The following is a 110,514-nucleotide window of genomic DNA, read 5'->3' on the forward strand; positions in this document are numbered from 1 at the left end:
GTGCTCGGTCACGTAGTCGCGGTACTCCTGCTTGACGGGCACCCGGCGGTCCAGGTCGACGCCCTTGGTGTCGAGCACCACGGAGGCGGTCATGATCTTCGCCGTACTCGCCATGGGCCGTGCGGTGTTCGCAGACCTGCCGTAGAGCGTGGTGCCGTCCGTCTCGTCCACCAGCGTCGCACCCTTGGCGGAGATCGCGGGCGCGGGGGCCTTGCTCGTCGCGGCGTGGGCGACCAGTGGGGACAGCGAGAGGAGCACACCGCAGGTGGCGGCGGCGACCGTTCGCTCGGTCAGGATCCTGACGGTCAAGGAGAAACACTCCGTATCTGCGTCGCTCGGTGGGTGATTCGGTGGGTGATACTGCCCGATACACGAAACACCATGTGTGCGCGTCAGGCCCGGAGCGGCTCACGCGAGCGCGCCGGTCTGCCGCAGCAGCGTCATCGCGTCGGCGACGGCCCAGTGTTCCGCCATCTGCCCGTCCCGGTACCTGACCAGGTCCATGACCCGGAACTCGACACGGTGGCCCGACGCGGGCACGCCGAACCACGGCCCGGTGTGGCGGCCGCCGAACACCTTGTGGGTGGCCACGAGATCCCCGTCCCCGACGCAGTGCAGCACGCCCACGGTGAGGTCGGAGAAGGCCGCGTGCAGGGCGGACATGGTCGCCCGTACCCCTTCGCGGTCACTCGCCTGCCCCGGCTCCGCCGTGTGGTTGCGGTAGCCGGCGTGGACGAGCGTGTCGATCAGCTCGAACCGTCCTCCCTGCTGGACCTGTTCGACGAAGAACCGCATACGGTCCACATTGCGTGCCCACTGATGCGTGTCTGTCTGATGCGTGTCTGTCATGACACCACTCCAGCAGCGGCCCGCCCGCTTCACCAAGACCGATCCGGTCCCCCGCCCATACCCTGGAGGTATGGAATCGCGAGAGCTGGCGTACTTCGTCGCGGTCGCCGAGGAACGCAGCTTCAGCCGGGCCGCCACCCGGCTCGGCATCGCCCAGCCCCCGCTGTCCCGCGCGGTCCAGCGTCTTGAGCGCCGGCTCGGTGTCCGGCTGCTCGACCGCACCGGCCGCCAGGTCTCGCCCACCCGTGCGGGCCGGGTGCTGTTCGACGAGGGCCGCAGGGCGCTCGCCGCACTCGCCACGGCCGAACGTCTGGCCCGGCGCGCCGGGCAGGCGCCGCCGCCGCTGACGGTGGTGACGAAGCCGGGCGGCGACGCGGGCCTCCTCACGTCCGTGCTCGCCCGGTACGCGGCGCTGCCGGAGGCGGTCGACGTCGACGTGCTGATCTGCTCCATCGGCGAGGAGATGGCCCTGCTGCGCGACGGAACCGCGGACGTCGCGCTGGTGCGCACGCCGCAGGACGACCTGTCGGGACTTGACACCGAGGAACTGCTCACCGAGCGCGAACTGGTCGTGGTGGACCGCACCCACCGGCTGGCCGGGCGCGCGTCGGTGAGCGCCGCCGACCTCGCCGGTGAGACGTTTCCGCGCTGGACCGCGGACGCACCCGGCAGCGGACCGGTCATCAGGGACACCGGGCAGGTGGCCGAGCTGATCGCCCTCGGCCGGATGATCGCCGTCCTGCCCGAGTCGGTGGCCCGGCGCCTCGGGCACGGCCTCGTCACCATCCCCGTCGACGACCGCCGCACGACGCTGCTGGCCGCCTGGCCCGCGGAGCGCCGCGACCGCGCACTCGCCGCGTTCATCCGCACCGCGGCCGTGACCGCGGCCGAGATGGCGACGGGGACCGGCGGTGGCACGGCCGGCGGGACCGCCACCGCGAGCCCGGACGCCGGCCCCGCGGCCTGACGGGAGCCGCGCCGCCGCGCAAGCGGAACGCGCACGCCTCTGGACTCCCTGTGAGGCACACCCGTAACCTGCTCGGCAGTCCGCCGAATTGAAACGTTCTAACTCAGCCAACTCGGCCCACAGGGAGCATGATGGATCGCGCCTCAGCACAGGGACCGCGCCGCCGCACCGTCGTCGCGGCCGCCATGACGTCCGCCCTGGTCAGCACCGTCGGCCTCGGCGCCGTGCCGGCCTTCGCCGCCCCGCGCCCCGAGCGGAGACCCGGCGCGGCCAAGGCACCGTCCGGGCGTTGGGATCGGTTCAATCTCTCGCCCCGCGGCCGGACCGTGCGGCCCGTGGCCACCCACCCCCGGGCCGGGCACGGCCCCGGTCAAGACGTCACCCACGCCGTGCTCAACGGCCAAGGAGCCTCCGTCACCTTCGACTTCGGCCAGGAGACCGGAGGCTTCGTCACCCTGCGGTTCTCGTCCGCCACCGACGCGGGGCAGATCGTCGGCCTCACCTACTCCGAGCTGTCCACCTACGTGAGCGCCACGTCCAGCGACGGCTCCAACGGCGGCTCGAACACCGAACCGCCCGTCCAGTACGCCGTCACCCCCGGCGGCGCGGTCTCCACCCGCCGCGACACACCCGTCGCCGGGACGAGCGGCGCGGCCGCCGCCGACCCCGCGTCCCAGCTGCGCGGCGGATTCCGCTACCTCACCGTCACCAACCAGACCGCCGGCACCGTACGCCTCACCGACGTGTCCGTGACCGTCACCTTCGCACCGAACGCCGCCGACCTGCGCGCGTACCCCAACTACTTCCACTGCGACGACGACCTGCTCAACCGGGTCTGGTACGCGGGCGCCTACACCGTCCAGACCAACATCATCGCCCGCGACCAGGGGCGCGTGTGGGGGCCGCCCGACATCGGCTGGGACAACAGCGCGCTCGTCGGCGAGAGCGGCGACACCGTCCTGGTCGACGGCGCGAAGCGCGACCGTACGGTGTGGCCGGGCGACCTCGGGATCTCGGTGCTCACCGACTACGTGTCACTCGGCGACCTCGAAACCGTGCGGGGCAGCCTGGAGACGCTCTACCACCACCAGGACCCGGCGACCGGCGCCCTGCCCTACGCCGGGCCCGCCGTCGACTTCATCGGCAACTCCGACGCGTACCACCTGTGGACGCTCATCGGCACGGCCGCGTACGTGCAGCTGTCAGGCGACACGGCCTGGGCGCGCTCCGTGTATCCCGCCTACCGCAAGGCCCTCGCCTTCTCCCTCGCCAAGCTGGACGCGGACGGGCTGCTCGACGTGACCGCAGCGGCCGACTGGGCACGCACCGACGCCGACGGCAAGAACCTCGAAGCCAACGCCATCATGTACCGCGCGCTGACCACCGCCGCGGGACTCGCCCGCACGCTGCGCGACACCGCGTCGGCCACGGACTGGGCGCACCGCGCGGCCATCCTCAAGTCGGCGGTGGAATCCGGCGGTTACTGGGACGCGTCGGCCGGCCTGTACCGCGACAAGCCCACAGGGCCCGGCGCGTCGCTCCACCCGCAGGACGGCAACTCGCTCGCGCTGTGGTTCGGGCTCGTCGACTCCGCCGATCGCGCCGCCACCGTCAGCGCGGCGCTCGCCGCGCGCTGGACGCCCGTCGGAGCGCTGTCGCCCGAGAAGTCCGCGGCCTCGGTGCACCCGTTCCCCGGCTCCATGGAAGTGCACGCCCACTTCGCCGCCGGGCGCGACGCGACCGCGCTCGACCTGATACGCCGCGAGTGGGGCTACATGCTCGACGCGGAGCAGGGCACCGCGTCCACGTTCTGGGAGGGCTACCGCACCGACGGCACGTCCGACTACGGCGGCTCCTACATGAGCGCGGCGCACGGCTGGTCCACGGGCCCGACCTCGGCGCTCACGTACCGGCTGCTGGGCATCGCGCCCGCCGACGACGGCGGCCCAGGACACACCGTCGTGCCGCAACCGGGCGGACAGCGGTACGCGGAAGGCCGGTTGACGACGGCGGACGGTGTGATCGCCGCGTCCTGGCAGCGCGGCCACGACGGCGCCTTCGACCTCACGGTCAGCGCGCCGCACGGCGCCGTCACCGAGGCCGGCGTGCCGGTGGGCGACGGCAGGGGTCAGGTCGTACGGCTGGACGGCAGGACCGTCTGGGACGGCACGACCGGCGCCACGCGCGCCCCGCGCTCCGACCAGCCGCACCACGCCCGTCACGCCGACGGCTACGTGTACGTGACCGGCCTGCCGGGCGGCAGCCACCGCATCACCGTACGCAGGGACAGGGACAGGGACAGGGACAGGGGCCGGGACCGGGGCCGCGCCGGGGAGAGGGGCTGACCATGACCTTCACGCACGCCTCCCCGGCCGCCACCCGTCTCCGCCGCGCCTGCCTCGCCGCCGTCGCCTCCGGTGCCGCCCTGTTCGCGCTGCTGCCGGCCGCCGGGCCCGCGGCCGCCGCGCCGCACCCGGTGCGCGGCCCCTGGTCCGACGCGAACTACACACCGCACCAGGGCGATTGGCGGCCGTACGTCCTCGCGCCGCACGGCCACACCGTCGCACCGCGGCGCGTCCTGTCCACCGACCCGCGCGGCGGCTCCATCTCGGGCGATCCACGCGCGTTGCTCGGCCAGGGGCACGGCACCGTCCGGCTCACGAGCACCGGCGACCGCACCACATCGCCGCTGGTCACCCTGGACTTCGGCAAGGAGGTCGGCGGCCGGATCAGCATCCGGGTGGCGGGCGCGTCGGCGACCCCGCCCAAGCTGCACGTGTGCTTCAGCGAGTCCCGCCAGTACGCGGCGACCACACCCACCGCCAACAGCGGCGAGGCCGCGTACGCACCGGGCTGCGACACCGCGAACATCTGGAACGGCTACCCGGGACAGCCGTACACCTACGACTCCGACAGCCACACCCTGACGTTCGACCCGTCGCACCTGCCGACCACCGTCACCGACCAGCAGATCAGGGGCGGCTTCCGGTACGCGACGCTGTTCCTCGACGGCCCCGGACGGCTCGACCTCGGCGCCGCGTCCCTGAAGTTCGACGCCGCGCCGAAGCAGCGGGACCCGGCCGCGTACAAGGGCTGGTTCCTCTCCAGTGACAACGAGCTCAACAAGATCTGGTACGCGGGCGCCTACACCGTCCAGATGGACACGTGGATGCCCGACACGGCCAAGAGCTGGCCGTACACGCCTGGCGAGCCCGACCACGCCGATGCGGTGATCCCCGGCGCCGACCCGGGCAAGGAGGTCATCCTCGACGGCGCGAAGCGCGACCGTGTGGTGTGGCAGGGCGACCTCGCCGTGCAGGCCCCCGTCACGTACCTCACCACCGATGACACCGACGCCGTCGACAACTCCCTGTCGTCGCTGGCCGGTCAGCAGCTCGCGGACGGATTCGTCCCGGCGGAGAGCCTCGTCGGGCAGCACAACGAGGACGAGATCCGCACCTACGGCGAGTACGTGACCTGGTTCGTGCAGAACCACTACGACCACTGGCTCTACACCGGCGACTCGGCGTACCTGAAGAAGTGGTGGCCGGCCCTGACCCGTGCCACGGCCTGGCTCGAGTCGGTCAGGCAGCAGGACCCCGGCGGCCTCATCGCGTTCGGCGACGCCGGATCGTGCGGCCACTACGGGTACAGCGACTGCGGCCACGAGACGTACGTCAACGCGCTGTACGTCCGCAACCTGCGCGACATGGCACGACTCGCCACCGCGCAGGGCGGCAAGGCGGCCTCCGGCACCTACGCCAAGCGCGCGGACGTTGTCGCGGCGGCGATCAACTCCCAGCTGTGGGACGCCTCCACGGGCGCGTACCGGCTCTCCCGGGAGACCCAGGACGCCTACCCGCAGGACGCCAACGCGACCGCCGTCCTGACCGGCATCGCGAACGCGGACCAGGCCGCGCGCGCCATGGACTACCTGCACCGCACCAGCTGGGGCACGTACGGCGCGCTCACCGTCGCGCCCTCCACACCGAACGCGTCGATCAAGCCGTTCTACGAGCCGCTGCCCAGCGGCTTCGAGGCGAGCGCGCGGCTGTCGCTCGCCGACCCGAGCGGCACGCAGCAGGCGCTCGGGCTCGACCTGATCCGCACGTTCTGGGGCCACCAGCTGGCCGGCGACCCGGGCTCCACGTTCTGGGAGAAGGCCGACACGGCGGGGAACCCGGGCATCCAGCAGTTCACCAGCCTCGCGCACGGCTGGGCGTCGGGGCCCACCGTCTCCCTGACCTCGCAGGTGCTCGGCGTCACACCGACCGGGCCCGGGTACGCGTCGTACGACATCGTGCCGGTGGACGGCGGCCTGCACTGGGCGCAGGGCGCGGTCCCGACGCCGCACGGCACGATCACCGCGTCCTGGCGCCGCACCACGCACGGCTTCACGCTCACCACGCACGCACCGCGCGGCACGAGCGGGCGGCTCGCGGTGCCGACGGGCGGCAAGCACGTACAGGTCACGCTCGACGGCCGCACGGTGTGGAACGGCACGCGGGCGGTCGGCCACGCGCACGCGACGAGCGACGGCGCGCACGTGTACGTGGACGGGGTCCCGGCTGGGCACCACACGCTGACGGCGCACTGACCGGGCACGGCGCACTGCCCCTGGACGGCGCGTGGGCCCCCTCCCGAACCCGGGAAGGGGCCCACGCGCCGTTGCCGTCGCTCCTCAACGCCGGGTCGTGAACGTGTGCGTGCCCGCGCCGAGTCCGGTGACCGTCACGTACGCGCCGTCGCCGCTGACGCCCTTCGCCCGCGCGCGGCGCCCGTCCCACACGACCGTCCGGCCGCCCGCTCGCACCCGCGTCCCGGCGCCGTCGACCGGCACCGCCACCGAACCGCGTGTGCCGTGCGGCGCGTGCACGGTCAGGGTGAGCCCGCCGCCGTCCTCGCGTTCCCAGCGGACGGTGAGCGGCCCGTGCGGCGTGGGCAGTCGGCCCTCGGCCCAATCGAGCGAGGCCGCCGGATACGGGCGCACGGCCCACTCGGCGAAGCCCGGCGCGGTGGGGCGGGCGCCGAGCAACTGGTTGGTGAGCGCGGGCAGTACGCCCGTGGACCAGCCGTGCGCGCAGCTCGTGTAAGCGTCCTCGTACAGGGAGCCGCCAGGACCTGTGCCCTCCCAGTGTGTGATGCCGGGGTCGTGCGACGCCATCCAGCCGTAGGTGCGGCGGATCTGGTCGATCGCGGAGTCCGCGCGGCCGGTCTCGAAGCGCGCGACCAGCTCGGGGTACGACGTGAAGGCGTAGACGCGCTGGGACGCGCCGCCGAACAGGGTGTCGTTGTCCATGAACGCGTTGCCGTAGCGGGTTTTCGTCGTGGCGTCGAGGTGGTCGAGCGCCGAGCCCGCGCGGTCGGCGTCCGCGACGCCCGCCGTGATGGCGATGGAGTTGCCGTCCTGCGCGTGGCGTACGGCGCCCGTCGAGGAGTCCAGGTAGGCGCCGGCGGACTCGTCCCAGAGGTGGGCGTTGACAGCCTTGGCGACCACCTCGGCGCGGGCGCGCCAGCGGGCGGCGTCGGAGGCATGGCCGAGGAAGCCGGCGAGGGACGCCGCGTCCTTGAGTGCCTGGACGTAGTTGGCGTTGTAGTACGTGACGCGCCCGGTGCGGCCGAGGAACGCGTAATCGCCGTACCCGCCCGTTCCGTTGAGCCCCTTGCTCAGCAGGCCCGCCGGGTCCGTGACGCTCGGGTACCAGGTGTCGAGCACCTTGAGCAGCTGCGGGTAGTAGCGGGTCGCGTAGGCGCGGTCGCCGGTGTACAGCACGTAGTCCCAGCTGCACGTCACCCACCAGAGCGGATAGTCGAACAGCGGCAGTGTGTAGTTGTTGATGGAGGCGGGCGGTATCCAGCCGTCGGCGCGCTGGTGGTCGGCGAGGTCCGCGAGGACGTTGCGCGCGGCCTCGGCGGCGTCGGGGTGGGTGAGGTAGAGCGTGCGTGCGGACACCGCGAGGTCCCCGACGTACGGGTCTCGGTCGCGCTTCGCGCCGTCGTGCAGCACGAGCTTGCCGTCGAGCGTCGGCGAGTAGGCGTTCCTGGGGTCGACGTCGTCGCGCCTGAAGTGGTCGGTGACCAACTCGTTGGTGTAGGCGGCCGCGTACCAGTAGCGGTTGAGCTCGTCGTCCGATGACAGGAACCAGCCGCCGTAGCTCTCGGGCGTCCCCACGTACGCGGTGAAGTCCAGCGACACCGAGTCGACGGCGACCGTGCCCCAGGGCTGCGCCGCGGGCGCGTCGGAGGCGAGCGCGTCGAGGGTGAGGCGCAGGTAGCGGAAGCCGTGCAGGCCGTCCGCGTACACCTTGTCGGGGGCCGAGGGGTCGTCGCCCGCCTGGTGGCCGCGGTGGTCGTCGCGCCACTCGGCACCGTTCGCGGGGACGGCGAACTGGTCGGTGCCGTGGCCCGGATCGCCTGCCTGGTCGCCGCGGGTGAAGTCGGAGCGTGTGGTGAGGAACTTCGTCGACTCGGAGAACGCCAGCCGCACGCCGGGGTTGTTGCCGGACGCGTAGGCGAACCGCACGCGCGGGTAGCCGACGACGACCTTGCCGAAGTCCACGGTGACACCGGGGGGCTCGGCCACCGGCACGACGTCGGGCCACACCTCGTTGACGCGCGTGAACTCGCCCTGCGGGGTTGCCTGGTCGGCCGTCACGGTGATCCGGACGGCGGTGGTGGTGACCGTCGCGGTGAAGGGCACGGGCCGCTGCACGGCGGTGTTTCCGGTGACGGTGGCGGCGGACTGCCAGGCGGCGCCGTCCCAGGTGTCGACGGTGAACGCGGTGGGCACGCCGTCGGCGTTGGACAGCACGGTGATGCCGGGCAGGGTGTCCGGGGCGGGGAGCGTGATGGTCAGGGTGTCCGGATAGGCGCCCTGGGTGTCGTCGTTCCAGAACGTGTCGGGGTCGCCGTCGATCGCGTTCTTCGCGTCGTACGTACGGGGGTTGCCGTCGTCGCCGCCGTTGGGCGCGTGCGCGGAGGACGCCTCGGCGGTCGTGCCGTCGGGCCAGGCGGGCGGGGCGGTGGGCCGGGGTCTGGTGAGGACGGCCGGCTTGCCGCCGGGTTTCAGCAGGGCGTCGGCGTCGCGCACGTCGCCGGTGGTGGAGTCCGGCAGGATGCGGGTGGGTGCCACGGTGCGCGAGGACGGCCCCTGGACGTAGCGGTGCCAGGCTCCCGTGCCCTGCCCGGGGCGCGGCGGCCTGCCCGGGTGCCCGGGACGGGCGGCGAAGGCGGTGCCGGAGAGCGGGCCGAGCGCGACCGCGCCCGCGGCGGCGCCCGCCGCACCGGCCGCCAGCACCGCACGGCGGGCGGGTCCTGATGGTGCGGGCGTGTCGTCGTCGTGCTGCCTTGAGGTCATGTTCCGCTGCCTCTCACACGATTATTGAAACGTTTCAAGCATTGAGATCAAGGGCGACGGTATACCGGAGGCCGGAACCTGTACAGGGCCCCGGCAGCCGCGCGCCACCGCCGCCCCGCGCAACGGCCCGCCCCGCACGCCCCCTTGACGTGTCCGCGCCGTGGCGCTCCCCTGGGGATGGCCGCGCCCCAGCCGGGTGCGCGGCTTCCCCCCACCTGAACGGCCGCGCGCCGTGCGGCCGGAGAGGACAGCCGTGCACCTCACCCGCGTACGGTCCGCGGTCACCCGCGGCAGACGTCTCACGCTCCTCGCGGCCCTGTGCCTGCCCCTGTCGCTACTCGCCGTGCCGCGCACCGCGTCCGCCGCCACAGGCGGCGGCGCGGCGGCAGGCACGGCTCCGGCGGCCGCCCGGCACGCCGCTGCCGCCGCATCGATCTGCGACATCTACTGCGACACCAGGGACCCGGCGGACGCCAGTGGTCCGCGCGACGCCGCGACCGCGACGGTGCACGGGCGCACGATCAAGCTGGTGCTCTCCGACAACGATGTCATGGGCTTCGCGACCATCGGCGGCGGCGGACAGGGCGACGAGGTCTGGCTGGACCGCTCCTTCGACGGCGGCAGGTCCTGGGCCTCGGGCAGCAAGCTCGGCGACACCTTCACCCCGGCCGGCTCCCAGGGCTGGCGGACCCTGATGTACAACGTCGACGACTGGGCGAACGCGGGCGTCGGCGCCCTGCGCGCCTGCGGCAAGGCGGGTGACCAGCCCGAGATCGCCTGCACGCAGTGGGCCAGGGTGAACCGCAACGCGTGGTCACGCTCCACCGCCGCCGCCACCGCGCTGATGATGCTCTACGACAACAAGACCGGCCTGTTCGAGTCGAACGGCTGGTGGACCGGGGCCAACGCGCTCACCGCCGTCATCGACAACGCGCGCATCAGCGGCATGGGCAGCTACGAGTACGCCATCTCGAAGACGTACGACCTCAACAAGAACGCCCAGGGCGGCAACTTCACCAACAACTTCCTCGACGACACGGGTTGGTGGGGCATGGCCTGGGTCGACGCGTACGACCTCACCCACGACTCCCGCTACCTCGACACGGCACGCGCCGACGCCGATCACATGAACGCCTACTGGGAGACCGGCACGTGCGGCGGCGGCGTGTGGTGGAGCTCCGACAGCGACAAGCGCTACAAGAACGCCATCACCAACGAGCTCTACCTCGAACTCAACGCGGCCCTGCACAACCGCATCGCCGGAGACACCACCTACCTCGGCCGGGCACGCGCCGAGTGGTCCTGGTTCCAGGGCAGCGGAATGATCAACGGCGACCACCTCGTCAACGACGGCCTGAACAGCTCGACCTGCGCCCCCACCGGCTCCACGTACACCTACAACCAGGGCGTGGTGCTGGGCGGCCTGAGCGAGCTGTACCGCGCGACCGGCGACAGCGCCCTGCTCGACACGGCGAAGACGCTCGCCAACGCCTCGACCACGTCCGGCGCGCTCAACCCCGGCGGTGTCCTCAGCGACATCGGCGAGGCGGGCAGCTGCTCCTCGGACGGTGCGAGCTTCAAGGGCCCGTACGTGCGGGGCCTGGCGGCGCTCGACAGCGCGCTTTCCGGCCACCCGTACAGCGCCTACCTGGACCGCCAGGCGAACGCGGCCTACGCGAACGATCGCGACCTGCTCGACCAGTACGGCCCGCACTGGAACGGCCCGTTCTCGCTCCCCACCCCGGGCCACGGCTGCCAGCAGTCGGCGCTCTCCGCCCTCAACGCGGCCGAGCAGAACTGAGCTGCTGCCGTCCTGTCCGGCGCCCGGGGCGATAGGAGCGATCGGAGCGATCCGGGCAGTCGCCCCGGTGCGCGTACAGCACCACCTGCGCTCCCTTCACGCGTATGCGGTCGCACCGCACGAAGTGGCGCCGCAGCACCTCCCGTTTGACGACCTCCGCCGCGGTGGTGTCCAGCGGCTGGCCCTGCGGGTCGGTGAGCGCGACGATCCTGCGGGCCCCGAGCACCCGCTCGCGCACCACGGGCGCCGGCTCCTCCTCGCCCTCGAGCGTGTGCGACCTGACGGCGTCGCGCCGCAGCGCGAGGTCGTGAAGGCCCAGGTAGGGGCCTGGGTAGGACATCCGCCACTCGCGCCGCCTCGACGGCATGAACAGTACGTCGCCGGCTCCGGGCGCGAGCCGCCGCACGGCGAGCGACACGGCGGTCACGTCGTCCTTGCGGCTGTCCGGCGTCCGCATCTCCAGCGACACCGGGACGAGCGCGAGGACGGCGAGCACGACACCGCACCACGCACCGCGCCTGCGCCAGGCCCGCCCGCGGGCGTGCGCGAACAGCGCGTCGAGCGCACGTCCCATCAGCAGCCCGAGGCCCAGATACGAGTAGAGGACGTAGCGGTCCAGATACATGGGCTTGTAGGCGCCGGCCGCAAGCAGCAGCGCCGTCGGCACGACCAGCAGCGGCAGCCCGAGGCGTGCGGCCGTCACGGGCCCGGCGCCCCACGGCGCCCCGGCCCGGCGGCCGGCAGGACCGGGAACCCACGCGCAGGCCGCGCCGAGCGCCACGACAGCCGCGATCTCCAGGCACTGCACGAGCCCCGGCCCGCCCAGCCACGCGACCTGCGCCGACTGCCCGGTGCTGAACACGGCGAGCGGGGCCACCGAGAGCGCCGCTCCCACCGCCGCGACGGCCCACCCGACGCGCGCCGCACGCCCCACCCCGCTCACCAGGACGGTGACGCCGTGCGCGGCGAGCGCCAGTACCGCGAACTCGTGCAGCCAGCCCGCCGCCGCGATCGCCGCCCCGTACCCGGCCCACAGCCGCCACCCGCCCCCGTCGCCGAGCGCTCGCACGAACAGGTACGTGGCCAGCGCCACCAGCGCGCACACCAGCGCGTAGGAACGGCCCTCCTGCGCGTACATCTGCACCAGCGGCACCAGCGCGAACGTCACCCCGCTCCACAGCCCGGCCCGCCGGCCGGCGAGGCGCCGCCCCGTCAGCGCCACCAGCGCGGCGGCCGCGGCGGTCGCCACGACCGACGGGAGCCTCAGCGTGAGCAGCCCGTCGTCCCACACGGCGAACAGCCCGTGCATCAGCAGGTAGTACACGCCGTGCACGGCGTCCACATGCCGCACCAGCTGCCCGATCTGGCCCACACCGCGGTGCGCGACCTGGTACGTGACCGACTCGTCGCGCCACATCGAGTCCTGCCGCCGCAGCCCCCACAGGCCGAGCCCGAGGGCGAGCACCGCGGGCACGAGCGCCGTCCCCCAGGCCCCCGTCCACCATGCCCCCGCGCGCGGCGCACCGGCCCGCCGCGCGGCCGCGCCCGACGCTTTTGCCCGCGGCGCCGGCCGGCTGCCCGCCGCGGGGAGCGTGCCGTCACTCACGTTGGTGGTCCAGGTACCGCAGGACCGCGAGTACCCGGCGGTGGCCGGGCTCCGACGCGGGCAGACCGAGTTTGGTGAAGATGTTCGCGATGTGCTTCTCCACGGCGCGCTCCGACACCGTGAACGTCCCCGCGATCGACATGTTGGACCGTCCTTCCGCCATCAGTCCCAGCACCTCGCGCTCCCGGGGAGTGAGTGCGTCCAGCTCCGACCTCCTTCGGCTCGCGCCGAACAGCTGCGCCACCACCTCCGCGTCCAGGGCCGTTCCCCCGGCCGCGACGCGCTCCAGCGCGCCCACGAACTCCCCGATGTCCACCACCCGTTCCTTCAGCAGGTAGCCCACCCCTGCCCCGCCGTCCCCGATGAGCTGGGCCGCGTACCTCGTCTCCACGTACTGCGAGAAGATCAGCACCCCCGTGCGCGGCGCCGTCCTGCGGATCTCCACGGCCGCCCGCAGACCCTCGTCGGTCCCCGTGGGCGGCAGCCGGATGTCCACCACCGCGGCGTCCGGCCGGTGTTCGGACACGGCGGCGAGCAGAGCCGCCGCGTCCCCCACGGCGGCGACCACCTCCACCCCGCGCATCCCCAGCAGTTGTGCCAGCCCGTCCCGAAGGATCGCGGAATCCTCCGCGATCACGACCCGCAGAGCCCCAGCAGCCATACCGACCAGCCTTCCCCTGTTCTCACCGGTAAGGGAGCAGGACGCTGACCACCGTAGGCCCACCGGCAGGGCTGTTGCAGACCAGCGATCCGTCGACCGTGCGGACACGGGCCAGCAGTCCCGAGAGCCCGCTCCCTCCGCCGGCCCGGGCACCGCCCCGGCCATCGTCCCGCACGGTGAGGAGCAGCATGCCCGCGGCCCCGCGCACCGTGATTCCCGCCGCTGACGCGCCGCTGTGCTTGACCGCGTTGGCGAGGAGTTCGGCGGCGCAGAAGTAGGCGATCGACTCGATGGCAGGCGTGGGCCGGCCCTCCATCCCCCCTTCCACGGTGACGGGTAGCCCGCAGTCCGCGGCGAGCGTGGCGAGCGCGGTTTCAAGACCCTGGTCGAGCACCGGCGGGTGGATGCCCTTGACCAGGTGGCGCAGATCGGCGACCGCCTGCACCGCGCTTCCCTGCGCCGTCTCCACCGCGCCCAGCACCTGCTCACGGTCCGCGCCGCCCAGCACGAGCTCTCTGATCACCGTCAGGTGCATGCCCAGCCCGACCAGCCTCGCCTGCGTGCCGTCGTGGAGATCCCGCTCGATCTTGCGCAACGTCGCCGCGGCGTCGTCCACGGCCAGCGCACGCGTCTCCTCCAGGGTGCGGATGCGGAGGTCCGCACGGTCGGGACCGAGCAGCGCCGCCAGCAGCAGCCGGTGCGGAACCAGCGCGTTCGCCACCAGCCACCGCGCCCCGAACAGCAGCAGCACGCCCACCGCGACAGGCACCAGCACCAGCGGCCAGTCGTCGAAGACCACACCGCCCACGATCAGCGCCGCGTGCCGCACCGCGCCGTCGGGCCGCCGGACGGTGAAGTTGTCCCACTGGCGCACCAGAGGCAGGAACGCGAGTAGCACTCCGTATACGTACCCGACGGTCACCGCCACCGGTGGCAGGACGGCCGTCACCGGGGCGAGTACCGCGCACCCCACGGCCCGCCAGCCCGCACGGCCGCTCAGCACAGCCCGCCGCCAGCCGAAGACACCGCCGCCGCCTCCGTCACCGTTCGTCCCCCGCCGGCGCGCGGCAAGGTCGATCCGCACCCCCAGCAGGCGTGCCGTAAGGGCCCGCTGGAGATCGCCGAACGCCAGCCCGGCACGCACCCCGCCGGCCACCACCCACAGGCCCATCGCCGTCCACGACAGCACCCCGCCGATCAGCAGGAGCGCCAGCACGACGAAGGCCCAGACGACGGCCAGCGGGAGGGCGACAACCGCGTAGAGCGCGGCCGCCGCCTCCGCGAGCAGTCGGCGTCTCACCTGCATGGAGGCCACCCTAGGCGGACCCGGGGACCGGTCACAGCTGATGGATGACGGGCACGGAGAGCGCCGCGCACGCCGCGCACACCCCCAGCGCCAGGGCCACCGCCCGGCCTCGCGTCAGACCGCCGGACGCGGGAGCGCCGCCGGAGGCGGGGTCACTCAGGAACGCGCGTATGAGGGCCGCCTGCAAAGCGTTGAACCCGCGCATCACCCACGGCGTGAGGAAGAGGAACGTCAGCCCGCCTCCCACGGCGTGGACGGCCCAGGCACCGGCGAGAGAGGGGCCGCCCCACGCATGAGCGAGGCTTTCGGCCGTCGTGTCCGAGCGCAGTGGGTAGCCGAGGTTGATGAGGACTATCGTCCAGAAATAGCCGCACACGGCTATGGCCGCCAGGTTGACCGGAGTACTCAGCACCGCGTGCACGAACGCGAGCGCCGTACGCGCGCGGCCCTGGACCGGGGCCGGCGTCTCGTCCCCGAGCAGCGAGCGCGCGAGCCCGCGCTGGACGCGCCCGGCCGGCCCTCCGACCAGCGCTATGAGCACGCAGAGCAGCCCCACCGGCAGGGCGAGCACGATATACGCGAGCCGACGCCAGGTCATGGCGCGGAACGGCTCCCTCAGGACGCGGACGACGATCCGCTTCCAGTCGAACGAACGGGTGGCCACAGCAGGATGAGCGATGGTGTCCATGGCTCAAGGCTCCCGGCCGCACGCCGTTCGCTCGATCGTGCCAGCACGGATCTTGGGGGTTCGGTTCACCCCACCCCACCCGGCATCCGTTGACGCCCACGGTTCATGTGCCTAACCTACGTCTACATACATAAATGGCGCTTACCATAAATGACACTGACGTAGAGAGATGAGCTGCCCGCCATGACGCACCCCGCGCAGTCCGCGCAGCCCGGCCTCACCATCACCGACGTGCGCCTCACGCCCGTCCTCGTGGCGGACCCGCCCCTGCTCAACACCCAGGGCGTGCACCAGCCCTACACCCCGCGCCTGATCATCGAGGTCGTCACCGAGGGCGGGGCCACAGGCCTCGGCGAGACGTACGGCGACAGCAAGTATCTCGCGCTCGCCGAGCCCCTGGCGCGGCGCCTCGTCGGCCGCCAGGTGTACGACCTGAACGCCGTCATGTCCCTCGCGGACGCCGTCGCCGTGAACCCCGGCGACGCCGGGGCGGCCGGCGCCCTCGACGTCGGCGGCCTGCGCGGCGTGCAGACCGCCGACAAGCTCCGCCTCTCCGTCGCCTCCGGCTTCGAGGTCGCCTGCCTCGACGCCCTCGGTCACGCACTCGGTCTGCCCGTGCACGCCCTGCTCGGCGGCAAACTGCGCGACTCCGTCGAATACAGCGCCTACCTCTTCTACAAGTACGGCGCGCACCCCGAGGGCGTCCCCGCGCAGCCGGACGACTGGGGCCCGGCGCTCGACCCGGAGGGCGTCGTGCGCCAGGCCCGCATGTTCTCCGAGCGGTACGGCTTCTCGTCCTTCAAGCTCAAGGGCGGCGTGTTCCCGCCCGACGAGGAGATCGCGGCCGTCCGCGCACTGGCCGCGGCGTTCCCCGGGCAGCCGCTGCGCCTCGATCCCAACGGCGCGTGGTCGGTGGAGACTTCCGTACGCGTCGCGGAGGAACTCGGCGACGTCCTCGAGTACCTGGAGGACCCGTCGCTCGGCACACCCGCCATGGCGGAGGTCGCCGCGCGCACCGGCATCCCGCTCGCCACCAACATGTGCGTGACGACGTTCGGCGAGATCGCCCCCGCGTTCACCAGCGGCGCGGTACAGGTCGTGCTCTCCGACCACCACTACTGGGGCGGGCTGCGCAACACCCAGAAGCTCGCCTCGGTGTGCGAGACGTTCGGCGTGGGCGTATCGATGCACTCCAACACGCACCTCGGCATCAGCCTCGCCGCCATGTCGCACGTCGCGGCCACCGTCCCCAACCTCCACCACGCGTGCGACTCGCACTACCCGTGGCAGTCGGAGGACGTGCTGACGGAGCGCATCACGTTCACGGACGGCCGCGTCACTGTCGGCGACGCGCCGGGCCTCGGCGTCGAGTTGGACCGCGACCGGCTCGCCGCGCTGCACCGCCGCTGGCTCGACGACGACGGCCGGATGCGCGACCGCGACGACGCGGCCGCGATGCGCGTCACCGACCCGGACTGGACGACCCCGTCCATCCCGCGCTGGTAGCCGGGGGCAGCGCCCCCGGCCCCGCCCCGCGCACACGCGAAGAGCCGGCCGGACCACGCGAGAGGAGTGTCCGGCCGGCTCTTCGACGGCTACGAACTACTCAGCGATCGCGCCGAGTCGTCCGCTCAGGCGTTGCTGCCGCTCTTGCGGCGGCGCGTGAAGACGACGGCACCGGCACCGATGACGACGAGCGCGGCACCGGCCGCGATGAACGTCGTCGTCTGCGAGCTGTTGCTACCGGTCTCCGCGAGGGTCGGCGTGGACGACACCGGCTGGGCGACCGGCGTACCGGACGGCGCGGCCGTGGCGCCGACGGCCGGCGCGCTGCTGCTCGGCGAGGTGGAAGGCGTGCCCGTGGAGGCGGACGTGGACGGGCTCGGCGAGGTGGTGTCCGACGGGCCGGTCGAGGGCGACGAGGTGTCCGACGGGCCGGTCGACGGGGACGAGGTGTCCGACGGGCCGGTCGACGGCGTGCCCGACGGCGGGGGCGTGTCGCCGCCGCCGCCGTTGTGGTCGCAGTCGGGCTTGTACTGGCCGTTCCAGTGGGCGATCAGGTCCGTCGGCGTGGCGGAGTCGGGGTAGTGCGGCAGCTTGCCGCTCTTGCCGTCGTAGACCGTGTTGTTGCCGTACAGGTCGATCTGCCCGAAGCAGGCCGAGTCCTTGAGGCCGTTGACCGTGAGCGTGGCCTTCGGGTTCTTGCTCGACAGGGTGGCCTGGTCGACGCCCAGGAACACCTGCGTCCCCGAGTGTGCCCAGTCCGGGCCGTCGGTCTGGTAGGCGGCGAGCGAGATCGGGTACGCGCAGCCCTTCGTCACGTTGCCGTCGAGCTTGACGACGATGCTCTTCGGCGCGTTGCCGATCGTGTCGCCCCTGGTCCAGTGCTGCCCGCCGTCCGTGGAGTACTTCAGCTGCACGGCGCTGCAGTGGCCGCCGCCACCCTTGTGACCGTGGCCGCCATGGTCGTGGCCGTGGGCCGAGGCCGTGCCCACACCGGCGAGGCTCAGCGCGGCCGCCATGGAGCCCACACCGGCAACACCTATAAGACGTCTGGCAATTGAACGCTGCACTTCGGTACTCCTGAATACGTGGCGAAGACCGTTCCGAGCAGTGCTCACGTGCCGAGCACGCCGACGCCTCGGGCGCCTTGACGCGCGCGCCCGTGTCGACGAGAAATCGCCTCCGCCGAGGTAGTTGGGTGGCCGTGCCCTGAGGGCCGGGGGTCACGAGTATGCCGCAACGGGGTCTGCGTTACACAAGTGGTCCGCGAAAAATACACCGTGACACGTCGTCGAAGCTCTAAGTCGACCCAACACAACACTGCGAGTGTGGTCATAAGCGGCATACGAGGCATGGTGCTTGCCCGACGGACCCGCACACCAACACAACCGGAAGGTCACACTCCCAGCACGGCGGCCGTGGCCGTCACAGGTTGACGTACCACCAGGTATGTTGGCGCCACGACCAGCCAGGGGACTCACGCCATGAACAGCACGACGCCGCCGTTTCCCGCCCGGATCGACCTCTCGGGCGAGGGCCTCGTCCTGCGCGACTGGACCGAGACGGACCTGCCGGCGATGCCCGGGCTGTTCGACCATCCCGACATCGCGTACTGGACGCCGATGGCCTCCCCCTTCGACGCGGCGGCCGCACGCGCGAGGCTTGACCGCGACCGGCGGCTGCGGTCCGAGGGCACGGCGATACTCCTCGCCATCACCGTCGACGGCAGGACGCCGCTCGGCGAGGTGATGCTGAGGCGCGCCCCCGAGGGCACGGAGCTCGGTTACGCGATCGGCCCCGCGCACCGGGGCAAGGGGCTGGCCGCCCGGGCCGTGCGCGTGATGGCCGCGTATGCCTTCGAGCAGCTCGGTGTGGACCAGGTGATCCTCGAGCTGGAGCCCGAGAACGCCGCCAGCGTCGCCGTGGCCACCAGGACGGGCTTCGCCCCGCTCGACGTGGAGCTCATCCGCGGCGTGGAGAAGGGCCGCCCCTACGCGCTGCAGACGTGGGGCCTGAACCGGCCCTGAACCGGCCCTGAGGCGGTCCGCCGCCGGCCCCGACCCGTCAGCCCGCGGCGTCGTGCGCCGGCCTCGCGGCGCCACCGCGGTGGCGCCGGTAGTGGCGCGCGACGCGCGCCCGGTTCCCGCACGCCTTCGTGCACCACTCCCTGCGAGGGTGGTCCTTCACGAAGTAGCGGTCACAGCCGGGCGCCAGGCACGTACGCAACTGCCGGCGGTCCGGGCCCGCGAACAGCTCGGCCGCCTGCCGGGCGAGCGAGGAGAGGACGTAGTCGCACGCGCCCGAGCCGGTGCCGACGGTCGCCGTCGGCTCGCCGCCGTCGGGCCAGTCGAGCTCCGGCCAGATGCGGGCCCTGCCGCTGAGCCGGTTCACCGTGTCGAGCGCCTCGCGGCGTGACGGGACCCGTGCCACCGCGAACTGCGGCGGCGCGTCCGTGACCTCCGCTGCGAGCGCCCGCAGCGCGTCGCGCAGCGCCCGCAGCCTGCGCGCGTCCTGCTCGTCCAGCGCCGCGGCCGCGCCGCCTCCCCCCGCATCCCGCGCGCCCCGAGCCTCCCCCGGGCCCCTGCCCGTCGTGGCGGGCAGCCGGGGGCCGATCGCGTCGACCCATCGGGCGGCCGAGTCGACGTCCCCGACCAGGTCGAACGTGTCATGGCCGCGCTCGTCGACGTGAATCGTGTTCATCAGCTCGACCGGGAGCGGCTCTCCCAGCAGTGCCACACGTACGTCCACCTCACCGTCGTCCATGCCGCCAAGCATACCGAAGAACTAATGCTTCCCGCACATCCTGAACATTTGACGACTCGCTGAGGGCATGGCACAGTTCTAATTGTTCACGGCGCTTATAAGCATTAGTCAGCATGGCGCCGACCACGAGAGAGGCCACCGACATGTCACGACTCCCGCAGATCGACCCCGAGAACGCCACCGGCAAGGCGGCCGTGCAGCTCGCGGAGACGCAGAAGGCGCTGGGCAGCGTCCCGAACCTGATGAAGGTGCTGGTGAACAGCCCGGCGGCCGTGAAGGGCTACCTCGCGATGAACGGCGCGCTGGCCGCCGGTGTGCTGCCTTTCCCGGTCAGGGAGCGCATCTCGATCCTGACGGCCGAGCTCAACGGCTGCACCTACTGCCTGTCGGCCCACACCTTCAGCGGTGGCAAGTTCGCCAAGCTCAGCGACTCGGAGCTGGCGGCGGCCCGCGAGGCCAAGTCGCAGGACGCCCACATCGAGGCGATCCTCACGCTGACGCGCCGCGTCATCGAGGGCCGCGGGCAGGGCGGCGCGCAGGCGATCGCGGACGCCAGGGCCGCCGGTGTGACGGACGAGGAGATCGCCGAGGTGGTCGCCAACGTCGCGGCGAACATCCTGACCAACTACTTCAACGAACTGGTCGACACGGACGTCGACTTCCCCCGGGTCGCGCCGCACGCCCACTGACCGCACGCCCACTGACCGCGCACCCACCGACCGCACGCCCTCAGCGCCCGGGTGCCCCGCTCGACGGCGCCGGCCGGGAGCGCCCGCGAGTGCCCGGGATGCCCCGGGCGCCTACCCGGGCGCGTCGATGAACACGCAGCAGCGGTCGGGGCGCGGGGCCAGCACGGCACGGTCCTGGGGCTCGCCGCTCGCCTCGAGCAGGCCGCGCACCAGGTGCAGGTTCAGGCCGCACACCAGCTCGGTGTGGCGCTGGGCGAGGCGGTGGAAGGGGCAGTTGCGCAGTTCCACGCAGCCCTCGCCGGTCTCGGAGGGCTCGTACCCGCACGCGCGCAGCGCAGCGGTCAGGTCGGGGCCGCCCGCCGACCGCCCGGCCGCGTGCGCCGCAGAGGCCACCGCCTCGCGCACCCCGCCGGAGTCGTCGGCGGCGACCGCCTCGGCCAGTACCTCGGCGAGCAGCGCGTAGTCGCGCGGCGGCATGCTGACGGAGAGCTCGCGGCGCGCTCGCGCGTACCGCTTGGCGGGGCGGCCCGCGCCAGGGCCGCTCCGTCCGGCCGGGCGGGCGTAGCTGGTGGTCAGCAGGCCGGCGTCGACCAGTTTGTCCAGGTGGTAGGCCGCCAGGGTGCGGCTGATGCCGACCGCGGCCGCCGCGTCGTCGCGGGCCGTCGGCTCGTCCCGGGCAGCGACGGCGTCGTACAGCCGCCGCCGCACCGGGTCGTCCAGGCTGCTCAGTTCGCTGATCGGATCCTGTCCCGGATCCTCGCTCCTGCCCACACGTCCAATGTAACACCAATGAGATTTGACAAATTTGGCGCGCTCGGGTCAGCCTTCTAAAAGAAGGCGGCATTGTCGATACAAGGAGCGCCCCCATGACCGTCCCCGCGTTGCGCGTCGCCACCGAACCGGCCGGGGTGGACCTGGCGGCGGCCGAGCTTGCCGCACGGGAGTTCCTGCGGGCGCTCGGCGTCCCGCTGGACCGCGAGGGGATGCAGGACACGCCCGGGCGCATGACCCGCGGCTACGCCGAACTGCTGACCGCGCGCCCGTTCCGGTTGACCACTTTCCCGAATGAAGAGGGCTACGACGAGCTGGTGCTCGCCCGCGACATCCCGGTGCGCTCGGTGTGCGAACACCACATGCTGCCCTTCGTCGGGGTGGCGCACGTCGGATACCTGCCGGGCAGCCGCATACTCGGGCTGTCGAAACTCGCCCGGGTCGTCGAGCACTTCGCCTGCCGCCCGCAGGTGCAGGAACGGCTGACCAAGCAGATCGCCGACTGGCTCGACGAGCACCTCGATCCGCAGGGCGTCGGAGTGGTCGTCGAGGCCGAGCACACGTGCATGACGCTGCGCGGGGTACAGGCCACCGGGTCGAAGACCGTCACCTCGACCCTGCTGGGGACCCTGCGCGGCGACGCGTCGTCCCGGCAGGAGTTCCTCGACCTCACCGGCATCCGCCGGTAACAGGGCACACCCACGCAGGGCAACCACCCGCAGGACCCCCATTCACTCGAAAGCTCGGAGGCAGAACATGACCACACCGCGGCGGATCGTGATCGTCGGGACGGGACTGGCCGGTGCGACGGCGGCCGCCACGCTCCGCGAGCGCGGCTTCGACGGCGAGGTGACGATCTTCGGACGCCAGTCGCACGACCCGTACGAGCTGCCGCCGCTGTCCAAGGCCATCATGCTGGGCAGCACCGACGAACCCGACTGGGTGCGCCCCGCGGGCTACTACCCCGACCATGCGATCGACCTGCGCCTTTCGACCATCATCACCGCCCTGCGCCCGGCCGAGCACCGGGTCGTCGAGGCCGACGACACCGAGCACCCCTACGACCGGCTGCTACTCGCCACCGGGTCCCGCCCGCGCACCCTCCCGGGCTTCGACGGCCCCGGCGTCCACACGCTGCGCACCCTCGACGACTCGCTGGCCCTGCGCGCGGCACTGAAACCCGGAGCCCGGGTCGTGATCGTCGGCGCGGGCTGGATCGGCTGCGAGGTCGCGGCCGCCGCCCGCACCCATGGCGCGGAGGTGACCGTCATCGACCCGCTGCCGCAGCCGCTGCTTTCGGTGCTGGGCGAGGAGATCGCCGCGGTCTTCCGCGACCTGCACGCCGAGCACGGCGTCACGCTGCGGCTCGGCACCAAGGCCACCGGCCTCGCGACCCAGGACGGCGCCCGCGTGGTGCGCCTCGACGACGGGAGCGAGCTGCCGGCCGACGTGGTGGTCGTCGGGGCCGGGGCCGTACCGAGCACCGGACTGGCCGAACAGGCCGGCCTGGAACTCGCCGCCGGCGGGGTCGCCGTCGACGCGGCGCTGCGCACGTCCGCCCCGGACGTCTACGCCGTCGGCGACATCGCCGCGCACGACCACCCGCGCCACGACGGCCGGGTCCGCGTCGAGCACTGGTCCAACGCCAAGGAGCAGGGCGCGCACGTGGCGGGCAACCTCCTGGGCGGCGACGAGCCGTACACCGCCGAGCCGTACTTCTTCTCCGACCAGTACGATCTCGGCTGCGAGTACCGCGGCCTGGCCGACCCCGCCCGCGACGAACTGACCGTGCGAGGCACGACCGCCTCCCGCGAGTTCATCGCGTTCTGGCGCCGTGACGGACGGGTCACCGCGGCCCTCAACGTCAATGCCTGGGACGACGGCGACGCCTTGCAGGCGCTCGTCGACAACCGGGCGCAGGTCTCCGCACAGCAGCTCGCCGAGGCCGACCTGGGCGAGCTGGCCGCCGGCGCGCGCTGAGCGGCCACGGCGAGCACGCCACGGCCGAGGGGTGCCACGGGCCGACGGGGCCACGGGCGAGAAGAGGAGCAGGAGCGCATGAGCAGCACGCAGGGCGCGGCCGTCGACATGGTCTTCCGCGGGCGCCGCGTCACCCGTGACCGGGCGCTGGTGATGGCCATCGTCAACCGGACACCGGACTCGTTCTACGACCACGGCGCCACGTTCGCCGAGGACGCGGCGAGGACGGCGATCAGCCGGGCCGTCGACGAGGGCGCGGACATGATCGACCTCGGCGGTGTCACCGCCAGCCCCGGCGCCGAGGTCACGGCGGACGAGGAGATCGCCCGGATCGTGCCGCTGGTGGAATGGGCACGCGGCCGCTACCCGGACCTGCTGATCAGCATCGACACCTGGCGTCACGAGGTCGGCGACGCCACCTGCCGGGCAGGCGCCGACATCCTCAACGACGCGTGGGCCGCCGCCGACCCGCGGCTGATCGACGTCGCCGCGGCGTACGGCGCCGGCTACGTGTGCACTCACACCGGCGGACGCACACCGCGGGCCGAGCCGTACCGCCCCGACTACCCGGATGTGGTGACCGCGGTACGCACCGAGGTCCTCGCCCTGGCCGAACGGGCCGAGGCCGCGGGCGTGCCGCGCGGCGGCATCCTCATCGACGGCACAGGCTACGGCAAGGATACCGCCGACCACCTGACGCTGCTCGGACACGTGAAGGAGTTCACCGGCACCGGATGGCCGGTGCTGATGGCCCTGTCGAACAAGACGTTCGTGGGCGAGACCCTGGACGTCGGCCTGGACGAGCGGCTCACCGGCACCCTCGCGGCCACCGCGATCGCCGCGAGGGACGGGGCGGCGGTCTTCCGCGCGCACCAGGTCGCGCCCACACGGCAGACCCTGGAAATGGCCGCCGCGATCAACGGCACCCGGCAGCCCGCCCGCACCAGCGCCTGGATCTCGTGATGCACCTCATCTGGCCACCGGACCACGCCGGCCGCGTGATCGAAGGCGCCGAGCTCGAAGACCTCTACACCTACCCGGCCGGACGGACCTGGCTTGCGGTCAACTTCGTCTCCAGCGCCGACGGGGCCGTCGAGCTCGGCGGCCAGGCACGGCCCCTGTCCACACCGCCCGACCGCGAGGTGCTGCAACTGGGCAGCGACCTCGCCGACGTGCTGCTGATCGGCGCGACCACCGCGATGGTCGAGGGCTTCCACGGCGTCCACCCCGACCGCCGCACGCGGGAGCGCAGGCGCCGCCACGGACTGGCCGACGTCCCGCCCACCGCCGTCGTCACCACCGGTCACGGCCTGCCCGCTGACGCGCCCGTCATCACCGGGGCGCAGGTGCCGACCCTCGTGCTCACCTGCGAGGCCGCACCCGTCGACGTCCGGCGGGCCTGGACCGCGGCGGGCGCGGAGGTCATCGTCGCGGGCGAGGGGAGCGTCGACCTGACGGCGGCGGTCGCCGCACTGGCCGGACGCGGGCTGCGGCGCATCGACTGCGAGGGCGGCCCCCACCTGTTCGGTGCGCTGACTGAAGCCGGCCTCGTCGACGAACTCCGCCTGACGCTCTCCCCCGTGCTGGCCGCCGGCCCCGCGGGCCGCATCGCCGCGTCCCCGCTCGCCACGCCCGTCGACCTGCACCTGGCCTCGGCGCTGGCCGAGGCGGACACCCTCCTACTGCGTTATCTCGCCCAGCGCTGACCCGCGGGCCCTGAGCCGCAGCAGGGCGGCCTGCGTCGCGACGGCGAGTGCCACCACGAACCAGGAGTAGTCGCGCGTCGCCGCCGCAAGGCCGCCCCCGTGCACGACGAGGACACCCGCGATGACGGCCGGCACGCCCATGCCCAGGTAGCAGACGACGTAGAGAGCCGACAGGACACCGGCGCGCTCGTGCTCGGCGACCAGCGGCACGACCGTACGCATCCCACCCTGGAATCCCGCCCCGAAACCGATCCCGGACACGAACGTACCCGCGAAGAACCCGGCGAACGACGAGAGTTCGACGGCAGCGAGGGTGCCGAGCGATCCCAGCACGAGCAGGGCGACGCCGAGGAACATCACGGCCCCGGGCGGGACGCGCCCGAGCGAGACGGCGGTGGCCGACGAGACCACGGTCAGGACGAACAGGCCGAGGCCGCCGATCACCGCCGAGTTCGAGCCCGAGAGTTCGCGGGCGAGCGCGGGGGCCAGCGAGCCGTAGAAACCACCGAGCGACCACACCGCGAACAGCACCGGCGCCACCGCGAGCAGCGGGCCGCGCAGGCGCCGCGGCACCGCGAGTCGGGGTACGAGGGAGGCGCGCGGCCCGGTCGCCGTGCTGCCCATGCCGGGCAGCACGGCGACCCCGGCGGCCTGCAGCGCGAAGACGCCGATGAACACGAGGTAGACGAGGTGCGTGGGGGCCGGCAGGTACTGGACGACCAGGCCGGACAGCAGTGCCCCGACGCCGGTCCCGAGGCCCGGGGCGACGGCGTTGGCGCGGGTGCCGCGCTCGCGGTCGATGTCCAGCATCGCCGCGCCCAGCGCCCCGAGGGCGCCGCCGGTGGCGACACCCTGCAACACGCGGCCGGCGATCAGGGCGCCGACGCCGCCGGCCGTGCCGAACACCACCATGGCAATGGCCTGCAGGGCCAGCGCGGCCAGCAGCACCGGCCTGCGGCCGAGGTGGCCCGAGGCCCTGCCGAGCACGAGCAGGGCGGCCAGGACGACGACGGCGTACACGCCGAAGACGACGGTGGTGGTGATCGGGGAGAAGTGCCAGCGGGCCGCGTACAGGGCGTACACCGGCGTCGGCGCGCTCGACGCGGCGAGGAACGAGACGATGATCGACGCGAGCAGCACGAGGCCGGCGGGGCCGGCGCGGCCGCCGGTACGCCGGGCGGCCGGCCGGACGGTCTGGGGGACGTCACTCGGTGGCGTCGTCGTGGTCCTCATGGCACACCTCCTGCCGCGCTCTATCGGCCCGCGTCGCCGGGGTGAGCGGCGGTCGCCCGGATCTCGACGAGGAGCTCGGGGCTCGCGAGGCCGCTGACGCCGATGATCGTCCAGGCGGGGTAAGGGGCCTTGACGAGGCGCTGCTTGGCCGCGAGGAAGCCGGACATGTTCTCCCTGATGGCGACGTGGTAGCTCGTCACGTCCACCAGGTCGCCGAGGCCGAGGCCCTCAAGCCGGAGGATCTCCTCAAGGCGCCGGATGGCGAGCTCGGTCTGCTCCTCGGCGCTCTCGCCCGGGACGCCGTCGGGGCGGCGGCCGATCTGGCCGGAGACGAACAGGTGCCCGTTCGAACGGATCGCGGGTGCGTGGCCGAAGCGAGCGAACGCGCTGGTGGTCTGCCCGAAGACCGGTGAGTCGTCGGGGACTTCCACGAAGTGGATGGTCATTGCGGTGTGTCCTTGTCTCTGGTGGGCCTGGCGGGGCCGGTCAGTCGCCCCATCGGGAGGAGCCGCATGCGTGCTCCATCCGGGTCTGGCCGAACGTCTCGCGTTCGCGCAGGAATTCACCGGGCAGCGCGTAACGCGGCCCGTTCCTCGGGTTCTTGGCGGCCTGCGTGACGATCGCGTCGGTGAGCGAGCGGATCATCTCCAGCCGCGGGTAGGCGGCATGGACGGCGTCGGCCTGCTCGTCGCCGAGGGCGTCGGCGTGGGTGTTGCCCATCGGGCCGCCGAAGTCGAGCGCGACTCCTTCGCGTACGAGCACGCACAGCGTGCCGCGGCGCTCCGCGATGCCCGATGAGGTGTGCAGGGCGATGGCCTGCCAGACCTCGTCGGCGTCCGCCTCCGACCTTCCGTGTTCGACGAGGAACGCGGCGGCACGGTCGGCGCCCTCCACCTCGAACCGCTGCGTGTGCGGGCCGTCGGGCGCCACGCCGAGGTCGTGCATCGCGCAGGCCGCGAACAGCAGGTCGTCCTCGTAGTCCTGGCCGGCGGCCAGTGCCAGGCGCGCGGCCACGAACCTGGCGAACAGGTAGGTGCGGATGCTGTGGTTGAACACCGAGGGCGATTCCACCGGCTTGACGAGCTGTACGACAGCGCCGGCGAGCGGTGTGCGTGGCAGCGCGATCAGGTCGGTGGCCGCCCGTGCGGCCCCCTGGCCGCGGATCGTTCCTTTCATGCCCACCAGGCTGGCACGCACCCCTCTGACCAGGTGAGTGGCAATCTTGACTGACATCGATAGAATCTTGCCATGACGACACACCGAGTCGCGATCCTGGCGTTGGACGGTGTCACCCCGCTCGACCTGGCGATCCCGGCGCAGATCTTCAACGCCCGCCCGGAGACCCCCTACGAGACGACCGTGTGCGGCCTCGGCCCCAAGGTGGCGACCACCGCCGGCTTCTCCCTCGACACCGAGGGCGGCCTCGACCACGTACGCGCCGCGGACACCGTGATCGTGCCGGGGTACGAGCCGGGCAGCGAGCCCCCGGTGCGGCCGCCGGGCGAGGTGCTCGACGCGCTGGCCCAGGCACGCGAGCGGGGCCGGCGTGTGGTGTCGATCTGCACGGGCGCCTTCGCGCTGGCCGCGGCGGGCGTGCTGGACGGACTGCACGCCACGACCCACTGGATGCACATCGACGAGCTCGAAGAGAACTTCCCGTCCGTCACGGTCGACCGCGATGTGCTCTACGTCGACGAGGGGGACGTGCTCACCTCGGCTGGAGTGTGCTGCGGCATCGATCTGTGCCTGCACCTGGTGCGCCGCGACCTGGGGGCGATCGTGGCCAACCGGATCGCCCGCGGCCTGGTGGCCGCGCCGCACCGCGACGGAGGCCAGGCCCAGTACGTACCCGCTCCGGTCGCCGAGGCCGGTGAGACGTCACTCTCCGGCACCCGGGGCTGGGCGCTGGGCCGGCTCGACGAGCCGCTCACACTGCGAGCGCTCGCGCGCCACGCGGGCGTCTCGCCGCGCACATTCATGCGCCGGTTCGCCGCGGAGACGGGCACCACGCCGCTGCAGTGGCTGCTGGGCGCCCGCCTCGGCAGGGCACGCGAACTGCTGGAGACGACGGACCACTCGGTGGACCAGGTGGCCAGGGACTGCGGCCTGGGCACAGCGGCGAACCTGCGCCTGCACTTCCGCCGGACCCTCGACACCACCCCCACCGCCTACCGGCGCACCTTCACGCGCTGACACCGCGGGCCACGGCCAACGGGCCGGACCCTTGCGCAGGTTGTCACTTTCCCGACGCGCTGCCCGATCACGCCTCGAACGCGGTCGCGAGGTCCTGGCCGTCGTCCGCGACCCCGCGGGACCGACCGCGCCTCATCCCGCACCGAGGGCAGTCACCGGCAACGTCCTCGATCCGTCGTCGGTCCGCGTGCCCGCCGCGGGTCACGGCTGTGCCGGCACGGTGATGGTGAACGCCGACCCCTCGCCCGGGGTGCTGGTCGCCGTGATCGTCCCCCCGTGCGCCTCCACGAGCTTGCGGACGATGGCAAGCCCGAGGCCGCTGCCTCCGGTCTGCCGGTTGCGGGACTTCTCCGCGCGCCAGAAGCGGTCGAAGACTCGTGGCAGGTCCTCGGCGCCGATCCCGGCGCCCGTGTCAGTGACCCCGATCACCGCGCGGGCGCCGCCGGCCCGCCCGGTGACGGTCACGCTGCCGCCCGCGGGGGTGTGCCGGACGGCGTTGGACACGAGGTTGCCGACGGCCTGCCGCAGCCGCACGGGGTCGGCCGCCACGACCGCCCCGCCTTCGACGGCGGTGACGAGGGCCACCCCCGCCGCCTGCGCCGTCCCCCGGTGCGCGGCCGCGACCTGCCCGAGCAACTCGGCCAGGTCCACCTGGCGTACGCGCAGCCGCAACTCCCCGGCGTCGGCCGCCGACAGGTCCCGGAGGTCGTCGATGACGTGCTGCAGCAGCACCGCCTCGTCCAGCAGCGATGTCAGGAACGCGTTGTCGGGCACGGCGAGACCGTCCTCGGCGGCCTCCAGCCAGCCGCGGATGTTGCTCAGTGGCGTGCGCAGTTCGTGCGCGACGTCGTTGACCATCGCCTTGCGCAGCTTCTCGGACCGCTCGCGGCGCTCGGCCATCGAGTTGAACGCGACGGCGACGTCACCGATCTCGTCGTTCGCCGCGACCTCGGCACGGGCCGCCAGATCACCCTCGGTCATCCGCCGGGCAGCGCCGGCCAGTGCCCGCAGCGGGCGGACCATGCGGGTGCCGGCGAGCGCGGTGACGGTGAGTGTGACCAGGATGACGAGGCCGGTCACCTCGGCGATCCGCGTCAGGTTGCCCGGTGACAGGTCGAGGAACGCGACCGGTGCGCGCTGCGGGCTGCTGACGAACAGCAGGGCGGGTGGTGCGACGTAGGGCGCGAGCTGCTCGCGGCGTGCGCCCTCGACGCAGTCGGCCACCACGTGTTCGCCCCGCGCGGTGCCCGGGGCGCTCCGCGTCCAGCTGTCGTCCAGGTTCAGCCGGACGGGAGGCGCGCCGCGCCGGCTCAGGCAGGCGTTGACGAGACCGCTGAGCCGATGCAGGGCGTGCGCCTCGGTGCGCGTCGGGCGCGACAGGGCCGTGGCCGCACACGCGCTCGGCGGGTACAGGCCGCTGCGCGCGGGGCGGAGCACGGGCCGGCCCGACGGCGTGGTGTCCACCCGCACGCTCACGTTCAGCTGATCGCGCAGGCACGCCGCCGTGCGTTGTGCCACGCCCCGCAGGTCGGCCCGCTCGGCGGCGGGCAGCAGGAACGGCCCGACCGCGCGGGGGTCGATGGCGCTCGGCGCGGCCGGCACCGCACTGTCCGTGCCGGGCGCGGCAGCCGGCGAGGGTGACCGCGTGTCCGGCAGGCAGCGGGCGTTCGGGGAGCAGGGCGCGGGCGACCCGCCCGCGGCGGTGGCCGGCTCTCCACCGGTGTGCCCGCTGTCGCCCGCGTCGGCACGCGCGGCCGGCGTGCCGTCCACGGAGAGCGGGTTGACCGTTGCGGACGCCTGGGCGGGCAGCGGGACGTGCGTCGCCCCGGCGCCGGAGTCGACCATCGTGTGGCGGCCCTGGTCGGTGAGCGTGATGCGGTGGCCGGTGCCGCGGGCCAGCCGGCGCACGGTCGCCGCGACGCCCCGCCAGTCGTGGTGGGTGGCGGCGTAGCCGAGCAGTGTGTCGTAGATGTGCGCGTCGTCGGTCAGCGTCTGGCCCTGCGTCTGGCGGATGGCGACGCTCGTGACGTGTGCGGTCAGCCAGGCGGTCGCCGCGACCGAGCAGGCCGAGACCAGGACGGACAGCGCGAGCAGCTTGAGCAGCAGCCTGCGGCGTCGGGGGACGCCACCGCGCCGCTCGGGGACGTCGGGGCTCACCCGCGCGCCCCGTCGCCGGCGACGAGCTTGTAGCCGACGCCGTACACCGTGATCAGCATGCGCGGCCGGTTGGGCTCGTGCTCGATCTTGCGGCGCAGGTTCATCACATGGACGTCGACCGTCCGGTGGGTGGACCAGCGATCCATGCCGTGCAGGCCGGAGATGATCTGTGCGCGGCCGAAGACCCGGCCGGGCTCGGCCGCCAGCAGGCTGAGCAGGACGAACTCGCCCGGCGTGCACTCCACCTGGCGGCCGTCGACGGTCACCTCGTGCCGCACCGGGTCCACGCACAGCCCGCCGACGCGCAGCACCGGATCGGGCGGCGGGGCAGGGGCGGTGGCCCTACGCAGGAGGGTGCGGACGCGGGCCATCAGTTCGCGCGGGCTGTACGGCTTGGTGATGTAGTCGTCCGCGCCCAGGTCAAGGCCGAGCAGCAGGTCGTCCTCGGCGGAGCGCGCCGTGAGCATGAGCACCGGCAGCGTGGACAGTTCCGGGTCGGCGCGGACCACCCGGCACACGTCAAGACCGTCGACGCCCGGCATCATCACGTCGAGCACGAGCAGGTCGGGCCGCGCCCGCCGGACCTGATCGAGCGCGGCCCGCCCGTCGTGCACGGCGGTCACCCGGTGACTCTCGCGTTCCAGGTAGCGGCGGACGAGTTCGGCCTGCTTCGGGTCGTCCTCCGCGACCAGGACATGTGCGCACATGGCAGCGAGTCTAGGAACGCCTGCGAACGCGACGGCCGGGTGCTCAGCCAGTGCCCCCGTCGTACCGGGTGGTGACGGCGCCGCCCGTGCCGGGGAACGACTTCTCGCCGGTCAGGTAGGGCTCGTACCGCGTCCGGCCGAGCAGATGGTCGGCGAAATAGGCGCCCACGTAGTCCTCGGTGATCCGGCGCTGTTGCCGCTCGGAGAGTTCCTTCTGATCCGTCTGGGAGGCGTCGGCCCCGGGGAACTGGGACGTGCAGGTGCCCGGCTCGCCGCCGGGAACGCCGTCGTCATGTGCGGCGACCTGGCCGCTGCTCGGCGACCACTGCTCGTTGTAGAAGTCGTGGACACCGCCGCGCACCGTGTACTGGCTTGTCGGCGCGTTGTTGGCGCCCTTGTTCCAGTCGAAGAACTCCCCGGTGTTCACCTGGTCGCACGTGCCCCACATCACCGCGAACGACGTCTTGGTGACGGGATCGACGTCCCAGGTGGCGGTGGGCGCGAGAGCGAACGCCGCCTTGACGGACACACCTTCGGGCCACGTGTGACGGCTGCTGTCGGCGATCTCCTGCATCACTCCCCCGCCGCCCATGGAGTGCCCGATCAGCCCCACATCGCGCAGGTCCACATGGTTCCTGAAGTCCACCGGCGAGGGACGTCCGGACGCGGCGTCGACGAAGCCGCCGCGCAGCGGGCCCTTGCCCGTCGACGACAGCTGCCGCCACATGCGCAACTGGGCGTTGATCAGTGCCGCGCGCTCCTGATACACCGTGTCGGCCTGGCCCGAGGACGTCGAGTTGATGCCGTTCGCCCCGATGGAGACGACGACGAACCCCCGGCTCGCCAGCTCACGGCCCAGGTAGTCGTAGCCGAGATAGCTGGGGATCCGGCCCACCCCGGATGCGCACGGCCAGGCGAACAGCCGGTCCGAGTCGGCCTTGATGATCGCCTGCTGCCTCGCCGCGTCGGCGGTGTCACCGCTCTGCTCGTCCTTCGCCAGCGCGGCCTGCGCGGCGTTGAGCGATGCGGAGGCGTCCGCGTCGGCGCAGGTGTCCCAGTACCCGTGCTCGATCATGATCAGCGGGTGGGTGCCTGAGGAGAGGTCGCCGGGGTAGTAGACGGCCCCGTCCAGCTCGTTGCCGCCCACGTATCCCAGGGAATCGGGCGGCTGGAAGGCCTCGTCGCCCAGGTTGTAGTGCACCTCTCCCACTTCCTGCCGCGCGGGCCGGCTTCCGGAGCGGTTGACGGCGGCGAACGCCTCCGTCGAGGAGAAGCACACAGCACAGGCTGTCACGGGCGCGGCGAGCAGCAGCAACTTCGCGCGCCGTGTGCGTCCAGGTTTCGTATGCGCCGCCGCAATGGCCGCCGAGGTGGCGCGCCGCGACGTACGGAGGGACGGCCGGCGGACAGGACGTGGGAGGCATCGCATGGGGTGGAGGGTACGGAGAGCATGTCAGGAAGCTGTCAGATTCCTGTTTTCGTCCGGGCGATGCACACGCACTTGAAAGTGCCTTTTGTAAGCTCTGCCCCACTCACTCATGATGGTGTTACGCACCAGCAGTGAGGTGAGAAGGAAGATGATTGAGCAAGTAACGCACCCCGCGGGGCCGCAGGTTGCCATCGAGATGTGGTCCGACCTGGGTTGCCCGTGGTGCTATGTCGCCAAGCACCGGCTCAGGGCCGCGATCGGGCAGCGGCCTGACGCGGACCGGTTCAAGGTCGTGATGCGCTCCTTCGAGCTGAACCCGGCCGCACCGAAGCGGCCGGAGCCGATCGAGGACGCCTTCATTCGTACCCACGGCGGAACGGCCGACCAGTTCATGGCGGCAGAGCGCCGGATCCGGGCGATCGCCCTCGGCGAGGGCCTGGAGTTCACGCTGGACCGTCTCAGCGCCAGCACCTTCGACCTGCACCGCGTGGTGCAGTACGCCGGCGACGAGGGCCTGGGCTTCGAGTTCTTCTCGGCCGTCCAGGACGGCTTCTTCGCCGGATCCGTGAACCCTTACGCCCCTGATGCCCTGGCCGGGGTCGCCGATTCGGTCGGTCTCGACGGCCGGCGAGTGCGCGCGATTCTCGCGGACGGTGAGTACGCCGGCCGCGTACGCGCCGACCGCACCGAAGGTGTGGAGCTGGGCGCGACCGGCGTGCCGTTCGTCGTCCTCGACCGTCGGGTCGCCGCCCCGGGGGCCCAGAAGGTCCCGGTCTACGGGCGGCTGCTCGACCAGGTGGCCGGGCCCGTGCCGAACGAGCCCGTGTCATGAGCGAACCGAAGGGTGGCCCGCAGATCGTGGCGGCCCCTGCCGACGGGTGGTGCGAGCCCGGCACCGGCGTCTGCCGCATCGGCCCCGCCGACGACGGGACGGGCGGCGCCGAGGCTCTCGACGAGACGGCGCCGCACGACGCGCCCGGCGCCGCGGAGCGCTGAGCACCCACCGCCACCGCCTCGGTTCAGCTACGCGCCGACCGCGGCCTTGCCCCGCCCGACTCCGGTCGCCTCGCTTGCCGCCCGGTTGGCGGCGACCTCGCGGTGGTGGGCGGCCGCCCAGCCGGCCATCGCCACCACCGCTTCCATCAGCGACCGGCCCAGCTCGGTGAGCTCGTACACCACCCTCGGGGGGACCTCGGGGTAGGCGGTCCGCGTGATCAGCCCGTCGCGCTCAAGGTGCTTGAGCGTCTGGGTCAGCATCCGCTGGGAGATCCCCGGGATGCTCGCCTGCACGTCGGAGTAGCGCAACGGACCGGCGTTCAGGGTGCTGACGATCAGCACCGTCCACTTGTCGCCGATGCGGTCGAGCACCTCGCGGATGAACGCGCTGTCCTCCGGCCATGTCCGGCACGGACCCGCGAGCTGTCGCGCTGACGCCATCTCCGTCACCCCTCATCCAGTGTGCAACCGCACTACCAGTATGTAACGCCCTTCGGCAACCACTACGAAAGGGACCCAACCCATGTCGTACCTGCTGCACATCGACTCCTCCTCGCTCGGCAAGGCCTCCGTCTCGCGCCAGGTCGCGCAGTCCTTCCTCGACGGCTGGAGCGGCGACGTCGTGCACCGCGACCTGGCGGCCTCACCCGTGCCTCACCTCTCCGCGGCCGGCATCACGGCCCGCGCCACCGCCCCCGCCCACTACACGCCCGAAGAGGCCGAGGCGGCCGCGATACAGGACGCGTTGATCGAGGAGTTCCTCGGCGCGCGCGCCTATCTCTTCACCGTCCCGATGTACAACCTGACGATGCCGTCGGTGTTCAAGGCGTGGCTTGACCAGATCATGGTGTTCGGCCGCACCATGGACTTCGACGCCCCCGCGCCGACCGCCGGCCGTCCCGCCGTGGTGATCTCGGCGCGTGGCGGCGGCTACGGGCCCGGCGCACCCAAGCACGGCCTCGACTACGTCGTACCGACCCTCGAAGCCACGCTCGGCCGGGCCGACATGCTCGGCCTCGACGTCACCACCGTCATCCCCGAACTGACGATGGTGCCCCACGCCCCTGCCCTGGCCGCCCTGCTGCCGAAGCACGAGGCGTCCATGGCCGGCGCCCACGACCGTGCCCGCGAACTCGCCGCCGCGATCGCCGACGGCACGACGACCGCCGCCGCCTGAGCCCCGAACCGGCCGACCGGTCGACGACTCGAAGCCGACCGTGCAGCCGTCGGGGCCGGGCAGGATCCCGCGCAGAGGCTGCACGGTCACCGGTCACCGGTCACCGGTCACGGGTCACGGGTCACGGGTCACGGGTCGCGGGTCGCGGGTCGCGGGTCGCGGGTCGCGGGTCACCCCAGGCCGAACCAGGGCAGGCAGGCCGGCAGCCCTTCGACCCGCACCGGTACCGCTCGGTGCCGTTGACACCGTTCGGCGGTGAGGCGGAGCCTGCGCAGCACGGCGGGTTCGGCCCGCACCGCATGGCGTTCGATGCCGTCCTCCTGATAGCCGAGCTTGCGCGAGACCCCCAGCGACGCCGCGTTGTGCGCGTACGCCGCGGAAACCGCCTGCTGAGCACCGAGTCCGGCGAAGGCCAGATGGAGGACGGCCGCGCGCATCTCGGTCCCCAGGCCCTGGCGGTGGTGGACCCTCCCCAGCCAGGAGCCGGTGCACACCTCACGGAGGACCGGGAAGTCCCGGGCGGTAATGCCCTGCGTCCCCACGACGACACCGTCCCGCAGGACCGCGAGGTTCAGCTCCCAGTCCTCCTTCTGCCAAGCTCCCCAGCAGCGCCAGTGGTACTGGAGGACGCTCCGAGCACGCTCGTCGGGCGTGACGTCGGTCCAGGCCACGGTGAACGGCTGCACCGCCGGATCATGCACACCATCCGCGGCCAGCGCGGTCAAGTCGGCGAGATCGTCCAGGTTCGGCAGCCGCAGTTCGAGCCGAGGCGTGGTCAACCGCAGGCCCGCGAGCGGCCATTGGGTCAGCAGGGTCATAACCGTGGATCTTTCTCGTTCCCTGCCACCGCGGCCACTGGATTTCGACGAGAAGCGGCCCTCGGTGTCGCACTGCCGCCTCAGTCCTGCCTCAGGGGCGGGGGTGTTGGACAGGGTGACGCAGACACCTGGGGTCGTCGGGCTCGATGCCGAGTCGATGCGTCCCCGATCGCGCACATCAGCACGAGCCAACGTGAGCGCTGGGTGTTGAAGGCGCTTTCCGTGATCAGTACCGTCAATGTCCAACAGAGGGGCAGGGGAGATTCCGTGATGACACGTCACCCTCGTGCGTGGGGGCTGGGAGCCCGGACCTCGGCACGCGCGGTGCTGGCGGGTGTGGTTGGCGCGCTGGCCGGAGTCGTCGCGTACTCCATCAGCCGGACCGGCGGACAAACGCTCTCGATTGTCGTGGGCGGCCTGATAGGCATCGCGCTGGTGCTGGGAGCCGAGTTCTACCGCCGATCGGCTCAGCTGACCGAGGTGCAACTCACCCTGCCCGGGAGCGTGATGGTCTTCGCGGCCAACACGGACATGCGGCAAGCCGCTCTGAGAATGTTCTTCCAAGCGTCGACGCGAGTGGCCACTCGCCCACTCGACGACGGCAGCGGAAACCTCCGCGAAGCACTGACCTCCCTGAAGAAGCTTTTCGACCTGTACCGGGAACCCTTGGAATCCGGAGCCGCTCCGCCGCCACCCTCCAGAGGCGACTCCGTCCACGAGATCGTCCTCGACATCCTGAACTTCGAACTCGCTCCGTTCCTCTCGAAGTGGCACCCCCGGCTGAAAGCCTGGGAGACCGCTCAGGGACCGGAGGCGGACGAGGCGGCGTGGCCCGACAACGCCGCGTTCCGTGAGGACCTCAAAGACCTCCAGCGACAGCTGCGCCCCTACGTCATCGGCCTCGGCGAGATCGCCGGTGTCCGTGATCCGGAACGGCACCTGCGCCGCTCCCACTGGGGCCCGGATTCCGGGCCCCATCAGCACGAGACCGGACCCGACAGCCGTTGAGTCGGCCCGGCGGCACGCATGGGGATCTTGCGGTATGACGCATGATGAGGGTGTGACGACCATCTCCCCATACGCGGGCGCTGCCCACGCCGCATGGAAGCAGGCAAACAGCACCCCCCCCCCGCCTGCTTTCCGGGCTGAGCAGGTATGCCGGCGTTCGAGCGTGAGTCCGATCGGGGGGCGATGACCATGGCTCCCCCGGCAGCATCCAGTGCCGTTACCGCACCCGTCGCCGAGTGGGACGTGTTCCTGAGCTACAGCCGAACCGACGCCGACAAGGCCCGTGCTCTCGCCCACGCGCTGCGAAGTCAAGGACTGCGAGTGTTCCTCGACGACATGGCCGTCGACGACTTCGCGTCGATCACCAAGGCGATCACCGAAGCCCTCGCCCGCTCGAAGGCGCTCCTCGCTCTCTACTCCGCCGAGTACCCGCGTCGACGCGCCTGCCAGTGGGAGCTCACCTACGCGTACCTCGCCGGCCAGCGGGAAGGCGACCCTCGGCGCCGAATCCTCGTGGTCAACCCCGAGACTTCCGCTGCTCATGTCCATCCCGTGGAGCTCCGCGACGCCAGGCACTGGACCTGGCCCACCGCCCCGAACGTTCTCCAGTGCCTGACCGAGCAGGTGGGTGCGCATGTGAGGGCAATCGCATCACCGCTCGGCGCGGCCGGGCATCCAATGGACGGGCGCGAGGCATTGTCCTCGCCGTGGTTGCCCGCGCCGGCGAGGACGGGCTCGGCACGGTTCACCGACCGACTCGCGGAGCAGTGGCGCATCCACTCGGCACTCGTCCGCCACCGCGCCCCACTCGTCGCCCAGCCGGGCTCCGGCTCCGGCCGGACGGCACAGCTCCGCGGCATGCCCGGCATCGGCAAATCCGTACTGGCCCAGGAGTACGCTCTCCGCTTCGCCTCCGCGTTTCCAGGCGGAGTGTTCTGGTTCGATCTCCACCAGGCCCACGATTCACCCTCCCCGACGGCGCTTGACGTCTACGCGGAGCAGGTGGCGGACGTGTGCCACGCGCTGGACGTGGACCACACGCGCGACGCCTCCCTCGTACGGCTCCTCAGTCGGCTCGCGATCCACCTCGGCGAGCACGGAGCACCATGCCTGTGGGTCGTGGACGGTCTGCCCGATGGCCTGCCTGACGAGGAACTACAGCTCCTGCGCGGACCTCACCTGCTCGCTTCCACCCTGCTCACCACACGGTCCTTTCGGTACGGCACGTTCGCTGAGACCATCGACATCCCGCCCCTCTCCGACGCAGACGGGTACCGGCTTGTCACGTCGCGCCGCACTCCCGGCAGCGAGGTCGAGAAGGCGACAGCTCTTGCCCTCGTCCACGACGTAGGCGGCCACCCCTACGCATTGGACCTGCTCTCCGACCTGGCCGGTACGGAAAACTTCGCCGACCTCAGGAATCGGCTGCACGCCGCCGACTCCGACATCCTGGCCCCGCACGTTCCACTACGCAGCGGAAAACGGTCCGCCGGAGTCTCGCGGGTCCCCCTCGCCCCTACGCTCCTGGCCCACCCCTTGACCGGTAACGGACCGGCCGACGACGTCCTGCGCCTCTTCGCCCTCGCCTCTCCGGCTCCTCTGTCCCAGACAGTCCTGGAGAACGCCATCGCCTCGGTCAATCCTTACGACCCGTGGGAAGCCGGTCCCGCTGTCTCCGACTCCATCGCCACACTTCTGGGCTCCGGCGCCCTCCTACCCGCCTCCGCCGCTCAACGGTCGTGGACCGTACACGCACTGGTAGCACGAGCAGTGCGCAGACATGACGAGGACACCGCCCGCCAAGAGGACCTACGGCAAGTCCTCCTGCACACCCTGGCGACCCCCCTTGCCCAAAGCTCCCGCGACGGAGTGCCGCGCCAACCAGTCCTCGCGGCCTCGCCACCACTCGACCTGCCTCCCTCCGGCCCCAGCCCCGTGGAGCGGGCCGCAGCGTTCGACCTCCAGGTGGAGCTGGTCACCCGCGTCGGCGTCCAACCGCTCGGCGCCGGCGAAGGCTCACTGCGCGAGGCGCTCACGTCCTTGCACACCCTCTTCGCCACAACGCGAGAGGTACTGCACCGAGTCGCGGCAGATTCCCCGCCACCAATCGCGCTCCCCCGCATCGCGCTTGTGCTGAGCAACCAGCATCTACGCCCTTTCCTCGCGACATGGCATGCGGCACTCCGCGATCACGAGGACACTCGCCCGCCTGGACGCAGCGCTATCGAACACGAACGGCTCTGGCCCAGAGCCGCCGAAATGCGGACACAGCTCGCCGACCTGAAGGCACCCCTGTCCTCGACGGCCAAAGAACTGGCCACACTCTGCGGCATTGACCTGCTACGCGCAGTCGGCCCGGATGAGCCCTGAAACGCGGCCCGTCCTTCACGATGCGTCGTATTCGCTTCGCAACCGGAGGCTGGGGAACCTGCTTGGGCCGATATGCACACAGCCGATTAGTACCCGCTCCTTCCTCGTGTCCATCGAAAGGATCAGGGGCGGTCCTGGCGGCTCACCCCAGGTAGGGGTAGGTGCCTGCCAGGTAGTCGCCGATCTGCTGGCGCATGCTCGTATGGATGTCGTACTGATCGAGGTCGGCGGGCTGGACGAAGCGGACGCCGTCTGCTTCGTCGTTGACCGTGGGTTCGCCGCCCACGGGGCTCCCGATGTACGTGTTCTCGTACTGCTGACGGATCTCGCCGTCCGTGTAGGCGACGATGTGGTGCGGGTTGGTGTAGACACCCAGGAAACCGGTGATCTTCGCGACGATGCCCGTCTCCTCCTCGCACTCCCGCACGGCGCATTCGGCCGCTGTCTCGCCGATGTCCTGGGCTCCGCCGGGCAGCGCCCACTGGCCGGTGTCGCGGCGGCGCTGGAGGAGGATCGCCCCGGTCTCGTCGACGACGAGCAGGTTGCTCGCGGGGATCAGGGTGTTGGCCTTCGGGGCGGCCGGGTCGTGGTAGTACTCAGTCCTGCCCATGGGCGCCGGTCCTCTTCTCATCTGGTTTACAGGACCAGTCATGGCTCGCATAGCGTCGATGCTCAGAGCTCAGGCTTCGAACACCCGCTATTGCCTGGTCTGTTGGGGTGATGCAGGCGAACGCCCGAGCCCATTATCAGCAACCGTGCCGTCCCATATCAGCAAATAACCGAATGGCGCCCTTACGGTGGCTCCTCGCCGGACCTACTGTGCATCTACCCTCATGGCGACACCGGGGTTCTCGGCGGCACTGCCACCGACGGGGAAGGGAGCCTGGGCCCCGACGACAAGTCGGCGACCGGAATCCTCACTCGGTTGCCGCCAGAGGAGCAGACGTGACGCAACAGAACGCGGAGAAGAAACCGAGCGTCGCTGCCGCTGTCATCATCCACGACGGACGGGTACTGCTGGTGCGGCGTCGAGTGAGCGAGGGGCAGCTCTCCTGGCAGTTCCCTGCCGGCAAGGTTGAACCCGGTGAAAGCCGCGAGCAGGCCGCCGTGCGCGAGACGCGGGAGGAGACCGGCTTGGCCGTGTCGGCTGTAAAGCTGCTTGGTGAGCGCCTCCACCCGAACACAGGGCGGCTGATGTCGTACACCGCATGCGAGGTGATCAGCGGCACTGCACACGTCGCAAGCACCATGGAGATCGCCGAACTGGCCTGGGTAGCCCACGCCGATATCCAGCAGTATGTGCCGTACGGACTGTTCGAGTCTGTACAGGACTATCTGGACGCGGCCCTTCCATCCTGACCGGCGTGAAGGCTTGTGGGTGGCTGCCCCGCCGCACGCGCATCGCTCACACAGGTGGCCCACGCCACCCCAGCCGCGTGGTCCGTCATGCTGCGAGCAACAGCAAGCCCCGGGCCACACGCTATGTGACCTGGGGTTTCGCGGAGCCCCCTGTCGGATTCGAACCGACGACCTACGCATTACAAGTGCGTTGCTCTGGCCATCTGAGCTAAGGAGGCATATCGGACACAGCGCACCGAGTCCAGCAGCGGGTCCACTGTACACAGCGCCCGGAACGTCCGGCCACGGGCTTCCGGGGCTCGCGGGGCCACGACCCCAGCCGTGTGTCGCGTGTGACGGGATGCGTTGTGCGCCGCCAACTGCGTGCGTGGCAGGCGTCGTTGGCCGGCGTGAGTGGTGCGTCTCGGCGGCCCTGCCGGGGCGCCGGCCGGGGCGGGGCGGGCGCGCCGCCCCGTGCGGGCGGGGCACCGGCCCGCGCGGGGCCGGGGATATCGGTTGCTCTGGACTACTGACAGATCCCGAAACGACAGGTACCGTCACCTCCAGTTCACCCAGGTGGACCAGACCTCTCTTCCACTTCCCGGTGGGAGATCCATTCCTTTACTCGGATCGTCCGGCACGTTCCTGCCGGTGAAGGGACATTTCGCCATGGCTACTGTCACGTTCGACAAGGCGACCCGCATCTACCCGGGTGGCACCAAGCCCGCCGTGGACCAGCTCGACATCGACATCACCGACGGCGAGTTCCTCGTCCTCGTCGGCCCCTCCGGCTGTGGCAAGTCCACCTCGCTGCGCATGCTCGCGGGCCTCGAGGACGTCAACGACGGCGCGATCCGGATCGGTGAGCGCGACGTCACGCACCTGCCGCCGAAGGACCGGGACATCGCCATGGTGTTCCAGAACTACGCGCTGTACCCGCACATGTCCGTCGCCGACAACATGGGCTTCGCCCTCAAGATCGCCGGCGTGAACAAGGCGGAGATCCGCAAGAAGGTCGAGGAGGCCGCGAAGATCCTCGACCTGTCGGACTACCTGGACCGCAAGCCGAAGGCGCTCTCCGGTGGTCAGCGCCAGCGCGTCGCGATGGGCCGTGCCATCGTCCGCGAGCCGCAGGTGTTCCTCATGGACGAGCCGCTGTCGAACCTCGACGCCAAGCTGCGCGTGTCCACGCGTACGCAGATCGCGTCGCTCCAGCGCCGCCTGGGCATCACCACGGTGTACGTCACGCACGACCAGGTCGAGGCCATGACGATGGGCGACCGCGTCGCGGTGCTCAAGGACGGCCTGCTCCAGCAGGTGGACTCGCCGCGCAACATGTACGACCGGCCGGCGAACCTCTTCGTCGCCGGCTTCATCGGCTCCCCCGCGATGAACCTGATCGAGGTGCCGATCACGGACGGCGGCGTGAAGTTCGGCAACAGCGTGGTGCCGGTGAACCGTGACGCGCTGAAGGCCGCCGCCGACAAGGGCGACAAAACGGTCACGGTCGGTGTCCGGCCCGAGCACTTCGACATCGGCGGCGAAGCCTCCGACGCGAAGAAGCTCTCGAAGGACGCGGACCCCGGCTTCGAGGTCGTCGTGAACGTCGTCGAGGAGACGGGCGCCGACGCCTTCGTCTTCGGCACGATCGACGTGAACGGCGAGAAGAAGGACCTGGTCATCCGCGGCAACAGCCGCGCGGTGCCGGAGAAGGGCGCGACGGTCAACGTCGTGCCGCGCGCGGGCGAGACCCACGTGTTCTCCTCCTCCACGGGCGAGCGCCTGAGCGACTGACCCTGGACGTACGGCCCTGTGGCCCCGTACCGCTGCTTGCGCGGACGGGGCCACATCGCTGTCCGCACGGGCGTCCAAGGGGCCCGCGTCAACGCGTAATTCGAAAAAAACCTTCGAACCATCGCCCGCGAGAGTGACTAAATGTCGCCATATCACTACCTCCCGCTACGCTCGCCCTCGTGACCCACTCAGCGCGGCGTATCGGCCGAACTCTCGCATTCGTACTGCCCGTCGTCCTGGTGCTGTCCGGGACCCTCGCGGTGGCCCGTGTCCCGTGGGCGACGAGCCCCGACACGCAGGCACTGACGGCGGCCTCCTCGAAGGCCGCGTCGGCCCCTGCCAAGTCCCGTACGCCCCAGGACATCCTCCGCGACAAGCTCCTCGTCGAGCTCCAGGAGAAGGACCCGGGGATCGCCCTCACGCACCTCCAGCGCGAGGTCGAGGCGCGCCCCTCGCTCGCCAAGCACTGCATGGCGATCGCCCGCGCCCTCGGCCGGGCCGCGGTCCAGCACTACGGCCCGACGCGTGCGCAGTCGTTCTCACGTCCCGTGTGCGACACGTCGTTCGCGTACGGGGTGTCCCAGCAGACCGCGGGCAGCTGAGCGCGCACGCGCCCGCATCCCGTCCAGCCGCGCCCCGGGCTGACCCCGCCGTCCCGTACTGACGCGCTGCCGCCCCGCATAGGGTGCTCGGCATGCATACGTTTCCGACGCAGGCGGTGGTCCTGGCGGGCGGCCAGGGTTCGCGGCTGCGCCCGTACACCGACGACCGCCCGAAGCCGATGGTCGAGATCCCGGGAACGGGGACCCCGATCATCGGCCATCAGCTGTCCTGGCTCGCCGCTGAGGGCGTGACGGACGCTGTCGTCTCCTGCGGCCATCTGGCGGAAGTCCTCCAGGAGTGGCTGGAGTCGGCGTCCGCGGAGCTGCCGCTGCGGGTCACGACGGTGGTCGAGCACGAGCCGCTCGGACGCGGCGGCGGGCTGAAGCACGCGGCGAAGCGGCTGCCCGCGCCCGGCGAGCCCTGGTACGCGACGAACGGCGACATCTGGACGCGGTTCTCCCTGCGCGAGATGGCCGCGTTCCACGCGGAGCGCGCCGCGACCGCGACCCTGGCCCTGGCGCGGCCCAGGATCCCGTGGGGGGCCGTCGAGACGGACGAGTTCGGCCACGTGCTGGACTTCATCGAGGCACCGCCGTCGCCGTACCTGATCAACGCCGGTGTGTACGTGTTCGCGTCGGACTTCACCGACCTGCTGCCGGACCTCGGCGACCACGAACGTACGACCTTCCCCGGCCTCGCGCGTGAACGGCGGCTGGCGGGCTTTCCGTTGCCGCAGGGCGCGTACTGGCGCGCCATCGACACGGCGAAGGACCTCACGGAGGCGGCGAAGGAGCTCGCGGCCGGGCGGAAACTCCCGCACTGAGTCGCTGGGACCTGAGGCGCTGAGGCGCTGAGGCGCTGAGGCGCTGAGGCGCTGAGGCGTACATCGGGGACGCACCCCATGGGCGCGTCCCCGATGTACGTCGTTACGGTGCCGGCCTCAGCCGAGCAGGCCGCCCAGCGGGCCGCCGCCGGAGGACGACCCTCCGGACGAGTCGCCGCCCGCGCCGCTGCCCGACGACGTCGGGCCGCCGGAGGACGACGACGAACCGCCGCTCGCCGTGGAGCCGCTCGTGGACGGCGCGGCGCCCTGGTTGCCCGCCCCTGACGGCGCCTGCTGCCGCTGCGTACGGGACGGGGCCTGCGCGCCGCCCGCGCTCTGGGTCTGCGTCGGCGAGCTGCCCTGCGTGGCGCCCGAGCCGCTGCCGCCCGTCGCGGCGGCGCCGGGGGTGTGGGCGGTTCCGTGGGTGCCGGCCGACGGGCCGTGCGAGTGGTGTGCGGACGGCGCCCCCGAAGGTGTGCCGCCCTTGCCGTGCGCGTCGGCACTGGGCGATCCTGACGCGCTGCCGTGACTGGTCGAGTCCTGCGGCAGCGGCTCGCCCGGGAGCTGGTTCACCGGCGCGTGGTTGGGCCCGGGGACGGTCACGACGCCGGAGGAGCGGACCGCGCCGCCGAGCACGGACCCGACGAGCATCGTCGTGCCGATGACGAGACCGGCGACGATGGTGCCCCTGCGCAGCACGTAGCGGCGCAGGTCGAGCAGGCTGGAGCGCGGGCCGAGCCTGCGCCAGGCGTCCCCCGCGAGCTTGCCGTCGACGGAGTAGACGGGGGCGCCGGCGATGATCAGCGGGGACCAGGCGGCCAGGTAGATGATGTCGGGCGCGTCGTACGCGGGGACGGTCTTCCAGCTGACGGTGACGAGCAGCGCGGCGGACAGCAGGGCGCCGAGCGAGGCGGCGACGCGCTGCCACAGGCCCAGGGCGGTCAGGACGCCGGCGACGATCTGCAGGAACGCGATGCTCAGGCCGGCACCGACGGGGTGGGACAGCGCGAAGTCGCGGAGCGGTTCCGCGAGGGCCCACGGGTGCAGCGAGTTCAGCCACTTGACCATGGAGCCGCGCTCACCGCCGTCGAAGTAGACGGGGTCGCAGAGCTTGCCCATGCCGGCGTAGACGGAGATCAGGCCGAGGAAGACGCGCAGGGGCAGCAGGACGACGCCGAGGTTCATCCGGCGGCCGGGGAAGTACGCGTGGCGGACAGCGCTCCCGCCGCGCGCGGCGCCCGTACGGACGCGGGCGCGTGAGCCGGTCTCGGTGAGCTCGTCGTCCTCGTCGTAGTCGTCGCCGCAGTCGGCGTATCCGGCGTAGTCGGCACGGTCGGTGTCTTCGTGGCCGGGACCGTCGGCGTAACGGGTGCGGTCGATGAGGTGGGTGGCGTCGTCCCCGTCGTCCTGGCCGCCGCCGTAGCGGGTGGTGCGCGGCTGGTCGTAAGCGCCGACGGCCTGCCTCATCGGGGGCAGGAGCGGCCCGTCGGAGCCGCCGCCGAGCACCGGGGTCGCCTGCGTCCTGTCGTCGACCTCGACGCGCGGGATGACCTGCGTGGCGCCCGCGTCGTAAGAGCCGCTCCCGTACGGGCCGCGCCTGTAGGAGCCCGTGTCGTAGGTGCCCGCGTCGTAGGAGCCCCTGTCGTACGCGCCGGTGTCGTAGGGGGCGGGGCGCTCGTGGCCACGGGGTGCGGGCGTGGCGGGCGTGGCGGCCGTCGTCGTGGCGTCGGCCGCGGCGGCGTCGGCCGAGGGGGCCGACACCGCACCGGAGTTGCGGACGGCCTGGAGGAGGCCGCTCGCGCCCGGGTCGCCCGGCTGCGACTTGCCGCTCCACACGACGGGCGCCTTGCGGCGCGCACCTCTCGCGGTGGCACCGCGCGCGGCCTCCGCACCGCCCATGGCGGGGATCCGCGCGGTCTCGGCCCCGCCCGCCCCGACCGGCAGACCACCGCGGGGCCCGGCCGCCCGGCGGGCGGCCGGGCGGCCGGGCGTCGCGAGCTTCACGCGGAAGCTCGCGTGGTTCACGATGACCTGCGCGGGATCGCTGTCCACCTTGAGCATGCTCAGGGGCGGCTGATCCTCGAACCCGGACCCGGGCGTTCTGGTGTCCACACTCATCTAACCGAGTGACCTGTCTTTAGGACACTGCCTTGACGAGCGGTATGTGTCCGAGACCCGTCAAGATCATCTATCACAGCAATGTGCCACAGCGGCCTCACAGCGACGAGTGTCGTATCGGATCGGTTGTCCGGGCGTCACTCTTCTCATGGAATTCTCATGTGGTGACCGGTCGCTCGTGAGGCCGCTCTCAGAAAGAGTGCCTAGAAATTGCCGAAAGACGGAGGGCTCTTGACCCGGAACTCTTGACCCGGCGCCGGGCCGGGGGGCGGCGGCCGGGCCGTGACTGCGGACGACGTGTGCGGGCCCGGGCCCAGGCCGGGTCAGGGCGGCCCGGGCCGGGCCTCCCGGGGCCCGCCCTCCGTGACATGTTCGTTCGTGAAGAAGGTGCGCACCATGCAGCCCAGCCAGACCGGAATGTGGGCGGTCGCCCGCAAGGCCCGCCGCAAGCTGGGCCGGGTGAAGGCTCGGGCGACGGGGCGGCCGGCGGCAGCGAGGGTGACGCCGAAGGGCAGCAGACTCGTCACGTCACCGGTTTTCGTGCTGTCGTCGGTGCGTTCGGGCTCGACGCTGCTGCGCGTGCTGCTCAACAGCCACCCGCTGATCCGCGCCCCGCACGAGATGCACCTGCGGACGCTGGAGGTGAAGCAGACGAAGGTGTACACCGAGAAGGCGATGAAGCAGCTCGGCCTCGACGGCGACGAGCTCGAACACCTCCTGTGGGACCGGATCCTGCACCGCGAGCTGTCGCACAGCGGCAAGGAGCTGATCGTCGACAAGACACCGGGCAACGCGCTCATCTGGCGCAGGCTGCACGAGGCCTGGCCGGACGCGCGCTTCGTGTTCCTGCTGCGCCACCCGGCGTCGATGGTCAGCTCGCTGATAAACGGGCGGCCCGACCGCGAGCTGGCGCAGACCGTCGCCGAGGTGAAGCAGTACGTGGACGCGGTGGAGGAGGCACGCGGCCAACTGCCGGGGCTCACGGTGCGCTACGAGGAACTGACCGAGAAGCCCACCGAAGTCACACAGGAGATCTGCGCGTTTCTCGGCGTGGAGTGGGACAGGCGCATGCTGAACTACGGAAAGCAGGAGCACGGCCCGTTCCAGGCGTTCATCGGCGACTGGAGCGACAACATCAAGTCGGGCAAGATCCAGCAGGCGCGGGAGTTGCCCAGGCCCGATGAGGTGCCGGACTCCTTGAAGGAGGTCACGCGCCACTGGGGATATGAATGCTGAGCAGTGAGAACGACCCGTCCGGCACGGCAGCCGCAGGCTCGCCGGAAGGCACGCCGGTGAAGGTCTCCGTGGTGGTCCCGGTCTACAACCCGGGTGCGGCGATGGACGAGTTGATCGCGTCGCTGCTGCGCCAGTCGATGCCTGCGGGCGAGTGGGAGGCCGTGTTCGTCGACGACGGTTCGACGGACGGCTCGGGCGACCGGCTCGACCGGCTCGCGGCGCAGCACCCCGGCTACATCAGGGTCGAGCACATCCCGAACTCCGGCTGGCCGTCCAGGCCGCGCAACATCGGCATCGACCTGGCGCGCGGCGAGTACGTGCAGTTCGCCGACCACGACGACTGGCTCGGCGACGAGGCGCTGCTGCGCATGTACGCCTACGGCCGGGAGAACGGCGCGGACGTCGTCGTCGGCAAGATGGCGGGCCGCGGCAGGAACGTGCCGCGCGAACTGTTCCGCCGCGACCGCCCCGACGCGAAGCTGTCGAAGGACCCGCTGATCGACAGCCTGACGCCGCACAAGATGTTCCGCCGCGAGTTCCTGCTGGAGCACGGGCTGAGGTTCCCCGAGGGGAAGCGGCGGCTCGAGGACCACGTGTTCGTGACGGCGGCGTACTTCGCGGCGAAGCGCGTCTCGGTGCTGTCCGACTACGTCTGCTACTTCCACGTCGCGCTGACGGACGCGTCCAACGCGGGGCTCAAGCGGTTCGACCCCGCGGGGTACTTCGGCAACCTCCGCGAGGCGCTGGACATCGTGGACGCCCACACCGACCCCGGCGCGCTGCGCGACCGGCTGCACCGGCGCTGGCTGCGGGTCGAGATGCTGGGGCGCCTGACGTCCGCGAAGCACCTGGCGGCGCCCGAGGAGTGGCGGCGCGCGTTCTTCCACGAGGTGCGCTCGGTACTGGTCGAACGGTTCGCGCCGGGCGTGGCCGCGGGGATGCCCGCGGCGCAGCGGGCGATGGTGTCACTGGTGGAGCAGGACCGGTTCGACGCGGTGCGGGAGCTGGCGCTGTGGGAGTCGGGCGTGCGCGCGAAGGCGACGGCCCGGGTGACGGGCCCGTCCCAGATCACGGTGGAGGGCGAACTGACCACCGCCGGCGGCGCGCCGATGACGTTCATGGCCGTGGACGGCAAGGACGTGCTGGCGCCGCCCGTCGACGGCATCCCGCCCGCGGCGCTCGACGTGACGAGCCGGGTGAAGTCGGCGCGTATGGACATCGTGGCACGGCGGCGCGGGGGCGGCGGCGAGGAGTTCTTCCTGCCGGGCGAGACGACGGTGACGCGCGTCCCGACCCCCGACGGAGGCTTCAGGCTGCGCCACAGGACGGTGGCGGGGCTGGCACCCGACACGCTGAACTCGGGCAGGAACGCGGGCCGTTGGGAGCTGAAGGCGCGCATCGCCAGCTGCGGCTGGCAGAAGGACACGGAGCTGGCCGTGTCGCTGACGATCGCGACGGACGGGGCGCCCCCTGTCCTGCGCAAGGGCTCGGGCACCCCGCTCATGACCCGCCTGAAGCGCAGGGCGCGCCGCCTGGCGGGCGGCAAGAGGTAGCCGCCCGGCGCCGCGCCGCGCCGTGGCGGCGCAGGCATCCGCGCCCCGGGCGCGCGGCGCTCCCGGCCGTCGGCACGCGAGCCTCGCGCTTCCGGGACACCGCCGAGGGCGCGGGCTGCGTTCACGGCCGCCGCCGAGGGCGCGGCCGTTGGCCGCGGGCCGGGGAGCCGCGGGCCCAGCGCCCACGGGTCCGCCTCTCGCTGCCCGGGCGGCGGTAGAGGCTCGGTTCGTGGTCCAGGCCCCCGCGGCCCGGGGCGGAACCCGCGGGGCAGGCCGCCTCCCGGGCCGGGCGGTCACGGTGGCCCCGCCTCCCGCGGGTTGCGAACCGGCGGGGGCGTCTCCCGGACCTGCGGTCCGGTCGGCGACGGGCGCCCGGGCGTGGCCCGCGAGGACGCCACCGGGCGCGGTCAGGCCCGCCGTGCGCGGCCCGGCGCCGGGCGGCTCGCGGCCGGCGGAGTCAGGCCGTGCGCTTGCGGGCCGTTTCGTAGAGCACGATGCCCGTCGCCACGCCCGCGTTGAGGGATTCGGCGCCGCCCGGCATCGGGATGCGCACCCTCAGGTCGCACGTCTCGCCGACCAGGCGCGACAGGCCCTTGCCCTCGCTGCCGATCACGATGGCCAGCGGGCCGTCGAGCGCCGCCACGTCCGCGATGTCGGCGTCGCCGTCCGCCGCGAGCCCGATGACCGTCAGGCCGGCCTTCTTGTACGCCTCAAGCGTGCGCGTCAGGTTCGTGGCGCGCGCCACCGGCGTGCGCGCGGCCGTGCCCGCCGAGGACTTCCAGGCGCCCGCCGTCATCCCGGCCGCGCGGCGCTCGGGCACGACCACGCCGTGGCCGCCGAACGCCGACACCGAGCGGACGACCGCGCCCAGGTTGCGGGGGTCGGTGATGCCGTCGAGCACGACGACCAGGGGCTCCTCGCCGTCGTCGTACGCGGCGGCCGCGAGGTCGTCCGGGTGCGCGTACTCGTAGGCGGGGATCTGGAGGACGAGGCCCTGGTGGTTGAGGCCGCCGGTGAGCCGGTCGAGTTCGGGCCTCGACGCCTCCATCAGGTGGATGCCGCCCCGGTCGGAGGCGAGCTTCAGCGCGTCACGCACCCGCTCGTCGTTGTCGATGTACTGCTGCACGTACAGGGTCGTCGCCGGCACACCGTCGCGCAGCGCCTCGAAGACGGGGTTGCGGCCCACGACCATCTCCGTGGAACCCTTGCCGCCTCGGCGCGCGCGCTGCGGGCGGCCCTGCTGCTGCCGGGCCTTCGCGTTGGCGATGCGGTTCTTCACATGGCCCTTACGGGCGGACGCGGGCGGCGTGGGGCCCTTGCCCTCGAGGCCGCGGCGCCGATTGCCGCCGCTGCCGACCTGCGCGCCCTTCTTCCCTGACGCGCGTCGGTTCCTGGGCTGGCTGTTCCCGGCCATGGTGTGTCTGCCTACCTGTATTCGTGGGTCGCGTATGCGTGGGTCGCGTGGCGCGCACCGTACGCCGGTGCGCCGTCGTGGTGCTCGTGGTGCCTCTCCAGGGTACGGAACGCACGGCACCCCGGGGACCTCAGCGCGCGCCGAGGCTCCACCGCGGTCCTGACGGGCTGTCCTCGATCACCAGGCCCGACTGCTGGAGCTGGTCCCTGATCGCGTCGGCCGTCGCCCAGTCCTTGCGGGATCGCGCCGCCTCGCGCTGGTCGAGTACGAGGCGCACGAGCGTGTCGACGGCGCCGTGCAGGTCGTCGCCGCGGTCGCTCTCGCCGGCCCACCGGGGGTCGAGCGGGTCGAGGCCGAGGACGCCGAGCATGGCCCGCACCTCCGCGAGCCGGGCGACGGCGCCCTCCTTGTCGTCGGCAGCGAGCGCGGAGTTGCCCTGCCTGACGGTGGTGTGGACGATCGCGAGCGCGCCGGGCACGCCGAGGTCGTCGTCCATCGCCGCGGCGAACGCGGGCGGCACCTCGGGCGCGGGCTCCACCGCTCCCCCGGCCTTCTCCACCACGCGCTGGACGAACCCCTCGATGCGCGCGAACGCGGACTCCGCCTCGCGGAGCGCCTCCTCGCTGTACTCGATCATCGAGCGGTAGTGCGGCGTGCCGAGGTAGTAGCGCAGCACGATGGGGCGCCAGCGCTTGACCATCTCGGAGACGAGGACGCTGTTGCCGAGCGACTTCGACATCTTCTCGCCGCTCATCGTGACCCACGCGTTGTGCACCCAGTACTGGGCGAAGTCGTCGCCGTACGACTTGGCCTGCGCGATCTCGTTCTCGTGGTGCGGGAAGACGAGGTCGAGGCCGCCGCCGTGGATGTCGAAGACGCGGCCGAGGTACTTGTGCGCCATCGCCGAGCACTCCAGGTGCCAGCCGGGCCTGCCGCGGCCCCAGGGCGTCTCCCAGTTCGGCTCGCCCGGCTTGACGGCCTTCCAGAGCGCGAAGTCGCGCGGGTCGCGCTTGCCGGTCTCGCCCTCGCCGGCGGGCTGGCGGAGCTCGTCCAGGTCCTGGTGGGACAGGCTCAGGTAGTCGGGGAACGACCGCACGTCGAAGTAGACGTTGCCGTCGGCGGCGTAGGCGTGGCCGTTGTCGATGAGGACTTGCATCATCTCGGTCATCTCCGGGATGTGCCCGGTCGCGCGCGGCTCGTAGGTGGGCGGGAGGCAGCCGAGGGCGTCGTAGCCCGCGTTGAAGGCGCGCTCGTTCTCGTACCCGATGGCCCACCAGGGGCGGTCCTGGTCGGCGGACTTCTGGATGATCTTGTCGTCGATGTCGGTGACGTTGCGCACGAACGTCACGTCGAGGCCGCGGTACTCGAACCAGCGGCGGAGGATGTCGAAGTTGAGGCCCGACCTGATGTGCCCGATGTGCGGGGCGGCCTGCACGGTGGCGCCGCACAGGTAGATCGAGACGCAGCCCGGCGTGAGCGGGGTGAAGTCACGGATCTGCCGGGCGCCGGTGTCGTACAGCCGAATAGTCACGGGGTTCAGAGTAGTGCGCGCGGGACGGTGCCCGGTGCGCGGTGACGCCTCGGGCGCCTGTCCTTGACGACACCCGCACCAATCGGCACGCGCCTCGCGGCCGCGAGCCCCGCGTGCGCGCCCCCGCCTGCGGCCGCGCTCCAGCCCAGGGCCCGCCACGCCCGGATCGGGCGCCCCACTGCGAGCGGCCACCCGCGGGGGTCGACGCGGCCCGGGCACACGGGCGCGACCCGAGGACGGACTCCCACAGCGTGCGGGCGCAGCCCGGGGCGGCGCGGCCGGGGCAGGCGTGGCCCGAGAACGGTCCGCCCCCGCGGCCCGGGGCGGGGCGGGCCCGGACCGGGCGTCGCGGGCACGGGCCTGCGGGCCGGGGGTCAGGCCGTGCGGGCCACCAGCGCCGTCGCGATCGCGGCGAGGCCCTCGCCCCGCCCCGTGAAGCCGAGCGCGTCCGACGTCGCGGCCGAGACGGACACCGGCGCGCCCGCCGCCTCGCTCAGTACCCTCTGCGCCTCGTCCCTGCGCTTGCCGATCTTGGGCCGTGGGCCGACGACCTGCACCGCGACGTTGCCGATGGCGAAGCCCGCCTCGCGCACGATGCGCGCGGCCTCCGCCAGCAGCGCGAGGCCCGACGCGCCGGACCACTCGGGGCGGCCGGTGCCGAAGTGGGCGCCGAGGTCGCCGATGCCCGCGGCGGAGAACAGGGCGTTGCACGCCGCGTGGGCGACGACGTCCGCGTCCGAGTGGCCCGCGAGGCCGGAGCCCTCGCCCTCCCAGAGCAGCCCCGCGCACCACAGGGGGCGGCCCTCCTCGAACGCGTGGATGTCGGTGCCGATGCCGACCTGCGGCAGCTCAGAACTCATCGTTCGCGCGCCTCCTCGCCAGGACGGATTCCGCCAGCACCAGGTCGAGCGGCCTGGTCACCTTGAACGCCTCCTCGTGGCCGGGCACGACCACCACGGGCGAGCCGAGCCGCTCGACCATGCCGGCGCAGTCGGTGGCGCCCTCGCCGGTGTGGCCGATCGTGTCGTGGGCGAGTTGCAGCACGCCGCGTTCGAACCCCTGCGGCGTCTGCACGGCCCGCAGCGTGGAACGGTCGGGTGTGGCGATCACCGGCTCGGGCACGCCGTCGCCGCGCGGCTCGACCTGCTTGACGGTGTCGGCGAGCGGCAGCGCCGGCACGACCGCCTGGGCCCCCGCCCGCACGGTCTCGACGACGGCGTCCACGACGTCGACGGGGACGAGGGGGCGCGCGGCATCGTGGACGAGGACCGTCGTGATGCCGTCCGGCAGTGCCTTCAGGCCGAGCGCGACCGACTCCTGGCGGGTGTCGCCGCCGGGCACGACGACGTAGTCGGTGCGGTCGGGCAGCGGATGCGCGTCGAGGAGGTTCTTGACCTCGGTCGCGCCGTCGGACGGTGCGACCACGACGACGAGTTCGACGGCCCGGGACGCCGCCATGGCGCGGACCGCGTGGATGAGCATGGGGGCGCCACCCAGCGCACGGAGCGCTTTGGGGGCGCCAGGGCCGAGCCGCACGCCACGGCCGGCGGCGGGGATCACGGCCGCTGTGCGGTGCGGACTGGCTTCGTCTGACATCGGGTGAACTCCGGCAGGTTTGTATCCGCGACCGACCTGGGTATGGCCTGAGCGTGCCGGGCGCGGCGCCTTGACCGGACCCTTCCGTGACCGATGGTCGAGATCCGCCGCGCCGCCGCTGTGTGTGGAGGCGGCCGGGCTCAAGAACTCTGGCGGGAGACGGAAACGGGGGATGTACACCGGGTGTCGGACGGGGATGGGGCGTACGGACATGCCGCGGCGCCCGACAACACGACGGTGACGACGATCCACGGCGGCGCGGCCCTCCCGTAGGGAAGGCACATCGCTCGTCGCGTCACGCCGCCGACCCGTCGGTCAACGGGCACCACGGCACTTCACTTCACTGCTTGTCGCGAGTCACCGCGCGCAGCACTCACGCACGCATGACACGCACACCGGCGGGCAGGCGGCACCGCGTGGTGCATTCAGGACGCGAGGACCTCGTCGAGCAGAGCCTCGGCCTTGTCTTCGTTGGTGTTCTCCGCGAGGGCGAGCTCGCTCACCAGGATCTGACGCGCCTTGGCGAGCATGCGCTTCTCGCCGGCGGACAGCCCGCGCTCGCGCTCACGACGCCACAGGTCACGCACGACTTCCGCGACCTTGATGACATCGCCGGAGGCGAGCTTCTCGAGATTTGCCTTGTAGCGACGGGACCAGTTCGTCGGCTCCTCGGCGTACGGTGCCCTGAGCACCTCGAAGACCTTGTCCAGCCCATCCTGACCGACCACATCGCGCACTCCGACGAACTCCGCATTGTCCGCCGGTACGCGCACTGTCAAGTCGCCCTGAGCGACCTTGAGCACCAAGTAGGTCTTGTCCACGCCTTTGATCTGGCGAGTTTCGATGGCCTCGATCAGCGCGGCCCCGTGATGGGGATAGACCACGGTGTCGCCAACCTTGAACGTCATGTGACAGGTACCCCTTCCGTGGCTATCCAGGGTAACACGAGAATGCCTTCATCTGAATGGCGTTTTCGCAGGTCAGGCCGCATCTCGGGGCTTGACAACAACCATGCGGACGTGCTGCACCCAGCTTATGGAAGTGGGTATTCGCAGGTCATGGGCGCTGCGCGGGCGCACGGAAACGCCCCGGGCGGGCGGCGCACAACACTCGCCAAAGCGGCCGAATGCCCGCTTTTGTCTGTTTCGTGACGGCAAAGTTTCCACACTGTGTTCGACTTTCGGTGATCCATACGGGTGGCACGGAGATCATGTCCGTCCGCCCCGTGACGCCTGCGGGAGTTGCGGCGTACGGGACGCCGGCGGCGCATGTGACGGGCAACCGGCGCCGAATTCGATCACCGCGCTCGCCACCCGCGGGAAATCGACGGAATTCAGTGCGCACGGGGAAGCGGCCGGGAACATCTGGAAAATCGATCACCCGGTTTATGCGGAGGCACCGGCGAACCGGGAGATCAGCGACCGGAGCGGGGCACCGGACGCCGGACGGGGCGGGTCGGGTGCGGGGCCGCGACAACGGGTCGGTAACCTGAGGCCGCTGAGGCAGCTTTAGCCCGCGCTTACGCATGGGCACGGACGCGACGGCCGCCTCCCGCACGAACCGCACCGCACGTCCCATCCCCGTACGTCCAAGGAGATGCCGCCGCCGTGAGCAGCAGCCTTCGACGCGGCTTCGCCGCGACTGCCCTTCTGTTCCCCCTCGCCGCGCTGGCCGCGTGCGGCGCGGGCACCACTGCGGAGACCAGCCAGATCGAGCCGGACAGCGCTGCCACCTCCGTGGGGGACATCAAGCTGCAGAACGTCACGGTGGTCACGCAGGCCAAGCCGGGCGCGGCCGGCCCTGCCGCCGTCACCGGCAAGATCTTCAACAACAGCAGGACGCCCCAGACCCTCCAGTCGATCCAGCTTCCCGGCACAAGCGCCGTCGTGAAGCTGTCGCCCGCCAAGGGCGCCGGCGCGGTGACGGTGCCCGCCAACGGCGCGGTGCAGCTCGGCGGCAAGGGCCAGGCGTCCGCGATGATCAAGAGCGGCCTCGCGACCACGAAGAACGGCAACGCCCAGAAGGTCGTCTTCACGCTCAGCAAGACCGGCGACATCGACGTGCGCGCCCTCGTCGTGCCGGCGACCGGCTACTACGGCAAGGTGGCCCCGTCGGCCAAGCCGACGCCCAGCGCCCCCGCGTCGCCCTCGGGCTCGCCCTCCTCGTCGGCCACGGGCTCCGCCACGCCGAACAGCTCCTCGTCGGCCACGGGCTCGACCTCGACGGGCGGATCGCCCTCGTCGTCGACGTCGGCCGGCGGCGGCTCCGGGATCACCGGCTGAGCCCCCGGACAACGGACACACGGGTGCCGCCGCGGCCCGATGCGGGCCGCGGCGGCACCCTGCCGTTGAGGACGGCCCAGGGCTGGTGCCCCCGCTCTCCCTACGGCTCGAACTTGTAGCCGAGGCCGCGCACCGTCACCAGGAAGCGCGGGGCGCCGGGGTCCGGCTCGATCTTGGCGCGCAGACGCTTGACGTGGACGTCGAGCGTCTTGGTGTCGCCGACGTAGTCCGCCCCCCAGACGCGGTCGATCAGCTGCATGCGCGTGAGCACACGGCCCGCGTTGCGCAGCAGCATCTCCAGCAGGTCGAACTCCTTGAGCGGCAGGTCGACCTTGCCGCCGGAGACGGTCACCACGTGCCGGTCGACGTCCATGCGCACAGGACCCGCCTCCAGGGCGGCCGGGGCGACCTCCTCGGGCTCACCGCGGCGCCGCAGCACGGCGCGGATGCGCGCGACGAGCTCCCGGGACGAGAAGGGCTTCGTCACGTAGTCGTCGGCCCCGATCTCCAGGCCGACGACCTTGTCGATCTCGCTGTCCTTGGCGGTGACCATGATCACCGGGACGTTCGACCTGCCGCGCAGCTGGCGGCAGACCTCGGTGCCGGGCAGTCCCGGCAGCATCAGGTCGAGCAGGACGAGATCGGCGCCGTTGCGCTCGAACTCGTCGAGCCCCGCGGGCCCGGTGGCCGCTATCGCGACCTCGAAACCCTCCTTGCGGAGCATGTAGGAAAGGGCGTCGCTGAAGGATTCCTCATCCTCGACGACGAGCACTCGGGTCACGGAAGGACCTCCGGGGCAAGAATCACGGGCGGAGTATCCAGCACCAGGCTGCGGGCCGTCCCGCTCGATTCCGGGCGGCTGGGGTCATTGCGGTCGTTGCTGGTGTTCCTGATGTTCCTGGTATCGCTGGTGTTGCTGTCGTGGAAGCCACCGCCGGTGCGACCGTCACGGGGCTCGTTCAGGGGCTCGTTCGACGGGCCGGCGTGGTCGTCGCCGTCCCGGTGGCCGTCCGTGCCCCGGTCGTCGTCGCGCGGATCCTCGGGGGACCCCGCGGACGCGGCCGAACCGGACTGGGCGGAGGCGGACGCGGGGAACTCGCCTGAGTGCGGCGCGAACGCCCCCGCGCCCGGGCCCGTGGCCCGGCCCCTGGCCGCACCGGCCTCGGGCAGGCGCAGCGTGAACGTGGACCCCTGCCCCTCCGAGCTCCACACCGTGACCTCCCCGCCGTGCGACGCGGCCACGTGCTTGACGATGGCGAGGCCGAGGCCCGTACCGCCCGTCGCGCGCGAACGTGCCGGGTCGACGCGGTAGAAGCGCTCGAAGATGCGTTCTCGGTCCTTCTCGCTGATGCCTATGCCCTGGTCCGTGACGGCGATCTCGACGAGATCACCGTCCGGCGCGGACTCACGCGAGACCGCGATGCCGACGCGGGTGCGGGCCGGCGAGTAGTTGACGGCGTTCTCCACGAGGTTGCCGAGGGCCGCGGCCAGCTGGCCGCGGTTGCCCCACACGCGCAGGCCGGCGTCGCCGCCCGACACCAGGGTGATCTCCTTCGTGGACGCGGGGTGCCGCGACCTGTCGACGGCCTCGGCGACCAGCTCGTCCACGCCGACCGGCTCGGCGTACTCCAGCGGGTCGTCGTTCTGCACCCGGGAGAGGTCGATGAGCTCCTGCACGAGGTTGGTCAGGCGCGTGGCCTCGATCTGCATGCGCCCCGCGAAACGCTCGACGGCCTCGGGGTCGTCCGAGGCGTCCATGACGGCCTCGGACAGCAGCGAGAGCGCGCCGACGGGTGTCTTGAGCTCATGGCTGACGTTCGCGACGAAGTCCCGCCGCACCGCCTCCGTACGCCGGGTCTCCGTCAGGTCCTCCACGAGGAGCAGTACCAGGCGGGAGCCGAGCGGGGCGACCCGGGCGGAGACCGCGAGCACGTCGCCCCTGCCGGCGCCTCGGCGGGGCAGATCGAGCTCGATCTGGCGTATCTCGCCGTCCCTGCGGGTGTCCCTCGCCAGGTGGAGCATCGGCTCGACGGCCAGCTTGCCGCCCCTGACCAGGCCGAGCGCGTAGGCGGCCGAGCTGGCCTTCACGACGGCATCGCCCTCGTCGAGCACGACGGCCGAGGAGCGGAGCACGGACAGGACCGTGTCGACACCGGGCGGCAGGACCGCGTCCGTGGCGGGCGGGACACGGGCGGACCTCGCCTGATCGCGCTCGCTCCAGCGGAACGCCAGCATGGCGATCACGCCGGTGCACGCTCCGGCGATCGCTGCCAGTGCGGCGACCGCCGCGTTCACGTCCATGCTCATCAGATTAAGCGGGCCCACTGACACTGTCCCAGCCGTCCGCGGGTGTACTCGAACACTCGTCGCCCAGAGTTCACCGAGGGGAAAGGGCCGGTTCACTTCGGCGGGAGGCGCCCGACGCGTACCCGGGCCAGCGTTGTGGTCCGGGGGCGGGCACCGTTCTCGCCCCCGCTCGAAACGCCCCACCCATTCCCCGCCATTTCGCAGCAGGGACGTCAAGCGCCAGGGCGCTGGAAGAGGGACACACCCATGCGGGACGCGTACCACGAGGAACTGGACTCTATTAGCGACGACCTCGTCGCCATGGCCCGGCAGGTCGGGTCCGCGATCGGACGTGCCACGACCTCCATGCTCGACGCCGACCTGAAGCTCGCGGAGAGCGTGATCGCCGCGGACGCCGACGTCGACACGGTCCAGCACGAACTGGAGGCGCGCGCCATCGCGCTGCTCGCGCAGCAGCAGCCGGTGGCGACGGACCTGCGGATCGTCGTCACCTCCCTGCGGATGAGCGCGGACCTGGAGCGTGCGGGCGACCTGGCCCAGCACGTGGCGAAGCTGGCCAGGCTGCGCTACCCGGATTCGGCGGTGCCGCAGGACCTGCAGGCGACGCTGCTGGAGATGGGGCAGCTCGCGCAGCGGCTGATGGCGAAGGCGGCCGAGGTGATCATCACCAAGGACATCGACCTCGCGATGCAGCTGGAGAAGGACGACGACGAGATGGACGCGCTGCACCGCACGCTGTTCCAGCACCTGATGGACGACCGCTGGCAGCACGGCATCGAGACGGCGGTGGACGTGACGCTGCTCGGCCGCTACTACGAGAGGTTCGCCGACCACGCCGTGTCGGTGGCGAAGCGGGTGGTGTACCTGGTGACGGGTGAGCACGCGGACGAGCTGCAGGCGGACGCCGGCTGAATTCGGCGCGGCGGGGCGCGTCGGACGTCCGCGTGCGGTCGCTCTGCGCGCGTGCGCCGGTGATGCGCCGGTCACGCGCCGTTGAGGAACGGCCGGACGGGGACGTCCAATGGATGACGGGCTCTGCGAAGCCCCGTACCGCTGGGGTCCAGCGGCACGGACTCAACCGAGGAGAGACCATGGCCGAATCTCCCACGTCCCCGAAGTCCCGCACGATGGGCGCGGCATGCGCGACCGGCGCCGACGCCCCGCGCGGCGGCGCCGCCGAACGTCCGCGCCTGCCCGTACTCGGCGCCTGCGGCTGCGGCTCGGGCTGCGGCTGCGGCTGCCAGTCGGGCGGCCCGTGCCAGTGCGGCGGCGGCTGCTGACGCGCTCGCGCTCGCCCGAGGGGGCCGCTCCCGTGACAGGGAACCCGGCCCCCTCACCCGTCACGCCCTGAGCAGCCGCTCGCTCAGCTCCCAGAGGCGCCGCGCCGACTCGGGGTCGATGGCGTGCGGCACGACGGTGGAGGGCGGGTTCGGATCGGCGTCGAAGTCGATGGGCTTCGGATCCTCGTCAAGCGGCGACACGTCGTTGTCCTTGAGGTAGACACCGCCGATCCCGTCAAGCAGCGGGCTGGTCGCGGCGAACACGCTGGTCGCGGCCCCCTGCCGCAGCGTCTTCTTCTCCTTCTCCGGGTCGATGACGGGATTGCCGGAGGCGTCGATCAGCCCGATGGCACGGAGCATCTCGTCGCTCATCGGGGAGGCCCCCGCGTCGCCCTCCGCGTGCCAGGGCCCGAGGCTCGTGCCGAAGACGATCCCCGGGTGCACGGCGTACCCGCGGATGCCCTGGTCGGCCCAGCGGCGGTCCAGCTCGACGGCGAACAGCACGTTGGCCGTCTTGGACTGGCCGTAGCCGAGCATGCCCATCTCGTCGTAGCCGCTGGTGAAGTGCGGGTCGTCCCAGCGGATGCCGGACACGCGGTGTCCGCCGGACGTCAGGTTGACGACCCGCGCCCCGTGCGCGGCGCGCAGTGCGGGCAGCAGGCCGAGGGTGAGCTGGAAGTGGCCGAGGTGGTTGGTCGCGAACTGCGACTCGTAACCGCGCGCGTCACGCACCAGCGGGCCGCCCATGAGCCCGGCGTTGTTGACGAGGATGTGCAGCGGACGGCCGGAGGCGACGTACCGGGCGGCGAACGCGTCGACCGACTCCGGGTCGAGGAGATCGAGCCGGCCCGCCTCCGCGCGTTCGATCCCGGCCAGCTTCGCCGCCGCACGGTCGGGGTTGCGGGACGCGACGGTGACGGAGGCGCCGGCGCGGCTGAGCGCGCGGGTGGTTTCGAGGCCGATGCCGTTGTGGCCGCCGGTGACGACGGCGTTCACCCCCGAGAGGTCAATGCCGGCCAGGACGTCGTCGGTCGTCGACGCGGCCGTGAAGCCCGATCCGATGGGGTGCTGCTTGTGCTCCGTGATGTGTGCCATGCCCCCACCCTGCGCCCGCCCCGTCGGACTCTGAATACTTGTGGATCCGCATTTCCTGCGCGAGAGTACGCATATGGCTGACGACCGACTGTCCGAGGTCTTCGACCTCGTCGAGGTTCGCAGCGTGGTGTCCGGCGGATTCGCCGCGCGCGGTCCGTGGGTCTCACGGGCGGCGGGAATCGAGGGGCTGAAGTTCATCGCCGTCCTCACCGGGCGGGCGCGGCTGACCACCGACGGCGTCGAGGGGCCGCTCGAACTCGAGGGCGGGGACGTCGCCGTCCTGAACGGCCGTTCGTGGCTGCACGCCGAGGGCGGCACCGGCGACGGCCCGCGCCGCGAGGTCGTGCCGGAGGCGGACTTCGCGTCCACGCGCGTGATCGGCGCCGCCCGCGACGCGGACGTCGTCGTCGGCGGCCACGTCACGCTCAACGAGGCGGGCCGTGTGCTGCTGCTGCGGGCGCTGCCACCGGTGGCACACGTCCGCGGTTCGGCCGCGACGACCGCGACGACCGCGACGACCGCGACTGCGGCCAACGTGCGCGGCACGCTCCACCGCCTCTTCGACGAGGTGACACGGGACCGCATGGGTTCCTCCTTCGCGATCCGCCAGTACGGCCAGCTCCTGCTGCTTGAGGTGCTGCGCGCCTACATCGACCAGGCCACCGAGCTGCCCCCGGGCTGGCTGCGGCTGCTGTCCGACGAACAACTGCGCCCGGCGCTGGACCTCATGCACTCCGCACCGGGCAAACCCTGGGGCTTGCGCGACCTTGCACATGCCTCAGCCATGTCACGTACGTCATTCGCGGAACGCTTCCGCACGGTGGCGGGCGTACCGCCGCTGACCTACCTGGCCCGCTGGCGCATGACGCTGGCGGAGAGGGCCCTCAGGGACGGCGACGTGCGGGTCGGCTCACTGGCGGCGGAGCTGGGCTACGCCTCGGAGAGCTCGTTCAGCACGGCGTTCAAACGAGAGGTCGGCATCTCGCCGCTGCGCTACCGGTACCGCGCACGGGGCGCGTCCGCCCCAGCGCGCCCATGACACCACGGGACTGAGGAGTACCCATGCCTGGGAAGGCCCCGCTGGACTGGGAGACCTTGGAGCAGGAGCTGTACGCGGCCGGTGTGGATCCCGCCGAGGTGGCAGCCGGCACTCGTCGGCTGGCCCGCCCCTGGCCTGGGGCGGGCTATCGTGCCACCGTGGCAAGCGCGACGGGTCGTCCCCTCCTCTTCCTCGACGTCGACGGTCCACTGATCCCATTCGGGTCGACGTCCGGTCACCCCCAAGCGGCTGCCGCCGACACGTCGGCACTTGTCGGCCATGGAAACCCCCTGCTGACGCGGCTCGACCCTGAGCTGGGACCGCGCCTCATGGCGCTGGGATGCCGCCTCGTATGGGCAACGACTTGGCTGGAGGAGGCGAACGAGGTCGTCTCCCCACGCATCGGACTGCCGAGTCTGCCCGTGGTGGAGTGGCCGGCCACCGGTGCCGGCGACGGTCCGCGCGGCCTGCACTGGAAGACCCGCCGCCTAGTCGAGTGGGCCGGTGGCCGACCGTTCATCTGGGTCGACGACGAGATCACCGCCATGGACCGCCTGTGGGTCGAAGCCGGCCACCCCGGGCCGTCGCTGCTTCATCGTGTCGACCCGGCAAGGGGCCTCGTGGACGCCGACTTCGCCACGCTCGCCGCCTGGCTCCGGACTGCGGGGTAGCCGCGCCGCCGCAGCCGACGCCGCACCTCCCGCTCACAGCGTGGGCAGGATCCCGCCGTCCACCGAGACGGTGATGCCGGTGAGGTACGACGCGCGGGGTGAGGCGAGGAAGGCGATGAGTTCCGCCGCCTCCTCGGGCCGGCCCGGGCGGCCGAGTGGTGCGGCGAGGCGCTGGTGGAACTCCTTGCGGATCTCCTCCAGGTCACGGCCCGTCCGCTCGGCGGCCTGCCGGAGGCTCGCCTCGACGGCGTCGGTCTCGATGACGCCCGGCATGACCGCCGTGACGCGCACCCCGTGCGGCCCGCAGGCGAGGGCGAGGCTCTTGCTGTAGGCGTTGAGGGCCGCTTTGGCCGCCGCGTACGGCGCGCCGTTGGGCTGCGGGTAGCGCGCGGCGTTCGAGGAGACATGGACGACGGCTCCGTGCCCCCGCGCGGTCATGTGCGGCACGAGCACGCGGTCCACGCGGACGACGGACAGCAGGTTGGCGTCGAGGTTGGCCAGCCAGTCGTCGTCGGACGCGGCGAGGACGCCGTCCGGGACCTGGGCGTTCCGCCCGGCGTTGTCGACGAGCACGTCGATGCCGCCCAGGTGCTCCAGCGCGGACCGCGCCGCCGCCTCGGCGCCTTCCCGCCTGAACAGGTCACCTGTCACCAGCCGCACCCCGTCCGGCACTTCGGCCTCACGCCGGGCGATGGCGACCACCCGGGCCCCGGCGGCGGCCAGCCGCCGGACGGTGGCCGCACCGATGCCGCGGGTGCCGCCGGTGACGACGGCGCGGGCCCCGTGCAGGCCCAGGTCGGCGGCCGGATCCGACAGGGGCGGGGTAGCGGTGGTGGGCATGGCACTCCAAGACTCGTTCGAGCTACCTACATCATTCACATCCACGATTCATATAGGAAGCTACACGATCTCGTCGAGTAAAGTGTCGGCGTGACCAAAGCATCCCCCGCCGCCACGCAGGCAGCACCACCCGCGACGCAACGCGACGAGCCCAGGAACAGCCCGGGGCTGATGCTCGCCCTGCTCGGGCACGAGGCGATGCGGCGCCTGCGGGACGCGCACACCGCCCACGGGCTCACGCCCCGGCAGTTCCACATCCTCGGGCTGCTCCACGACCGCGGCCCGCTCGCGCAGACGGAACTGGCGGCCGAGACGGACACGGCGGCCAGCGTCCTGGTCACCCAGCTCAACCCGCTGGAGGACGCGGGCCTTGTGACCCGCACCCGCGACGCACGCGACCGCCGTCGCCACGTGGTGGTGCTGACGGCGGACGGCGAACAGCGACTGCGCGCCGCGACGGCGGCGCAGCACGAGGTGGAGGACGCGCTCTTCAGGACGCTGGGGGCCGCTCAGCGCGCGGAGTTGACGCACCTCCTGATGCTCGTACGCGACGACCTCACCGACGGCGAGGAGCACTGCGCCACGCCGTCCTCGCTCGACCGGAAGTCACGCTGAGCCCCTGCGGAGCCGCCCCCGACCGCTGCCTGCCCGACGCAGACAAGCCCCCGCTCTGCGCGGAAGCGCAGGCGGGGGCTTGGCGTGAGCGCTTGAGCGCTTGCTACTTCTTCTTGCCCTGGTTCTTCACGGCCTCGATCGCGGCCGCCGCCGCTGCCGGGTCCAGGTAGGTGCCGCCCGGGTTGACCGGGTGGAAGTCGGCGTCCAGGTCGTAGACCAGCGGGATGCCCGTCGGGATGTTCAGCGCCGCGATGTCCTCGTCGGAGATGCCGTCGAGGTGCTTGACCAGGGCGCGCAGGCTGTTGCCGTGCGCGGCGACCAGGACCGTGCGGCCCGCGATCAGGTCCGGCACGATCGAGTCGTACCAGTACGGCAGCATGCGGACGACGACGTCCTTGAGGCACTCGGTGCGGGGGCGCAGCTCGCTCGGGATCGTCGCGTAGCGCGGGTCGTCGCTCTGCGAGTACTCGCCGCCGTCCTCAAGGACCGGCGGCGGGGTGTCGTACGAGCGGCGCCAGAGCATGAACTGCTCCTCGCCGAACTCCGCGAGCGTCTGGGCCTTGTCCTTGCCCTGCAGCGCACCGTAGTGGCGCTCGTTGAGGCGCCACGAGCGCCTGACCGGGAGCCAGAGGCGGTCCATGGACTCCAGCGCGAGCTGCGAGGTGCGGATGGCGCGCTTGAGTACCGAGGTGTGCAGGACGTCGGGGGTGAGGCCGGCGTCCTTGATCAGCTCACCGCCGCGGACCGCCTCCTTCTCGCCCTTGGCATTGAGATTGACGTCCACCCAGCCGGTGAACAGGTTCTTCTCGTTCCACTCGCTCTCGCCGTGGCGGAGGAGGATCAGCTTGTACGGTGCGTCGGCCATGGCCCCGAGCCTAATCGAACGGGGCCGGCCGGCCCCGGGGCGCCCGCGGGTCGGACGGGGGGCGCAGGGCGCTCAGGGCGGCGGGCAGGCCGCGCCCCGCGCGTCAGTAGACGAGGGACCTGGCGTCGTCCGCCATGATCTCGCTGACGAAGACCTGCGCGCCCGCGATCCGCACGCCCTCAAGGACATCCGCCTCCGTGATCTCCCTGCGTGCGGCGCACTGCGTGCACAGGGTGATCGTGCCGGCCGCCGCGACCGACTCCAGCAGGTCCTGCAAGGGTGCCGAGTGCGGGAGTTCGAACTCGGCCGCCCTGCCGGGGAGCGCGAACCAGGCGGACTCGCCCGTCAGCCAGAGCGACACCTCCACGCCGCTCGCCGCGGCGACCGCCGCCACCGTGAACGCCTGAGAGCACCGCTCGGGCGCCTCGGCGCCGGCCGTCACCTTGATCACGAGTTTCTTCGCCGATTGCATGGCCGCACTGTAGCCAGGGGTCCGGCAGGAGCCCGTGCCGCCCGTGCCCCCCCTCCGCGGGACCTCGGGAGGAGCGGCCGCGCCGCACCCATTAGGCTGGGGTGCGGCCCTGGCCGCCCGCACTGTCGAACCGCCCATCCGGAGGAGCACCCCGTGCTTGAGGACTTCTTTACCGCTCTGCTCGTCCTGGTCTGCGTCGGCGTGCTCGCCTTCGCCGCGCTCACCCTCAAGAAGCTCTACCAGGGCCAGCGCTGAGCCCGGACGCCATGCGCCGGGCCACGGCCGCGCAGGCCACGGCACGGTTCGCACCCCCTCAAGGAACGCTGAGTCGCTCATGATCGAGATCCCGTCCGACCTCCACCCGGACCTCGTCCCCCTCGCCTTCCTCCTCGGCCACTGGGAGGGCGCCGGCGTCTTCGACTTCCCCGGCGACGAGAAGGCCAACTTCGGCCAGGAGGCGATCTTCACCCACGACGGCCGGGACTTCATCGAGTACGTCTCGCACACCTGGGCGCTCGACAACGAGGGCAACAAGGTCAGGCCCATCGAGACCGAGTCCGGTTTCTGGCGGGTGGACAAGGACCGCAAGGTCGAGGTCGTGATGGTCCGCGACCAGGGCGTCGTCGAGGTCTGGTACGGCGAGCTCGCCGACCAGAAGCCGCAGATCGACCTCGTCACCGACGCCGTCGCGCGCACCGCGAGTGCGGGGGCCTACAGCGGCGGCAAGCGGCTGTACGGGTACGTCAAGGGCGACCTGATGTGGGTCGGCGAGAAGTCCACCCCGGACGTGCCGCTGCGGCCGTACATGTCGGCGCAGCTCAAGAAGGTCACCGGCGCCACCACCGTGACTCCCGAGCAGGTCGAGGCGTGGGCGAAGGACCTCGGCGATCTTCCCGACGACGGCGTCGCCTTCTTCAAGTAGGCCCCGGGTCGGCTCCGGGTCATCCACAGCCATCGGGCTTCTCCCCGTGCGGTGCCTACACTGGGGGCGTGGTGAGCACCGACTGGAAGAGCGATCTCCGGCAGCGCGGGTACCGGCTGACCCCGCAGCGGCAACTCGTGCTTGAGGCCGTCGACGCCCTGGAGCACGCGACCCCCGAGGACATCCTCTGCGAGGTGCGCAAGACCGCGTCGGGCGTCAACATCTCCACCGTCTACCGGACGCTTGAGCTGCTGGAGGAGCTGGGGCTCGTCTCGCACGCCCACATCGGCCACGGCGCCCCCAAGTACCACCTGGTGGGCCGCGACCACCACATCCACCTCGTCTGCCGCGACTGCCAGGACGTCATCGAGACGGACGTCGACATCGCGGCGGACTTCGCGGCGAGGCTCGACGACGCCTTCGGCTTCACCACCGACATGCGGCACTTCGCGATCTTCGGCATGTGCCGGGACTGCAAGCAGGCCAAGGCCGCCCGCGCCACCGAGGGCGGCCCGCAAGCGTCGTAGGCTGAAACGTATGGAGCCTTCGACGTCCGCCGCCGCGGCCGGCAGCCCGTCCTCCGAGGACGCGCCCGCCGGGCCCGCAAGCCCCCTCCTCTCCCTTCCCGGCGCGGTCGCCGGCGAGGCGCCCGACGAGGGCGTCGCCGCGCACTACGGCGACCTGTTCCGCGAGCAACGCGCGCTCGCCGACGGCAGCGGGATGGTCGACCTGTCGCACCGCGGTGTCGTCACCGTGACAGGCGGCGACCGGCTCGCGTGGCTGCACCTGCTGCTGACGCAGCACGTCAGCGAGCTTCCGGCGGGCCAGGCCACCGAGGCGCTCGTGCTCTCCGCGCACGGCCACGTCGAGCACGCCCTCTACCTCGTGGACGACGGCTCGACGACGTGGGCGCACGTCGAGCCGGGCACGCAGGGCGAGTTGATCGCCTACCTGGAGTCCATGAAGTTCTTCTACCGCGTCGACGTCGCCGACCGCACCGCGGACACCGCCGTCGTGCACCTGCCCGCCGGGTCCATCGCGGAGGTGCCCGAGGGCGTCGCCGTGCGGGAGACCGCGTACGGGCGCGACGTGTTCCTGCCGCGCGCCGACCTGGAGTCGTACGCGCGCGAGCACGGCCCGCTCGCCGGGACGCTCGCGTACGAGGCGCTGCGGGTGGAGGGCCACAGGCCGCGGTTCGGTCTGGAGACCGACCACAGGACGATCCCGCACGAGGTCGGCTGGATCGGCAGCGCCGTCCACCTGGACAAGGGGTGCTACCGCGGCCAGGAGACCGTCGCGCGCGTGCAGAACCTGGGCAAGCCGCCGCGTCGCCTCGTCTTCCTGCACCTGGACGGCAGCGAGGTGCATCTGCCGGGGCACGGCACGCCTGTGCGACTGGCCCCCGAGGGCGGCACCGCGGGCGACGGCGCGCCGGAAGCGGGCGCGGCCGAGGGGCGCCAGGTCGGCTTCGTCACGACCTCGGCGCGCCACCACGAGCTCGGGCCCATCGCGCTGGCGCTCGTGAAGCGGAACGTGCCGGTCGACGCGCCGCTGATGGCGGGCGACACCGCGGCGGCGCAGGAGACCGTCGTCGAGCCGTAGGACCGTGGTCGACATGTGACGCGGCGCGCCGCGTCACATGTCGAGCAGCACCGTGAACGGGCCGTCGTTCGTCAGCGACACCCGCATGTGCGCGCCGAAGCTGCCGGTGTGCACGGTCGCGCCGAGCTCGCGCAGCCGCGCCACGACCTCGTCCACCAGCGGCTCGGCCACGGGGCGCGGCGCCGCGGCGTTCCAGGTGGGGCGGCGGCCCTTGCGCGCGTCCCCGTAGAGGGTGAACTGCGAGATCACCATGAGGGGCGCGTTCGTCTCCGAACAGGACTTCTCGCCCTCCAGCATGCGGATCGACCACAGTTTGCGTGCGAGCTGCGCCGCCTTCTCGGCCGTGTCCTCGTGGGTGACCCCCACCAGCACACACAGTCCCTCGCCCGTGAACTCGCCGACCGTCTCCTCGCCGGGCTCCTCGCCGGACCCGGACACCACGGACACGCTCGCACCGTCGACCCTCTGCACCACCGCACGCATGAGGACCAACCTATCGGGGCCGAACGGGTGCGGATCGCCCGCACCGGCGGGGGCAGGAGTGGCACGATGCACGGAGGCGATCGCGTACGGCACCGGTTGGGCGACGGTACGTGACCGGTCGAGGGACGGGGGTTCCCTGTGGGGTCCTCCCCCGGGCTGAGTGAGGGGCAGCACGCGCGATGAGCACATCTGGAGCCGGGCGGGCCGGGCAGGCCTGGCAGGCGGGACGGGCCGAGCCCGCCGGACGCGACGAGCGGGCCGGGCAGGGTGAGCGGGACGGCCGCCCAGCGGGGGCCGCGCCCGCCGCCCCCACGACGGCGTGCACGGGCCGCGCGGCGGGCGGACACGGGCAGCCGGGGCCCGCGGGGGCCCCGGGCACCGACGCGGCGGGTACGGGCGCGAGCGCGGGTACGAGCCTGAGCGCGAGCGCGCCCGTAGTGCCGGCCCAGCGTCCGCACGACTTCACGCGGCTCGGTCTCGACGAGCTGCGCGCGCTGCGCCGCGACTCCCAGCACGACGAGGCGGACCTCAGCTACCTGCGCAGGCTGCTCCAGGGACGCATCGACATCCTGCGGGACGAGCTGGGCCGGCGGACGGTGCCGGACGCGGGCCCGGCAGCGGCGTCCAGTACGCCGGCGCCCGGCGTCCACGAGCGGGAGCCCGCGGCCACGGCGCGGCACAGGAACGCGGCCATGGTCGAGCGGCTCGCGGAGATCCTCTCCGACACTCCGTCCCGCCACCGCCAGTCGGCCCGGCACGTCACGCTGTCGACGCCGCGCGGCGCGGAGTGCCGCGAACTCGCGGCGCAGACACTCGCGGAGGTCGAGCTGTCCGACCTCGCGGCACGCACGGACGACGAGCTGCACGCGGCCATGCGCAGGCTCGTGCGCAACGAGCAGCAGATCTCGCGCCGCCGCCACCAGCTGCAGCGCACGGTGGACGGGTGCAGCGCCGAGATCGCCCGCAGGTACCGTGAAGGGGAAGCGCAGGTGGACGACCTGCTCACCTGACCTGCTCACCTGAGTCGCAGGGCGTGCGGAGTACGCGCGGCGCGTGCGGGCGCCCACAAGGCGCCGGCGGCCGCGCGGTCGGCCGCGCGCCGGCACGTCGAAAGGCCGCACGACATGACGCACGCAGCAGAACCCGCAGCCGCCACCGCGGACCCCGCGCCCGTCCCCCCGGTGCTCGCCGAGGTCGTGCGGTCCGGGTTCGTGGAGGGCCACCACCGCGGGTCGCTGGTCCTGCTCGCGGCGGACGGAGGCGTCGAGTTCGCGCTCGGGACGCCGGACGTGCCGGTGTTCCCGCGCTCCAGCAACAAGCCGATGCAGGCCGCGGCCGTGCTGCGCGCGGGGCTCGACCTCAGCGGTGAACGGCTGGCGCTCGCCGCGGCAAGCCACTCAGGAGAACCGTTTCACCTCGACCTCGTCCGCGCCATGCTCGCCGAGTACGGCCTCACCGAGGACGACCTGGGTCTGCCGCCCGACCTGCCGCTCGACGCGACCGAGTCCGCCGCCTACCTCGCGGCGGGGCACCGGCCGGACAAGATCGCGATGAACTGCTCGGGCAAGCACACGGCCATGCTCGCGGCCTGCCGGCTGAACGGCTGGCCCACCGACTCGTACCTCGACCCGTCCCACCCGCTGCAGCGACTGGTGCGCACGGTCGTCGAGGAGGCGGCGGGCGAGCGGGTCGCCGCCACCGGCACGGACGGCTGCGGCGCGCCGCTGATGGCGATCAGCCTGACCGGCCTCGCCCGCGCCTTCCGCCACTTCGTCCTCGCCGCCCCCGGCACGCCGGAGCGCCGCGTGGCGGACGCGATGCGCGCGCACCCGGCGTACGTGGCGGGCACGCGCCGCCCGGACACCTGGCTGATGGAGGGCGTGCCCGGCGCCCTGTCGAAGACGGGCGCGGAGGCGGTCCAGGCGGTGGCGCTCGACGACGGCAGGGCGCTGGCCCTGAAGATCGACGACGGCAACGCGCGCGCGGTCGGCCCCGTCATGGCCGCCGCCCTTGAGCGCCTGGGCGTGAAGGCGGAGGGTGACGTCATGGCACGCGTCGCGAAGTCGCCTGTGCTGGGCGGCGGCGCGGAGGTGGGCGAGGTCAGGGCCGCTTTCTGACGGCGTCGGGGCCGCGTTCCGAGAGGGCCCGCCGTCAACGGGCCGGGCAGCCGGAAAACCGGCGTGCGCCGGAGCGCGCGCGGCGCCTAGCGTGGGCGTATGAGCGTCGAAGTCCGCCAGGTCACCGAGTTCGAGTTCGCCGACTGGAGCCGCGCCGTGGGCACGGGTTTCCTCAGCCCGGCCCCGGTGCCCGACGAGGTGGTGGCGTCCCGGCTCGCGGGTACGGACCTCACGCGCACGCAGGGCGCGTTCGACGCGGGGCGCTGCGTCGGCACGTACCGCTCGTTCCCGCAGGAACTGACCGTCGTCGGCGGCGCCGCCGTGCCCGCCGACGCGATCTCCAACGTCACCGTCACGGCGAGCCACCGCAGGCGCGGGCTGCTGACTCGCATGATCGGCGCCGACCTCGCGGCCGCCAAGGAGCGCGGCGAGGTGGTCGCGACGCTCATCGCGGCCGAGTACCGGATCTACGGGCGGTACGGGTTCGGCCGGGCGACGCGCACCGCGCGCTGGAGCGTCGACGTGCCGCGCACGGGCCTCGGGCGGGGCGGCGCGGTCCCCGACGACGGCGGCAGGATCGACCTGGTGGACGCGGACGAGGTGCGAGAGATCGGCCCCGCGTTCCACGACCGGTGGCGCGTACTGCGGCCGGGCGCCATCGACCGCGACGAGCGCTGGTGGCGCGTCAACACCGGCCAGGAGCCGTCGGCACCGCCGTTCGAGGAGCCGTTCTACGCGGTGTACAGGTCGGCCGCGGGCGAGGTCGAGGGCCTTGCCGCGTACACCGTCGACGGCCGGTGGAACGAGGCGATGCAGCCGGTCAACACCGCCACCGTGCGCCGGCTCAGCGCGACGACCACGGCGGGTGAGCGCGCGCTGTGGCTGTTCCTGTGCTCGCTCGACTGGGTGGTGGGCATCGACTCGGGCAGGCGCGCGCCGGACGACCTGCTGCCCTACTACCTGCCGGACCCGCGGGCCGCGCGGCTTTCCGGGATGGCCGACTACCTGTGGCTGCGCGTCCTCGACACGGTGCGTGCCCTGGAGGCGCGGACGTACGCGGTGGACGGCACGCTCGTCCTCGACGTGCGGGACGAGGCCGGCCCGGCCGGCGGCCGCTACCGCCTCGACGCGACGCCCGGCGGCGCCACCTGCACACCCACGCGCGAGTCCGCCGACCTCACGCTCGATGTGGGCGCGCTCGGCGCGCTCTACCTGGGCGACGAGACGCCGACCCGCCTCGCCGCGCTCGGCGAGTTGGCGGAGGAGCGGGCGGGCGCGCTGGCCCGCGCGGAGTCCCTCTTCCACACGCCGCGGCGTCCGTGGTGCCCCGACATGTTCTGACGCGTGCCCGGGCGCACGAGGCGGTCAGGCCGCCGCGAACAGCATCGTCAGGACCACGGCCCCGACGCATCCGCACGCCACGCTCCTGGCCTTCACGCCGATGGTGAGCAGGAGCAGCCCGACGACGCCCATCGCCCCGAACGTCGACTGCACCAGCGCCTCGAAGCCGATCGTCGCGATGGCCGCGACGATGGCGACTCCCGGCATCGACTTCATCATGTCGTTCACCTCCCTCCGTTCCCTCCGTCACTCGTGAGGCGTCCGTCAGGAGCCCGGTGCGACCAGGACGAGCGCGAGGACGACCGCCCCCGCGCAGGCCGCCTGCCGGCGGCGGGTGCGCGCGCCGAACAGGAGCAGGGCGAGTCCGACGAGGCCGGCCGCCCCGTAGGGCCAGCCGAGCAGCGCGCGCATGCCGAGCCCCAGGACGGTGACCGCGAAGCCGAAGATGCCGAAGGGGTCCATGTCGTGCTCCCTCCCGTGGCCCTGCTTGACCTTGCCGCAGGTACCTGGCCTTGAATCAACTCCCGAAAGAACAAGTTAAATACAAGTGAGAGCATGTTCTCTGGTATCTTGTATCTTCCCTACGGGGTCAGCTTCAACCACATGTTCGGCCCGCCGTATCACCTGCACTGCCGAGCGGGAAGCTGTACGGTAGAGATCCGTGACAGCCAGTGATACGAGGCGTGCGGCATGACCAAGTCCGATCAACTAGCCGGACAGCTGACGGCCGACATCGCCTCCGGTCGGTATCCCGTCGGCGAACGCCTGCCCTCCCAGGCCGAGTTGCGGACCGCCTACGGCAGCGTCTCCCGCACGACGGTGATGACCGCGCTGCGCAGGCTGACCGACCAGGGACTCATCCGCGGCGGGCAGGGCAGCCCCGCCGTCGTCATCGCCAAGCCGGGCGAGGCCGTCGGGCCCGCGGCGTCGGCAGGGATCGGGGACCTGCGCTCGGCGCTGCGGGAGGCGTTCGAGGCCGACGAGATCACGATGGACGTGCTGTCGCTGACGTCCGAGACGATGGCCACGTACCTCGGCGACCCGGTCGTCCTCATCACGCAGCGTGAGATCAAGCCCAAGAGCATCCGGCTGCGCCTGATGCTGCCCGACATCACCGGCATCAAGCTCGCCTTCCCGCGCGCTCTCCTGCCCGACGACCAGGAGAGCGAGGTCAGGGACTGGTCGCGGCCGCGCCACCGCGACATGGTGATCCGCTACGCCAAGACCCTCGAGCACTCGCTGCTGACGCTGCGGGACCGCGGGCTGGTCGCTGACGTGTCCGTACGGATCAGGACCGTGCCCTTTACACCGCCGCTGAAGTTGTATCTCCTGAACGGCAACCAGCTGCTCGAGGGCTACTACACCCTGACGACGTGGCAGCCCGAGCCGCCCAAGGGCGAGCCGGAGCTCACCATCCTCGACTCCGACTCCTTCTCCGCGGACGCGACGCTCTTCCGCTACACCACGCCACAGCACTCGGTGAAGGTGGAGACGGCGCAGCGATTCTTCGACTCCTACTGGGACAATCTCGCCCAAGAAGCGGACTTCAGCCAGACGTGATGACGTCCTCACCAACCGGCGCGGCCCCCCGCCCTGATCGGGGCCGCGCGGCCGGCCCCCGTCCCGGTCCGCACGCTCCGGACTCCCCCGCCGTCCTCCTGTCCCGCGCCCGCCTGGTCATGTGGGACTTCGACGGACCCCTGTGCGACCTGTTCAGCGGCGTGCCCGCCCCGTCGGTCGCGGCCGAACTGCGCGGCTTCGTCGCCGGGCGCGGCCTCGACACGTCCGCCCTCGACGACACGGACGACCCGCTGGACGTCTGCTCGACCGTCCACCGGCTGTTCTCCGGGACGGCGGCGGGCACCGTCAACGCCGTACGTGCGGCGCTCGACCGGCTTGAGGCGAAGGCCGCCCGGCGCGCACTGCCCACGCCCGGCGCGCGCGAACTGCTCGAACGACTGCGCGACATGGGCAGCCGCCAGGTGATCGTGTCGAACAACTCCCGCACGGCGGTGACCGCCTACCTGCGCTCCCACGGCATGGAGCACTACTTCGCCGAGGTCGTCGGCCGGCCGGCCGACCCGGACAAGATGAAGCCCCATCCGCACAGCCTGGAGAAGGCCCTCACCACCACGCGCACCGATGCGGCGGACGCCCTGATGATCGGCGACTCGGCGGCCGACGCGTACGCCGCCGCCAAGGTCGGTGCCCTGTTCGTCGGCTACTGCACGCGCCCGGAGAGGCGGGCCGTCCTGCTGGACGCCGGTGCGGAACACCTGACGGACGACCTCGCCGCGCTCGCCACGGCGGTCGGCGGGGTGACAGGCAAGGGCGCGGGCCCCGATTTCCGTCCTTCCGGAGGCATGGCCCCTTCGCTACTCTGAGAACGAAGGTCGGTGGAGCGGCCCCGCGGCGGGGCGCTGCGTCGGGGGACCTTCCGTCGAGAGAGTGCGGGAGCCGTATGCGCGAGGTCTCCGAACGCCCGGTCGACACCTGGGATGCGCTGTTCCGGTCGATCGGCACGGGAGCCGAACCCCTCACCGGGTACTACCACTTCAACTACGGCGTCGCGCTGCCCGCCGCGCTCGCCGGCGCGGTGGCCCTCCCGGCGGGCACGCCCGTGAAGCTGCGCGTGCCCATCCCGCGCGCGCCGCAGTTCAACCTGCGGATCTGGCCGGAGAGCGAACTGCTCGCGGCCGTCCAGGGCAGGGTCACGGGTGCGCCGCGGGTGCTGGCGCAGCGTGCCGCCTTCAGCGTCCACTCGTTCGCGGACGGCGACTCGATGCTGGCCGCGGGCGGCGCGGGCGGCGCCGTGCCCCGCGCGCAGATCGAGCGTGTCGGCGGTCTGCTGCGGCAGACGGTCGCGGTGCCGCGCGGCGTGCTGCCGCCGCTGCCGCCCGGCTGGCCCGCGGACGGCGACTGCGACGGATTCCTGCACGCCCTCGTCGACTTCGCCGAGTGCGAGGTCAAGGACGGGAACGGGCACGCGTTCCGCGACCTGTTCGCCGCGCTCGGCGTTCCCGGCGACGCGTTCGCCCGGGTGCGGGCGCGGGCCGGGTCGATGGGGCGCCGGCCCTTCGTCCTGGTCCATACCGACGTGCACCGGGGCAACCTCATCGTCGGCGCCGACGGCGGCCTCGCCCTGATCGACTGGGAGTTGGCCCTGTACGGCGACCCCGTGTACGAGCTCGCCACCCACCTCTCCCGGATGCGCTACACGCGCCGCGTCGAGCGGCGGGCGGCGTACCGGGCGTGGCGTGCGGCGGTCGAGGACGGCTGCCCCGGCGCGCTCGCGGGCCACCGGCACGCGCTGTCGGTGTACCTCGGCCTCGAAGCCGTCCAGTCGCTCTGCACGGACGTCATACGGGGCATGTACGTGCTGACGCGATCCCCGGACGACCCGTCGGTGGCGCGGGCGGTGGCGGCGCGGATCCACACCGTCCTGCACGCGGCGCGCGGCCCGGCGGGGCTCGGGCGCGTGCCCGACGCCGAACGCGTTTCGGCGGTGTGCCTGGAGTGGCTGCGCTGCCGTGGCGGCCGGGGCCGCGGCGCGTGTCGGCACGGCCGCGCCGACGACGGGGCCTGGTCGGCGGCCTGAAAGGACACTGCGGGGCGGGCCGTCGAGGTACCGCAGGAGTGAATGTTGCCGTGCACGGCCCGCGACCGGCCGGACACCCCCGATGATGGGGAACGTCCCATGGCCGCGTCCGGGGACAGCAGACGGATACGGATCGAGCGACGGTGGGATTACGCACATGACGGCGGAGGCCGACACGCAGCAGGAACGCGCCACGGGACGGGTGTGGGTGGTACGGCTCGACCCCCACGGCCGCCTGGCCGCCGGGGCGGTCCGGCTCTCCTGCTCCCGCCCGGCCTGCGACGACCAGCGCTTTTCCAGTACCGCGGAGGGGCGCAGGGCCGCGGTCGAGCACGTCAACCTGCACCTGTCCCGCATCCGCGAGGGCGGCGGACCGCGCGGCGGCGTCTGGTGCGGGTGCCGGGCCGCCGACTGCGCCTGGCACACGGCCGACGCCCCCGACGGGCGGCACGGCGGCGCGGCACGGCCCGCTGCGGGCGCCGTGCGGTGCGGGGGCCCGGTGGTCCTGACGGTGTACGCGGACCGCGCCGGGCGGCTGTGGCGCATCGCGGAGACGTGCGCGCGCTGCGCGGCGGCCATTCCCGAGTGCCGGGTGCTCGACACCGCCCCGCCACCGGCGCGAGCGGGCGGTCCTGAGGCGGGCTCGCCCGGCTCCGGGCAGGCAGCGGGCCCGGCAGCAGGCCCCGCGACGGCGGGCGGCACCGCGGCGGCGCTCTTCTCCGACCACGGCAACTCCCCCGCCGCCACCGGTGTCCCGGCCCCCACCGGTGCCTCGGCCCCGGCCGGCGCCCCCACCGGTGACTCCTCCCCGGCCCCCAGGCCCGCCCCGGTGCCCGGCGCGCGCGCCGCCGCCCCGGCCGGCCGGGCGCCCCGACGCCCGAGGCGGTGGGGGAAGATCGCGCAGCGGATCGTGCCGTACTACCTGGAGCCTGAGGCCCTGCGCCTGGAACTCATCGATCTCGGCGACGCCTTCCGCGCCTACCAGCGGCGCCCGGAACCCGACCTCGTCCTCCTCTCCGGACTCCACGACCGCAAGGCACGCGCGTTCGCCCAGTGGGCCGACGTCTGCGGCGACGCGTCCCTGCACGAGGACGCGGACCGCGCCGCCAAGGCGGCGGTGACCTGCCGCGAGATGCACGACAACCGCGCCGGCGGGCCCCTCGGCGGGCTGCTGAGCACGGGCGAGCAGGCGGCGCCGCGGCTGCTGACCCGCACGCAGGCCGAGCACGCCCGTACCGTGCTCGGCCACCTCGGCGCGCTCGCCCCCGGCCACGAGCCCCCGGTACACCTCGCGGTGCTCATGCTCACCCTGCGCGCCGCGCGCGCGGGCATCGGAAACGTCACAGGCCAGGACCTGGGCGGCTGGCTGCAGGGCGACGCCGAGCGGGTGCTGGACGCGCTGGTCGCGGCGGGCTGGATGCGGATGCCCTGCACCGCGGCCGAGGCACTCGACGCGCGGCCGGAGGACCCCACCGCGGTTACCGTCCCCACGCTGCTGCCCGATGGGCAGCGCCCGTTCACCCTCGGCAAGGTCACCCGCGCGAGGATCTCGGGCTGGGCGCAGAAGGTGGTGAACGACCGCAAGCTGCGCAAGAAGAAGTCGCCGCCCGCCGCCCGCCTCCTGGCCGTGTACACGGCCGCCCACACCCGCGTCGACGGCGGGCTCGGCCACGCCGAGGACGACGGCCTCGACCTGGCGGAGGCGGCCGCGTTCTGCGCCGTGCCGCCCGAAGAGGTCGCCGAGCACGTCGAACGGCTGCTCACGGCCGACTGGCTGAGCGAGGGCAGCGCGGAGGAGGGAAGGCTGCGCGGCCGGCTCAGCGACCGGGTCCTGCACCTGTCGGCCCTGTTGTGACACGCGGCCCGTGGCCGGGGCCTGTCCCCGGCCACGGGCCGTCAGGACGGCCCCGGCGAGGATGACGTCCCTCGCGCTCATCACGGCCCGCTGCCCGCGTCAGCCGGCGGGCGCCGCCCGAACAACTGCCGCGCGGTCTCCCGCGTCTTCATCGTCCTCCACGTCCGACCGGATCATGGCGAACCCCGCGAGGCGCTCGCCCGACGTGATCAGGTATGCCTCGCACCGAGGGGACGAGACGAAGTAGCTGTCCAGCCAGGGGTAGTCGTACGTGCCACCCGCGGACAGCTCAGCCGGGCGCAGCTCGGAGAAGTCGTGCAGGTACCACGCCGGTTCCGGCACGGTGGCGCGACAGGATTGTGCGGGCGGGCGGCCCGCTACGCGGCTGTGCCCTCGATGTGTGCCTTCAGCAGCTCAAGACCCGGCTGGATGCGTGCCGGGTCCTCGACCGGGTGCGGGCCGGTCGGCTCGGTGGGCGCGATCAGCCGCTGGAACACCCTGCAGAACAGGGTCGTTCCGTCGCCGAGGTCGAACGTCGTGAACGTGGCGATCGCGTGCATCGCCCATGCCGGGGTGCCGTCTTCGAGCACGTCACGGCCGACCACCGTCCACAGCTTGCCGGGGACCCGCGCCACCACGGTGTACAGCTTCGGCTTCTCGTTCAGCTCCGGCCTGATGTTCTCGAGCAGCACGTCGCCGAGTTCGGCGGGGGCGCCCTCCGTGCCGCGCCGCACCTCGGTGTCCGACGCCATCGGCAGCCACTTCGGCAGGTTCGCCCAGGTGGTCACCCAGTCGTATACCTCCTGCGCCGGGCGCTTGACGATGATGCGGTTCTCGACGAACCGGATGTTCATGTTGTCCGGGATCTGGGGTACGTACAGGTCCGCTGCCATGGTGATCTCTCCTCTTGTGTCGAGTCGTCGGGCTCGTGCTGCAGCAACTGGCGGTGCCCGGCGGGCCGTACACGTAGCTGCTCTCCGCCTTCGCGGGTGGCGAAGACGCCGTCTCCGTGGTGGGTGAGCCCGAAGTCGGAGTAGTAGGCGATGGTCTCCGCGACGTTCGTACTCCTTTCGCCGGTACCCAGCTCACGAGCTGTTCGCCGGGGCGCAGGAAGCGTGCCGGCGTGCGGCCGGTGCCGATACCGACGCCCGGCGCCCGGCGCGCGGCGCCTGCCACGTGCACCATCCGGGCGAGGGCATGGCGCGTGGCACCCTTGTTCGAGCCGCTTTTTCGCCGAGTCCACCGTGAACCCGAAGAAAAGCAGCGAGTATTTCGCGAGGCAGGGACGCTACATGAAGGAATTCGTGACGGAATTCGCGGAATCATCGACCAGTGCGAAACGCAGGACGAATTCATTTCCATGGCTCAGACCATAGAAGTGCGCCGCCATGCCCGTCCAATGCCGAATTCGCGCCGAGCTATGTCTGTTGGGCATGGCCGCTGATCACCGTCCGGATCTCCGCGGCCACCTCGTCCAGCTTCCTCATCATCAGCAGCGTCGTGGGCGTGGGCCGGCCGCTCGCGAGCAGCGTGACGCCGACCGACTCGACGATGCCCAGATCCACCGGGAGCGGGAGCAGGTCCGACTCCGTCTCCGCGACCAGCTCCGGCATCACGACCAGCGTGTCGGTCTCCAGCGCGATGGCACGCGCGGCCAGGAACGAGCCGCATTCGACCCGGTTGGCGGGTGTGGTGAGGCCGAGGCTCAGGAACCGCTCCTCGATCCGCCGCCGCAGCGGAACGCCGGCCGGCGGCAGCGACCAGACCTCCTCGGCCAGGTCGGCCGGCGTGAGGCCGGACCGGCCGTGCGCGGGGTGCCGGCGCCTGGCCACCACCCGCACGGGTTCGTAGTAGAGGTGGTACTGGCGCAGCCGGTCGTTCCCGGCCGGTTCAAGCGTGCCCACGACGAGGTCGAGCGAGTTGGTGAGCAACGCCTCGTGCAGCGCTTCGGGGCTCCCGTGCCGGATGAGGACGGTCAGGTCGGGGTACTTGGCCTTCACCCGCGCGACCGCGCGCGGCAGCAGCACGCTCGCACCCGCGAGGAACAGGCCGACGGTCACGGTGCCGGCGTGCCCCTCCGCCAGCTCTTCGATGTGCCGCCCGGCGCGGCGGAGTTCGGCGAGCACCGCCTGGGCGTGGTCCACGAACACGTCGCCGAACAGGGTGGGCGCCATGCCGCGCGAGCTGCGGACGAACAGCTCGACGCCGAGAATCGCCTCCAGTTCGCGCAGGCCACGGGTCAGCACCGGCTGAGTGATGTGCAGGCGCTCCGCGGCGGCGACCAGCGAGCCCTGTTCCGCGATGGCCACGACGTAGCGCAGGTGCCGCAGCTTGAGGCGGCCGTCGACGAGATCGGATCTGTCGGTCATCGGATCCTTACGTGGATTGCTTCGAGTGCCGCGAATCGGTGACGTAGGCCGATTCTCGCAGCCGGTTCGCGGGCGGCACGGGCCGAAGTCGTGGCGTACGGGCGGGGCGTCGGGGTGCCCCCGGGGCAGCTCGACTGGGAGGATCGAGCGCATGCCGCGTCTCACCGCGTTCAAGCACCGCGCCGTCACCGCACTGCAGCGGCGCGTCGTCAATCCGATCAACTCCCGCAACCCCGCGCAGGTGCTGCTGGAGACCACCGGCCGGGTGTCGGGGGAGCCGCGGCGTACGCCGGTGGGCGGGCGCCGTGCCGGGCAGGTGTTCTGGATCGTGTCGGAGCACGGCGAGCGCTCGCAGTACGTGCGCAACATCGCGGCCGATCCCCGCGTCCGCGTCCGGATCAAGGGGCGGTGGTACGCGGGGACGGCGCGGCTGCTGCACGACGACGACCCGCGCGCCCGGCTGCGGTCGCTGCCGCGCGGCAACAGCGCGGCGGTCGTGCTGTTCGGGACCGATCTGCTGACGGTACGCGTCGATCTCGACGACGAGCCCCCGGCGGGCTAGCGCCGCGCGTACAGGTCGCGCAGCAGCGCGATCTCCGCGCCGTGGTGCAGGAGTTCCTGGTTGACCCACCAGACGGTGTCGAGGAACGGGTCCTCCGGGTCGCTGCCGTGCGGGTAGGTGCTGTATCCGACGGTGTCGAGCGCCTCTTCGCCCGCATCCAGCAGCGCCGCGCGCCAGGCCGACGCAGCCGCGTCGAAGGCGGCGATCGCGGTGGCCGCGTCCCCCGCCGTGCGGTGGTCGTCCCGGGTGAGGCGGTGGGTGCCCGCCGTGTGGTCGGCGCGCAGCGCCAGCAGTTCGGTCAGGTGCGACAGCCGCCACGCGAGGGTGGTGAACGGCGGGCGCGGCGGGACCTGCCGGGACGCGTCGCGTCCCCACTCCCCCGCGCCGGCGAGGAAGTCGGCGCCTGCGGCGGGCCGTTCGGTGCGCGGCCGTACCGTCCAGCAGTCCGGCACCGGCTGCCAGAAGTACTCGTCGTCGGTCATCGCGGCGACGGCGACATCGGTGCCGTTGCCGCTGTCGACGACCGGGCCCACCATCCGGCCCGTCAGCCGCTTCCGCGCGAAGTCGAACTGTGCGATCAGCGGGACGAGCCGTGCGGGCGGTGTCGGAGGCATGTTCGCAGGGTGCCATGCCGCCCCGTCGTGTCCACGGGTGGGTTTGACGGCGCCCTCCGGCATCTGCTTAATTAACTAATCCATTAGTGGAATGAGGTGGGGATGGTCGCGTTCCGGATCGACCGGCACAGCGGTGTCGCCACGTACCAGCAGCTCATCAACCAGGTGAAGACCGCGCTGCGGCTCGGCGTGCTGCAGCCGGGTGATCAGCTGCCCACCGCCCGCCAGGTGGTCGAGCAGACCGCGGTGAACCCGAACACGGTGCTGCGCGCCTACCGGGAGCTCGAACGCGAGGGCCTGGTGGATCCGCGCCCCGGCAAGGGCACGTTCGTCCGCCGCTCGCTCGCGCGGCCGGAGGCCGGGGCCGGTTCGCCGCTGCGCGCCGCCTTCGCCGCGTGGCTCGAACAGGCGCGGGCGGCCGGGCTCCAGCGCGAGGACGTGCTGGCCCTCGTCACCGACGTGCTCGACGGCGAGGCGGCAGACGGCGAAGCAGCAAGGGAAGAAGAGGAACAGAAGAAGTGAACACACCCACCGCGCCCCCGGCACTGCGGGCCACCGGTCTCGGCCGCAGCTTCCGCGGCGGCTGGGCGCTGCGGGACTGCGACATCGACATACCCGCCGGCAGCGTCACCGCGCTCGTCGGCGCCAACGGTGCCGGGAAATCCACCCTGTTGCAGCTCGCCGCCGACCAGCTGCGCCCGACCACGGGCCGGATACGCGTCTTCGGGGACGACCCCGGCTCGCCCCCCTCGCGCGAGCGGCGGGCCTTCCTCGCCCAGGGCGCGCCCCTCTACCCCGACCTGACCGTCGCCGAGACCCTCAGGCTGGGCCGCGAGCTCAACGCCGCCTTCGACACGGAGGCCGCCGAGCGCGTGGTGCGCGCAGGGGACATCGCGCCCCGCAGCCGCGTCGGCGGGCTCTCCGCCGGGCAGCGCAGCCGCGTCGCGCTCGCGGTCGTCCTCGCCCGCAAGGCCGGCCTGCTGCTGCTCGACGAGCCGCTCGCCGACCTCGACCCGCTGGCGCGGCACGAGATCACCGGCCTGCTGATGGCCGAGGCGGCCGAACGGCAGCTCACCCTCGTGATCTCCTCCCACGTGCTCGCCGAGGTCGAGAACGTCTGCGACCGCGTCCTGCTGCTGCACCACGGCAAGGTCCAGCTCGACGGCGACGTGCAGGAGCTGCGCGACGGGCACACACTCGTGCGCGGCCGCGCGCACGAGGACACGCCGGACGGGCTGCCGCCCGCGCTCGACCGCGCGGCCGTCGTCGAGTCGTCCCGCACCGGCCGGCTCGTCACCGCGCTCGTCAGCCACGTCCAGGCGACGCCAGGACAGGACGCACCGGGCGGCGCGGCGGCGGCCCCGTTCGCCTGGGACCCGGATCGGTGGGAGACCGCCACGCCCTCCGTCGAGGAACTGCTGCTCGGGCGGCTGCGCGCGGCCCGCGCCGCCGACGGCGCACGCGACGGCGAGAGGAGCGCGGCATGACCGGCACCCTCTGGTACGCCTGGCGCCGCCAGCGCGGCCAGCTCCTCATCGGCCTCGCCCTGGTCGTGGCCTTCGCGGTGTGGGCCGTCGTCGAGCACTCCTCGCTGATGTCGTACATACACGGACACCACGCCCCGCTGTGCAAGGGCTGGAACGGCACCTGCAAGAACAACCCGTGGTCGATCGTCGCGATCCTCGACAGCACGGGACCGCTGAAGCTGGCCTGCGGCATGAGCATGGCCGTGCCCGCACTCGTCGGTGTGTTCTGGGGGGCGCCGCTGATCGGGCGCGAGCTGGAGAGCGGCACCTACCGCTTCGCGCTGGCCCAGGGCATGGGCCCCGTACGGTGGTTCGCCGTGCGCTTCGGTGTCGCCGCGGCCTGCTCGGCGCTCGGCTCCGCCGTACTCGCGGCGCTCGTCGCCTGGTGGTGGTCGCCCGTCTCCAACATGCTCAGCGGCCTGTACTGGTCCGACGGCTACATCTACGACGCGACGGGCCCAGCGGCCGTCGCCTGCGCGCTGTTCGGCCTCGCCGCCGGCAGCGCCGCCGGGCTGCTGCTGCGGCGCGTGATCCCGGCGATGGCGGCGACGCTCGCCGCCCTGTTCGTCGTGCGGTTCGCCCTGTTCGCCCTCAGGCTGACGTGGCTGACACCGGTCACCCGGATCAGCCCGGGCATGCGGCCCAAGCAGCTGATCGGCAGCGCCCGTTCGGCCGGGGACTGGGGCTACATCGCCGCGAACGGCTCGTACCACGACATCAGTGCCTGCGAGTTCTCCGGCGACCGGCTGAGGAAGTGCATGGAGCAGCACGACTTCGTCTCCCGCTACTACCGGGTCTTCCCGAGCCACGACTTCTGGACCAGCCAGTGGATCGCCACCGCGATCCTGCTGGTGCTCGCCGTCGCGCTGGTCGCGCTCATCGTCGTACGCCTGCGCCGCCGCGCGCTCTAGAACGCGGGCGCGTGCGGGCGCGGGCAACCTCCCCCGCCCGCACGGCGCCCCGCCGGATCCGAGCGTCAACGCCCCCAGCCCACGCTTACGAAGGGAACAGTCAGAGATGCCCACGTCCACGTCACCGAAGGCGCTGCGCAGCAACCGCACCGCACTCGCCCACAAGGTGCGCTACGCGGTGCTCAACCCCGGCCGCGTCGCCCCCTACGTGCGGCGCAACGCCCGCGACACCTGGCTGCGCCTGAAACACCCCAACCACGTCGACTACTACCGCGCCGTGATGGCGTCCGACACCGCACGCAACCCGGAGGCGGCCGTCGGCAGCCGGACCCACGACCGGTGGCTCGCGCTCGGCGCCATGCAGTACGAGTACCTGCTCGGGCACGGCCTGTCACCCGCACACCGCATGCTGGACATCGGCTGCGGCAACCTGCGGGCAGGCTGGCGCTTCATCGACCACCTGGACAGCGGGAACTACTACGGCATCGACATCTCGCCGGACATCCTCATCTCCGCGAAGCAGACGCTGACGCGCTTCCACCTCCAGGACAAGCTGCCGCACCTCACCATCACCCAGGACCTGACGCTCGACTTCCTGCCCGACGCGCACTTCGACGTCGTGCACGCGCACAGCGTGTTCTCGCACTCGCCGCTCGACGTCATCGACGAGTGCCTGTCGCACGTCGGCAGGGTGCTGCGGCCCGGCGGCTTCTTCGACTTCACCTTCGACCGCACGGAGGGCGACGAGCACCAGGTGCTGCGGGAGGACTTCTACTACCGCACGGAAACACTGATCGCACTCGCCGAGAAGCGCGGGCTGCACGGGCGGTTCATGGACGACTGGGAGACGCGCAAGCACGGGCAGTCGAAGATACGGGTCAGCGTGGAGCCCGTCGCGTCCTGAACGCGCGGAACGCGCGGGCGGCGTGGGAGGTGCCGGACGGACCGGAGGTGCCCGAGGTGGCGGAGGCGCGGGGTGCCGCGCCCGACTCCGCCGCGCCCGGGCCCGCCGCGGCCGCTTCACCCGGCACGACTTGGGCGGGGCGGCCGCCCGGGTGCCGCAACGAGACGAAGAACGCCACCGCGAGGCACGCGGCCATGCAGTAGAAGACCACGCGGTTCGCCTCAGCGAAGTCCATGCGGATCGAGCCCGCCGCGTCCCTGACGGCGCTGGAGACGGCCCCGCTGCCGCTGGGCGGACGGCTGTCGCCCTGGCCCGTCACGGACTGGGCGATGTGCCGCGCCGCGTCGTGCGCCGCGCCGGCCGGCACGCCGCGGCCGTGCAGTGTGTCGAAGACCCTGCTGGTGGTGGTGTGCGTGAGCACGGTCCCGAAGACGGCGAGCCCGATACTGGCCGCGTAGTTGCGCACGGTCTGCGAGATGCCGGTGACCTCGCCGTACGAGGCGCCGATCGCGCGGTTGACCGCGTCCGTCGAGGCCGGGGCCAGGATGAAGCCGATGCCCGCGCCCGCGAGCGCCACGTAAGGCCACTGGTCGTGCATCGACAGGGACGTCGCCTTGCCCGCCCACAGCGCGAACCCCACGGCTCCGACGATCGAACCGATCTTCAGCGCGGGGCGCGCACCCTGCTTGTCGAGGATCCGGCCGCCCCACTGCGAGGCGACGGCGAAGCCGACGAAGAAGTACAGCAGGAACAGGGCTGCCTGGTTCGGGGACGCGCTCAGCGACACCTGCGCGTACACCGACGCGAAGAAGAACAGCGGGACGAACGCGAGCATCGCGAAGAACAGCACGACCATGTCGACGGTGAACGCCCGGTCCTTGAAGACCGCCAGCCTGATCAGCGGGTGCGCACGCGTCAGTTCGTAGCGCACGAACACCGCGAGGACGGCCAGGCCGCCCACGACACACCCCCAGGTCGCGGCCGACGCCCACCCCCACGCCGACGCCTGCATGAAGCCGAACACACTGAGCGCCAGGCCGATCGCCACGAGCACGGCGCCCGCCACGTCCACCCGGTCGGCGCGGCGCACGTTCGGCACCCTCGCAAGACCCACAAGCGCCAGCGCGATCACCGCGATCGGCACGTTCACCCAGAAGACGGCGCGCCACGTCCAGTCGGTCAGCCAGCCGCCGAGCAGCGGACCCACCGCCGTCAGCGCGCCCGACAGGCCGAAGAACAGGGCCAGTGCCCGCCCGCGCCGCCCGGCGGGGAACGCCTCGACAACGACGGCGAGCGCGGCGGGGAACATCAGGGCCGCGCCGAGCCCCTGCGTCGCGCGGAAGATGACCAGCCAGGCCTGTGCGAACCCGCCGCTGGGCACCACACCGCACAGCACCGACGACACCACGAAGACCAGCGTGCCGATCACCATCATCAGGCGGTGGCCGAAGATGTCGGCGAGCCGCCCGCCGAGCGCGAAGAACGCCGCGAGGGCCAGCAGGTAGGCGTTGATCACCCACTGCATGCCCGACGAGGACAGGCTCAGCTCCCGCACGATGTCGGGTGCGGCGATCGACACGATGGTCTGGTCGATGAACGTCATCGCGACGGCGAACAGCATCGCCGCCAGTGTGAGTGTCTGGCGGACGGCGGGGCTGCTGCCGCCCGCCGATGTCAGCGGGCGCTCAGGCGTCTCACGGCTGCTCATGCGGACCATGGTCCCCCGCGCCCCGCCGCCCCGCACGTCCAGCGCGTCCCAGGGGGCGGGCCCGGCTCCTACGCGCGCGCCGCGCCCGCCTTCCCGCGCCGCCTGCGCCTCGGCTCCTGGTCGGGCAGCCAGCCGAACGCGAGCGAACTGCCCACGAGGCCGAGCAGCATGCCGACGACGAAGCCGCCGAGGTTGGACGTGACCCACATGCCGAGGGAGCACAGCACCGAGATCACCGAGTAGAACAGCCGGTGCATCGGGTTGAAGATGATCAGCAGCCCGCAGATCGCGACCACGGCGGGCAGCAGGTACCCGGCCAGCGACTCCGCGCCCGCGTGCAGGACGACGGAGATGTTGGCGCGCTCGCTGAGCAGCGTCTCGCACCCGCCGAGCAGCACGCAGAGACCGCCCCAGAAGGGCCGTCTGCGCCGCCACCCGCGAAAGCCCCGCTGCCTGGCGGCGGGCACGGCGGCCGGGGACGGGTCCCCGGCCGGCCGCTCGCCGGGCTCGGACGCCACGCTCAGCAGCCCTTCTTCGAGAAGCTCATGTGCAGCCCCGGCAGGGTGAACCTGGAGGCCGTCGTGGCGTAGTTGGTCTGCCTGAAGTTGTTCATGGTGACCGTGTCGGCCTGCTGCCCGAACACCCCGAGCGGCCCCTTGACCGGCGGCTTGTCGAACGTGGACGCGTCGCCGCCGATCTCGATGTTGTCGAACGATGCGAGCTTGCCCGCGATGTCCGTCGAGTCCGTCGTCAACGTGTCCGCGTGCACCGGGTTGTTCGGGTCGGCGCCCGCCGTGATGTGCAGGTACACACCGCCGAGCGCCACGCTCTGGCACAGGTTGGTGATGTCGGCCTTGCGGATGGCGGTGACGATCGTGAGGACCTGGCCTCCCGTGTCACCCGCGTTCGGGCTGCCGGGCGCCATGTGGTCGAGGCCGCCGAACTGGCCGAAACCGGTGCCCGTCAGCTTGTCGCCGCGCACCACGAACGGCATGCCCGATATCGCGAACTGCGCCGCCAGGGCGCCCTGCGCGGTGAGCACCACGAGCGTGGCGGCTATCGCGGCGGCGGGCACCCCCATCACGGCCGCCCTGCGCAGGCGTACCCGGCCCCGGCGGGCGGGCGGCGGCGCGAGGGCGGCGGCGCCCTCGCCGTCGAGTCTGTCTGGTCCTTCGGAGATGGCCATGAATGAGGCTCCTTGAACACGCTGACGATCGCGGAACGACGTGCGTCGGCTTCGCCCTGGCGCGGACCGCTCCCCGCGTCCACCGGTGGCATCCCCCACAGGGCACAGCCACCTCAGAAGCCGGCGGCGCGGCCACGGGAGCACTTCGGAAGTTACCCCCAGGTACACCCCCGGTCAACGGGTCTGTGAAAAAGAGGTGCCCTTTGTGTGTGCACGGCCTGTTCGGGCGTCAACGCTGGTGTCATTCAGGGCACTTCGTGCCCCGGCCGGGCGCCGAACGGCGCGAGCACCACGCACAGCAGGGTCGGCAGCAGGTCGGGCAGCGTGTGCGCGGCGCCCTGCGAGATGCGCCGGTACAACGCGAGGTGGACGGCCCCGATCACCGCGTCCACCAGCTCCTCGCCGACCACACCGGGCGGCGCGGGCGGCGCCTCGTCGAAGAACGTGCGGAACCTGCGCAGCAGCACCTCGCGCTCGGCGCGGCCCGCACCGCCGATGCCCTCGACCTCCACCAGCATCGCGGCGAACGCGGGCGTGCCCGCCAGAATGGCCAGCAGCTCGGCGAGCGCCGCGCGCACGGCGGCCGGCCAGTCGCCCACGCTCCCGGCACGCAGGTGTTCCTGCTCCATGGCCTGCACGACGAGCCGCACCCCGGAGCGGTACGCGGCGAGCACCGCGTCCTCCTTTCCCGCGAACTGCTCGTAGAACACCGGCTTGGTCACACCGGCCGCCCGGCAGATGTCACTGATGCGCGCACCGGCGTACCCCTTTTCGGCCACGGTGCGCGCGATCCCGTCGAGCAGCCGATCGCGCTGGGTCGCGGCCACCAGCTCCGCCGGCGTACGCCGAGGTCCCGGCCTGATCGACCGCTCGGGTTCGCGGCCCGTGCGGGCACCGGGCAGCAGCGGACGCCGCTCGTGGTCCTGGGCGATTTCCATGGCCACATCCTTACCAACGGCCCTGCTTTCAGGCCCCGTACGGTTGACGCCTCCACCGCGGCGGGTTTACAACCCTCTTGGGTTTCCCTCTCGCCGTGACGCGTCACGGCACGCGGAACGCACGAGGGCCGGGGCCCGGGACGGGTCCGTGGCGCCGGGCCCGTTTCCCCCAATCCCCCACCAGTCAATCCGACTTCGCACCGTCGTACGTCGCACGTCCATACCGTCCGTTCGACACAAGGGACTTCACCATGGGCAAGCGCACTCTCCTCGCCACCGCAGGCGTCTCCGCCGCCGCGGCACTCCTCGCCGCCGCACCGGCCTTCGCGGCGGGCGCCGCGGCCGGCTCCGTCCTCACGTACGGCAGCGCGGGCGGCACCGCCGTCGCCACAGGCGACGTGCTCACCGCCGCGCTCGCACCCGGCGCGCAGGCCGTCATCGCGACGACCTCGGGCGGCAGCACCGGCATCACCTGCACCAGCTCGACGTTCACCGCCTCCGTCACGGGCAACCCGGCCGCGCCCGGCACGGCCACCGAGTCCGTCACCGACCACACCTTCGGCGGCTGCACGACCAACGTGCTCGGCGCGACGGGCGTGCAGAGCATCACCGTGGGCAACCTGCCCTTCGCCTCGACGGCCACCTCCGCGGGCGCGCTCGACGTGGCCGCGGGCAGCGCGGGCCCGATCACGACGACGCTGGAGCTGAACACGGTGCTGGGCTCGATCACCTGCGTCTACACCTCGACGGGGCTGAGCGGCACGACGTCCAACACCGGAAACACGATCACCTTCACCGACCAGCACTTCGCGAAGACGACGGGGTCGGGTCTCTGCCCGTCGGACGGCTACTTCTCGGCGACGTACGGCCCCGTGCAGGACACCAGCGTGTCCGGCAGCCCGTCGGTGTTCGTCAACTGACGCCTCCCCAAGGGACGTTGGCGGCGACCGTGCACCGCGCGGCCGCCGTCAGGCGTCGCCCCCGCCGCCCCCTGCGCCCTCTGCGCCCTCGCCGGTGAGGTGGGTGAAGGCGGCGAGGTTGCGGGTCGACTCGCCACGCGACACACGCCAGGCGTACTCCTTGCGGATCGCGTCGGCGAAGCCCAGCTCGAGCAGTGTGTTGAACGAGCCGTCGGCCTCTTCGAGCACCGCGCCGAGCAGCCGGTCGAGCTCGTCCTCGGTGACGGCGGCGAGCGGCAGCCTGGCCGTCAGGTAGACGTCGCCCAGCCGGTCGATCGAGTAACTCACCCCATACAGGCGGAGGTTGCGCTCCAGCAGCCAGCGGTGGACGCGGTCGGCACGCTCGTCGGGGTGGCGGACGACGAAGGCGTTCAGGGAGAGCGAGTGCCGGCCGACGCGCAGCGAGCACGTCGTGGACAGCTTGCGCGTGCCGGGCAGTGTGACCACGTACGAGCCCGGTTCCGGCGATTCCCAGGTGACGCCGGTGCGTGCGTGGCCGGCGGCGTCCTTGCCGCCACCGCCCCCGGAGCCGCCGCCGTTCGCGTCAGCTTCCGCGTCCCTGAGTCCTTCGAGGGCACGCTCGACGACACGCGCGGCCTCCTCGGCCGCCGTCGCCGCCGCGCCCCCTGCGGCCGTGCCGCGCTGCGCGTCACCCATGCGGCGAGCGTACGCGACGCCGGTGGTCGTGCAGGGCAGCGGTGTAGGTGTCGGCGGTGGCGCGCGCCGCCGTGTCCCAGCCGAAGCCCCGCGCGTGCCGCGCCGCCGCGGCGCCCATCTCGTCCACCAGTCCTGGCCGGTCGATGAAGCGGCGCAGCGCGTCCGCGTACGCGGCGGGGTCGTGGCCGGGGATGAGGAAGCCTGTCGTGCCGTCCCGCACGGCCACCGGCAGGCCGCCGACGCCGGCGGCGACGACGGGTGTCCCCGTCGCCTGCGCCTCGATCGCGACCAGGCCGAACGACTCGCTGTACGACGGCATGACCAGCACCGACGCGGCGCGGAACCAGTCCGCGAGGCGGTCCTGCCCGACCGGCGGCACGAACCGCACCAGGTCGGCGATGCCCAGCCTGGCGGCGAGCTTCTGCAGCTCCTCCGGCTTCGCGAGCCCGCTGCCGCTCGGCCCGCCGACCACCGGCACGACCAGCCGGTCGCGCAGCGAGGGCGAGCGGTCCACCAGCAGCCCGACGGCGCGCAGCAGGACGTCCGGCGCCTTCAGCGGCTGGATGCGGCCGGCGAACAGCGGCACGAACGCGTCCGCGGGCAGGCCGAGCCTGGCCCGCGCGGCGGCGCGGCCGTCGCCCGGCCTGAAGCGCTCCAGGTTGACGCCGGGGTGCACGACGGCCGTGCGTGAGGGGTCCGCGTCGTAGAAGCGGACGAGTTCGCCCGCCTCCTCGTCGGTGTTGGCGATCAGGCGGTCGGCGGCACGTACGACCTGGGTCTCGCCGATGACCCGGGCCGGGGGCTCGGGGGTGTCGCCCTCGGCGAGCGCCGCGTTCTTCACCTTCGCCATGGTGTGCATGGCGTGCACGAGCGGGACGCGCCAGCGCTCGGCGGCCAGCCAGCCGACGTGCCCGGACAGCCAGTAGTGCGAGTGCACCAGGTCGTAGTGGCCGGGCCGGTGCCCGGCCCACGCCCGCATCACGCCGTGCGTGAAGGCGCACAGCTGCGCGGGCAGGTCCTCCTTGGACAGCCCCTCGTACGGTCCCGCGTCCACGTGGCGCACGAGCACGCCTGGGGCGAGCTCCACGGCGGAGCTGAGCCCGCCGGTGGTGGCGCGGGTGAAGATCTCCACCTCGATGTCGATGGCGGCGAGGCGCTTGGCCAGCTCCACGATGTAGACGTTCATCCCGCCCGCGTCGCCCGTGCCGGGCTGGTGCAGCGGCGAGGTGTGCACGCTGAGCATGGCGACGCGGCGCGGCCTGCGGCGCTGTCCGGGGAACCTGAGCCTGGGGGGCGGTACCGTGCCCTTGATCCTGGACACGTACTGGCTCACGTCGACGGTCCTCTCGCTCGGGGCACTCGGCACGGCGCACGCACGTCACGCGCGTCACGTCGGCGCCGTGGGCAGGCGGCTGCCCGCCCTCAGCCTCCGTGCAACAGCGGAACGAGCCCTTTCATTTCCGCTTTGCCAAAAGATTGCCCACATGTCCGCGTGTCTTCCGCGTCTCGATAGGCTCGCCCCATGCCGTCGTCCCGCCCGCGCCCCCGTCCCGTGGGCGCCGCGACGCGAGGCACCACCCACCGCAACCGGCTGCGCCGCATGGACCGCTGGATCGCCGCGTGCCACGGCCTGACCCTGCGCTCCGCCGGTGACCCGGCCGTCGTCGACCTCGGCTACGGGGCCGCGCCGTGGACGGCCGTCGAACTGCTGGCCAGGCTGCGCGCCGTGGCGCCGCACACGGAGGTCACCGGCGTGGAGATCGACCCGTCCCGGGTCGCGGCCGCGCTCCCGTACGAGCGTGAGGGCCTGCGCTTCCTGCACGGCGGCTTCGAGGTCCCGCTGCCCGGCGGCCGGCGCCCGCTGCTGATCCGGGCGGCGAACGTGCTGCGCCAGTACCCGGAGGACGAGGTGCCGGCCGCCTGGGCACGCCTCACCGCGCGCCTCGCGCCCGGCGGGCTGCTGGTGGAGGGGACCTGCGACGAGATCGGGCGGCGGCACGTGTGGGTCGCGCTCGGCCCCGAGGGGCCGCGCACCGTCACGTTCGCGGCGCGGCTGCACGGCCTCGACCGGCCGTCCGACCTCGCGGAGCGGCTCCCGAAGGCGCTCATCCACCGCAACGTGCCGGGCGAGCCGGTGCACGCCTTCCTGCGCGACTTCGACCGGGCCTGGGCCTCGGCCGCCGCGTACGCGCCGCTCGGCGTGCGGCAGCGCTGGCTGACCGCCGTAGGCGAACTCGCCGCCGACTGGCCGGTGGTGGCCGACCCGCGGCGCACCCGCCAGGGTGAGGTGACGGTGCGCTGGCAGGCGCTCGCACCGCGCGGGGCCTGAGAGGCCCGGCACGGGGCCGTCGCATGAGGCCATTGCGCGGGGAGGGGAACCCGGGCGAGGATCGGTGCGTCCCATGCGCGGAAGCGCGCGTCGCCGAGCGTGGCGCATGGGGAGAACTGACGTGACGTGGGGGGCTCGTGAGCCGTAGGAGACCGGGAAGAGCGGGAAGAGCCGCGAGGGCTGGGGGGACGTCGTGAGCCGTCGACGCCGTGTGGCCGCCGCGATCACGCTGGTGTGCGCGCTCGGCCTGTACGCGGCGCCCGTGGCGACCGCGTCCCGCGCGTACGCGGCGCCCGCGCCGCATTCGGGCGGCGGCGCTTCGCTGCCCGCGCAGGACCACGGCTCGCCGGTCGCACCGCCACCGGTCGAACTGCCGCCCGGCGCGGCCGGCCACGGCACGCACGGCACGGGCACCACCCAGGGAACCAGCTCGGACGCGGCGCTCGACAAGGTGCGGCAGCACATCGACAGCCTGTACCAGCAGGCGGGTTCGGCCACGGACGCGTACAACCTCGCCACGGAGCGCGCGTCCGAGCAGAAGGACCAGATGGCCCGCACGGCGGCGGCGCTCGTCGCGGGCCGGGCGCGGATCGCGGCGCTGAAGAAGCAGGCCGGGGCGGCGGCACGCGCCCAGTACCGCAACGGCGGCCTGCCGGCCTCGGCGCGCCTCGCCCTCACCGGCGATCCGCAGTCCTTCCTCGACGGCCTGGGCCATGCGGCGGCCGAGCAGAAGGCGACGAACCGCCTGATCAAGCAGATGACCGACGCGCAGGCCGACTTGACGACCTACGCGCGGGACGCGGGCGCGAGCTGGCAGAAACTCAAGAAGAACCAGCAGGCCACCGCGGAGAACAAGAAGGAGATCAAGCGGAAGATCTCCGACGCGAAGCGGCTCGAGTCGGGCCTCACCGCGAGCCGGCGGGCGCGCCTGGCGAAGCTGGAGCAGGACGCGGCGGCGACGGCGCAGACGACCTGGCTGAACTCGTCGGCGCCCGGCGACATGAACCGGCCGCCGAGCGAGTCGGGCGCGAAGGCGCTGGCCTTCGCCACGGCGCAGCTGGGCAAGCCGTACGTGTGGGGGGCCGAGGGGCCCGACACGTACGACTGCTCGGGGCTGACGTCGCAGGCGTGGGCCGCGGCGGGGATACACATACCGCGCACGTCGCAGGAGCAGTGGCGGCTGCTGCCGCACGTCGCCGTCGCCGACATGCGCCCGGGCGACCTGATCATCTACTACAAGGACGCCAGCCACGTGGCGATGTACGCGGGCGGCGGCGAGATCATCCAGGCGCCGAGACCCGGCAAGGACGTGATGGTGTCCAAGGCGGGCACGATGCCGGTGCTCGGCGTCGTACGGCCGGACGCGGGTGCGCCGCCGGTCGCGTGACGCCCAACGGCCCCTGCGTATACGGGCGTGTGACGTGCCGCACGCGCCGGGCGCCGTCCCCGCCGCCCGGCGCCGAACGGCACACGTGATGTTCGTCATGGCGAAACCACGGCACCAAACCGGCCGAAACACCATGGATGCGCCGGATCGGCGGCCCGTGAGCGGCCCGCGGGAGCGCATATGACACGGGCCGCTTGCCGTCTCGCCATTCCGTACCGTTGCCGTGGACCGCTATGGTCCCCGTCGGTGGGGCGTCGATCGTCGCCGCACCACCGCCCTCGGGGGGAGGGAAGGAAAGCCAGACCGATGCCCGTACCCGTACCGCGGCAGCGCACAGGTTCAGAAGTGGAGCGGACCGCGGCCACGCCGGACACCGCAGACAGCACGCAGAACCAGGAGCAGGACCAGAACCGGAACCGCGCCACCGGCACCGCGGCGAGCGCGGACAGCGCCGATGCCGTCGGCGGTGCCGATGGCGCCGCCACCGCCGCGCCCTGCGGCCACCTCACCCTGCTCGTCATCGAGGACGACCCCGCGGGTCCCTTCAGCGTGCCCGAGCTGCCCGAGGGCGGCGGCACGCGCGTCCGCATCCGCACCGCGCGCAACCTCACCGAGGCGGCCCGGCTGCTCACGGACGACATCGACTGCCTGCTCGTCGACCTGGCGCTGCCCGGCGCGGCCGCCGACGACGGGCTCGGCCCGCTCAGCCGCGTCCTGCGCCTCGCGCCGCACCACGCCGTGCTGGCGCTCGCCGACGAGGGCGACGCCGAGCGCGCCGCCGCGGCCGTACGCGCCGGCGCGCAGGACTACCTCTTCCGGGACGAGCTGGACGGGCGGCTGCTGAGCCGCACCATCAGGTACGCGGTCGAGCGCAAGCGCGCGGACGGCGCACAGCGCCAGCTGACCGAGTCCCGGCTGCACGCGCAGGAGAACGCGCGCCTGGAGCGCGGGCTGCTGCCCACGCCGCTGCTCGAAGGATCCGAGCTGCGCTTCGCGTCCCGCTACCGGCCCGGCAGGTCGCGCGCCCTGCTCGGCGGCGACTTCTACGACACGGTCCGCACGCCCGACGGCACGGTCCACGCGATGATCGGCGACGTGTGCGGACACGGCCCCGACGAGGCGGCGCTCGGCGTGGAGCTGCGCATCGCATGGCGCGCGCTGACCCTCGCGGGCATCGGCGGCGACACGCTGCTCGCGACGCTGCAGCAGGTGCTGGAGTGCGAGCGGCAGAGCGACGAGGTCTTCGCGACGCTGTGCACCGTCGACATCGAGCCGGAGGGCAGGGGCGCCACCGTGCGCCTCGCGGGCCATCCGGCGCCGCTGGTCGCGCGGCGCGGCGAGGACGCGCGGCTGCTGTCGTACGAGCACAGCGGCCCGGCGCTCGGGCTGCTGCCCGGCGGCAGGTGGCCGAGCCGGCGGGTGGAGCTCGGCGACTCGTGGGATGTGATGATCTACACGGACGGCCTGATCGAGGGCCGGGTGGGCGCTGGTTCGAGCCGCCGGCTCGGCGAGGACGGCATGGCCGAGATGGTCAACGAGCAGCTCGCGGCCGGGCTGCGCTGCGACGCGCTGATCGAGGCCGCGCTGGCCCGCGTCGAGGAGCTGAACGGCGGGGACCTCACGGACGACGTGGCCGTGCTCCTTCTGGGCCGGGGCGAGAACGCGCCGGCGCCGCCGGCCCTCGTGGGACCGGCGGCGCCGTGAGTGCTGCCGCGCGGCGTGCGCCGCGCAGGCGGGCGGCTCAGCGCCGCCCGTTGTAGGGCCCGTACGGGCCGTCGCTGCCCGACCCGCCGCCGCCCGGGCGGCCGCGCCGCCAGCCGCGGCCACGGCCAACGCCGCCGCCGGTGATGGCGCGGGTGGCGGGACGCACGTCGACCATGAACACGATCGTCCCGACGAGGCCGGCGATCTGGAGCATGGTCATCAGGGGGAGGGAGATCCCGATGATCGGCAGCACGTTCACCGCCACGACGGCGGAGAGGATGCCGACCCAGAACTTCTTGGTCCTCTTGCCGGTGGCGCGGTAGGCGTCCTCGCGCGTCGTCGACGCGATGACGAGCGCAACCACGCCGAACACCAGCAGGAACAAGCCGATCAGGAAGAGGACGAAGCCGAAGCCTGAGAGCAACATGCCGTGCACCGCCTGTGGAGAAGATGGGTGGTGTACCGGTGGGCGACCCACCGCTGTGCGGCCCGGCGCGCGAAAAGGAGCGAACCGGACCGTTAGCAACCGTACGCGGACAACGGACCGGACACGTCAAGAGTGCCCGAAACCCGCCCGGCTCCTACTCGCCGTCCGACGCGGGCGGCGTGTTCTTCCTCGCCTCCGGCGCCTTGCGGGGCGCGGCCTTGCGCGGGGTGGCCTTGCGGGGTGCCGCCTTGCGGGGCGTGGCCCTGCGAGGCGTCCCGGCGCGCGGCGTCGCGACGTGGGGCGTCGCGGCGCGCGGCGCGCCGGGGTCGGTGGCGACGGGCGTCTCGGGCGCCTTCGACGGCTTCGCGGGCGCGTCCGGCTCGACGGCGACGGCGATGTCGGTGGCGTCATCGGCCGCGTCGCCGCGCCAGGTGCGCACGCTCTGCTCGCCGCGCTCGGCGACGCGTACGTACGTCTCCCGCGCCTTCACGGCGTACTCCAGCGCGACGCCGACGCCGCGCAGCGCGAGGCCCTGCGCGGTCTCGCCCAGCTTGCGCGGGTCGCGGTCGATCGAGCCGATCAGCTCGTTCACCTTCGCCTGCACGCTCGCCTGCGCCCCACGGGCTCGCTCGGCCGCCTGCTCCTGCATCGCGCGCGGGTCGCTCCTGCGCACGGCCTCGAAGTGCTCGGGCGCCTTCTTGACCTGTTCCACGACGAGGTCGGCGGTCCCGGCGGCGAAGTAGAGCGGCGTCGGGTCGGTGAGGGTCTTGCGCAGGTCATCGGCGATTGCCATGACGTTCAACCTCCGGGGTCAGGATGAGGGGGGTACGACGCTGCCGGGCTCCTGGGGCGCGGAAGCGTTCTCCTTGCGGAACGACTCGTAGATCTGGAGCAGGGCCTGCTTCTGCGGTTCGCTGATCGAGGGGTCGGCGAGGATCGCGGCCCGCGTCTGGACCTCTTCACGCTCCCGCTCGTCCAGCATCCCGGCCTGCACGTAGAGCGTCTCCGCGGAGATGCGCAGCGCCCTGGCGAGCTGCTGCAGGATCTCCGCGCTCGGCTTGCGCAGCCCGCGCTCGATCTGGCTCAGATACGGATTGGACACCCCGGCGGCGTCGGCGAGCTGCCGCAGCGAGAGCTGCGCCGTGCGCCGCTGCTCGCGCAGGTACTCACCGATGTTGCCGACGTTGAGTGCTGCCATGCCCCCATGCTGCACACATTCCGCTAACTTCTGCAAGCACCGCCGCTTGCAGAAGCACGCACCCGCGGGCCTCGCCGCTTGGGCCTGAGCACGATAGGTGTCGTGTGTGCACGACAGTCGCCGTCCGGGTCCGGCGCCATTGCGCAGGCGCTCTTGGTCCGGTTCCGCGAGTGGCCGGGAGGCGGGCGTTGTCGGTGGGCTCTGCCAGGGTGTGCATCGTGGATGAATTGGTGGAGCGTGTCGACGATCAAGATCGCGTGCTGGGGGTGGTCAGCCGTCGGGAGGCCATCGGGGAGGGTTGGCTGCACCGGGTCCGCCGTGACTGTGTGTCGTGATGAGCGTGGGCGGATCCTCGTCCACCGGCGGTCGGAGCAGGTATCGCGCTTCCCCGGGCTCTATGAGGTCGAGGTCGGTGGCGCCGCAAATGTCGGCGAGTCCTATGAACAGGCCGCCGCGCGAGAACTGGCCGAAGAGCTGGGCATTCGTGTGCTGCCGCGCCTGCTGTTCACGTTCCTCAACCGCAGCGGCTTGAGCCCTCACTGGCTCGGCGTGCACGAAGCCGTGGTGCATGACGCCGTGGTGCCCGATCCCGATGAGGTCGCCTGGCATGGCTGGCTGACCGAGCCGGAGCTCGACTCGGCCCTCCTGGAGTGGCGGTTCACTCCCGACAGTCACGAAGCCTTCAGCCGGTATCTCGCGTTCCGGACCGAGCAGTCCTGACCTCTCTCACCGTTCGTGTGAATGCAGCGCGCCCCGGACGGCCTTCTCCCACCCGGGATCGGTCGAGGGACAGGAGATCACGGTAGCCGACAGCGTCTGTCCAAGGACGCAGCTGCGCTCAGGGAAACGGCTCCGCCGCACGAGCTCGCTATTCAGGTGTTCCCTCACGATGGTTGAGGATGTCGAGGATGCGGTCGGCGTGGCCGTGACCGGCGCGGGGAGCCTCTACCGCGGCCGAGGCCCGGGGGGTGGACGGGGGACGGTAGAAGTAGCCGATGCCGCGCGCCGAGACGATTGCGTTGCCGCCCAGCGGGGTGGCGTCGAGCTTGCGCCGCAGCCGCGAGATTGTGAACTTGACCCGGGAGGTTGCCTGCCCGCCCGGGTCATTCCAAGCTGTGGCCAGCAGATTCCCGAACGGCTGCACGGTGCCCGCGTTGCGCACCAGCAGGTTCAGTAGGCGGAACTCGGTGGCGGTCAGTTCCAGCGGCTTGCCGAGGACGTGGGCCTCCAGACTGAGGGAGTCCAGCCGCAGCAGGCCGTCCTCGTAGACGGGTTCCTGATCCTCCCTGCCGCCATGCCGGCGCAGCACCCGCGCTATCCGAGCCAGAAGCTCATCGACGCGGAACGGCTTGACGATGTAGTCGTCGGCGCCTGCGGCCAGCCCGATCACCAGGTCCTGATCGTCATTCCTGGCGGTCAGGAAGATCACTGGCACGTCACTGACACTGCGCAGGCGACGCAAGACCTCGATGCCGTCGATGCCCGGCAGCATGATGTCGAGCAGCACCAGATCCGGGCGCTGCGCGTACGCCTCGCGGAGACCGGTCGCTCCGTCGCTCGCATGGCTGACCAGATAGTCTCCGCGCTGGCGCAGCAGCATCTCCAGCGCGGTGACTAAAGCCTTGTCGTCCTCGATCAAAAGCACGCGGGGGCACCGACCGGGACCTCCCACCGCGGGGGCGGGCACGGTGGGCGGCGTCGGTGGCTGGGCCTCCAGCCCGGTCAGCCGGACCGTCCTGACATCACGGGCGGTCACTCCCTGGCTGATCAGGAAGTCCATCGCCGCCTCGTAGCAAGGGCCGCACAACCGGGTCTCGCGGCGGTTCAGCATGACGGCGAAGCGCGCCACCCGGCCGCAGGAGTGGCCGGCGATGTCCGTCGTGCAGAGGCCCGCGGACAGGGCGGTACCGCCTGCCTTCTCGGCCCGGCGCCGTGCCCGGCGGGCAGCCGAACGGCAGGTGGCGGAACAGTAGCAGCGGGGCCGCCCGACCCTGTGCGCTGTCGGCAGCGGCGTGCCGCACGCCTGGCAGCGATCCGCGGCAGTGTCCACGTGCGGCTGTCCTCCTCCCTCTCCACTCCTGGGCACGGAACCATTTTCGTGCCGTGCGTCAGGTGCGAAACAGTTAGCGCCTCTTGGCCCTTCCGGACGTATACAGTTTCCTGGAAGTGTGCAGCCCGACCGCCTCACGACGGCCGGGCCCGGGTGTCATGATCGCCTGTGCTGTCCGGCGTCGACGATCAGATCCCCCACCGCGCGGAGAGCCCTCGCCACCCAGGCGAGGGCCTCGTCCTGTGTCAGGACGGCGACCGTGTCCAGGACACTGAACACGACGCGTAGTCCCATCCCCCACGAGGCACTCCCCCGCAGTTGCCACCGCCTAACCGACGGTTCAGACCCTGGGGCGGGCTTCCGTTCCGCCCCAGCCCCATCCTCCTCCTTGTCCTCATCCGGGCCGTTCGGCTCGAGAGTTCGGCACATCGGCGGCCTCCCTTCGACAGCGACCGCGACCATCGCGAACTGTCGCGACACGCGCGCGGTGGTCATGCCGCGTCAGAAGCCGATCGATATGTCCTACCTCACCTGCGGTGGATGGAATCAGAGTGCTGCGTGCCGGTGCGCCCCGACAAGGCACCGCAATCAACGTAGCTTCGTGGCGCCGGGGTTGGGGTTGGCTGGCTGAGCTCCGTGACGCTCCTCGCCGGCACCACGAGAAGTGGATCAGGGCCACTTCTCGTGGCCGCTGTCAGCCGGCTGTCCTGTCCGTCAGCAAGGTTCCCTGAACGCCATGTTGATTGAGAACACCGAGGGTCGGCGTTCACAATCAACGCAGCACGAAGCTGGGTCCCCTCGACCCGGACGATGTGGCTGACCTGCGTGTCTTCCTGGAGGTGGTTCCCGATCCCCGATCCCGGCGGGGCCGCTGGTACTCGTTGGCCCGATCCTGCTGGTCTGCGCGGCCGCTGCGGTCTCGGGGGCCCGGACCGTCGATGAGCTCGCCGAGTGGGGCTCCCGCGCCGACGCGGGGTTGCTCGCCAGACTTGGCGTGCGCCGTCACCTGCTGCGCCGGCGGCACGCGCCGTCCCGGTCGGCGATCGGGAGGGTCCTCGAGCGTCTCGACGCCGACGTACTCGACGCGGCGGTGGGCGCGTGGCTGACTCACCGCCACACACCTGTCGTGCTTCGGCTCAGCCGCCGACCGAAGGCCGGAGGCGCCAGTCAGCAGGCGATTCCCGCAGCCTCACGCCGCAGTGCGACCATCGCCACGTCGTCGCCCAGTCGGCCGGACGCGTGGCGCAGCAGGTCTTCGGTGACCGACTTGAGCAAGGGTCCGGGGCCGTGGTCGGCGGCCCGGACGCCGAGCCGCTCAAGCAGCGGGTAGAACGAGCCGCGCCGGTCGCGCGCCTCGGTGACGCCATCGGTGTAGAGCAGCAGCCGGTCGCCCTCCGCGAAGTCGAAGGTGGTGACGGTGTACGGGGCGTCGACAAGACCGCCGAGGCCCAGCGGCGGCGCGGGCGACTCCACTTCCAGGGGTTCTGCCACGCCGTCGTGCAGCCGCAGCGGCGCGAGGTGCCCGCAGTTGACCACGTGGACGCACGACCCGCTGTCCGGGATCTCGACGATAGCGGCCGTCGCGTACCGCTCCCCGGCGTCCTGCCCCGTTTCCCCGGGCTCGGCGAGACCCCAGCGGACGCTGCCCTCGAGCGAGGCCACCAGGTCGGGCAGCGGCTCCTGGCGGTGTGCGGCGGCCCTGAACGCCCCGAGCACGGTCTCGGTGTCGCCGATCGAGTCGAGCCCGTGCCCGCGCACGTCGCCGATGAGCACGCGCGTGGCGTCCGCGGTGCGGGCGACCGCGTAGAGGTCGCCGCCGAGCCGCGTCCCGTCCTCGGCCGCGATGTACTCGGAGGCGATGGAGACCGGTCCCGCACGCTCCGGAAGCGGACGCAGGACGACCCCCTGCGCGACGTCCGACACCCGGCGCGAACGTGCCAGCAGCCGGCTCGCGGCCACGAGCAGCACGGAGAGTCCGACCAGGGAACCCAGCTGGACGAGCACGCTCTCGGTGTCCAGCATGTGGCGCTCCACCCCGGCGACGATCAGCGCGACGACCGCAAGCGCCGCCGTCGCCGTCCCGGCGCGCGCCCCCATGACCGCGGCGACCAGCGCGACCGGCACCACGAGGATGTGGGCGAGGTGGAGGCCGGGCGGTATGAAGGCATCCGCCACCGGCACGGCCGCGATCAGGGCCGCCGAGAGCAGGAAGAGTGTCCGCTGGGCGCGCACGGAGGGGTGCCCCCGGCCCGGCGGCAGGCCCCACCTGCGTATCCGGCGTCCCAGCGTCCCCGCGCTGCGGTACGCCGCGACAAGGTTGACGGTCATAGTGCGCCCGACAACCTCCCATATATCCGCTTTATTCCGTCAGCATCGCGATCACCACCGCGGCGAGCAGCCCGATGTACGTCCACGCGTAGGGGCGGTCGGGAATGCGCGGCGGGCGCCGTCGCAGCACCGCGATCACCGGCAGGGCCCCGAGCAGCAGCGCCGAGGCGGCGCGGAGGTCGACGGCACCCACCAGGTGGACGGACGCGCCGTGGTGCGCGTGGACCGTGGCGCCCGCGAGGGAGACTGCGGCGGCCGGCACCGCGATGGCCAGCGTGAGCGGGTTGGCCAGCGCCGTCGCCACCCGCATGGTGTGCCCGGCACGCCGCATCGCGGGGACGGTCATGACGCTGCCGCCCACGCCGAGGAAGGCCGCGACCGCGCCGACCGGCACCCCGAGCGCGGCGGGCAGCGGCGCCGGGGCCCGGGTCGGCGCCTGGGCCCGGCCGGGCGCCGGCCGCAGGAAGCCCGGCCGCAGGAGCAGGTCGGCGATGGTGGCGGCGACGTACGCGACGAACGCCCAGCGCGCCGGTCCGGCCGGCGCGAGGCGCGACGCGACGGCCCCCGCCGCGGCCCCGGCCGCCAGCAGCGGGAGCAGCGCCGTGCCGCCCCGCAGCTCGCGCAGCACGCGCCGCGGGGTGACGGCCGTCGCGAACCCCGCGTTCACCGCCATCACCACGGCGGAGGTCGCGGCCGCCACCCGCATCGCGTCCGCGCCGAGCGCGGCGTCCGCCCACACCACGACCGGCACCGCGACGAACCCGCCGCCGAACCCGAACAGCACGGTGGTGACCCCGGTGAGGAGCCCGATCCCGATCAGCGAGGCAACGCTCGCGTCCACACTCACGTCCACGACACCCACCCCACCAGCCCTGGCGGGCGTCCTGCATGCGATGTTCGGCACCATTCCTTCGAGGGTCGGCCAGTAGGCTGGTCCCATGAGGAACGTCTCCCTCGCCGACGTGGACCACGTCGACCGGGCCGTCCTGCCGATCGGCACCGACTACCCGCCGGGCCACCTGCTCGACTGGCACGCGCACCGGCGTGCGCAGTTCCTCTACGGCGCCACGGGCGTGATGGTCGTGGAGACCGCCGGGGGCGCCTGGACCGTGCCGCCGGAGCGTGCCGTGCTGATCCCGGCGGCCGTACGGCACCGCGTCCGCATGCTGGGGGTGTCCACGCGGAGCCTGTACGTGGAGCCGGGCGCCGTGCCCTGGTGGCCCGCCGGCTGCACGGTCGTGGACGTTCCGCCGCTGCTGCGCGAACTGCTGTCCGCCGCCGCCGGGTTCGAGGCCGACTACAGCCTGTCGGGGCGCGAGGGCGCCATCGCCGCGCTCCTCCTGCACGAGATCGCCGAACTCGCCCCGCTGCCGTTCCACGTCGGCATCCCCGCCTCCGGCGACCTCGCCGCGCTCTGCCGCGCCTACCTCGCCGCCCCTGACGCGGGCGTGGCCAACGCCGACTGGGCCGCGCGTGCGGCCATGAGCGAGCGTGCCTTCACCCGGCGCTTCCGCGCGGAGACCGGTGAGAGCCCCGCCGTCTGGCGGGCACGCGCCCGCCTGCTGGCGGCCGTCCCGCTGCTGCGCGCCGCGACCGTCACCGAGGTCGCGGGGCGCATCGGCTACGCGTCCCCGGCAGCGTTCACCGCCGCGTTCACGCGCGCCTTCGGCCTGCCGCCTTCGCGCTTCACGTCCGGCTGAGCGTCGGGCGTACCTGCGGCGCACGGCTCGCCCGGCCGGACGACGCGCTCCAGCAGGGCGACGAGCCGGGCGCGTTCCGCCGGGGTGAGGTCCGACGTCAGCTCGTCGTCGGCGCGGTAGCCGAGCTCATCGGCGACGGCAAGACGGCGTCGGCCGGCGGGCGAGATCGTGACGGCGTTCTTGCGCCGGTCGCGTGCGTCGGGCGCCCGGGCCAGCAGACCGTCCGCCTGCAGCTCGCCGAGGACGGTCACCATGTGCTTGGGGTCGATGCCGAGCCCGCGGGCCAGCGCCGCCTGGGAGACCGGACCGGACTCCGCGACGGCCGAAAGCACCGCATACTGCACCATGCGCAGGCCCGCCTCGGCGAGCGCCGCGGCGACCAGCCGGTGGCCGCGCGCGGCGGCACCTCCGAGCAGCCGGCTGGGAAGGGCGCGGATCCGCGCGGGGACCACGGGGGCCACGGGGTCCGCCGGGGCCGTGGGCGTCGTCTTGGCCATGGGCGGCAGCGTACGGAAAAACCGTTGGGCTCACCAACGATTACGCCCTACCGTGAGGCCCCGAGTTCCACCCGTCACACCCGTCCCCCACACAGGAGGTGTTCGTGCGGCGCGTCCGCCATCACGAGTACGGCGGCCCCGAGGTACTGCGCCTCGAAGAGGCCGAGACCCCCGAGCCCGCGGACGGGGAGCTGCTCGTACGCACCGAGGCCATCGGCGTCACCCTTCCCGTGGTGCGCGCGGTGCGCGAGGGGCGGGGGCCGCTGCCCGGCGTGCTGGGCGGCGAGATCGCCGGCACCGTCGTCGCCGTCGGCGCGGGCGTGCGGGGATTCGGCCCCGGCGACCGCGTCACGTCCCTCACGTTCAGCGGGTCCTACGCCGAACTGGCTCTGGCGCCCGCCGCCATGGCGAGCCGCGTCCCGGACGGGGCGAGCGCCGAGCAGGCCGTCGCGCTCGTACGCGGCGGCCACGTCGCGCTGGCCGCGCTGGCCACCGCCGAACCCGGGCCCGGGGCGTCGGTCCTCGTCACGGGCGCCGCGAGCGGCGTGGGCCATCTCGCCATCCAGCTGGCACGACTGCGCGGCGCGCGGCGGGTGGTCGCGGCCGTGGGCTCCCGGGCCAAGGAGGACTTCCTGCGCGGCCTCGGCGCCGACGAGGTCGTGACGTACGACAGCGACGACTGGGGCGAGCCGGCCGACATCGTCCTGGACGGCGTCGGCGGCGAGGTACTCCCACGTGCCCTGAGGGCACTGGCACCCGGCGGCCGCCTCGTCTTCTTCGGCTCGGGCGGCGGCACCGTCCCCGCCTTCGAGCTGCTGGCGGGCGGGAAGACGATCACGGGCCTCACGATGCGCAGGTTCTCCACGGCGCGGCGCGAGCTGTACGAGCGCCACGGCAAGCAGCTGTGGGACCTGGCGCTCTCCGGCCGCCTGAGCGCCGCCGTCCACGCCCGCATCCCCCTGGCCGAGGCGGCCAGGGCGCACGAGATCATCGAGGCCCGCACAAACCTGGGCAAGGTGGTCCTGCTGCCCTGAAGGGGCGGCAATTTTCTGGACTTGCCAGTCCAATTTCTCCGTCGCACAGTGGCTCCTGGCCCTGCCACACCGGGGCACAGACCTGAGAAACGGAGTGGACCGTGTCGATGCGACTCATGGGCAAGACCGCGCTGGTGACCGGCGCGACAAGCAACATCGGGCGAGCGATCGCGGAGGCGTTCGCCGCCGAAGGCGCGCATGTGGCCGTCTCCGGCCGCAGCAGCGAGCGCGGCGCGGAGGTCGTCGAGGGGATCCGCGCACGCGGCGGCCGTGCCGACTTCGTGCGGGCCGACCTGGACGGCAGCGCCGCCGCCTCCCAGGCACTGGCCAAAGAGGCGGAGCAGGCTCTCGGCGGCCGTATCGACGTCCTCGTCAACAACGCGGGCATCTACCCGGGCGACACCACCCCGGCCACCGACGAGGGGACCTTCGACCGGGTCTACGCCGTGAACGTGAAAGCGCCCTTCTTCCTGACGGCCGCCGTCGCCCCCGCCATGGTGGCCGCCGGCGGCGGGGCGATCATCAACCTGGGGTCGTGGATCGCCCGCCTCGGCGTCCCTCTCGGCGCCCTCTACAGCTCGACGAAGGGCGCCGTCGAGACACTGACCCGGGCATGGGCGGCGGAGTTCGGGCCGCACGGCGTACGGGTGAACGCGATCTCCCCCGGCGTGGTGCTGGCGCCGTCGCCGGGCGACCCCCACCCCGGCGAGGTCATGATGAAGGGCACCCCGGCAGGCCGCCTTGGCACCCCTGACGCCATCGCGAACGCCGCCGTCTACCTGGCCGGCGACGAGTCGTCGTTCGTGCACGGCATCGTGCTCGACGTCGACGGAGGCCGCACCACCGCCGCCGTCATCGCCGCCTGACGCAGGTCCGCGATCCCCTGGTCGAGGGCAGCGCGCAGGTGGGCGGAGCGACCGGTCGACAGCAGGATCGAAACGCCGCCCTGGACCGCCGCGAGCAGCGCGGCGGCCCTCGTGTCGACGTCGATCCCGGCGGGAAGCCTGCCGGTCGCCTGCAAAGCCCTGATGCCCGCCGCCAGGCTCTCCTGCCAGCGGCGCATCAGCTCCGTCACGATCGCGCGCGTGCCGGGGGTCGAGCGCCCGATCTGCAGGAACAGCGACCCCAGCGGGCACTGGTCGCCCTGCGCCTCATAGCGTTCGACCACCACGTCCCGCCACCGCTGCCACGCTTCCCAGGAGTCCAGGCACCCGAGGTAGGGCTGCTGGTCCTCCAGCACCTGATCGGCCTCGTACTGGGCCACCGCCACGAGGAGTTCGTCCTTGCCCGACGGGAAGTAGTGGAAGAGCTGGCTCTTACTGGTGCCGGTACGCGCCATGACATCGTCGAGCGTCGCCATGGCGACACCCCGCTCCCGAAGCACCGCCGCGGCCCCCTCGACGATCCGGGCCCGCGTCGCCCTGCCCTTCGCCGTCAGCTCACCACGCACCCCGCGCGCCCCTCCCCGAGCGGCCCCGAGCGGCACCGACCGGCCACCGGTCCGGCCGACGCGGGTCACGGACGGTCGCGGTGGTCGTTGTGGCCGTTCTTGCTGTCGTTCTTCTTCTTGTCGGGAGGCGTTCTGCCGTCGAGCTCGTCCCACCACTCGTCCGACTTCGCGTCCCCGGACGTCTCGTCCCACCACCGGTCGTCACGACCGCGCGAGTTGCCGATCATGGCGGCGACCGGCGGAATGATCATCGCGACAACGCACAGCCCGACCGCGGCGGGGATCGACCACAGGCGCACGAAGGCCCATGCCGAGATGAAGAGGACCAGACATCCACCCATCAGCATGAAGTAACGACGACGGCGTCGCGTGTACATGCTTCAAGCGTACGACCGGCGGGCCGCCGACGCCCTGCCGCGGAAGGGAATTCCGGCGGCGCGCACTGGGGCCCGCCGCCGGGGAGTTGATCCCCCGGCGGCGGGCCCCTGTCATGCCCTGCGGGCGGTGCGCTCCGCCTTCGCGGAGGCGTGGCCGCCTGCGTCGGACGCGGCCTGCGTCAGACCGACGCCGCGTGCGTCAGACCGCGATCGCGACCTCCGCGAGCCCGCCCGTCTGCGCGACGACCGTACGGTCCGCCGTGCCGCCCGGGATCAGGGCGCGCACCGTCCACGTGCCCTCGGCCGCGTAGAAGCGGAACTGCCCGGTCGCCGAGGTCGGGACCTCCGCGGTGAACTCACCGGTCGAGTCCAGCAGGCGCACGTACCCCGTGACGGGCTCGCCGTCACGCGTCACGAAACCCTGGATGGTCGTCTCGCCGGGCTTGATCGTCGAGGCGTCGGGGCCACCGGCCTTCGCTCCACACATGCTTCTTCGTCCTCCGGGTCGGTCGGTCGGGCGGTTGGGGAAAGGGCGGTTACTCGGCCGCGCCGAGCGCGATCGGCACGCCGACGAGCGAGCCGTACTCGGTCCACGAACCGTCGTAGTTCTTGACGTTCTCGACGCCGAGCAGCTCGTGCAGCACGAACCAGGTCAGCGCGGAGCGCTCACCGATGCGGCAGTAGGCGATGGTGTCCTTGGCCAGGTCGACCTGCTCGTCGGCGTAGATGCTCTTGAGCTCGTCGTCCGACTTGAACGTGCCGTCGTCGTTGGCGTTCTTCGACCACGGGATGTTGCGGGCGGACGGGACGTGGCCCGGGCGCTGCGACTGCTCCTGCGGCAGGTGGGCAGGTGCGAGCAGCTTGCCGCTGAACTCGTCGGGCGAGCGCACGTCGACCAGGTTCTGGTTGCCGATCGCGTTGACGACGTCGTCGCGGAAGGCACGGATCGACGCCTTCTGCGGCTGCGCCTTGTAGCTCGTGGCCGGGCGCTGCGGGACCTCCTGGACCAGCTCGCGCGCGTCGAGCTCCCACTTCTTGCGGCCGCCGTCGAGCAGCTTGACGCTGTCGTGGCCGTAGAGCTTGAAGTACCAGTACGCGTACGAGGCGAACCAGTTGTTGTTGCCGCCGTAGAGGATGACGGTGTCGTCGTTGGCGATGCCCTTGGCGGACAGCAGCTTCTCGAAGCCCTCCTGGTCCACGAAGTCGCGGCGCACCGGGTCCTGGAGGTCCGTCTGCCAGTCGATCCTGACGGCGTTCTTGATGTGGTTCTTGTCGTACGCCGAGGTGTCCTCGTCGACCTCGACGATGACGGTCTTGGGGTCGTCGAGGTGCGACTCGACCCAGTCGGCGTCGACCAGGACGTCGGTGCGGCTCATGCTGATTCCCTCCGGGGCAGTGTTCGGCGAGGTGGGCGTGGGGAGTGGTGCCTCCCGTGCGGCCCGCGCGCCTGCCGGGGCAGGTGTGGCGGGACGGGGTGCGCGAGGCGCGATCGCCCTGGGTCACAGGGCTGGGGGCTGCGGTACGCACTGGTCGTGGCGGGTAGCGACGGCTTGCGGCCGCCGCCGCCCGTCCCCGGCGCGCGGGTACCGGCTAGGCGTCGCGACAGAGCATGGTGGCAACGCGGCACAGGTCGACTGCCCGCCGCTTCGTGAGATCCACTCGGAGATCCACCTGTCGCTCCATGGGCCCGATGGTAAGGACGACCGGACGGCCATGTCACCGTTGTTCCGCATCATGAGACGAGATCGTCCGCGATGCGATCTCCGACCGGGCCGCACCCGGGGTACGGGCGGGCCGGACGCCCCCGTCCTGCGCCCGCCCATCTGCGGACCGGACGGCCCCGTCTCACGATCCGACCGGCGGCGGGGACTCCGGCGACATCGACGAGCCGGGAAGGCCGGGTGCTGCTGAACGTGGTGGCCGCGGGCCGTCGTCGACGAGGTGCTCACCGGGCCCGTTCAGCTCATCGTCAGCCGCGCTTGCACGTTCACCCGAGCCGACGCCGTACGCATCGCCGCTATCGTGCTCGCCGGTGTCCGCGCGGCGGGGCCCAGCGGCGGCTGGGCGTTGAATCGCGGAGCGGGCAGGAATGACGGGAATCACAGGAATGGCGGGGGCGGAAACGGGTAGCGGGACATCCGGCTTGAGCCTGCGTGCATCGACGTCGAAGGGAGTCCCGCGTGCTGTTGGCCCACCCGCCGGCGCCGGGCGACCCCGTCGGCCGGCACGCGGGCGTCGCGGCATTGAGCGCCACCAGGGCGCCGGCCGCCCGCCATCGGCTGTCCGGCGCCCGGCTCCTGGACCGCCCGGTCCCGAGCGGCAGCTGATCCGCCGGCCACCGGCCGGCCGCAATGACCCCGATGAAACGGACACCCACGTGGACACCACCCGCCCGACCGCCGCGCCGATCTACGACCGGCTGATAGCCGAACGCGGTGACGTCGTCGCCGACGCCGCGCACGTCGCCGAGCAGGCCTCGCGCGCGGTGGCCGACACCCTCGACTTCGGTCTCCCGGACGGAGACGGACACGGAGACGGCGACGCTGACGGCGGCGACGGACAGGGCCGGGTGGCCTAGCCCTCCAGCGGGACGTTCGTGCCCGTGCCCGTGAAGCGCAGGCCGTCCTGTGCGGGCGTGACCTTCGACAGCTTCACGGCGGACGGCAGCCCGTCGATCTTCATGTCCGACTTGACCAGCTTCTTTATCTGGTCCGCGAGCCCCGGCACCGGCAGGCCCGCCACGTCGTCGAGCCGCAGCTTGAGCGTGTCGCCGCCCGACATGGTCACCGTGCCGTACGCGGTGAGGGTCTTGTTCCCGAGCACCTTGTCGACCAGGCCCGACGGGTCGTCGATGTGCATCGCCCGCATGACCTCCGTGACCTTGCCAGACACCTTCACCTGGCCCTTCGCGGCGCGCGCCGCGCCCGCGTAGGAGACCGTGGCCCCCTTGGGGACGGCCGTCGCGAGGTCCGCGTACGAGATGCGCGCCGAGCCGTCCGCCGTGCCCGCGGTGGCCGACGAGAAGCTGCTGTCGATGCGGACGTCCTTCAGGACGGCCTTGACGTCGGTGACCCGTACCGCGTGGCCGTCCGCCGTCGCCGTGACGTGGTCGAGGCCGACGTCCACCTCGTCCAGCGACTTGGCCGCCACCTGGGTCAGGAAGGGGAAGCCCTTCACCGAAACGTCCGGCTTGCTGTCGAGCCCCTGGCTCGACTGGATGCGGTCGGCGACCTTGCCCTCGGCGTAGTGCAGCGCCAACCGGTCGGCGGCCACGAACAGGCCGCAGATGATCACGACAAAGACCAGCAGAATCCGCAGTGCGCGCATCGCCCGGCATCCCCCACGTCGAACAGGGCCACGCCCCTGCGGCGTGGCCACCCTCCCCCCCGGTGACGGTGAGCCTAGGCCAAAGGTTCCGCCGGTCGCGGGCCCGGTCCGCCGGTCGGCGGACCGGGCGCCGTCAGCCGAAGGCCCGGCCCAGCAGGTACACGGCGGGCGCCGCCGCGGTGAGCGGCAGCGCCACGCCCGCCGTCATGTGCACGAAACGGGACGGGTAGTCGTAGCTCGCCGCCCGCAGCCCGATCAGCGCGCACGCCCCCGCGCCGAGCCCGACCGCCAGGGCGCCCGCCGCGCCGAAGCCCGTCAGCCCGCCCATGGCCGCGCCCACGACCGCCGCGGCGACCAGCGCGGCCGCGATCGAGGCGGGCCCCGGCAGCGGCAGCGCCCGCACCAGCGTGGCCGCGGCCACCGCCACCGCGCCCACGACGACCGCGTCGGACGGCGCGGCGAGGTGACCGGTCGCGATGATCGCGAGCGCGGCCGAGACCACCGTGGCCAGCAGGCCGGTCAGCCGGGTGTCGGGGTCGGCGTGGCTGCGCAGTTGCAGGACGACGGTGAGCAGCACCCACACGCCCAGCGTGCCGATGATCGCCGCCGGCGCGTGGGACTTGCCCGCGGCCAGCAGCGCGATGTCGGAGACGAGGCCGCCGAGGAACGCGAGCGCGATGCCCTGACGGGCCGGCCACATGCCGTTCAGCCGGAACCAGCCGGCGGCCGTCACCGCTTGCAGGATCACGACGGGCACGAGCAGCGCGTACGAGCCGAGCGCGGCGCCGCCCGCGAGCAGCAGCGCGAGCACGGCGGTCAGCCCGGCGGGCTGCGCGCCGGGCGGGATGATCGGCGACCTGCCCTCGGCGCGTGCCCGCTGCGCGTCGGTGACGCGTGCGGTGCCGAGCGTGGTGGGCACGCCGTAGCCGTCCGCATGGGAGGCGCCGCCCTGGGAAGCACCGCCCTGGGTGGCGCCGGGTGATGGCGCCGCAGCGGCCGGGGCGGGGGTGGCCGGCGCCTGGGCCTGCGCTGTGGCGGTCGCGGGGGCGGCGTACGCGGCCGCCGGGTACTCGGGCGCGGCCTGCCCGCCCGTACCGTGCTGCGGGTACCCGCCGGGGGCCGGTGCCCGCGTCTGCTGTTGTGGCTGCGCGTAGCCCTGCGGGGGCATCGCCCGGCCCGGCGTCGGCATCTCCGGCGGCAGCGGGTACGCGCCGGAGCCCGGATCGGGCGCGGGGGCGGGCGGCGCGCCCTGCACGGGGACGTACGCCGTCTCCTCCATCGCCGAGACCTGCGGGCCCCCGGCCGCGTACGGCTGCCCCGGCTCGGGCGCGGCGGGGTGGTGACCGTGGTGACCCTGGTGGCCCTCCAGGACCGGCTGGGTTCCGGTGTCCCAGGTCTGGCCCTGCCACACCTGGGTGGCCTCCATGTCCTGGCCCTGCGCGCCGTAGCCCACGTACCCCCCGTAGCCCCCGTCGGGGGCGGCCTGCGGCTCGTGCGGGTACTGGTACGGGTACGGGTTCGCCTGCTGCGGCTGCCGGTGCCTGCCATCGGGATCGGGCCGCGGCTCGTCCGGTGCGTACGGGTACTGCTGGTCGCTGCTCATGCTGTGCGCTTCACCCTCCTGCGAACGGCGGGAGCACCTCGACCGTGCCGCCCTCGGCAAGCCGTACGGTCTCATGCCCGCGCTTGCCCACGGACCGGCCGTCGACGAGGAACGAACACCTCTGCAGGACGCGCACCAGCTCGCCCGGGTGCCTCTCGCGTGCTCCCGCCAGCGCCTGGGCCAGGTCGTCCGCCGTGTACGGCTCCTCCGCCACGCCCGCGGCCGCCTTCGCCGCGGCCCAGTAGCGGATCGTCCCCGCTGCCATCGCCGCACCTCCTTCGTCGGCCTCCATGATGGCCGACGACGGGGCGTGGTCGCTCACGCGCGCCCCTCCGCCGGGCCCTCGGCCGCCTCCTCGGCCGGCGCCTCCACGCGTCCGGGCGCGTGCGCGGACGCCCACGCCGCGATGCGTGCCAGCAGCGGCTCTCCTGCCGCGTTCTCCGCGTGTCCCATGCCCGGCTCGATCCACAGCTCGGCCGCGCCATCGGGTGCGGCGGCAGCGAGGGAGCGCGGGTGGTCGAGCGGGAAGTACGGGTCGCTGTCTCCGTGCACGACGAGCAGCGGGACCGGCGCGATCAGCGGCACCGCGGCGACCGGCGGCAGCGGGACCGGGTCCCAGTCGTGCTGGTAAATGCGGGTGTGCA

The 110,514-nt window shown here is 72.5% G+C and carries 113 protein-coding genes, 1 tRNA gene and 2 pseudogenes (2 of these 116 running past the window's edge); 54 read left to right on the top strand and 62 right to left on the bottom strand.

The features are described from left to right. Both IH48_RS0120665 and IH48_RS0120670 read right to left on the bottom strand, forming a co-directional pair. Positions 1-309, bottom strand: the start of a protein-coding gene (locus IH48_RS0120665) for a D-alanyl-D-alanine carboxypeptidase family protein (protein WP_030906514.1). The gene continues 615 nt to the left of window position 1, outside the view; only the first 309 of its 924 coding nucleotides appear in the window; its start codon is at positions 307-309; its stop codon lies off the left edge, out of view. Positions 310-408: 99 nt separating this feature from the next. Next, positions 409-849 carry an ester cyclase gene (locus tag IH48_RS0120670; protein WP_030906516.1) on the bottom strand — a complete coding sequence of 147 codons (441 nt, stop codon included), beginning with the start codon at positions 847-849 and terminating at the stop codon, positions 409-411. A 70-nt stretch (positions 850-919) separates the two neighbouring features. Here IH48_RS0120670 and IH48_RS37090 point away from each other — a divergent pair, with 70 nt between their 5' ends. From IH48_RS37090 to IH48_RS0120685, 3 genes are all read left to right on the top strand, one after another. Next, positions 920-1,816 carry a LysR family transcriptional regulator gene (locus IH48_RS37090; RefSeq protein ID WP_051840263.1) on the top strand — a complete coding sequence of 299 codons (897 nt, stop codon included), beginning with the start codon at positions 920-922 and terminating at the stop codon, positions 1,814-1,816. 128 nt (positions 1,817-1,944) lie between these two features. After that, complete coding sequence (locus tag IH48_RS0120680; RefSeq protein WP_078849906.1) at positions 1,945-4,161, top strand: family 78 glycoside hydrolase catalytic domain; 2,217 nt, start codon at positions 1,945-1,947, stop codon at positions 4,159-4,161. Between the two features lie 2 nt (positions 4,162-4,163). After that, positions 4,164-6,413 carry an alpha-L-rhamnosidase C-terminal domain-containing protein gene (locus IH48_RS0120685; RefSeq protein ID WP_030906522.1) on the top strand — a complete coding sequence of 750 codons (2,250 nt, stop codon included), beginning with the start codon at positions 4,164-4,166 and terminating at the stop codon, positions 6,411-6,413. A gap of 84 nt (positions 6,414-6,497) precedes the next feature. Here IH48_RS0120685 and IH48_RS0120690 read toward each other — a convergent pair whose 3' ends face one another. Next, a complete protein-coding gene (locus IH48_RS0120690) occupies positions 6,498-9,173 on the bottom strand; it encodes an alpha-L-rhamnosidase C-terminal domain-containing protein (protein ID WP_037842740.1) in 2,676 nt (891 codons plus the stop codon). A 343-nt stretch (positions 9,174-9,516) separates the two neighbouring features. Between IH48_RS0120690 and IH48_RS0120695 the strand changes: the two genes are divergently transcribed. Beyond that, positions 9,517-10,974, top strand: coding sequence for a glycoside hydrolase family 76 protein (locus tag IH48_RS0120695; protein WP_051840317.1), 1,458 nt, complete (start codon positions 9,517-9,519; stop codon positions 10,972-10,974). On the opposite strand, the gene IH48_RS0120700 is transcribed toward IH48_RS0120695, so the two are convergent. The 4 genes from IH48_RS0120700 to IH48_RS34490 are packed head-to-tail and all read right to left on the bottom strand — an operon-like array spanning position 10,952 to position 15,235. Further along, the gene (locus tag IH48_RS0120700; protein ID WP_078849907.1) at positions 10,952-12,580 is read right to left on the bottom strand and encodes a glycosyltransferase family 39 protein; all 1,629 of its coding nucleotides are present in this window, start codon (positions 12,578-12,580) and stop codon (positions 10,952-10,954) included. The genes IH48_RS0120695 and IH48_RS0120700 overlap by 23 nt on opposite strands. After that, entirely contained in the window at positions 12,573-13,241 is a 669-nt protein-coding gene (locus IH48_RS0120705) for a response regulator (RefSeq protein WP_234434325.1), read from the bottom strand. The genes IH48_RS0120700 and IH48_RS0120705 overlap by 8 nt, the downstream gene beginning before the upstream one ends. Before the next feature lie 22 nt (positions 13,242-13,263). Further along, positions 13,264-14,547, bottom strand: coding sequence for a sensor histidine kinase (locus IH48_RS0120710; RefSeq protein ID WP_078849908.1), 1,284 nt, complete (start codon positions 14,545-14,547; stop codon positions 13,264-13,266). Between the two features lie 31 nt (positions 14,548-14,578). Then, entirely contained in the window at positions 14,579-15,235 is a 657-nt protein-coding gene (locus IH48_RS34490; RefSeq protein ID WP_030906537.1) for a hypothetical protein, read from the bottom strand. A gap of 183 nt (positions 15,236-15,418) precedes the next feature. Here IH48_RS34490 and IH48_RS0120720 point away from each other — a divergent pair, with 183 nt between their 5' ends. Beyond that, complete coding sequence (locus tag IH48_RS0120720) at positions 15,419-16,741, top strand: glucarate dehydratase family protein (RefSeq protein WP_030906540.1); 1,323 nt, start codon at positions 15,419-15,421, stop codon at positions 16,739-16,741. Positions 16,742-16,866: 125 nt separating this feature from the next. On the opposite strand, the gene IH48_RS0120725 is transcribed toward IH48_RS0120720, so the two are convergent. Next, positions 16,867-17,757 carry an LPXTG cell wall anchor domain-containing protein gene (locus IH48_RS0120725; RefSeq protein ID WP_051840267.1) on the bottom strand — a complete coding sequence of 297 codons (891 nt, stop codon included), beginning with the start codon at positions 17,755-17,757 and terminating at the stop codon, positions 16,867-16,869. A 465-nt stretch (positions 17,758-18,222) separates the two neighbouring features. Here IH48_RS0120725 and IH48_RS0120730 point away from each other — a divergent pair, with 465 nt between their 5' ends. Further along, positions 18,223-18,765, top strand: coding sequence for a GNAT family N-acetyltransferase (locus tag IH48_RS0120730; protein ID WP_030906544.1), 543 nt, complete (start codon positions 18,223-18,225; stop codon positions 18,763-18,765). Positions 18,766-18,802: 37 nt separating this feature from the next. Here the strand turns inward: IH48_RS0120730 and IH48_RS0120735 are convergent, their stop codons facing one another. Next, entirely contained in the window at positions 18,803-19,501 is a 699-nt protein-coding gene (locus tag IH48_RS0120735) for a CGNR zinc finger domain-containing protein (RefSeq protein ID WP_030906547.1), read from the bottom strand. A 113-nt stretch (positions 19,502-19,614) separates the two neighbouring features. Between IH48_RS0120735 and IH48_RS0120740 the strand changes: the two genes are divergently transcribed. Next, entirely contained in the window at positions 19,615-20,190 is a 576-nt protein-coding gene (locus tag IH48_RS0120740; protein WP_199809983.1) for a carboxymuconolactone decarboxylase family protein, read from the top strand. A 111-nt stretch (positions 20,191-20,301) separates the two neighbouring features. Here IH48_RS0120740 and IH48_RS0120745 read toward each other — a convergent pair whose 3' ends face one another. Further along, positions 20,302-20,961: a helix-turn-helix transcriptional regulator gene (locus IH48_RS0120745; protein WP_051840271.1), complete on the bottom strand. Its 660-nt coding sequence runs from the start codon at positions 20,959-20,961 to the stop codon at positions 20,302-20,304. A gap of 95 nt (positions 20,962-21,056) precedes the next feature. Between IH48_RS0120745 and folE the strand changes: the two genes are divergently transcribed. The 4 genes from folE (at position 21,057) to IH48_RS0120765 (ending at position 24,647) form a co-directional block, all read left to right on the top strand. Next, complete coding sequence (gene folE, locus IH48_RS0120750; RefSeq protein ID WP_030906556.1) at positions 21,057-21,650, top strand: GTP cyclohydrolase I FolE; 594 nt, start codon at positions 21,057-21,059, stop codon at positions 21,648-21,650. A gap of 67 nt (positions 21,651-21,717) precedes the next feature. Continuing rightward, complete coding sequence (locus IH48_RS0120755; protein ID WP_030906559.1) at positions 21,718-22,941, top strand: NAD(P)/FAD-dependent oxidoreductase; 1,224 nt, start codon at positions 21,718-21,720, stop codon at positions 22,939-22,941. Positions 22,942-23,049: 108 nt separating this feature from the next. Continuing rightward, complete coding sequence (gene folP / locus IH48_RS0120760; RefSeq protein ID WP_030906563.1) at positions 23,050-23,904, top strand: dihydropteroate synthase; 855 nt, start codon at positions 23,050-23,052, stop codon at positions 23,902-23,904. After that, positions 23,904-24,647 (top strand): dihydrofolate reductase family protein, encoded by a 744-nt coding sequence (locus tag IH48_RS0120765; RefSeq protein ID WP_107059338.1) that lies wholly within the window; start codon positions 23,904-23,906, stop codon positions 24,645-24,647. The genes folP and IH48_RS0120765 overlap by 1 nt, the downstream gene beginning before the upstream one ends. Here the strand turns inward: IH48_RS0120765 and IH48_RS0120770 are convergent. The 3 genes from IH48_RS0120770 to IH48_RS0120780 are packed head-to-tail and all read right to left on the bottom strand — an operon-like array spanning position 24,621 to position 27,056. After that, complete coding sequence (locus IH48_RS0120770; RefSeq protein WP_078849909.1) at positions 24,621-25,880, bottom strand: MFS transporter; 1,260 nt, start codon at positions 25,878-25,880, stop codon at positions 24,621-24,623. The two genes, IH48_RS0120765 and IH48_RS0120770, sit on opposite strands and share 27 nt — an antisense overlap. A 20-nt stretch (positions 25,881-25,900) precedes the next feature. Beyond that, entirely contained in the window at positions 25,901-26,326 is a 426-nt protein-coding gene (locus tag IH48_RS0120775; RefSeq protein ID WP_030906573.1) for a RidA family protein, read from the bottom strand. Between the two features lie 40 nt (positions 26,327-26,366). Next, on the bottom strand, positions 26,367-27,056 hold the full coding sequence (locus tag IH48_RS0120780; RefSeq protein ID WP_051840318.1) for an HD domain-containing protein: 690 nt from the start codon (positions 27,054-27,056) through the stop codon (positions 26,367-26,369). A gap of 72 nt (positions 27,057-27,128) precedes the next feature. Here IH48_RS0120780 and IH48_RS0120785 point away from each other — a divergent pair, with 72 nt between their 5' ends. Next, complete coding sequence (locus IH48_RS0120785; protein WP_030906578.1) at positions 27,129-28,073, top strand: GlxA family transcriptional regulator; 945 nt, start codon at positions 27,129-27,131, stop codon at positions 28,071-28,073. Positions 28,074-28,274: 201 nt separating this feature from the next. Here IH48_RS0120785 and IH48_RS0120790 read toward each other — a convergent pair whose 3' ends face one another. The 3 genes from IH48_RS0120790 to IH48_RS0120800 are packed head-to-tail and all read right to left on the bottom strand — an operon-like array spanning position 28,275 to position 32,216. Further along, entirely contained in the window at positions 28,275-30,230 is a 1,956-nt protein-coding gene (locus tag IH48_RS0120790; protein WP_030906581.1) for a sensor histidine kinase, read from the bottom strand. Continuing rightward, entirely contained in the window at positions 30,227-30,937 is a 711-nt protein-coding gene (locus IH48_RS0120795) for a response regulator transcription factor (protein ID WP_030906584.1), read from the bottom strand. Before IH48_RS0120795 ends, IH48_RS0120790 begins: the two co-directional genes overlap by 4 nt. Positions 30,938-30,980: 43 nt before the next feature. Beyond that, on the bottom strand, positions 30,981-32,216 hold the full coding sequence (locus IH48_RS0120800; protein WP_158710331.1) for an alpha/beta hydrolase: 1,236 nt from the start codon (positions 32,214-32,216) through the stop codon (positions 30,981-30,983). A 298-nt stretch (positions 32,217-32,514) separates the two neighbouring features. On the opposite strand from IH48_RS0120800, the gene IH48_RS0120805 reads away from it, so the two are divergent. Further along, entirely contained in the window at positions 32,515-33,198 is a 684-nt protein-coding gene (locus IH48_RS0120805) for a DsbA family oxidoreductase (RefSeq protein ID WP_030906588.1), read from the top strand. Then, the gene (locus IH48_RS36325; protein ID WP_158710332.1) at positions 33,195-33,362 is read left to right on the top strand and encodes a hypothetical protein; all 168 of its coding nucleotides are present in this window, start codon (positions 33,195-33,197) and stop codon (positions 33,360-33,362) included. The genes IH48_RS0120805 and IH48_RS36325 overlap by 4 nt, the downstream gene beginning before the upstream one ends. Before the next feature lie 27 nt (positions 33,363-33,389). Here IH48_RS36325 and IH48_RS0120815 read toward each other — a convergent pair whose 3' ends face one another. Continuing rightward, positions 33,390-33,803: a winged helix-turn-helix transcriptional regulator gene (locus IH48_RS0120815; protein WP_030906592.1), complete on the bottom strand. Its 414-nt coding sequence runs from the start codon at positions 33,801-33,803 to the stop codon at positions 33,390-33,392. Between the two features lie 82 nt (positions 33,804-33,885). On the opposite strand from IH48_RS0120815, the gene IH48_RS0120820 reads away from it, so the two are divergent. Continuing rightward, entirely contained in the window at positions 33,886-34,539 is a 654-nt protein-coding gene (locus tag IH48_RS0120820; RefSeq protein ID WP_030906595.1) for an FMN-dependent NADH-azoreductase, read from the top strand. Positions 34,540-34,709: 170 nt separating this feature from the next. Here the strand turns inward: IH48_RS0120820 and IH48_RS0120825 are convergent, their stop codons facing one another. Beyond that, positions 34,710-35,357 (bottom strand): GNAT family N-acetyltransferase, encoded by a 648-nt coding sequence (locus tag IH48_RS0120825; RefSeq protein WP_030906596.1) that lies wholly within the window; start codon positions 35,355-35,357, stop codon positions 34,710-34,712. A gap of 270 nt (positions 35,358-35,627) precedes the next feature. On the opposite strand from IH48_RS0120825, the gene IH48_RS0120830 reads away from it, so the two are divergent. Both IH48_RS0120830 and IH48_RS34495 read left to right on the top strand, forming a co-directional pair. Beyond that, a complete protein-coding gene (locus tag IH48_RS0120830; protein ID WP_158710333.1) occupies positions 35,628-36,365 on the top strand; it encodes a hypothetical protein in 738 nt (245 codons plus the stop codon). A 189-nt stretch (positions 36,366-36,554) separates the two neighbouring features. Further along, positions 36,555-38,735, top strand: a complete 2,181-nt coding sequence (locus IH48_RS34495) for a tetratricopeptide repeat protein (RefSeq protein ID WP_030906601.1) — start codon at positions 36,555-36,557, stop codon at positions 38,733-38,735. Positions 38,736-38,877: 142 nt separating this feature from the next. Here the strand turns inward: IH48_RS34495 and IH48_RS0120840 are convergent, their stop codons facing one another. Beyond that, on the bottom strand, positions 38,878-39,345 hold the full coding sequence (locus tag IH48_RS0120840) for an NUDIX hydrolase (RefSeq protein WP_030906605.1): 468 nt from the start codon (positions 39,343-39,345) through the stop codon (positions 38,878-38,880). A 335-nt stretch (positions 39,346-39,680) separates the two neighbouring features. Between IH48_RS0120840 and IH48_RS0120845 the strand changes: the two genes are divergently transcribed. Continuing rightward, on the top strand, positions 39,681-40,094 hold the full coding sequence (locus IH48_RS0120845; RefSeq protein WP_030906608.1) for an NUDIX hydrolase: 414 nt from the start codon (positions 39,681-39,683) through the stop codon (positions 40,092-40,094). A 144-nt stretch (positions 40,095-40,238) separates the two neighbouring features. On the opposite strand, the gene IH48_RS0120850 is transcribed toward IH48_RS0120845, so the two are convergent. Then, a tRNA-Thr gene (locus IH48_RS0120850) sits at positions 40,239-40,312 on the bottom strand. 430 nt (positions 40,313-40,742) lie between these two features. Between IH48_RS0120850 and IH48_RS0120855 the strand changes: the two genes are divergently transcribed. The 3 genes from IH48_RS0120855 (at position 40,743) to IH48_RS0120865 (ending at position 43,293) form a co-directional block, all read left to right on the top strand. Further along, positions 40,743-41,867: an ABC transporter ATP-binding protein gene (locus tag IH48_RS0120855; RefSeq protein WP_030906609.1), complete on the top strand. Its 1,125-nt coding sequence runs from the start codon at positions 40,743-40,745 to the stop codon at positions 41,865-41,867. 179 nt (positions 41,868-42,046) lie between these two features. Further along, positions 42,047-42,469, top strand: coding sequence for a hypothetical protein (locus tag IH48_RS0120860; protein WP_030906613.1), 423 nt, complete (start codon positions 42,047-42,049; stop codon positions 42,467-42,469). 92 nt (positions 42,470-42,561) lie between these two features. Then, the gene (locus IH48_RS0120865; protein ID WP_030906616.1) at positions 42,562-43,293 is read left to right on the top strand and encodes a nucleotidyltransferase family protein; all 732 of its coding nucleotides are present in this window, start codon (positions 42,562-42,564) and stop codon (positions 43,291-43,293) included. Positions 43,294-43,410: 117 nt separating this feature from the next. On the opposite strand, the gene IH48_RS0120870 is transcribed toward IH48_RS0120865, so the two are convergent. Continuing rightward, positions 43,411-45,411 (bottom strand): DoxX family protein, encoded by a 2,001-nt coding sequence (locus IH48_RS0120870; RefSeq protein ID WP_234434326.1) that lies wholly within the window; start codon positions 45,409-45,411, stop codon positions 43,411-43,413. A gap of 396 nt (positions 45,412-45,807) precedes the next feature. On the opposite strand from IH48_RS0120870, the gene IH48_RS0120875 reads away from it, so the two are divergent. Next, a complete protein-coding gene (locus tag IH48_RS0120875) occupies positions 45,808-46,647 on the top strand; it encodes a sulfotransferase family protein (RefSeq protein ID WP_234434327.1) in 840 nt (279 codons plus the stop codon). Then, positions 46,641-48,200 carry a glycosyltransferase family 2 protein gene (locus tag IH48_RS0120880; RefSeq protein WP_030906625.1) on the top strand — a complete coding sequence of 520 codons (1,560 nt, stop codon included), beginning with the start codon at positions 46,641-46,643 and terminating at the stop codon, positions 48,198-48,200. Before IH48_RS0120875 ends, IH48_RS0120880 begins: the two co-directional genes overlap by 7 nt. Before the next feature lie 457 nt (positions 48,201-48,657). On the opposite strand, the gene rlmB is transcribed toward IH48_RS0120880, so the two are convergent. The 5 genes from rlmB to IH48_RS0120905 all read right to left on the bottom strand — a co-directional run bounded on the left by rlmB (position 48,658) and on the right by IH48_RS0120905 (position 53,649). Then, positions 48,658-49,614, bottom strand: a complete 957-nt coding sequence (gene rlmB, locus IH48_RS0120885) for a 23S rRNA (guanosine(2251)-2'-O)-methyltransferase RlmB (protein ID WP_030906629.1) — start codon at positions 49,612-49,614, stop codon at positions 48,658-48,660. A gap of 130 nt (positions 49,615-49,744) precedes the next feature. Continuing rightward, positions 49,745-51,145 (bottom strand): cysteine--tRNA ligase, encoded by a 1,401-nt coding sequence (gene cysS, locus IH48_RS0120890; RefSeq protein WP_030906631.1) that lies wholly within the window; start codon positions 51,143-51,145, stop codon positions 49,745-49,747. 374 nt (positions 51,146-51,519) lie between these two features. Further along, positions 51,520-52,005, bottom strand: a complete 486-nt coding sequence (gene ispF / locus IH48_RS0120895) for a 2-C-methyl-D-erythritol 2,4-cyclodiphosphate synthase (protein ID WP_030906634.1) — start codon at positions 52,003-52,005, stop codon at positions 51,520-51,522. Next, positions 51,995-52,741 (bottom strand): 2-C-methyl-D-erythritol 4-phosphate cytidylyltransferase, encoded by a 747-nt coding sequence (gene ispD, locus IH48_RS0120900; protein ID WP_030906637.1) that lies wholly within the window; start codon positions 52,739-52,741, stop codon positions 51,995-51,997. Before ispD ends, ispF begins: the two co-directional genes overlap by 11 nt. Before the next feature lie 425 nt (positions 52,742-53,166). Next, the gene (locus IH48_RS0120905) at positions 53,167-53,649 is read right to left on the bottom strand and encodes a CarD family transcriptional regulator (protein ID WP_030906640.1); all 483 of its coding nucleotides are present in this window, start codon (positions 53,647-53,649) and stop codon (positions 53,167-53,169) included. Positions 53,650-54,348: 699 nt separating this feature from the next. On the opposite strand from IH48_RS0120905, the gene IH48_RS36330 reads away from it, so the two are divergent. After that, positions 54,349-55,023 (top strand): hypothetical protein, encoded by a 675-nt coding sequence (locus tag IH48_RS36330; protein WP_030906644.1) that lies wholly within the window; start codon positions 54,349-54,351, stop codon positions 55,021-55,023. 100 nt (positions 55,024-55,123) lie between these two features. On the opposite strand, the gene IH48_RS0120915 is transcribed toward IH48_RS36330, so the two are convergent. After that, on the bottom strand, positions 55,124-55,804 hold the full coding sequence (locus tag IH48_RS0120915; RefSeq protein ID WP_030906647.1) for a response regulator transcription factor: 681 nt from the start codon (positions 55,802-55,804) through the stop codon (positions 55,124-55,126). Further along, positions 55,801-57,324 (bottom strand): sensor histidine kinase, encoded by a 1,524-nt coding sequence (locus tag IH48_RS0120920; protein ID WP_234434328.1) that lies wholly within the window; start codon positions 57,322-57,324, stop codon positions 55,801-55,803. The genes IH48_RS0120915 and IH48_RS0120920 overlap by 4 nt, the downstream gene beginning before the upstream one ends. A gap of 252 nt (positions 57,325-57,576) precedes the next feature. Between IH48_RS0120920 and phoU the strand changes: the two genes are divergently transcribed. Then, positions 57,577-58,242 carry a phosphate signaling complex protein PhoU gene (gene phoU, locus IH48_RS0120925; protein WP_030906652.1) on the top strand — a complete coding sequence of 222 codons (666 nt, stop codon included), beginning with the start codon at positions 57,577-57,579 and terminating at the stop codon, positions 58,240-58,242. 179 nt (positions 58,243-58,421) lie between these two features. Continuing rightward, the gene (locus IH48_RS0120930) at positions 58,422-58,610 is read left to right on the top strand and encodes a hypothetical protein (protein WP_030906655.1); all 189 of its coding nucleotides are present in this window, start codon (positions 58,422-58,424) and stop codon (positions 58,608-58,610) included. Between the two features lie 60 nt (positions 58,611-58,670). Here IH48_RS0120930 and IH48_RS0120935 read toward each other — a convergent pair whose 3' ends face one another. Then, positions 58,671-59,705: an SDR family NAD(P)-dependent oxidoreductase gene (locus tag IH48_RS0120935; protein WP_030906658.1), complete on the bottom strand. Its 1,035-nt coding sequence runs from the start codon at positions 59,703-59,705 to the stop codon at positions 58,671-58,673. Between the two features lie 73 nt (positions 59,706-59,778). Between IH48_RS0120935 and IH48_RS0120940 the strand changes: the two genes are divergently transcribed. Beyond that, complete coding sequence (locus IH48_RS0120940; RefSeq protein ID WP_030906661.1) at positions 59,779-60,744, top strand: AraC family transcriptional regulator; 966 nt, start codon at positions 59,779-59,781, stop codon at positions 60,742-60,744. A 158-nt stretch (positions 60,745-60,902) separates the two neighbouring features. Further along, positions 60,903-61,415 carry an HAD domain-containing protein gene (locus IH48_RS0120945; RefSeq protein ID WP_030906663.1) on the top strand — a complete coding sequence of 171 codons (513 nt, stop codon included), beginning with the start codon at positions 60,903-60,905 and terminating at the stop codon, positions 61,413-61,415. 33 nt (positions 61,416-61,448) lie between these two features. On the opposite strand, the gene IH48_RS0120950 is transcribed toward IH48_RS0120945, so the two are convergent. Beyond that, the gene (locus IH48_RS0120950) at positions 61,449-62,255 is read right to left on the bottom strand and encodes an oxidoreductase (RefSeq protein WP_051840281.1); all 807 of its coding nucleotides are present in this window, start codon (positions 62,253-62,255) and stop codon (positions 61,449-61,451) included. A gap of 90 nt (positions 62,256-62,345) precedes the next feature. Between IH48_RS0120950 and IH48_RS0120955 the strand changes: the two genes are divergently transcribed. Further along, entirely contained in the window at positions 62,346-62,870 is a 525-nt protein-coding gene (locus IH48_RS0120955; protein ID WP_234434329.1) for a MarR family winged helix-turn-helix transcriptional regulator, read from the top strand. Between the two features lie 103 nt (positions 62,871-62,973). On the opposite strand, the gene IH48_RS0120960 is transcribed toward IH48_RS0120955, so the two are convergent. Next, positions 62,974-63,735: a phosphoglyceromutase gene (locus IH48_RS0120960; protein WP_030906672.1), complete on the bottom strand. Its 762-nt coding sequence runs from the start codon at positions 63,733-63,735 to the stop codon at positions 62,974-62,976. A 103-nt stretch (positions 63,736-63,838) separates the two neighbouring features. Continuing rightward, positions 63,839-64,207: a DsrE family protein gene (locus tag IH48_RS0120965; protein ID WP_030906675.1), complete on the bottom strand. Its 369-nt coding sequence runs from the start codon at positions 64,205-64,207 to the stop codon at positions 63,839-63,841. Positions 64,208-64,541: 334 nt separating this feature from the next. On the opposite strand from IH48_RS0120965, the gene IH48_RS0120975 reads away from it, so the two are divergent. The 3 genes from IH48_RS0120975 (at position 64,542) to IH48_RS0120985 (ending at position 66,731) form a co-directional block, all read left to right on the top strand. Continuing rightward, entirely contained in the window at positions 64,542-65,129 is a 588-nt protein-coding gene (locus tag IH48_RS0120975) for an FABP family protein (protein ID WP_030906691.1), read from the top strand. 68 nt (positions 65,130-65,197) lie between these two features. Beyond that, positions 65,198-65,656 carry a Fur family transcriptional regulator gene (locus IH48_RS0120980; RefSeq protein ID WP_030906694.1) on the top strand — a complete coding sequence of 153 codons (459 nt, stop codon included), beginning with the start codon at positions 65,198-65,200 and terminating at the stop codon, positions 65,654-65,656. 10 nt (positions 65,657-65,666) lie between these two features. Continuing rightward, a complete protein-coding gene (locus IH48_RS0120985) occupies positions 65,667-66,731 on the top strand; it encodes a YgfZ/GcvT domain-containing protein (RefSeq protein ID WP_078849911.1) in 1,065 nt (354 codons plus the stop codon). 33 nt (positions 66,732-66,764) lie between these two features. Here IH48_RS0120985 and dtd read toward each other — a convergent pair whose 3' ends face one another. Further along, positions 66,765-67,214 carry a D-aminoacyl-tRNA deacylase gene (gene dtd, locus IH48_RS0120990; protein WP_030906712.1) on the bottom strand — a complete coding sequence of 150 codons (450 nt, stop codon included), beginning with the start codon at positions 67,212-67,214 and terminating at the stop codon, positions 66,765-66,767. A 179-nt stretch (positions 67,215-67,393) separates the two neighbouring features. Here dtd and IH48_RS0120995 point away from each other — a divergent pair, with 179 nt between their 5' ends. From IH48_RS0120995 to IH48_RS0121005, 3 genes are all read left to right on the top strand, one after another. Beyond that, positions 67,394-68,224, top strand: a complete 831-nt coding sequence (locus IH48_RS0120995; RefSeq protein WP_324604319.1) for a hypothetical protein — start codon at positions 67,394-67,396, stop codon at positions 68,222-68,224. Between the two features lie 114 nt (positions 68,225-68,338). After that, positions 68,339-69,331: an asparaginase gene (locus tag IH48_RS0121000; protein WP_030906717.1), complete on the top strand. Its 993-nt coding sequence runs from the start codon at positions 68,339-68,341 to the stop codon at positions 69,329-69,331. Between the two features lie 99 nt (positions 69,332-69,430). Next, complete coding sequence (locus tag IH48_RS0121005; protein ID WP_030906719.1) at positions 69,431-70,672, top strand: GNAT family N-acetyltransferase; 1,242 nt, start codon at positions 69,431-69,433, stop codon at positions 70,670-70,672. 24 nt (positions 70,673-70,696) lie between these two features. On the opposite strand, the gene IH48_RS0121010 is transcribed toward IH48_RS0121005, so the two are convergent. Together IH48_RS0121010 and IH48_RS0121015 are read right to left on the bottom strand one after the other, a co-directional pair. Continuing rightward, on the bottom strand, positions 70,697-70,891 hold the full coding sequence (locus IH48_RS0121010; protein WP_307865549.1) for a hypothetical protein: 195 nt from the start codon (positions 70,889-70,891) through the stop codon (positions 70,697-70,699). 45 nt (positions 70,892-70,936) lie between these two features. Further along, the gene (locus tag IH48_RS0121015) at positions 70,937-71,134 is read right to left on the bottom strand and encodes a hypothetical protein (protein WP_051840285.1); all 198 of its coding nucleotides are present in this window, start codon (positions 71,132-71,134) and stop codon (positions 70,937-70,939) included. 228 nt (positions 71,135-71,362) lie between these two features. On the opposite strand from IH48_RS0121015, the gene IH48_RS0121020 reads away from it, so the two are divergent. The 4 genes from IH48_RS0121020 (at position 71,363) to IH48_RS0121035 (ending at position 76,125) form a co-directional block, all read left to right on the top strand. Beyond that, positions 71,363-72,232 carry a GntR family transcriptional regulator gene (locus tag IH48_RS0121020; protein WP_051840288.1) on the top strand — a complete coding sequence of 290 codons (870 nt, stop codon included), beginning with the start codon at positions 71,363-71,365 and terminating at the stop codon, positions 72,230-72,232. Further along, a complete protein-coding gene (locus tag IH48_RS0121025; RefSeq protein ID WP_078849912.1) occupies positions 72,232-73,056 on the top strand; it encodes an HAD family hydrolase in 825 nt (274 codons plus the stop codon). The genes IH48_RS0121020 and IH48_RS0121025 overlap by 1 nt, the downstream gene beginning before the upstream one ends. 77 nt (positions 73,057-73,133) lie before the next feature. Further along, positions 73,134-74,270, top strand: a complete 1,137-nt coding sequence (locus IH48_RS34500) for an aminoglycoside phosphotransferase family protein (protein ID WP_051840292.1) — start codon at positions 73,134-73,136, stop codon at positions 74,268-74,270. A 157-nt stretch (positions 74,271-74,427) separates the two neighbouring features. Continuing rightward, a complete protein-coding gene (locus IH48_RS0121035) occupies positions 74,428-76,125 on the top strand; it encodes a hypothetical protein (RefSeq protein WP_030906731.1) in 1,698 nt (565 codons plus the stop codon). 99 nt (positions 76,126-76,224) lie between these two features. On the opposite strand, the gene IH48_RS0121040 is transcribed toward IH48_RS0121035, so the two are convergent. The 3 genes from IH48_RS0121040 to IH48_RS0121050 all read right to left on the bottom strand — a co-directional run bounded on the left by IH48_RS0121040 (position 76,225) and on the right by IH48_RS0121050 (position 78,494). After that, positions 76,225-76,467 (bottom strand): hypothetical protein, encoded by a 243-nt coding sequence (locus IH48_RS0121040; RefSeq protein ID WP_030906733.1) that lies wholly within the window; start codon positions 76,465-76,467, stop codon positions 76,225-76,227. A 35-nt stretch (positions 76,468-76,502) separates the two neighbouring features. Further along, entirely contained in the window at positions 76,503-77,018 is a 516-nt protein-coding gene (locus IH48_RS0121045) for an SRPBCC family protein (RefSeq protein ID WP_030906735.1), read from the bottom strand. 525 nt (positions 77,019-77,543) lie between these two features. Further along, positions 77,544-78,494 (bottom strand): LysR substrate-binding domain-containing protein, encoded by a 951-nt coding sequence (locus IH48_RS0121050; protein ID WP_030906737.1) that lies wholly within the window; start codon positions 78,492-78,494, stop codon positions 77,544-77,546. A 151-nt stretch (positions 78,495-78,645) separates the two neighbouring features. Here IH48_RS0121050 and IH48_RS0121055 point away from each other — a divergent pair, with 151 nt between their 5' ends. Continuing rightward, on the top strand, positions 78,646-79,056 hold the full coding sequence (locus tag IH48_RS0121055) for a nitroreductase/quinone reductase family protein (RefSeq protein WP_030906739.1): 411 nt from the start codon (positions 78,646-78,648) through the stop codon (positions 79,054-79,056). Here the strand turns inward: IH48_RS0121055 and IH48_RS0121060 are convergent. Then, positions 79,053-79,670 carry a DinB family protein gene (locus tag IH48_RS0121060; protein WP_030906743.1) on the bottom strand — a complete coding sequence of 206 codons (618 nt, stop codon included), beginning with the start codon at positions 79,668-79,670 and terminating at the stop codon, positions 79,053-79,055. The genes IH48_RS0121055 and IH48_RS0121060 overlap by 4 nt on opposite strands. Before the next feature lie 102 nt (positions 79,671-79,772). Between IH48_RS0121060 and IH48_RS0121065 the strand changes: the two genes are divergently transcribed. The 4 genes from IH48_RS0121065 (at position 79,773) to IH48_RS0121080 (ending at position 83,011) form a co-directional block, all read left to right on the top strand. Further along, the gene (locus tag IH48_RS0121065; RefSeq protein ID WP_037842747.1) at positions 79,773-80,192 is read left to right on the top strand and encodes a GntR family transcriptional regulator; all 420 of its coding nucleotides are present in this window, start codon (positions 79,773-79,775) and stop codon (positions 80,190-80,192) included. Next, the gene (locus tag IH48_RS0121070) at positions 80,189-81,157 is read left to right on the top strand and encodes an ABC transporter ATP-binding protein (RefSeq protein WP_030906749.1); all 969 of its coding nucleotides are present in this window, start codon (positions 80,189-80,191) and stop codon (positions 81,155-81,157) included. The genes IH48_RS0121065 and IH48_RS0121070 overlap by 4 nt, the downstream gene beginning before the upstream one ends. Next, complete coding sequence (locus IH48_RS0121075; protein WP_030906752.1) at positions 81,154-82,107, top strand: ABC transporter permease; 954 nt, start codon at positions 81,154-81,156, stop codon at positions 82,105-82,107. The genes IH48_RS0121070 and IH48_RS0121075 overlap by 4 nt, the downstream gene beginning before the upstream one ends. 106 nt (positions 82,108-82,213) lie before the next feature. Further along, a complete protein-coding gene (locus IH48_RS0121080; RefSeq protein ID WP_030906755.1) occupies positions 82,214-83,011 on the top strand; it encodes a class I SAM-dependent methyltransferase in 798 nt (265 codons plus the stop codon). Here the strand turns inward: IH48_RS0121080 and IH48_RS0121085 are convergent. The 4 genes from IH48_RS0121085 to IH48_RS0121100 all read right to left on the bottom strand — a co-directional run bounded on the left by IH48_RS0121085 (position 82,986) and on the right by IH48_RS0121100 (position 86,843). Beyond that, positions 82,986-84,719 (bottom strand): MFS transporter, encoded by a 1,734-nt coding sequence (locus IH48_RS0121085; RefSeq protein ID WP_420705518.1) that lies wholly within the window; start codon positions 84,717-84,719, stop codon positions 82,986-82,988. The two genes, IH48_RS0121080 and IH48_RS0121085, sit on opposite strands and share 26 nt — an antisense overlap. Before the next feature lie 68 nt (positions 84,720-84,787). Further along, positions 84,788-85,186 carry a DUF6114 domain-containing protein gene (locus IH48_RS0121090; protein WP_030906760.1) on the bottom strand — a complete coding sequence of 133 codons (399 nt, stop codon included), beginning with the start codon at positions 85,184-85,186 and terminating at the stop codon, positions 84,788-84,790. A 53-nt stretch (positions 85,187-85,239) separates the two neighbouring features. Then, positions 85,240-85,905 (bottom strand): DUF6230 family protein, encoded by a 666-nt coding sequence (locus IH48_RS0121095; protein WP_030906763.1) that lies wholly within the window; start codon positions 85,903-85,905, stop codon positions 85,240-85,242. Between the two features lie 245 nt (positions 85,906-86,150). Further along, positions 86,151-86,843 carry a TetR/AcrR family transcriptional regulator gene (locus IH48_RS0121100; RefSeq protein ID WP_037842749.1) on the bottom strand — a complete coding sequence of 231 codons (693 nt, stop codon included), beginning with the start codon at positions 86,841-86,843 and terminating at the stop codon, positions 86,151-86,153. Between the two features lie 251 nt (positions 86,844-87,094). On the opposite strand from IH48_RS0121100, the gene IH48_RS0121105 reads away from it, so the two are divergent. After that, entirely contained in the window at positions 87,095-87,763 is a 669-nt protein-coding gene (locus IH48_RS0121105; protein WP_030906770.1) for a hypothetical protein, read from the top strand. 48 nt (positions 87,764-87,811) lie between these two features. Here the strand turns inward: IH48_RS0121105 and IH48_RS0121110 are convergent, their stop codons facing one another. Continuing rightward, the gene (locus IH48_RS0121110; RefSeq protein WP_051840294.1) at positions 87,812-88,459 is read right to left on the bottom strand and encodes a YbjN domain-containing protein; all 648 of its coding nucleotides are present in this window, start codon (positions 88,457-88,459) and stop codon (positions 87,812-87,814) included. Continuing rightward, positions 88,452-89,792 carry a D-inositol-3-phosphate glycosyltransferase gene (gene mshA, locus IH48_RS0121115; RefSeq protein WP_030906776.1) on the bottom strand — a complete coding sequence of 447 codons (1,341 nt, stop codon included), beginning with the start codon at positions 89,790-89,792 and terminating at the stop codon, positions 88,452-88,454. Before mshA ends, IH48_RS0121110 begins: the two co-directional genes overlap by 8 nt. A 189-nt stretch (positions 89,793-89,981) precedes the next feature. Between mshA and IH48_RS0121120 the strand changes: the two genes are divergently transcribed. The 3 genes from IH48_RS0121120 (at position 89,982) to IH48_RS0121130 (ending at position 93,879) form a co-directional block, all read left to right on the top strand. Beyond that, on the top strand, positions 89,982-90,788 hold the full coding sequence (locus tag IH48_RS0121120; RefSeq protein ID WP_030906778.1) for a class I SAM-dependent methyltransferase: 807 nt from the start codon (positions 89,982-89,984) through the stop codon (positions 90,786-90,788). Between the two features lie 193 nt (positions 90,789-90,981). Continuing rightward, positions 90,982-92,175 (top strand): C40 family peptidase, encoded by a 1,194-nt coding sequence (locus IH48_RS0121125; RefSeq protein ID WP_030906781.1) that lies wholly within the window; start codon positions 90,982-90,984, stop codon positions 92,173-92,175. A 306-nt stretch (positions 92,176-92,481) separates the two neighbouring features. Then, complete coding sequence (locus tag IH48_RS0121130; RefSeq protein ID WP_078849914.1) at positions 92,482-93,879, top strand: PP2C family protein-serine/threonine phosphatase; 1,398 nt, start codon at positions 92,482-92,484, stop codon at positions 93,877-93,879. A gap of 37 nt (positions 93,880-93,916) precedes the next feature. Here the strand turns inward: IH48_RS0121130 and IH48_RS0121135 are convergent, their stop codons facing one another. From IH48_RS0121135 to IH48_RS0121145, 3 genes are all read right to left on the bottom strand, one after another. Continuing rightward, positions 93,917-94,306: a DUF2516 family protein gene (locus IH48_RS0121135; protein WP_030906788.1), complete on the bottom strand. Its 390-nt coding sequence runs from the start codon at positions 94,304-94,306 to the stop codon at positions 93,917-93,919. A 154-nt stretch (positions 94,307-94,460) separates the two neighbouring features. After that, entirely contained in the window at positions 94,461-95,099 is a 639-nt protein-coding gene (locus IH48_RS0121140) for a hypothetical protein (RefSeq protein WP_030906790.1), read from the bottom strand. An 18-nt stretch (positions 95,100-95,117) separates the two neighbouring features. After that, the gene (locus IH48_RS0121145) at positions 95,118-95,504 is read right to left on the bottom strand and encodes a helix-turn-helix domain-containing protein (RefSeq protein WP_030906794.1); all 387 of its coding nucleotides are present in this window, start codon (positions 95,502-95,504) and stop codon (positions 95,118-95,120) included. A gap of 218 nt (positions 95,505-95,722) precedes the next feature. Between IH48_RS0121145 and IH48_RS33530 the strand changes: the two are divergent. After that, positions 95,723-96,224: pseudogene (locus IH48_RS33530) on the top strand (NUDIX hydrolase). Between the two features lie 148 nt (positions 96,225-96,372). Here IH48_RS33530 and IH48_RS0121155 read toward each other — a convergent pair. Next, positions 96,373-97,554, bottom strand: coding sequence for a response regulator transcription factor (locus IH48_RS0121155; RefSeq protein ID WP_199809984.1), 1,182 nt, complete (start codon positions 97,552-97,554; stop codon positions 96,373-96,375). Positions 97,555-97,710: 156 nt separating this feature from the next. Then, the gene (locus IH48_RS37395; protein WP_267885322.1) at positions 97,711-97,833 is read right to left on the bottom strand and encodes a hypothetical protein; all 123 of its coding nucleotides are present in this window, start codon (positions 97,831-97,833) and stop codon (positions 97,711-97,713) included. 616 nt (positions 97,834-98,449) lie between these two features. Here IH48_RS37395 and IH48_RS37100 point away from each other — a divergent pair. Further along, positions 98,450-98,599 (top strand): annotated as a pseudogene (locus IH48_RS37100) (ISAs1 family transposase); the annotation flags it as partial. 122 nt (positions 98,600-98,721) lie between these two features. Here IH48_RS37100 and IH48_RS0121165 read toward each other — a convergent pair. Together IH48_RS0121165 and IH48_RS0121170 are read right to left on the bottom strand one after the other, a co-directional pair. Continuing rightward, on the bottom strand, positions 98,722-99,882 hold the full coding sequence (locus tag IH48_RS0121165) for a PP2C family protein-serine/threonine phosphatase (RefSeq protein ID WP_078849915.1): 1,161 nt from the start codon (positions 99,880-99,882) through the stop codon (positions 98,722-98,724). A gap of 31 nt (positions 99,883-99,913) precedes the next feature. Further along, the gene (locus IH48_RS0121170; RefSeq protein WP_234434330.1) at positions 99,914-100,822 is read right to left on the bottom strand and encodes a sulfite exporter TauE/SafE family protein; all 909 of its coding nucleotides are present in this window, start codon (positions 100,820-100,822) and stop codon (positions 99,914-99,916) included. Here IH48_RS0121170 and IH48_RS0121175 point away from each other — a divergent pair. Further along, positions 100,821-101,582 (top strand): AraC family transcriptional regulator, encoded by a 762-nt coding sequence (locus IH48_RS0121175; RefSeq protein WP_030906808.1) that lies wholly within the window; start codon positions 100,821-100,823, stop codon positions 101,580-101,582. The two genes, IH48_RS0121170 and IH48_RS0121175, sit on opposite strands and share 2 nt — an antisense overlap. Here the strand turns inward: IH48_RS0121175 and IH48_RS0121180 are convergent. Beyond that, positions 101,504-102,079, bottom strand: a complete 576-nt coding sequence (locus IH48_RS0121180; RefSeq protein ID WP_078849917.1) for a MarR family winged helix-turn-helix transcriptional regulator — start codon at positions 102,077-102,079, stop codon at positions 101,504-101,506. The genes IH48_RS0121175 and IH48_RS0121180 overlap by 79 nt on opposite strands. Positions 102,080-102,183: 104 nt before the next feature. Between IH48_RS0121180 and IH48_RS0121185 the strand changes: the two genes are divergently transcribed. Both IH48_RS0121185 and IH48_RS0121190 read left to right on the top strand, forming a co-directional pair. After that, positions 102,184-103,113 carry a quinone oxidoreductase family protein gene (locus tag IH48_RS0121185; protein ID WP_030906813.1) on the top strand — a complete coding sequence of 310 codons (930 nt, stop codon included), beginning with the start codon at positions 102,184-102,186 and terminating at the stop codon, positions 103,111-103,113. 101 nt (positions 103,114-103,214) lie between these two features. After that, positions 103,215-103,979, top strand: coding sequence for an SDR family NAD(P)-dependent oxidoreductase (locus IH48_RS0121190; RefSeq protein WP_030906816.1), 765 nt, complete (start codon positions 103,215-103,217; stop codon positions 103,977-103,979). Here the strand turns inward: IH48_RS0121190 and IH48_RS35175 are convergent. From IH48_RS35175 to IH48_RS37655, 5 genes are all read right to left on the bottom strand, one after another. After that, on the bottom strand, positions 103,889-104,563 hold the full coding sequence (locus IH48_RS35175) for a TetR/AcrR family transcriptional regulator (RefSeq protein ID WP_078849918.1): 675 nt from the start codon (positions 104,561-104,563) through the stop codon (positions 103,889-103,891). The two genes, IH48_RS0121190 and IH48_RS35175, sit on opposite strands and share 91 nt — an antisense overlap. Positions 104,564-104,628: 65 nt before the next feature. Next, positions 104,629-104,940, bottom strand: coding sequence for a DUF3099 domain-containing protein (locus IH48_RS0121200; RefSeq protein WP_051840296.1), 312 nt, complete (start codon positions 104,938-104,940; stop codon positions 104,629-104,631). Positions 104,941-105,139: 199 nt separating this feature from the next. Beyond that, the gene (locus tag IH48_RS0121205; RefSeq protein WP_030906824.1) at positions 105,140-105,427 is read right to left on the bottom strand and encodes a DUF1416 domain-containing protein; all 288 of its coding nucleotides are present in this window, start codon (positions 105,425-105,427) and stop codon (positions 105,140-105,142) included. Between the two features lie 49 nt (positions 105,428-105,476). Then, positions 105,477-106,316 (bottom strand): sulfurtransferase, encoded by an 840-nt coding sequence (locus IH48_RS0121210; protein WP_030906827.1) that lies wholly within the window; start codon positions 106,314-106,316, stop codon positions 105,477-105,479. A gap of 214 nt (positions 106,317-106,530) precedes the next feature. Then, a complete protein-coding gene (locus tag IH48_RS37655) occupies positions 106,531-106,623 on the bottom strand; it encodes a putative leader peptide (RefSeq protein WP_372449245.1) in 93 nt (30 codons plus the stop codon). Positions 106,624-107,317: 694 nt separating this feature from the next. Here IH48_RS37655 and IH48_RS33535 point away from each other — a divergent pair. Further along, positions 107,318-107,518 (top strand): hypothetical protein, encoded by a 201-nt coding sequence (locus tag IH48_RS33535; protein WP_037842758.1) that lies wholly within the window; start codon positions 107,318-107,320, stop codon positions 107,516-107,518. Here IH48_RS33535 and IH48_RS0121225 read toward each other — a convergent pair. From IH48_RS0121225 to IH48_RS0121240, 4 genes are all read right to left on the bottom strand, one after another. Further along, entirely contained in the window at positions 107,515-108,267 is a 753-nt protein-coding gene (locus IH48_RS0121225) for a DUF2993 domain-containing protein (RefSeq protein WP_030906831.1), read from the bottom strand. The genes IH48_RS33535 and IH48_RS0121225 overlap by 4 nt on opposite strands. A 133-nt stretch (positions 108,268-108,400) precedes the next feature. Further along, complete coding sequence (locus IH48_RS0121230; protein ID WP_030906834.1) at positions 108,401-109,870, bottom strand: hypothetical protein; 1,470 nt, start codon at positions 109,868-109,870, stop codon at positions 108,401-108,403. A 10-nt stretch (positions 109,871-109,880) separates the two neighbouring features. Then, positions 109,881-110,135, bottom strand: coding sequence for a MoaD/ThiS family protein (locus IH48_RS0121235; RefSeq protein WP_030906837.1), 255 nt, complete (start codon positions 110,133-110,135; stop codon positions 109,881-109,883). A gap of 53 nt (positions 110,136-110,188) precedes the next feature. Then, positions 110,189-110,514 carry the end of an alpha/beta hydrolase family protein gene (locus IH48_RS0121240; RefSeq protein ID WP_051840297.1) on the bottom strand. It continues 601 nt past the right edge of the window, so 326 of the gene's 927 nt are visible here — the last part of the coding sequence; its start codon lies off the right edge, out of view — the gene reads right to left on this strand; it ends in the stop codon at positions 110,189-110,191.

This window comes from Streptomyces sp. NRRL F-5126 (assembly GCF_000721265.1).
GTDB lineage: Bacteria > Actinomycetota > Actinomycetes > Streptomycetales > Streptomycetaceae > Streptomyces.

Bases quoted from the DNA above. Each gene is read 5' to 3' on its own strand.
- IH48_RS0120670 (WP_030906516.1), bottom strand. From the start codon at position 849: ATGACAGACACGCATCAGACAGACACGCATCAGTGGGCACGCAATGTG.
- IH48_RS37090 (WP_051840263.1), top strand. From the start codon at position 920: ATGGAATCGCGAGAGCTGGCGTACTTCGTCGCGGTCGCCGAGGAACGC.
- IH48_RS0120680 (WP_078849906.1), top strand. From the start codon at position 1,945: ATGATGGATCGCGCCTCAGCACAGGGACCGCGCCGCCGCACCGTCGTC.
- IH48_RS0120685 (WP_030906522.1), top strand. From the start codon at position 4,164: ATGACCTTCACGCACGCCTCCCCGGCCGCCACCCGTCTCCGCCGCGCC.
- IH48_RS0120690 (WP_037842740.1), bottom strand. From the start codon at position 9,173: ATGACCTCAAGGCAGCACGACGACGACACGCCCGCACCATCAGGACCC.
- IH48_RS0120705 (WP_234434325.1), bottom strand. From the start codon at position 13,241: ATGGCTGCTGGGGCTCTGCGGGTCGTGATCGCGGAGGATTCCGCGATC.
- IH48_RS0120710 (WP_078849908.1), bottom strand. From the start codon at position 14,547: ATGCAGGTGAGACGCCGACTGCTCGCGGAGGCGGCGGCCGCGCTCTAC.
- IH48_RS34490 (WP_030906537.1), bottom strand. From the start codon at position 15,235: ATGGACACCATCGCTCATCCTGCTGTGGCCACCCGTTCGTTCGACTGG.
- IH48_RS0120720 (WP_030906540.1), top strand. From the start codon at position 15,419: ATGACGCACCCCGCGCAGTCCGCGCAGCCCGGCCTCACCATCACCGAC.
- IH48_RS0120725 (WP_051840267.1), bottom strand. From the start codon at position 17,757: ATGGCGGCCGCGCTGAGCCTCGCCGGTGTGGGCACGGCCTCGGCCCAC.
- IH48_RS0120730 (WP_030906544.1), top strand. From the start codon at position 18,223: ATGAACAGCACGACGCCGCCGTTTCCCGCCCGGATCGACCTCTCGGGC.
- IH48_RS0120735 (WP_030906547.1), bottom strand. From the start codon at position 19,501: ATGGACGACGGTGAGGTGGACGTACGTGTGGCACTGCTGGGAGAGCCG.
- IH48_RS0120740 (WP_199809983.1), top strand. From the start codon at position 19,615: ATGGCGCCGACCACGAGAGAGGCCACCGACATGTCACGACTCCCGCAG.
- folE (WP_030906556.1), top strand. From the start codon at position 21,057: ATGACCGTCCCCGCGTTGCGCGTCGCCACCGAACCGGCCGGGGTGGAC.
- IH48_RS0120755 (WP_030906559.1), top strand. From the start codon at position 21,718: ATGACCACACCGCGGCGGATCGTGATCGTCGGGACGGGACTGGCCGGT.
- folP (WP_030906563.1), top strand. From the start codon at position 23,050: ATGGTCTTCCGCGGGCGCCGCGTCACCCGTGACCGGGCGCTGGTGATG.
- IH48_RS0120765 (WP_107059338.1), top strand. From the start codon at position 23,904: ATGCACCTCATCTGGCCACCGGACCACGCCGGCCGCGTGATCGAAGGC.
- IH48_RS0120770 (WP_078849909.1), bottom strand. From the start codon at position 25,880: ATGAGGACCACGACGACGCCACCGAGTGACGTCCCCCAGACCGTCCGG.
- IH48_RS0120775 (WP_030906573.1), bottom strand. From the start codon at position 26,326: ATGACCATCCACTTCGTGGAAGTCCCCGACGACTCACCGGTCTTCGGG.
- IH48_RS0120780 (WP_051840318.1), bottom strand. From the start codon at position 27,056: ATGAAAGGAACGATCCGCGGCCAGGGGGCCGCACGGGCGGCCACCGAC.
- IH48_RS0120785 (WP_030906578.1), top strand. From the start codon at position 27,129: ATGACGACACACCGAGTCGCGATCCTGGCGTTGGACGGTGTCACCCCG.
- IH48_RS0120795 (WP_030906584.1), bottom strand. From the start codon at position 30,937: ATGTGCGCACATGTCCTGGTCGCGGAGGACGACCCGAAGCAGGCCGAA.
- IH48_RS0120805 (WP_030906588.1), top strand. From the start codon at position 32,515: ATGATTGAGCAAGTAACGCACCCCGCGGGGCCGCAGGTTGCCATCGAG.
- IH48_RS36325 (WP_158710332.1), top strand. From the start codon at position 33,195: ATGAGCGAACCGAAGGGTGGCCCGCAGATCGTGGCGGCCCCTGCCGAC.
- IH48_RS0120815 (WP_030906592.1), bottom strand. From the start codon at position 33,803: ATGGCGTCAGCGCGACAGCTCGCGGGTCCGTGCCGGACATGGCCGGAG.
- IH48_RS0120820 (WP_030906595.1), top strand. From the start codon at position 33,886: ATGTCGTACCTGCTGCACATCGACTCCTCCTCGCTCGGCAAGGCCTCC.
- IH48_RS0120825 (WP_030906596.1), bottom strand. From the start codon at position 35,357: ATGACCCTGCTGACCCAATGGCCGCTCGCGGGCCTGCGGTTGACCACG.
- IH48_RS0120830 (WP_158710333.1), top strand. From the start codon at position 35,628: ATGACACGTCACCCTCGTGCGTGGGGGCTGGGAGCCCGGACCTCGGCA.
- IH48_RS34495 (WP_030906601.1), top strand. From the start codon at position 36,555: ATGGCTCCCCCGGCAGCATCCAGTGCCGTTACCGCACCCGTCGCCGAG.
- IH48_RS0120840 (WP_030906605.1), bottom strand. From the start codon at position 39,345: ATGGGCAGGACTGAGTACTACCACGACCCGGCCGCCCCGAAGGCCAAC.
- IH48_RS0120855 (WP_030906609.1), top strand. From the start codon at position 40,743: ATGGCTACTGTCACGTTCGACAAGGCGACCCGCATCTACCCGGGTGGC.
- IH48_RS0120865 (WP_030906616.1), top strand. From the start codon at position 42,562: ATGCATACGTTTCCGACGCAGGCGGTGGTCCTGGCGGGCGGCCAGGGT.
- IH48_RS0120870 (WP_234434326.1), bottom strand. From the start codon at position 45,411: ATGAGTGTGGACACCAGAACGCCCGGGTCCGGGTTCGAGGATCAGCCG.
- IH48_RS0120875 (WP_234434327.1), top strand. From the start codon at position 45,808: ATGCAGCCCAGCCAGACCGGAATGTGGGCGGTCGCCCGCAAGGCCCGC.
- IH48_RS0120880 (WP_030906625.1), top strand. From the start codon at position 46,641: ATGCTGAGCAGTGAGAACGACCCGTCCGGCACGGCAGCCGCAGGCTCG.
- rlmB (WP_030906629.1), bottom strand. From the start codon at position 49,614: ATGGCCGGGAACAGCCAGCCCAGGAACCGACGCGCGTCAGGGAAGAAG.
- ispF (WP_030906634.1), bottom strand. From the start codon at position 52,005: ATGAGTTCTGAGCTGCCGCAGGTCGGCATCGGCACCGACATCCACGCG.
- ispD (WP_030906637.1), bottom strand. From the start codon at position 52,741: ATGTCAGACGAAGCCAGTCCGCACCGCACAGCGGCCGTGATCCCCGCC.
- IH48_RS0120905 (WP_030906640.1), bottom strand. From the start codon at position 53,649: ATGACGTTCAAGGTTGGCGACACCGTGGTCTATCCCCATCACGGGGCC.
- IH48_RS0120920 (WP_234434328.1), bottom strand. From the start codon at position 57,324: ATGGACGTGAACGCGGCGGTCGCCGCACTGGCAGCGATCGCCGGAGCG.
- phoU (WP_030906652.1), top strand. From the start codon at position 57,577: ATGCGGGACGCGTACCACGAGGAACTGGACTCTATTAGCGACGACCTC.
- IH48_RS0120930 (WP_030906655.1), top strand. From the start codon at position 58,422: ATGGCCGAATCTCCCACGTCCCCGAAGTCCCGCACGATGGGCGCGGCA.
- IH48_RS0120935 (WP_030906658.1), bottom strand. From the start codon at position 59,705: ATGGCACACATCACGGAGCACAAGCAGCACCCCATCGGATCGGGCTTC.
- IH48_RS0120940 (WP_030906661.1), top strand. From the start codon at position 59,779: ATGGCTGACGACCGACTGTCCGAGGTCTTCGACCTCGTCGAGGTTCGC.
- IH48_RS0120950 (WP_051840281.1), bottom strand. From the start codon at position 62,255: ATGCCCACCACCGCTACCCCGCCCCTGTCGGATCCGGCCGCCGACCTG.
- IH48_RS0120960 (WP_030906672.1), bottom strand. From the start codon at position 63,735: ATGGCCGACGCACCGTACAAGCTGATCCTCCTCCGCCACGGCGAGAGC.
- IH48_RS0120965 (WP_030906675.1), bottom strand. From the start codon at position 64,207: ATGCAATCGGCGAAGAAACTCGTGATCAAGGTGACGGCCGGCGCCGAG.
- IH48_RS0120975 (WP_030906691.1), top strand. From the start codon at position 64,542: ATGATCGAGATCCCGTCCGACCTCCACCCGGACCTCGTCCCCCTCGCC.
- IH48_RS0120985 (WP_078849911.1), top strand. From the start codon at position 65,667: ATGGAGCCTTCGACGTCCGCCGCCGCGGCCGGCAGCCCGTCCTCCGAG.
- dtd (WP_030906712.1), bottom strand. From the start codon at position 67,214: ATGCGTGCGGTGGTGCAGAGGGTCGACGGTGCGAGCGTGTCCGTGGTG.
- IH48_RS0120995 (WP_324604319.1), top strand. From the start codon at position 67,394: ATGAGCACATCTGGAGCCGGGCGGGCCGGGCAGGCCTGGCAGGCGGGA.
- IH48_RS0121000 (WP_030906717.1), top strand. From the start codon at position 68,339: ATGACGCACGCAGCAGAACCCGCAGCCGCCACCGCGGACCCCGCGCCC.
- IH48_RS0121005 (WP_030906719.1), top strand. From the start codon at position 69,431: ATGAGCGTCGAAGTCCGCCAGGTCACCGAGTTCGAGTTCGCCGACTGG.
- IH48_RS0121010 (WP_307865549.1), bottom strand. From the start codon at position 70,891: ATGATGAAGTCGATGCCGGGAGTCGCCATCGTCGCGGCCATCGCGACG.
- IH48_RS0121015 (WP_051840285.1), bottom strand. From the start codon at position 71,134: ATGGACCCCTTCGGCATCTTCGGCTTCGCGGTCACCGTCCTGGGGCTC.
- IH48_RS0121020 (WP_051840288.1), top strand. From the start codon at position 71,363: ATGACCAAGTCCGATCAACTAGCCGGACAGCTGACGGCCGACATCGCC.
- IH48_RS0121025 (WP_078849912.1), top strand. From the start codon at position 72,232: ATGACGTCCTCACCAACCGGCGCGGCCCCCCGCCCTGATCGGGGCCGC.
- IH48_RS34500 (WP_051840292.1), top strand. From the start codon at position 73,134: ATGCGCGAGGTCTCCGAACGCCCGGTCGACACCTGGGATGCGCTGTTC.
- IH48_RS0121035 (WP_030906731.1), top strand. From the start codon at position 74,428: ATGACGGCGGAGGCCGACACGCAGCAGGAACGCGCCACGGGACGGGTG.
- IH48_RS0121045 (WP_030906735.1), bottom strand. From the start codon at position 77,018: ATGGCAGCGGACCTGTACGTACCCCAGATCCCGGACAACATGAACATC.
- IH48_RS0121050 (WP_030906737.1), bottom strand. From the start codon at position 78,494: ATGACCGACAGATCCGATCTCGTCGACGGCCGCCTCAAGCTGCGGCAC.
- IH48_RS0121055 (WP_030906739.1), top strand. From the start codon at position 78,646: ATGCCGCGTCTCACCGCGTTCAAGCACCGCGCCGTCACCGCACTGCAG.
- IH48_RS0121060 (WP_030906743.1), bottom strand. From the start codon at position 79,670: ATGCCTCCGACACCGCCCGCACGGCTCGTCCCGCTGATCGCACAGTTC.
- IH48_RS0121065 (WP_037842747.1), top strand. From the start codon at position 79,773: ATGGTCGCGTTCCGGATCGACCGGCACAGCGGTGTCGCCACGTACCAG.
- IH48_RS0121075 (WP_030906752.1), top strand. From the start codon at position 81,154: ATGACCGGCACCCTCTGGTACGCCTGGCGCCGCCAGCGCGGCCAGCTC.
- IH48_RS0121080 (WP_030906755.1), top strand. From the start codon at position 82,214: ATGCCCACGTCCACGTCACCGAAGGCGCTGCGCAGCAACCGCACCGCA.
- IH48_RS0121085 (WP_420705518.1), bottom strand. From the start codon at position 84,719: ATGAGCAGCCGTGAGACGCCTGAGCGCCCGCTGACATCGGCGGGCGGC.
- IH48_RS0121095 (WP_030906763.1), bottom strand. From the start codon at position 85,905: ATGGCCATCTCCGAAGGACCAGACAGACTCGACGGCGAGGGCGCCGCC.
- IH48_RS0121100 (WP_037842749.1), bottom strand. From the start codon at position 86,843: ATGGAAATCGCCCAGGACCACGAGCGGCGTCCGCTGCTGCCCGGTGCC.
- IH48_RS0121105 (WP_030906770.1), top strand. From the start codon at position 87,095: ATGGGCAAGCGCACTCTCCTCGCCACCGCAGGCGTCTCCGCCGCCGCG.
- IH48_RS0121110 (WP_051840294.1), bottom strand. From the start codon at position 88,459: ATGGGTGACGCGCAGCGCGGCACGGCCGCAGGGGGCGCGGCGGCGACG.
- IH48_RS0121120 (WP_030906778.1), top strand. From the start codon at position 89,982: ATGCCGTCGTCCCGCCCGCGCCCCCGTCCCGTGGGCGCCGCGACGCGA.
- IH48_RS0121130 (WP_078849914.1), top strand. From the start codon at position 92,482: ATGCCCGTACCCGTACCGCGGCAGCGCACAGGTTCAGAAGTGGAGCGG.
- IH48_RS0121135 (WP_030906788.1), bottom strand. From the start codon at position 94,306: ATGTTGCTCTCAGGCTTCGGCTTCGTCCTCTTCCTGATCGGCTTGTTC.
- IH48_RS0121140 (WP_030906790.1), bottom strand. From the start codon at position 95,099: ATGGCAATCGCCGATGACCTGCGCAAGACCCTCACCGACCCGACGCCG.
- IH48_RS0121145 (WP_030906794.1), bottom strand. From the start codon at position 95,504: ATGGCAGCACTCAACGTCGGCAACATCGGTGAGTACCTGCGCGAGCAG.
- IH48_RS0121165 (WP_078849915.1), bottom strand. From the start codon at position 99,882: ATGACCGTCAACCTTGTCGCGGCGTACCGCAGCGCGGGGACGCTGGGA.
- IH48_RS0121175 (WP_030906808.1), top strand. From the start codon at position 100,821: ATGAGGAACGTCTCCCTCGCCGACGTGGACCACGTCGACCGGGCCGTC.
- IH48_RS0121170 (WP_234434330.1), bottom strand. From the start codon at position 100,822: ATGGGACCAGCCTACTGGCCGACCCTCGAAGGAATGGTGCCGAACATC.
- IH48_RS0121180 (WP_078849917.1), bottom strand. From the start codon at position 102,079: ATGGCCAAGACGACGCCCACGGCCCCGGCGGACCCCGTGGCCCCCGTG.
- IH48_RS0121200 (WP_051840296.1), bottom strand. From the start codon at position 104,940: ATGTACACGCGACGCCGTCGTCGTTACTTCATGCTGATGGGTGGATGT.
- IH48_RS0121205 (WP_030906824.1), bottom strand. From the start codon at position 105,427: ATGTGTGGAGCGAAGGCCGGTGGCCCCGACGCCTCGACGATCAAGCCC.
- IH48_RS0121210 (WP_030906827.1), bottom strand. From the start codon at position 106,316: ATGAGCCGCACCGACGTCCTGGTCGACGCCGACTGGGTCGAGTCGCAC.
- IH48_RS37655 (WP_372449245.1), bottom strand. From the start codon at position 106,623: ATGGAGCGACAGGTGGATCTCCGAGTGGATCTCACGAAGCGGCGGGCA.
- IH48_RS0121225 (WP_030906831.1), bottom strand. From the start codon at position 108,267: ATGCGCGCACTGCGGATTCTGCTGGTCTTTGTCGTGATCATCTGCGGC.
- IH48_RS0121230 (WP_030906834.1), bottom strand. From the start codon at position 109,870: ATGAGCAGCGACCAGCAGTACCCGTACGCACCGGACGAGCCGCGGCCC.
- IH48_RS0121235 (WP_030906837.1), bottom strand. From the start codon at position 110,135: ATGGCAGCGGGGACGATCCGCTACTGGGCCGCGGCGAAGGCGGCCGCG.